This window comes from Streptomyces sp. NPDC002092 (genome assembly GCF_053593775.1).
The window spans coordinates 127174-211207 of record NZ_JBSFDG010000014.1; the positions used below are offsets into that span (position 1 = coordinate 127174).

An 84034-nucleotide genomic window follows, 5' to 3' on the forward strand; every position below is an offset into this window, starting at 1 on the left:
CGGGCACGCCCTCGGTGCCCGGCAGCGTGATCGGTTCGGCGCCGGCCGCAAGGACCAGGACGTCGTAGGGCACGGGCCCGGTCTCGGTGTCCAGCTCGTGCTCGCCGGGGCGCACGCCGAGCACCTCGCACCCCAGCCGCAGTTCGATGCCGAGTGCCTCGAAGTCGACGTCGAAGGCGGAGCCCTCGGACTTGCCGAGCAGGACGGCCTTGGACAGCGGCGGCCGGTCGTAGGGCTGATGGGGCTCGGCGCCGATCACCGTCACAGTGCCGGTGAAGCCCTGTTCGCGCAGGGCCACCGCCGTCTGGACACCGGCCATGCCCGCGCCGACGACGACCACGCGCCGCCCCGGTGACGTGCTCACTTCCCGCGTCTGCTCGCTCACCTGATCACCATAGACAACTGACTATTCGTCAGTCAGGAGTCGTGCTCAGTGACCTGCTCCACAACACTGGTCCCGCTGCCCGACTGCGACTCCCACTGCCAGGTCTCCTCCAGCCGCACCCGCCCGTCCGGCAGCTCCACGACAGCCGAGACGCAGTGCCCCGAGGACGTCGTCCCGTCGTTCTTCAGCTGGACGTAGCGGAAGTCCAGCCGGTCACCCGACCGAGTACCCACCAGATGCCCGCGCACGACGTCGCCGCCCGCGTACTCGGCCCAGATCTCGCCGCCCTGCTCGTGGTACGTGAACCGGGTCCGGGTACCCACCTGACCTGGGGCCTGGTCGGCGACGGGGGCGAGGACGAGGCCGTCCAGCGAGCGGGGCATGACGGAAGGCTCCCTTACAGAGGCGCGGCGGGTCGGGCTAGGGTGGCCAACGTACAAGCACTCGCGGGAGCCCGGACGCACCGGGCTGAGAGGGAGGCTGGCGGCCTCCGACCGTACGAACCTGATCCGGGTCATGCCGGCGAAGGGAGGGGCTGGACGCCCATGTCGTCACGTACGTCTGACGTCCTCGTCATCGGGGGCGGAATCATCGGCCTGGTCACGGCCTGGCGGGCCGCGCAGCGCGGCTTCGCCACGGCCGTCGTGGACCCCGAACCGGGCGGCGGGGCCGCCCAGGTGGCCGCCGGGATGCTGGCCGCGGTCACGGAACTGCACTACGGCGAGCAGACCCTGCTCGGCCTCAACCTGGAGTCCGCCCGCCGCTACCCGGACTTCACGGCCGAGCTCACCGACCTCACCGGCCAGGACCTCGGCTACCGCCGGTGCGGCACGCTCGCCGTCGCCCTGGACGCCGACGACCGCGCCCATCTGCGCGACCTGCACGCCCTGCAGCGGGAGTCGGGCCTGGAGTCGGAGTGGCTGTCGGGGCGCGAGTGCCGGCGCCTGGAGCCGATGCTCGCGCCGGGCGTGCGCGGCGGCCTGCGGGTGGACGGCGACCACCAGATCGACCCGCGGCGGCTGGCACGCGCGCTGGTGGCCGCGTGCGAGCACGCGGGCGTGGTCTTCCACCGCGCCTGGGCCGAGCGTTTCCATGTCGTACGGGACCGGGCCACCGGCGTCACCACGGCTGACGGCGCCGAGCTGGGCGCGGGCCAGGTGGTCCTGGCCGCCGGCAGCCTCAGCGGACGGCTGCCGGGCGTCCCGGACGAGGTGCTGCCGCCCGTACGCCCCGTGAAGGGGCAGGTGCTGCGGCTGACCGTGCCGAGGCGGTACGCGCCGTTCCTGAGCCGCACGGTGCGCGCGGTCGTCCGCGGCAGCCATGTCTACCTGGTGCCGCGCGAGAGCGGTGAGCTGGTCGTCGGTGCGACCAGCGAGGAGCTGGGCTGGGACACGACGGTCACCGCGGGCGGGGTGTACGAGCTGCTGCGCGACGCGCACGAGCTGGTCCCCGGGATCACCGAGCTGCCGCTGACGGAGACGCGGGCCGGACTGCGCCCCGGTTCTCCGGACAACGCGCCCTTGCTCGGCCCGACCGAACTGCCCGGACTGCTGCTGGCCACCGGCCACTACCGCAACGGCGTGCTGCTCACCCCGGTCACCGGCGACGTCATGGCGCATGCCCTGGCCACGGGTGAACTCCCGGATGAGGCACGCCCGTTCACCCCCAAGCGTTTCGCGCTCCTGGAGCAGCCCGCATGAACATCTCCGTCAACGGAGAGCCCAGGGAGTTCGCTTCCGGCACGGCTCTCGACACCGTCGTACGCGCGCTGACCCCGGCACCCTCCGGAGTGGCCGCCGCCCTGAACGAAACCGTCGTCCCGCGCGCGCAGTGGCCGTCGACGTCCCTGCGCGACGGGGACCGCGTCGAGGTCCTCACCGCCGTCCAAGGAGGCTGACCCATGGCCGACGACCCCTTCGTCATCGGCGGTACGTCCTTCACGTCCCGCCTGATCATGGGCACCGGCGGTGCCCCCAGTCTCGACGTCCTCGAGCGGGCGCTGGTGGCGTCCGGCACGGAGCTGACGACGGTCGCGATGCGGCGCGTGGACCCCTCGGTGCACGGCTCGGTGCTGTCCGTCCTGGAGAAGCTCGGCATCCGGGTGCTGCCGAACACGGCGGGCTGCTTCACCGCCGGGGAGGCCGTGCTGACCGCCCGTCTCGCGCGCGAGGCCCTCGGCACCGAACTGATCAAACTTGAGGTGATCGCCGACGAGCGCACCCTGCTGCCGGACCCGATCGAGCTGCTGGACGCGGCGGAGACTCTGGTCGACGACGGTTTCACCGTGCTGCCGTACACCAACGACGACCCGGTCCTCGCCCGCAGGCTGGAGGACGTGGGCTGCGCGGCGATCATGCCGCTCGGCTCCCCCATCGGCTCCGGGCTCGGCATCCGCAACCCGCACAACTTCCAGCTGATCACCGAGCACGCGCGCGTGCCGGTCATCCTGGACGCGGGCGCCGGTACCGCCTCGGACGCGGCGCTCGCGATGGAGCTGGGGTGTGCGGGTGTGATGCTTGCCTCAGCGGTGACGCGGGCGCAGGAGCCGCAGCTGATGGCCGAGGCCATGAAGCACGCGGTGGAGGCGGGCAGGCTCGCGTACCGGGCGGGTCGCATCCCGCGCCGCCATTTCGCGGAGGCGTCCTCGCCGCACGAGGGGCGCGCGCACCTCGATCCCGAACGCCCCGCGTTCTGAACTCGCGTTCGACAAGATCCGGAAGTCGGTGCGACGTCCGTCACAGGTCGGCTGCAGTCCCGCTGCGATCTCACCCGAACCGGCAGCCCTGTCAGTCACGGCTCGTACACTCACCTGCGTGGATACGACCCTTCAGGACCCTCTGGTCGGGCAGGTGCTCGACGGGCGCTATCGCGTGGACGCGCGGATCGCGGTCGGCGGGATGGCCACGGTCTACCGGGCCCTGGACACCCGCCTCGACCGCGTGCTCGCGCTCAAGGTGATGCACCCGACCCTCGCGGCCGACGGCACCTTCGTCGACCGGTTCATCCGCGAGGCGAAGTCGGTCGCAAGGCTCGCGCACCCGAACGTGGTGCAGGTCTTCGACCAGGGCACCGACGGGTCGTACGTCTACCTCGCCATGGAGTACGTCGCCGGATGCACCCTGCGTGACGTGCTGCGCGAGCGCGGGGCGCTGCAGCCGCGCGCCGCCCTGGACATCCTGGAGCCGGTGCTCGCCGCGCTCGGCGCCGCGCACCGCGCCGGGTTCGTGCACCGCGACATGAAGCCGGAGAACGTGCTGATAGGGGACGACGGCCGGGTCAAGGTCGCCGACTTCGGCCTGGTGCGCTCCGTGGACACGGTCACCAACACCACCGGCACCGTCCTGGGCACCGTCTCCTACCTGGCTCCCGAGCAGATAGAACACGGCACGGCCGACCCCCGGGTCGACGTGTACGCGTGCGGTGTCGTCCTGTACGAGATGCTGACCGGCGACCGGCCGCACGGCGGGGACTCCCCGGCGACGGTCCTCTACAAGCACATCCACGAGGACGTCCCGCCGCCCTCGGCCGCCGTGCCGGGGCTGGCGTACCGGCTGGACGAGCTGGTCGCGTCGGCGACCGCCCGCACCCCCGGCCTGCGCCCGCAGGACGCGGTGGCGCTGCTCGCGCAGGCCCGCGAGGTGCGCGCCGCGCTCAGCGCGGACCAGCTGGACGCGCTGCCGCCGGGGGCCTTCGCGGCGGACCACCGGAGCATCTCCGAGGACCGTACGAGCGTGATCCCGCGCGCGCTGACGGTGCCGCGCCCGCTGCCGGTGAACGAGGACGAGCACCGGCTCCACCGCACCAGCCGCCTGGAGACACCCCCGCCGCTGCCGCCGCGGCGCCGTGGCGCGCGCTCCCGGCGCGGTCCGCTCACGGTCCTCGTCGCCGTGCTGCTGATACTCGGTGTCGGCACGGGCGTGTGGTACATCAACTCCGGCCAGTTCACCAAGGTCCCGCCGGTGCTGGCGAAGACCCAGACGCAGGCCACCCGGCAGCTGCAGAAGGCCGGCCTCGACCTCGGCGCGGTCAAGCACGCGTACAGCGACACGGTGCAGCGGGGCACGGTCATCAGCTCGGACCCCGCGCCCGGCACCCGCATCCGTGAGAACAGGTCGGTGGCGCTCACCATCTCCGACGGCCCGGAGACCGTGCAGGTGCCCGACGTGTCGGCACGGCCGCTGGGCGAGGCGAGGACCCGGCTGAAGAAGAGCGGGCTCGAGCCGGGCATGGTCACCCGGCAGTTCAGCGAGGACGTGCCCAAGGGCTCGGTGATCTCCACGACCCCCGAGGCGGGCACCAGGCGGCACGCGGGTTCGGCTATCGCCCTGGTCGTCAGCAAGGGCAGCCCGGTGGACGTCCCGGACGTCACGGGTGAGGACCTTCAGGACGCGAAGGCCGACCTGGAGAGCGCGGGCCTGACGGTGAAGGTCGCCTCGGCACAGATCAACTCCGAGTACGACAAGGGCCAGGTCGCGGCGCAGACGCCCGCGGGCGACAGCCAGGCCGCCGACGGTGACACGGTGACGTTGACGCTGTCGAAGGGCCCGGAGATGGTCAAGGTCCCGGACGTCACCGGCGACAGCGTGGACGACGCGCACAAGGCCCTGGAGGGCGCCGGCTTCAAGGTCGAGGAGGACCGGGGTCTGCTCGGCCTGTTCGGCGACACCGTCAAGAACCAGTCCGTGAAGGGCGGGGACACGGCACCCAAGGGGTCGACGATCACCATCAAGATCCGGTGACGGAGCAGGTCGCAGCGCATGACACCCTGAACGGGTGAAGAGTCAGCAGTCCCGCAACCCCGTCGGCGGCCATGTCCCCGTCGCCGGTGGCCTCCACTCCGTCGGTCTGTCCTACGCCCACGACCTCAAGGCCGAGACCGTGCAGGTCTTCGTCGCCAACCCGCGCGGCTGGGCCACGCCCGCCGGCAGTCCGCGGCAGGACGAGGAGTTCCGCGAGGTGTGCGCGGCCGAGTCGATCCCGGCGTACGTCCACGCCCCGTACCTGATCAACTTCGGCTCGCACACCGAGGCGACCGTGGAGAGGTCGGTGGAGTCGCTGCGGCACTCGCTGCGGCGCGGGCGGGAGATCGGGGCGCTCGGCGTGGTCGTGCACACGGGCAGCGCGACGGGCGGCCGGGACCGGTCCGTGGCCCTGAAGCAGGTACGGCAGTACATGCTGCCGTTGCTGGACGAGCTCACCCATGACGACGATCCGTTCCTGCTGCTGGAGTCGACGGCCGGGCAGGGCGCCTCGCTCTGCTCGCGGACCTGGGACTTCGGGCCGTACTTCGAGGCGCTGGACGCCCATCCGAAGCTCGGGGTCTGCCTGGACACCTGCCACATCTTCGCGGCCGGCCATGACCTGACCGGCCCGAGCGGCATGCACCAGACCCTCGATCTGCTGGTGGACACGGTCGGCGAGGGCCGGCTGAAGCTGATCCACGCCAACGACTCCAAGGACGTGGTGGGCGCGCACAAGGACAGGCACGAGAACATCGGCGCGGGTCACATCGGCGAGGACCCGTTCCGGGCGCTGATGACCCACCCCGCCACCGAGGGCGTACCGCTGGTCATCGAGACGCCCGGCGGCAAGGAGGGGCATGCGGCCGATGTGGAGCGGCTGAAAAAACTGCGCGATTCCTGACCCGTTCCGGAATACCCCTGGGGGGTATACGGTTCCTGCTCGGTGCAGGAACCGTTACCTGACATTGGGGGCAGTCATGCAGCACGAGGCACACGCGCACGCGCACACGGACGCAGACGCACACGCGGGCGCGCACCATCACCCGGCGGCCGCCACCTGGACCATGGCCGCGCAGGCCACCCTCCACTGCCTCACCGGCTGCGCCATCGGCGAGGTGCTGGGCATGGTGATCGGCACGGCCTTCGGCTGGGGCAACGTGGCGACGACGGTGCTGGCGATCGTGCTCGCGTTCTTCTTCGGCTACTCGCTCACGCTGCGCGGGGTGCTGCGGGCCGGCGTCGACTTCCGTACCGCCTTCCGGGTGGCGCTGGCCGCGGACACCCTGTCCATCGCGGTGATGGAGCTGATCGACAACGGCGTGATCGTGCTGTGGCCGGACGCGATGGACGCGCAACTTGCGGACCTGCTGTTCTGGGGTTCGCTCGCGATCTCGCTGGCGCTCGCCTTCTTCGTGACGACGCCCGTCAACAAGTGGATGATCGGCCGCGGCAAGGGCCATGCGGTGGTGCACGAGTACCACCACTGACCAACGCAGACCGGGATCAGAGCTCGGGGCCCTCCCCGGGCTCCTCCTGGTAGGAGTAGCGCTGCTCCTTCCACGGGTCGCCGATGTTGTGGTAGCCGCGCTCCTCCCAGAAGCCCCGGCGGTCGGCGGTCATGTACTCCACGCCGCGCACCCACTTGGGGCCCTTCCAGGCATACAGATGGGGCACGACGAGACGCAGCGGGAAGCCGTGTTCCGCGGTCAGCAGTTCGCCGTCCTTGTGGGTGGCGAAGATGGTCCGCTCGGAGGCGAAATCCGCCAGGCGGAGGTTCGAACTGAACCCGTATTCGGCCCACACCATCACATGGGTGACCGTGGGTGCGGGCGGCGCGATCTCAAGGATCGTACGAGCCGGAATGCCGCCCCATTCCGCGCCGGGCATGCTGAACTTCGTGACGCAGTGCAGGTCGCCCACGACGGTGGTGTACGGCAGAGCCGTGAACTCCTCATGGGTCCAGCAGTGTTTCTCGCCGTCCGCGGTGGCACCGAAGACCCTGAACTCCCAGCGCTCCGGGCGGAACTTGGGAACGGGCCCGTAATGCGTGACCGGCCAGCCGCGCTGCAGACGCTGCCCCGGGGGAAGCTCGGACTGTGCTGCTCCTCCTGAATCGCGTTCTCCCGATTCACGCTCCACCGGCTGACCCATGACTCCATCCTGACAGACCTCGGACGGTGCACTTGACCGCCCCCACCAAAACGGGGCAATCAGTACTGAGCATGCACTTACTTACTAAGCGCAGACTTACTGGACGATCTTCGTCGCCGATGCAATCATGCGGCGCAGCCTGCCAGTTCCCCCCGCTTGGAAGGAGCCTTAGCGATGCAGGGCGACCCCGAGGTCATCGAATTCCTCAATGAGCAGCTCACCGGCGAGCTGACCGCGATCAACCAGTACTTTCTGCACGCGAAGATGCAGGAGAACTTCGGCTGGACGAAGCTCGCCAAGTACACGCGGCACGAGTCGTTCGACGAGATGAAGCACGCGGAGGTGCTCACCGACCGGATCCTCTTCCTGGAGGGGCTGCCGAACTACCAGCGCCTTTTCCACGTACGCGTGGGACAGACGGTCAAGGAGATGTTCGAGGCGGACCGGCAGATCGAGGTCGAGGCGATCGACCGCCTCAAGCGGGGCATCGAGGTGATGCGGAACAAGGGCGACATCACGTCCGCGAACATCTTCGAGTCGATCCTCGAGGACGAGGAGCATCACATCGACTATCTCGACACCCAGCTGGAACTGGTGGAGAAGCTCGGCGAGGCGCTCTACATCGCGCAGCTGATCGAGCAGCCGGAGAGCTAGGCCGCCTCGTCCAGTGCGGCCAGGACCGGCTTGCCCTGATCCGCGAACTCACGGCGGGGGCACTCGCCCCGGCCGAGCAGCGCCTGGATACGGCGTACACAAGAACCGCAGTCCGTGCCCGCCTTGCAGGCCGAGGCTATCTGGCGCGGGGTGCAGGCACCGTCCTCCGCGTGCTTCTTGACCTGCTGTTCCGTGATGCCGAAGCAACTGCAGACGAACACGCGGTTCACCTCCCGCCGGGATCGAAGTGGTGCCGTCCCGATTGATCGGTGAGGCTAACCTAACCTTACCCGGCGCTTGGATCCCGCAAAAGTGCAGAGGGGCGCGGATCGTATGTGATCCGCGCCCCATCGCCTCTGATCAGCGGTTACTGGTCCCGGTACATCTCCGCGACGAGGAACGCCAGGTCGAGGGACTGGCTGCGGTTCAGCCGCGGGTCACAGGCCGTCTCGTAGCGCTGGTGCAGATCGTCGACGAAGATCTCGTCGCCGCCGCCCACGCACTCGGTGACGTCGTCACCGGTGAGCTCGACGTGGATGCCGCCAGGGTGGGTGCCCAGGCCCTTGTGGACCTCGAAGAAGCCCTTGACCTCGTCCAGCACATCGTCGAAACGGCGGGTCTTGTGACCGGAGGCCGCCTCGAAGGTGTTGCCGTGCATCGGGTCGGTCACCCAGGCCACGGTCGCGCCGGAGGCGGTGACCTTCTCGACCAGCTCGGGAAGCCTGTCGCGGATCTTGTCCGCGCCCATGCGGACGATGAAGGTCAGCCGGCCCGGCTCTCGGTCCGGGTCGAGGCGGTCGATGTACTGCAGCGCCTCCTCGGCCGTGGTGGTCGGGCCGAGCTTGATGCCGATCGGGTTGCGGATCTTCGAGGCGAACTCGATGTGCGCGCCGTCCAGCTGCCGGGTGCGCTCACCGATCCACACCATGTGCCCGGAGACGTCGTACAGCTGCCCGGTGCGCGAGTCGACGCGGGTGAGCGCGGACTCGTAGTCGAGCAGCAGCGCCTCGTGCGAGGAGTAGAACTCGACCGTCTTGAACTCCTCCGGGTCGGTCCCGCAGGCCCGCATGAAGTTCAGCGCGTTGTCGATCTCCCGGGCCAGCTGCTCGTAGCGCTGGCCGGAAGGGGACGACTTCACGAAGTCCTGGTTCCAGGCGTGCACCTGACGCAGATCGGCGTAGCCGCCCGTGGTGAAGGCGCGCACCAGGTTCAGCGTGGACGCGGACGCGTGGTACATCCGCTTCAGCCGCTCCGGGTCCGGGATCCGGGCGGCCTCGGTGAAGTCGAAGCCGTTGACGGAGTCGCCGCGGTAGGTCGGCAGGGTCACGCCGTCGCGGGTCTCGGTCGGCTTGGAACGCGGCTTGGAGTACTGGCCGGCGATACGGCCGACCTTCACGACCGGCACCGAGGCGGCGTACGTCAGCACCGCGCCCATCTGCAGCAGCGTCTTGAGCTTGTTGCGGATGTGGTCGGCGGACACCGCGTCGAAGGCCTCGGCGCAGTCGCCGCCCTGGAGGAGGAACGCCTCTCCCTTGGCGACGGCCGCCATCCGGGCGCGCAGCTGGTCGCACTCGCCCGCGAAGACGAGCGGCGGATACGACTCGAGGTCCGCAACAACTGCGCGCAGAGCCTCGGTGTCGGGGTACTCGGGCTGCTGCGCCGCGGGCAGATCTCGCCAGGTGTTGCCAGCGCTCGCGCTGGTCTTAGCGTTCACGGTCACCCCGTAAACATTACGGGGTCGTGTCGACTGCTTTTCTCTCCGCTCGACTGGTGAGACGGACGGATCACCCTCCGGACGGCGCGGTGGTGCGGTAGGGTGCACCGCATGTTCGCGCTTTCGACCCAGAACTGGTGGTGGACCGCTCATCCGGCGGCCCACTGACTGCGCGTACGCAAGACTTCGCGAAGGCCGCCCGAGGGGCGGCCTTCGGCGTTTCCCGGGGTCCGTTCCTCTCCAGTAGAGAAGGAAAACGGACGCATGCACCTGACCGACCTGCTCGACGATCCCCGACCGTTCGCCCTGCTGCGCCGCCGCGCGCCGGGCCGCGACGAGAACACCATGGAGGTGCTGCTCGGCCCGGTCACCACCTACGACCGCCTGGCCGACCTCCCCGACGAGGGCCTCGCGCTCGTCCCCTTCCGCCAGATCCGTGAACGCGGCTTCGACGTCCGCGACGACGGGACACCGCTGGCCTTCCTCAGCCCCGAGGAGTCGTACGAGATCCCGCTCGCCGACGCCCTCGCGCAGCTCCCGGCGCACGAGGTGCGGGTGGCGGGCGGCGGCTTCGACGTCGAGGACGAGGAGTACGGCGAGATCGTCGGAAGGGTGCTGCGGGAGGAGATCGGGCGGGGCGAGGGCGCCAACTTCGTGATCCGGCGGACGTACGAGGGTGAGATCCCGGGGTTCTCCCGCACCGACGCGCTGGCGCTGTTCCGGCGTCTGCTGGAGGGCGAGCGGGGCGCGTACTGGACGTTCGTCGTGCACACAGGGGAGAGGACGCTGATCGGCGCGAGCCCCGAGGTGCATGTGCGGATGTCCGGCGGCACGGTCGTGATGAACCCGATCAGCGGGACGTACCGATATCCCGCCGAGGGCCCGACGCCCGAGCATCTGCTGGACTTCCTCGCCGACGGCAAGGAGATCGAGGAGCTGTCGATGGTCGTCGACGAGGAGCTCAAGATGATGTGCACCGTCGGCGACATGGGCGGGGTGGTCGTCGGCCCGCGGCTGAAGGAGATGGCCCATCTCGCGCACACCGAGTACGAGTTGCGCGGGAAGTCCTCGCTGGACGTGCGCGAGGTCCTGAAGGAGACCATGTTCGCGGCCACGGTCACCGGGTCGCCGGTGCAGAACGCCTGCCGGGTCATCGAGCGGCACGAGGTCGGCGGGCGCGGGTACTACGCGGGGGCGCTCGCGCTGCTCGGCCGGGACTCCGGCGGCGCCCAGACGCTCGACTCCCCCATCCTGATCCGTACGGCGGACATCTCCTCCGAAGGACATCTGCGCGTCCCGGTCGGCGCCACCCTGGTCCGCGGCTCGGACCCGGCGAGCGAGGTCGCCGAGACGCATGCGAAGGCGGCGGGCGTGCTGGCGGCCCTGGGCGCACGTCCGGCACGGCCGCGCGAGGGGCACGCACGCGTGCATCTCGCCGACGACCCACGCGTGCGTGCCGCGCTCGACGGACGCCGGGCCTCGCTCGCGCCGTTCTGGCTGCGGATGCAGGAAGCCCCTGAAAAGGGTGCCGAGCTCGCCGGCCATGCCCTGGTCGTCGACGGGGAGGACACCTTCACCGCGATGCTGGCGCACGTCCTGCGGTCGAGCGGCCTGGAGGTGACCGTCCGGCGCTACGACGAACCCGGGCTGCGGGAGGCGGTGCTCGCGCACGAGGGGCCGCTCGTCCTCGGGCCCGGTCCCGGTGACCCCTCCGACCTCGACGACCCCAAGATGCGGTTCCTGCGGGACCTCACCGCCGAGGTGGTCCGGGGGCACCGGCACGGCGTGCTCGGCGTCTGCCTCGGACATGAGCTGATCGCGGCCGAACTGGGACTGGAGATCGTACGGAAGGAAGTGCCGTACCAGGGGGCGCAGACGGCGATCGAGCTGTTCGGGCGGACGGAGACCGTCGGCTTCTACAACAGCTTCGTGGCGCGCTGCGACGAGGAGGAGGCGCGCGAGCTGGCCGCACACGCGGTGGAGGTGAGCCGGGCGGCGAACGGGGAGGTGCACGCACTGCGCGGTCCGCGGTTCGCGGGTGTCCAGTTCCACCCGGAGTCGGTGCTGACACTGAACGGAACGGCGATCGTGCGGGAGCTGATCGGCCAGCTGCACCGCACGACCGTGTAGCCGTCCGGGGACCGCCGTCAGCCGAAGAAGACCCCGACCTCCTCGTACAGCTTCGGGTCCACCGTCTTCAGTTTCGCCGTCGCCTCCGCGATCGGGACGCGGACGATGTCGGTGCCGCGCAGGGCGACCATCTTGCCGAAGTCGCCCTCGTGGACGGCTTCGATGGCGTGCAGTCCGAAGCGGGTGGCGAGCCAGCGGTCGAAGGCGCTCGGGGTGCCGCCGCGCTGGATGTGACCGAGGACGGTCGTACGGGCCTCCTTGCCGGTGCGCTTCTCGATCTCCTTGGCGAGCCATTCGCCGACCCCGGACAGGCGGACATGCCCGAAGGAATCCAGGGACTCGTCCTTGAGGACCACGTCGCCGTCCTTGGGCATGGCGCCCTCGGCGACGACCACGATGGGGGCGTACGAGGCCTTGAAGCGGGAGGTGATCCAGGCACAGACCTGTTCGAGGTCGAAGCGCTGCTCGGGGATGAGGATGACGTTGGCGCCGCCGGCGAGGCCGGAGTGCAGGGCGATCCAGCCGGCGTGCCGGCCCATCACCTCGCAGACCAGGACGCGCATGTGGGACTCGGCGGTGGTGTGCAGCCGGTCGATGGCCTCGGTGGCGATGCCGACCGCGGTGTCGAAGCCGAAGGTGTAGTCGGTGGCGGACAGGTCGTTGTCGATCGTCTTCGGTACGCCGACGACGGGGACGCCGTACTCGTCGGTGAGGCGCGCCGCCACGCCCAGGGTGTCCTCGCCGCCGATCGCGATGAGCGCCTCGACCTCCTGCTTGGCGAGGTTCTCCTTGATCCGGCGGATGCCGTTCTCCTGCTTGAGCGGATTGGTGCGCGAGGAGCCGAGGATGGTGCCGCCGCGGGGCAGGATGCCGCGCACCGCGGGGATGTCGAGGCGGACGGTGTCGCCCTCGAGGGGTCCGCGCCAGCCGTCCCGGTAGCCGACGAAGTCGTAGCCGTACTCCTGCACGCCCTTGCGGACGATGCCCCGGATGACGGCGTTGAGTCCGGGGCAGTCGCCGCCTCCGGTCAGTACTCCGACCCGCATGGAAATGTCCCTTCGCCGCAGTTGCCTGGTGACAGCCACGCTAATGGTGATCCAGGTCACAGAGGGATGGGCGGGAAGGGCAATTCCGGTGAACCGACGGGCGGTTGGTTTACCCGACGTCAAGCTTCCGTGGCGCTGTCACTCGTCGTCGAGTCCGCGCTCTATGGCGTACCGGACGAGTTCCACCCTGTTGTGCAGCTGGAGCTTGCCGAGGGTGTTCTGGACGTGGTTCTGGACCGTGCGGTGGGAGATGACCAGGCGTTCGGCGATCTGCTTGTAGCTCAGGCCCTTGGCGACCAGGCGCAGCACCTCGGTCTCGCGGTCGGTGAGCTGCGGGGCGCCCGGCTGGTCGGTGCCCGTGGCGGGCGCGGGCTCGGAGGCGAGACGGCGGTACTCGCCGAGGACCAGTCCGGCCAGGCCCGGCGTGAACACCGGGTCGCCGACGGCCGTGCGGCGCACCGCGTCCAGCAGCTCGTCCGTGGACGCCGACTTCAGCAGATAGCCGGTGGCGCCGGACTTCACCGCCTCCAGGACGTCGGCGTGCTCCCCGCTCGCCGACAGCACGAGGACCCGCAGCGCGGGGTTGTGGCCGACCAGCTCCTTGCAGACCTGGACGCCGGGCTTGGCGGGCAGGTTCAGATCGAGGACGAGCACGTCGGGGCCGGCGGCCTTGGCGCGGCGCACGGCCTGGTCGCCGTCGCCCGCGGTGGCGACCACGTCGAAGCCGGACTCGGCCAGGTCGCGGGCGACGGCGTCGCGCCACATGGGGTGGTCGTCGACCACCATGACCTTGATCGCGTCCTGCCGCTCGTCGGTCGAGTCCGTCATCGCCGCTCTGCCTTCCCCCGTGGGTCCTTCGCGTCCTTCGGTACTTTCAGTTCGACCTCCGTGCCCTGGCCGGGCACCGAGATCAGTTCGGCGCTGCCGCCGAGGTCGCGCAGCCGGCCGCGGATCGACAGAGCGACGCCGAGCCGCCCCTCCCCCTCGGCCTGCGCGAGCCGCCCCTCGGGGATGCCGGGTCCGTCGTCCCGTACGGTCACCACGACCTCACCGGGCTCGTCCTCGACGAGGATCCACGCGCGCGCGTCCTCACCGGCATGCCTGCGCACGTTGTCCAGGGCGGCACCGACGGCCGCGGCCAGCTCCCTCGCGGCGGCCCTCGGCAGCAGCACGGCGGCGCCGGGTTCGGCGAAGCTGACCTTCGCGGCGGCGTACGGAGCGAGCAGCGCCCGCAGATCGACGGGACCGTCCTCGTCGTACGACGGCTCCTCAACGGCCCGTACGACCGCGCCCTCGGCGGCGTCCTCGGACACCCGGGAGACGGGGATCAGCCCGCCGGAGACCAGGGTGCGCAGCGCGACCTCCTGCTCGCCGGCCATCCGGCCCAGCTCGGCCGCCTCGCCCCCGAGGACCGCGCCCCGGCGCTGCACCATGGCCAGCACCTGCAGCACGCCGTCGTGGATGTCCCGGGCGAGCCGCTCCCGCTCCCGGGTCGCCGCCTCGATCTCCAGGGCGCGGGCGAGGGTGCGCTCGGAGGCGCGGGCGACCTCGACGACGTAGCCGATGGCGATGGCGGCCACCCAGACCAGGATCACGTTGTGGACGGTGTCGCGGGCGGGGGCGCCGCGCTCGATCAGATTCGCGGCGGCGACCGGCGTCGACGCGAACGCGGCCCAGCGCCAGCCGCCCTTGATGGCGTACGCGAGGACCGAGCCGGCGGTCCATATCGACGGCAGCGTGGGGCCGCCGCTGTGGATGTGCTGGTCGTCGGCGGCGATCGGGGTGAGGAGGATGCCGGTGAGCGCGATGGCGAGGTCGACCGCGAGGAAGCGCTTGGTGCAGGCGGCCGCGCTCTGGACGCGGGGCAGGGTGGCGAGCGTCCACACGAACAGGACGACGTAGTAGACGATGGCGACGCCCGCGTGGTCGTACTCGTCGTAGGCGGTGGCGAACAGGCCGACCGCGTACAGCATCGTGAGCACCCGGTACGCGCTGAGCGCACGCCACAGCGGCTGCTCGACCGACATGCGCATGACGCGCTCACGCTTGGGCATGGCCCCCACCCCCCTCGACCGAGAGCCTAGGCCTCGGGCTTGTCCTTCTTGGCCTGCTCCTTGGCCTGTTCCTTGGCCTGCTCCTTCTCGGCCTTCGCCGCCTCCGCGATCTGGCGCTTCGCCGCGGTCGCGTACATGTCGACGTACTCCTGGCCGGAGAGCTTCATGATCTCGTACATGACCTCGTCGGTGACCGCGCGCAGCACGAAGCGGTCGTGCTCCATGCCCTGGTAGCGGCTGAAGTCGAGGGGCTTGCCGATGCGGATGCCCGGCCGCATCAGCTTGGGCATGACCTTGCCCGGCGGCTGGATCTTCTCCGTGTCGATCATGGCGACCGGGATGACCGGCGCGCCGGAGGCGAGTGCCACGCGCGCGAGACCACCGGGCTTGCCGCGGTAGAGGCGTCCGTCGGGCGAGCGCGTGCCCTCGGGATAGATACCGAACAGCTCGCCGCGCTCCAGGACCTCCAAGCCGCTCTTGATGGCGGCCTCGCCCGCGCCGCGCGCACCGGAGCGGTCCACCGGGAGCTGGCCGACTCCCTTGAAGAAGGCGGCGGTCAGCCGGCCCTTCACGCCGGGCGTGGTGAAGTACTCGGCCTTGGCGATGAAGGTGACCTTGCGGTCGAGGACCGCGGGCAGGAAGAACGAGTCGGAGAAGGAGAGATGATTGCTCGCCAGGATGGCGGCGCCCTCCGCCGGAATGTTCTCCAGGCCTTCCACCCAAGGCCTGAAGGCGACCTTCAGCGGTCCCCCGATGGCAACCTTCATCGTGCCGTACAACACCCGTGTGCCTCCTGTTTCCGTCGGTCAGACCTTAACCCGGAGCACTGTCAAAGGATCCGACGACCCTGGTCGGTGTCAGTGCGGTCGCGTACGGTGAAGCACCTGGACTTCACGTCACTCTCAACTCTCATGAACAGGAGACCGAAGGTGCCGGTCCTTCCTGGAGCCGAGCCGTACCGCCACGAGGGCGGGGAGGTCGGCGTCCTGCTCTGCCACGGCTTCACCGGTTCCCCCCAGTCGCTGCGCCCCTGGGCCGAGTATCTCGCCGAGCACGGCCTGACGGTCTCGCTGCCGCTGCTGCCCGGGCACGGCACCCGCTGGGAGGACATGCAGCTCACCGGCTGGCAGGACTGGTACGCCGAGGTGGACCGCGAGCTGCGGTCCCTGCGCGAGCGCTGCAGCGAGGTGTTCCTGGCCGGCCTGTCCATGGGCGCCACCCTGGCGCTGCGCCTGGCGGCGAAGCACGGGGAGGCGGTCGGCGGCGTGGTGGTCGTCAACCCGGCGAACCGCATGCACGGCTTTTCCCCGTACGCCCTTCCCGTGGCCCGCCATCTCGTGCGCACCACGAAGGGGATCGCCAGCGACATCGCGAAGGAGGGCAGCGCCGAGCTGGGGTACGACCGGGTTCCGCTGCACGCGGCGCACTCCCTGCGGAACTTCTTCCGGCTGGTCGACGGCGAGCTGCCGCAGGTCACACAGCCGCTGCTGGTGCTGCGCAGCCCCCAGGACCATGTCGTGCCGCCGGCCGACTCGGCGCGGATCCTCGGCCGGGTCTCATCGAGGGACGTGACGGAGATACTGCTGGAACAGAGCTACCACGTGGCGACGTTGGACCACGATGCGGACCGGATTTTCGAAGAGAGCCTCGCGTTCATCGGCCGGCTCGCACCCAGTGTCGGCAAGGAAGGGACGGCCGCAGGTGGCTGAGCACGACTCGGACCGCGAGGACCGCGAGCCGGAGGAGCAGGGCGTCCCCTTCGACGAGGCTGCCGCGTGGGCCGCGATCGTCGCCGGCTACGGCGAGGAGCCGAAGGACCCACCGGGCACCAAGCCGTTCAAGTCGATCGAGGACCTGGCGCTGCTGGAACCGGAGACCAACGACGACTCCCAGGGTGAGGCACCGAAGCAGGAGAAGCCGAAGAAGCCCCTGGGCGGCTCCGTCTCCTTCGCGCCCGGCGTCGGCCCGCGCGACTACACGGCCGCCGAGCCGTCCGAGGACGACTTCGACGAGGACGACGAGGGCCACTTCGTACCGCCGGAGCCGCCGCCGCTGCCCACCGCCGACACCACCGCGAAGTTCGCCTGGCTCGGCGTGATCGGCGGCCCGGTCCTGCTCCTGCTCGCGGTGCTGCTGGGCTGGGACATGACCTGGTGGCTGGCCACGCTCGGCATCGGCGGCTTCCTGGGCGGTTTCGCCACGCTGGTGATGCGGATGAAGACGGACGACGAGGACGACGACGATCCGGGGCGCGGAGCCGTCGTCTAGCCCGCCGGGACCTTGAGGGCGGCCAGCACGGGCAGGTGATCCGTCGCCCTCACCAGGTCGGTCTCGGCCACCCCTGGATGCCCCAGCGGGACACCGCAGCCGAGTACCTCGATGCCCTTGGTGGCGAAGATCGCGTCGATGCGCTGGAACGGGGTCGCGGGCGTCGAGGTGTACTCGCTGCCCCATGGGCTGGTCGCCCAGCAGTCCTGCAGGCCGTCGGCGAGGCGGCGGAAGGTGCGGCCGGTGGGACGGTCGTTGAGGTCGCCGCCCGCGATCGCGTGCTCCACCCCGAGGCCGGCCAGCCGGTCGAGGAGCATGCCGCCCTGGTCGTACCGCTCGTCCGCCTGCAGGGAGAGGTGGTAGCTGACCACACCGAGGCGGGCCCCGCCGAAGCGGACCACTGCGGTGGCGAAGCCGCGGCGGTGCAGGCCGGGGGTGAGCGGGAGGAGGACGTCCTCGGTTCGCTCGACCGTGGCTCTCAGATTGCACAGGATCGCCGGTCCCGAGGCCGTGGCGCCTCCCGTGAGGATGACTTGGCCTGCGGCCGACGCCAGACGGGACAGTTTCTTGCGCCAGCGGAAGAAGCGGGGGGCTTCCTGGATGAGGACCAGGTCGGGGGCGCAGGCGGTGATCACCCTTGCCAGGGCGTCCGTGTCATCGCGCATCGAGCGGATGTTGTAGCTGAGAACTCGGATGACGGCTGAACCGTCCGGTTCCGTGTGGGAGTTGGGCAGCAGCTCCATGTGGATCAATCTACGCCCAACGGGGCGGGGCGCGAGGTGGGTGCGCGAGTGCCGGTTGAGTGTGGCTTGTCGCGCAGTTCCTCGCGCCCCTGAAAAGAGCACCGTGGCCGTATGGCGAGAAATGACCGTCACATGATGGGGTCGGGCTCTCGAGCCAGGTCCGCTGCTCCGACCAGGCCCGCCTTGTTGCCCAGTTGGGCGGCGATGACCTCGGCCACCGGGCGCCAGTTGCCGCCTACCAGCCAGCGCTTGTAAGACTTGCGGATCGGGTCGAGGACCAGTTCGCCCTCGTCCGAGAGGCCGCCGCCGACGATGAAGGCGGAGGGGTCGAAGAGGGAGGCCAGGTCGGCGAGGCCCGCGCCGGCCCAGCGGGCGAGCTCGCGGTACGAGTCGACGGCGACCGGGTCGCCCTGGCGGGCGGCCATGGAGATGTGCTTCCCCTCGATGCCGTCGGGGGTGCCGTCACCGAGGCCGAGCAGGATCTCGGCGTTCTCGGGGGTGGCGTTGGCGCGCTGCTTGGCGTATCTGACGAGGGCGCGCCCGGAGGCGTACTGCTCCCAGCAGCCCTGCGAGCCGCAGCCGCACAGCAGGCCGTCCGGCACCATGCGGATGTGGCCGAACTCGGCGGCCACGCCGTAGTGCCCGCGGCGCAGCTTGTTGCCGATGATGATGCCGCCGCCGAGGCCGGTGCCGAGGGTGATGCAGATGACGTTGCGGTGGCCCTTGCCCGCGCCGAACTTGTACTCGCCCCATGCGGCCGCGTTGGCGTCGTTCTCCACGACGACCGGCAGGCCCACGCGGCCCTCGACCTTGGCCTTCAGCGGCTCGTTGCGCCAGTCGATGTTGGGCGCGAAGTAGACCTCCGAGCGCTGGCGGTTGACGTAACCGGCCGCACCGATGCCCACGCCCACGATCTCGTGCCCGGCGCGTGCGCCCTCCACGGCGGAGGCGATGGCGTCCACGATCGCCTCGGGCGTGCCCGGGGTCGGCACCTTGTGCGTGGAGAGGATGTTGCCTTCCTCATCGACCACGCCGGCCGCGATCTTGGTGCCGCCGATGTCGACGCCGATGGTGAGTCCCATGAATCCCTCAGTTTCGGTCGAGCCCCGCTACGGCCAACCGTACCCGAGGCCCTGCCGCCAAGGCCTCGACGTCCAATCGCTGGGCAGCCGGGAACCGGGCGGCGAGGCCTGAGGGAGGGGTCTGAGGGAGGGGTCAGTCCAGGTCGATGCGTTGCCCCGGACCGGTGCCGCCCTCGTCGCCGTCCCAGCGCTCGTCCAGGTCCTTGTGCAGGTCCGTCGTACGGCTCGTCCAGCGCTGTTCCTGGGCCTGGACCGCGGAGCGGTAGGCGGCGAGCAGTTCGTTGCCCGCGGCGGCGAGGTGGTCGAAGACGTCCGGGTTGCGTTCGATGACGGGTTCGACCGCGGCCTTCGCCTGCTGGACGACCTGCTTGACCACCTGCTGGGCGGCCGGTCCGGCGACGGAGCCGAGCAGCGGCGACTGGATCGACGACAGCTTCTCCGAGACGGCGTCGACGAGCTTGCGCAGTTCCTCACCGGCCGAGATCGGCGGCTGGCCGTACTCGGCGCGGCGGCGGGCCTTCTCCGCCGCGAAATCCTCGGCGCAGGCCTTCGCCCAGGCGTCGGCGTCGGTCGCCCGCACCTCGTCGACCACCTCGTGATTGCCGGCGTCGGACGGGGGGCGCTCTTCGCTCATGACGACCTCCTGACTACGGTTCGTCTCTACGACGTTACCCGAATGGGCGTACGTGGTTCACGGCCTGTCCGGCCACAGATCCCGGTCGGGCACGAACCGGATGCGCAGTTCGCCCTCCCGCAGCGCGGCCCCGTCGACGGCGCAGCGGCGCAGGACGGACGGCAGCGGGACGATACGGCGGAACTGGCCTGCCGCGACGACGAGTTCGTCGCCGCGCCGGATGAGGTCCAGGTCGTCACGTATGGCGCCGGGCAGCGGCAGGTGCCAGACGAGCACGCCCTCGTCGGCGAGCCGGTCGGTGACGGGCCACTCGACGGTGGAGGTCGTGCCGTTGACGTCCAGGGTGCCGGGGACGGCGAGCGCGGCGAGGTCGTCCGTGCCGCGCGGGTCGCGGCCGAGGTGGGCGACCGTCCGGACGTCGTACGGCTCCTGCCACTCGTCGAGGACCTTGCGCTGCTGGGCGACGAGAGTCAAAAAAGGCGCGAAGCTCGTTGAGGGGTGGTGGTCGGGCGACGGGTGGGAGAGCCAGCCGTTCGCCTCGGGCAGCACCCGGTTGGCGACCAGGACGTCGGGGCGCAGGCCGCGCAGGGCGAGGGCGAGGCCGGCGCAGTGCACGGCGTCGGCGCCGGCCGGCCCGGGTTCGGCGACCAGCCGTACGACGGTGTTCCGGTCGGCGAGGACCGCCTCGACGGCGCCGAGTTCCGTGTCCCAGCGGGCGGCCGTCTCGTAGAGCCACTCCGAGGGCATGGGGACCCCGGCGAGCCGCCCGAGGACGGGCCGCAGGGCCCGGGCCGCCTGCCGCTCCGGCGGCAGCAACCGGCGCAGATACCGGCGCAGCTCTTCGGGCAGGGCGAGCAGGGCGAGCGCCTTTGGGGTCGGCGGCAGATCGACGACCAGCAGGTCATGGGCCTCCGCGAGAGCCGCGTCCCGCAGGGCCCGCAGCAGATTCAGTTCCTCGGCACCGGGAAGGGGGGTGACCTCCTCCGCATCGAGCCGGGAGGCCCCGAGCAGATCGAGAACGCCGGCCGCACGGTCCTGAAAAGCGCTGAGATCATCCCGGAAACCGCCGGCGGCATCGGGCCGCCAGGCGCTGAGGTTCGGGGCGACGGCGACCGGATCCGGTCCCGTAGCCGCACCGAGCACGGCCCCCAGGGTGTCAGTGCGGTCGCCACTGAGAACGAGGGTGCGGGCGCCCTCGCGGGCGGCGGCCAGAGCAGTGGCGGCAGCAACGGTGGTACGGCCGCTACCGCCAGGCCCGGTGATCAGGATGGTGCGCATGAGGCTGAACGGTAACGGAGACCGCCCCAGGGGCGCGGGGCCGTGTCAATGTGCGGCTCCGCCGCGTGGGCGCGACCGGCACGCCCTTACTTCTCCCCCGACTCCACCCGCTTCTTGAGCCCGGCCAAGGCCCGGTCGATGATGACCTTCTCAGCCTTCCGCTTGATCATCCCGAGCATCGGAATCTTGACGTCCACCGTCAGCTGGTACGTGACCTCGGTCGCCCCGGCCCCCACCGCCTTCAGGATGTACGACCCGTCGAGCGCCCGCAGCATCTGCGACTTGACCAGGGTCCAGGAGACCGAGTTCCCACCGGTCCAGGTGTACGCCAGCACCTGGTCGTCCTTGATCGCGCCGGCGTCCATGACGAGGCGGACCTGCTCGGCGCGGCCCTGGGCATCCGTGGCGAGTACCTCCGCCTCCTTCACCTCACCGGTCCAGTCCGGGTAGCGGGCGAAGTCCGCGATCACCGCCATGACATCGGCCGGTGCCGCCTCGATCGTGATGCTCGAGCTGGTGTGTTCCGCCATCGCCGTGGCTCCTCCAGATGCGGGCCGGTAAAGAGGTCGTCGTGCGCACGGGGCGCGCAGCGTGAAGGCTACCGCGCACGTCGGCGCCCGCCTTCACCCCCACCTGCGTTGGGGCCTGCACTGATTCACCATTCAAGCGCCCAGGGCTTCCCGGTCCCCGCGAAGTGCCCCACGTTCACGCACTCCGTGGCCCCGATCCGCATCCGCCGCACCAGAGGCTGGTGGACGTGGCCGAACAGTGCGTACCGGGGGCGGGTGCGGCGGATCGCGTCCAGGAGGGCCCGGCTGCCCCGCTCGAAGCGGCGCGCCACCGTGTCGTAGACGAGTTCGGGCACTTCCGGCGGGATGTGGGTGCACAGCACGTCCACCTCGCCGACGGCCTCGATCTTCGCCGCGTACTCGTCGTCGCTGATCTCGTACGGGGTGCGCATCGGGGACTTGAGGCCGCCGCCGACGAAGCCGAAGGTGCGGCCGCCGATCTCCACGCGCTCGCCGTCGAGCACGGTCGTGCCCGGGCCGGCGTACTCCGGCCACAGGGGCGGCATGTCGACATTGCCGTAGGTGGCGTACGTCGGTGTCGGGAAGGCCGCGAACATCTCGGCGTACTGCTTGCGCACCGCCTGCTCGATCGCGGCGGCCCGGTCCGTGCCGATGCCGCCCCACAGCCGGGCCCCGAACTCCCGAGCCTCCTGGAAGCGGCGGGCGGTGCGCAGCTCGACGATGCGGTCGGCGTTCTCCTCGCCGAACAGGTCGGGGAAGATCCCGCGCGAATGATCGGCGTAGTCGAGGAAGAGGACCAGGTCGCCCAGACAGATCAGGGCATCGGCGCCCTCGCCGGCTCGGGCCAGGTCACGGGCGTTGCCGTGCACGTCACTGACCACATGGACGCGTGTCCTGCGGTGGCCGGGTGGTGTGGATGCCATGGCGATCAAGGGTAAGCGTGTGGGGTGAACGTGAACAGTGGCGGCCGGTCCCGGCGTTACTGGCCAGTCAGTTAGCGCGTGGACTACCGTACGTAAAGCAACACCAACCTGTGTGACGCAGCGAACATCTCGCCGGGACCCCCTGTCGAAGAAGCCATACCGGCGGGTAACGTCCGGGCAGTCCAGTCGTGCTCAGGATTTCAACCACTGAATCCCCGAGCACCTGCCCGAGCCTTGGACCCACCGTCGCATCACACAACGTCGTGGCGCCGGCGCCTTATTAGGAGCAGCAGTCTTGCGCGAGTTCAGCCTTCCGGCTTTGTACGAGGTCCCTGCGGACGGCAATCTGACCGACATCGTCCGCAGAAACGCCGCGCAGCATCCGGACGTCGCCGTGATCGCCCGCAAGGCGGGTGGTGCCTGGCAGGACGTGACGGCGACCACCTTTCTGGCCGAGGTGCACGCGGCCGCCAAGGGGCTGATCGCCTCCGGCGTCCAGCCCGGCGACCGGGTCGGCCTGATGTCCCGCACCCGCTACGAGTGGACGCTGCTGGACTTCGCGATCTGGAGCGCGGGCGCGGTCACCGTGCCGGTGTACGAGACCAGCTCGCCGGAGCAGGTGCAGTGGATCCTGTCCGACTCGGGCGCCACGGCCATGATCGTCGAGCTGGACGGCCACGCGGCCGCGGTCGAGTCGGTGCGCGAGTCGCTGCCCGCCCTCAAGCACGTCTGGCAGATCGAGGCCGGAGCTCTTGAGGAGCTCGGCAGACTCGGCGGGGACGTCACCGACGCCATGGTCGAGGACCGCAGCTCGCTGGCGAAGGCCGACGACCCGGCGACGATCGTCTACACCTCCGGCACCACCGGCCGCCCCAAGGGATGTGTACTCACCCACCGCAGCTTCTTCGCCGAGTGCGGCAACATCGTGGAGCGGCTGCGCCCGCTGTTCCGCACGGGCGACTGCTCGGTGCTGCTGTTCCTGCCGCTCGCGCACGTCTTCGGCCGGCTGGTGCAGATCGCGCCGATGATGGCGCCGATCAAGCTGGGCCTGGTCCCGGACATCAAGAACCTCACCGACGAACTGGCCTCGTTCCGGCCGACGTTGATCCTCGGTGTGCCGCGCGTCTTCGAGAAGGTCTACAACTCGGCGCGCGCCAAGGCGCAGGCGGACGGCAAGGGCAAGATCTTCGACAAGGCGGCGGACACCGCGATCGCGTACAGCCGCGCGCTGGACACGCCGTCCGGCCCGTCGCTCGGCCTGAAGATCAAGTACAAGACGTTCGACAAGCTCGTCTACAGCAAGCTGCGCGCGGTGCTCGGCGGCCGCGGCGAGTACGCGATCTCCGGCGGCGCCCCGCTGGGTGAGCGCCTGGGTCACTTCTTCCGCGGCATCGGCTTCTCGGTCCTGGAGGGCTACGGCCTGACCGAGTCCTGTGCCGCCACCGCCTTCAACCCCTGGGACCGCCAGAAGATCGGTACGGTCGGCCAGCCGCTGCCCGGCTCGGTGATCCGGATCGCGGACGACGGCGAGGTGCTGCTGCACGGCGAGCACCTGTTCAAGGGGTACTGGAACAACGAGGCGGCGACCGCGGAGGCGCTGGCCGACGGCTGGTTCCACACCGGTGACATCGGCACCCTCGACGAGGACGGCTACCTCAGGATCACCGGCCGCAAGAAGGAGATCATCGTCACCGCGGGCGGCAAGAACGTCGCCCCGGCCGTGATCGAGGACCGCATCCGGGCGCACGCCCTGGTCGCGGAGTGCATGGTGGTGGGCGACGGGCGGCCGTTCGTGGGCGCGCTGGTCACCATCGACGACGAGTTCCTGGGCCGCTGGGCCGCCGAGCACGGCAAGCCGGCGGGTTCCACCGCGGCGTCGCTGCGCGAGGACGCGGACCTGCAGGCCGCGATCCAGTCGGCAATCGACGACGGCAACGCCGCGGTGTCGAAGGCGGAATCGGTGCGGAAGTTCCGCATTCTGTCCTCCCAGTTCACCGAGGAGTCCGGCCACCTGACGCCGTCGCTGAAGCTCAAGCGCAATGTGGTGGCGAAGGACTACGCGGACGAGATCGAGGCGATCTACGCGAAGTAGTACGCCCCGGTCCTGTGACGGCTCATGGCGCGGTGTCCTCCACGAGGACCCGCGCCATCGTCCGTTCGGCGAGGGCGGTGATCGTCACGAACGGGTTCACCCCGATCGAGCCCGGCACCAGCGAGCCGTCGGTGACGTACAGCTTCGAATACCCCTTCACCCGGCCGTAGTTGTCGGTCGCCTCGCCGAGGACGCAGCCGCCCAGCGGGTGGTAGCAGAAGTCGTCGGCGAAGACCTTGTTCGAGGAGCCGAACAGGTCGTAGCGGTAGATCGTGGCGTTGGCCGAGTTGATCCGGTCGAACAGCTTCTTGGCCATGGCGACCGAGACGGCGCTCTGCGCGGCACTCCAGCCGAGCTTCACCGCTCCGGTCGAGGAGTCGTAAGTGAAGCTCGCCCGCTCCGGGTTCTTGGTGATCGCCAGATAGAGGCTGACCCAGGTCTCGAACCCGATGGGCAGCGGGGCGATCTCCGCGAAGACCGGGTTGTCGGCGTTGGCCCAGTCGTCGATGCCCATGACCGGCATGGTCGACTGGTTGGCGCCGGTGGTGTCCCAGATGTGGTTGGCGCGGCCCAGCATGGTGTTGCCGTTGGTGCCCCAGCCGGCGCCGACGCTGGAGTTGAGGGCAGGCAGGGCGCCCGTGTCCCGGGCCCGGACGAGGAGTTCGGTGGTGCCGAGGCTGCCGCCGCCGAGGAAGAGGTACGTACAGCTGTACTGCTTGGTCTCGACGACCGCGCCGGTGTTGTCGATCCGGTCCGCGGTCAGGGTCCAGCTCCCGTCGCCCGCCCGGCCGATGGCCTTCACCTTCTCCAGGGTGTTGATGGTGACGTTCCCGGTGCCGAGCGCCGCGGCCAGATACGTCTTGTCGAGGCTCCGCTTGCCGTAGTTGTTGCCGTAGATGACCTCCTGCCCGAGCGCCGACTTGGTCGCCGTTCCGGCCGCCTCACGCTGCATGTAGCCGAAGTCGTAGACGTTCGGCACGAAGGTGGTCTTCAGGCCGGTGTTGGCCGCGGCCTTACGGGAGGTCCGGGTGAACCGGTACCACTCGGTGGACTCGAACCACGTGGGGTCGACGGTGTTCACACCGAGCATGGAACGGGCCCGCGGGAAGTACGTGCCGTACATCTCGCTCGCGTCCACGGTCGGGAACTGCTCGGTGAAGTACGACTGGAGCGGGGTCACCGCCATGCCGCCGTTGACCAGGGAACCGCCGCCGACGCCGCGTCCGACGTACACGGACATGTTGTCGTAGTGCACGCGGTCCAGGGCGCCGGGGTACGGGGTGATGTCCTTGTTGACGACGTCCAGCCACAGGAAGGTGGCCAGCGGGGCCTCGGTGCGGGTGCGGAACCACATGGAGCGCTGGTCCGGGTTGGCGGTGTTGCAGAAGACCTTGCCGTCCGAGCCGGGGGTGTTCCAGAGGCGGCCCATCTCGAGGACGAGGGTGCGGATGCCGGCCTGGCCCAGGCGGAGGGCGGCTACGGCGCCGCCGTAGCCGGAGCCGACCACTATCGCCGGGGAGTTGTCGACGGCGGTCGCTTCCTCGGCGGCCTGGGCCGAGGTCAGGCCTATGCGCGTGAGTCCGGCCGCGGCGGCCGTCTGGAGGGCTACCATGCCCAGGATTTGACGTCTAGTCAGCTGACGCTGCATCAGTTTTGCTGTCATGTGCGCAGCATGGGCGGATTTTCGGGTTCCGCCTAGTGGGGTGCCACATATTCGTTGTTGGCGGGTGCGGGTCGATTGTGGCTTGTCGCGCCGTTCCCCGCGCCCCTGACGGGGCGCTGGCCTACAGCAAGGCCTTGAGCCGCTCCGCCAGGAGGTCCCAGCGCCATTTCTCCTCGACCCACGCCCTGCCCCGCTCCCCCATCCGCCGCCGCAGCTCCGTATCCCCCAGGAGCGCCACGATCCGGTCGGCTGTCTCCTCGGCGGAGCCGCCTCGCACCACCCAGCCCGTTTCGCCGTCGAGTACCGCGTCGGGGGCGCCGCCCGAGTCGCCCGCGACCACCGGGAGGCCCGTCGCCGAGGCCTCCAGGTAGACGATTCCCAGGCCCTCCACGTCCAGCCCGCCCCGGCGCGTGCGGCAGGGCATGGCGAAGACGTCGCCGGCGCCGTAGTGGGCCGGGAGGTCGGACCAGGGGACCGGGCCCGTGAAGCGGACCGCGTCGGCCACGCCGGTCTGGTGGGCCAGTCGCTGCAGGTCCTTCCCGTACGGGCCGCCGCCGACGATCAGCAGCACCGCCTCCGGCTCGGCGGCCAGGATGCGGGGCATGGCGAGGATCAGGGTGTCCTGGCCCTTGCGCGGCACCAGCCGGGACACGCACACGACGACCGGGCGGTCGGTGAGGCCGAGCCGGGCGCGGATCGCGGCGCCGCCCGACTCCGGGTGGAAGGTCTTCTCGTCGACGCCCGGCGGCAGCTGCACCATCCGCCTGGCCGCCTCAGGGGTCAGGGCGGTGGCGATCCGCGAGCGTGTGTACTCGCCGAGGTAGGTGATCGTGTCCGTGGACTCGCCGATACGGCGCAGCAGCTGCCGCGCGGCCGGCAGCTGCGCCCATCCCGCCTCGTGACCGTGGGTGGTGGCCACCAGCCGTTCGGCGCCCGCCTTGCGCAGGGCCGGCGCCATCAGGCCGAGCGGCGCCGCCGCCCCGAACCACACCGACGTACAGCCGTGCTCCCGCAGCAGCCCGGCCGCCTTCCGGGTCGCGCCCGGCGTGGGCAGCAGCATGGTCGTGGCGTCGCGTACGACGGTGAAGGGCTGCTCGGCGTCGAAGGCGGCCGTGGCCTCGATCCCCTCCCGGCTGCGCTTCCAGGTGGATGCGTAGACGATGAGACGGTCGGGGTCGAGCCGTAGCGCCATGTTGTGCAGAAACGCCTGGATACCGCCCGGGCGGGGCGGGAAGTCGTTCGTCACGATCAGGGTCTTGTGCATCGCCGCCGACCTTATCCAACGGCCGCAGACAGCTCGGCACGGCCACGTTTATGGCACGCACACAGCTGCACAGGACATCATGTTCCCCTCAAGACCGGAACGGGAAGCGGACGGAAACGGGGCTCCGGTGGACATTGCGGGTGGAAGGCGGCCCCTTGCGGGACTGCTGGTGACCTGGGGCCTGACCAGGCTGGTGCTGTTGCTGTTCGTGCTCAAGGTGTTCGTCTTCCCCGGCCCGGACGTCACCAGCGACGTGTCCGTGATCTACCAGGGCTGGTACGAGACCCTGCGCCACGGGACCTTCCCGCTGGACGACGTCACGTGGCAGTACCCGCCCGCCGCCGCCCTGCCGATCCTCTCCCCCGCGCTGCTGGGCTTCCTCGACTACGCGACGGCCTTCTTCGTCCTCGCCTGCCTGGCGGACCTGGTCGTCCTGTCGCTGCTCCTGTACGCAGGGCTGCGGCCCGGCAAGACCCTGCGCGGCGCCTGGGTGTGGGTGCTGGGCGTACCGCTGCTCGGGCCGACCGTGTATGCACGCTACGACGTGATGGTCACCGCGGTGGCCGTGGCCGGGCTGCTCGCGGGCGCCCGGCATCCGCGTGTGATGGGCGTCCTGGTGGGCTTCGGGGCGATGCTGAAGGTGTGGCCGGCGCTGCTGCTGGTCGGTGCCCGCAAGCGCGGCACCTGGGCCTGGGCGGCGGCGACCGTGGCCGCGCTGGCGGCGGTGTTCGCGGTGACCATGCCCGGTGCGTTCGCCTTTCTGACCTTCCAGCGCAACCGCGGCACCGAGGTGGAGTCGCTGGGCTCCCTCGTCTTCCACGTCGCCCGGCAGTTCGGCTGGAACGGCCAGGTGCTGCTGAACTACGGCTCGATCGAATTCCTCGGCCCGTACGTCAGCCTGGTCAGCACCGCGGCCCTGTTCCTGACCGGCGTCGTCTTCGGCTGGCTGCTGCTGTGGCGGCTGATGGCCACGCGGTTCCTGCCGAACACGCTCGCGGACGCGGCCTTCGTGGGGGTGCTGATGTTCACGGTCACCAGCCGGGTGATCAGCCCGCAGTACATGGTGTGGCTGGTGGGTCTCGGGGCCGTCTGCCTGTGCTTCCGGAGCAGCCGGATGCGGGTCCCGGTGGCGCTGGTGCTTGCGGCCGCGTTCGTGACGGTGCTGGAGTTCCCGGTCTGGTTCCTGCACGTCGTGATGAGCGACACCCTCGGCGTCGCCCTGCTCGTCGTCCGCAACGGCCTGCTGGTCGTCGCCGCCGTGCTCGGGGCCGTGGAACTGTGGCAGTCGACGGTCTCCCGCGAGCCCGTGCCGCCCCTGCCCACGCAGGCCACCCGCACCAGGGAGAACTCGAACTCCTCCTGAGGGGCCATTGCCCGGGTCAGCCGAGTTGCGTCCGGAGGTAGTCCCGCCACTGCCGGGTGAACTTCTCCGGTGTCGTCCCCAGCACCTTCTGCAGCGCACCCTCCACCGAGCCCGCCCGCTGCCGGTGGTCGCCGACCGCGCGGTAGAACTGTCCGAGCCGCTCAAGGCTCCACTGCTGCGCGATCAGCCGGCAGGCCATCCAGCCGCCCTCATAGGCCTGCGCCAGCTCCGTCGCGTCGCCGCTGAAACCGAAGTCCTTGTCGGTGGGCAGCTGGTCCGGCACCCGCCCCTCGCTCACCGCGCGCGCCAGCTCGGGTGCGGCCTCGGGCGGGGTGCGGCCGGTGCCGAGGTAGCCGATCCAGTCGGCGTACCCCTCGGACAGCCACAGCGGGGTGGCGGCGTTGGTGTGGGCACGGGTGGCGACATGGGTGGTCTCATGGGTGAGCACGACCTGCTTGCCCAGCGGGCCGAGCAGGGCGTACGCGTCCGGGTTGACGATGATGCGGTCCGCGGGCGCGGTCGGCGGACCGCCCACCTCACCGGTGGTGACCGCCGCGATCCCGCGGTACTGGGAGGCGGGCGAGCCGAGCAGCCCCGCCATGCCCTGCACCGACCCCGGTACGAGCACCACCACGTGCCCCGCCCAGTCGCTGCCCCAGGCCGCGTTCACGGCGGGCACCGCACGGTCCGCGAGATCCGCGTAGGAGTGCAGCGCCTCGCTGGACTGCCCGGTGCCGAGAACGATGCTGTGGCCGCCGCGTACGACGGTCACCGCGCCCTGGTCCCACAGCTGCTGGGAGGACTTCTTGGCGGGCCTGTCCGCGTCCACGTACCACTGCCCGTCGCTCTCCCGGGAGAGGCTCAGGGTGCGGCCGGCGGTGACGGGCGCGTTGTCGTATCCCTCGATGCGGTAGCGCAGTTCGGCGTCGGCGGTGGCCTCGTCGCCGGTGCGGTGCAGGGCGGTCACGCGGTACGACCAGGACGCCAGCGGCACCCCGCGCAGGTTCTCGAACCAGCCCGGCGCGCCCGTCTTCAGGAAGGCCGCCCGGTCGCGGTCGAGGACGGCGGTGGACCGCCGGTCGAGGACCCGCTGCAGATCGGCCCCGGCGCTGCCGCCGGCGGGCTTCCCGCCGCAAGCCACCAAAGAGACGAGCAGCAGCACGAGCGCCACCACTGAGAACTTCGACGCCCGCCCACGACCAGCCACTTTCCGATCGTAAGGCCGACAGGGGCGGTTGGTCAGACCCTGGTGACCGAGGACACCGGCAGCATGTCCACCGGGTCGTAGCGCACGGGCGCGCCGGGGTAGGGCGCGTGGATCACCTGGCCGTTGCCCATGTACATCCCGACATGGCTGGCGTCGGAGCGGTAGATGACCAGGTCGCCGGGGCGCGCCTCGGAGAGCGGGATCTGCCGGCCGGCGTACGCCTGCTCCTGCGAGGTGCGCGGCAGCTGGACCCCGGCCTGCGCGTACGACCACTGCATCAACCCCGAACAGTCGAAGCCGTAGGGGCCGGTGGCGCCCCAGACATACGGCATGCCGAGCGCGGAGCGGGCGGCGGCCATCGCGGCGGCCGCCCGGGCCGAGGCCGGCATGGCGCTGCCGAGGTCCGGGAAGAGGTCGCCGCGGTCGCCCCGGGAGGCCCGGCCATAGGCGGCACGCTCCCCGTACGGCAGGGAGTTGAGCAGCCGGCGGGCCTCGGCGAGTTTCTTCTCCACGATCCTCTTGTGGGCGGCGACGGCCTTGCGGCTCTTCTCCAGCTCGGCGAGCTTGCCGACCGCTTCGGCGCGCTCCTGGGCGACGTCGCGCATCGAGGACTGGAGGTCTCTGAGCTCACCCGCCTGATGGGCGTTGATCCGGTCCAGGACGGCGGCCTTGTCGAGGTAGTCGGACGGGTTGTCGGAGAAGAGCAGGGCGAGGGTCGGGTCGATGCCGCCGGAGCGGTACTGGGCGACGGCCAGCGAACCGAGCGACTCCCGCACGGAGTTGATGCGCTCCTGCTGCCGGGCGATCAGGTCCTGCGCGTCGTGCACCTGCTTCTGCAGCCTGCCTGCGGTTTCGTCGGCCTTGTTGTAGGCCTCGGTCGCCTTCTCGGCCTCCGCGTAGAGGCGGTCCACCTCGGCCCGGGTGTGGTCGTACGGAGCGGCGTCGGCCGGGACGGCGCCGAGGGCGGAGGCCGCGGCGGACAGCACACACAAGGCGGTGCCGGCGCCCCGGTTGAAGCCGGACGTCGGTACAAGGCGGCGATGAGACCCCACGGGAAGCCGCACTCCTTCCGCTGGCGACAAGGACTGCCTCCCCACCGCAGCGGGGAAGCGCGGCAGACAGTAACCCCGCGGTGCGGCAGCGGCCAAAGACCTCCGTGGCAACACAACGTGACGCCCCGCCTCTGACGCAGGTCATGGGCGGGGCGTGGGGTCAGTGCGGGTTCAGGTAATTCGCCCGTTCGGGCGGACCCGTGTCCTGATCCTGAAACGGATCCTCAGGGACGCGTGTCAGATCCGGACACCGAACTGGAACGGCATGTCGCTGATCGACTCGTAGCGCACGACGGTGCCGGTGCGCGGGGCGTGCAGCACCATGCCGTTGCCCGCGTAGAGGCCGACGTGGTGCAGGTCGCCGTAGAAGAGCACGAGGTCGCCGACCTGGAGCTGGCTCTCGGAGTAGATCCGGGTACCCGCGTTGGCCTGCGCCTGCGAGGTGCGCGGTATCGAGACGCCGGCCTGGCCGTAGGCCCAGGAGGTCAGGCCCGAGCAGTCGTAGGAGGCGGTGCCGGTGGCGCCGTAGACATACGGCTTGCCGAGCTGGGTCTTGGCGGCGTCGAAGGCGGCCTGTGCCCGGGCGGAGGCTGCGGTCGCGTTGCCGAGGTCCACCCGCTCGCTGGCCGAGCGGCTGGCGCGGGCGTCGGCGGCGGCGAGCGAGGCCCGCTCCGCGGCCGTCAGCGAGTTGAGCAGCTTCTGCGCCTCGGCGAGCTTGCCCTGGATGTCCTTCTTCTTGTTGCCCAGCTCCGTGCGGGTGGAGGCGAGGTCCTTGAGCTTGTCGGAGGCCTCGGCGCGCTCCTGGGCGAGTTCGCGCTGCTTCTCCTGGATCTTCTTCAGTGCGTCGACCTGCTGGGCGCTGAGCTGGTCGGCGGTGGAAGCCTTGTCCAGGTAGTCGTTCGGGTTCGACGACAGGAAGAGCTGGAGGGACGAGTCGATGCTGCCGGTGCGGTACTGCGCGGCCGCCGCCAGGCCGATGGAGTCACGCAGCTGGTTGAGCTCCTCCTGGCCCCGGGCGACGTTGTCCTGGATGGTGGAGATCTCCTTCTGGAGCTTCTCCTGCTTCTCCTTGGCACCGTTGAACTTCTCGGTGGCCTGCTCGGCCTCCTCGTACAGCTTGTCGACCTTGGCCTTGACCTCGTCCTTGGAGGGCTTCTCGCTCGGCGCTGCATTCGCGGCCTGGGCGCTGAGGGCAACAGCGGCAGCAGCTGCGGTGGTGAGCACGGTCACACGAGCCCGGCTCGGCTGCTTCGGTCGACGATGGGACGCCACGGAGGAGGGCTCCTTCTTGTGAGTGATCACCCGCTCGGAGGTTCGAGGCCAGACCTTAGTGACCTTCTTGTGATCACTTCAAATCCTCGCGTGAAAAATCATAGTGACGCAATGCATTCTTTGCACATAACCCACGTGCGGTGACGCGAGGTTGACGCTACGTTGCGTGACGATTGCGCCAATTCGGGCATTAAACCTAGAAGTTCGACCTTCGGGACAGCAGCCCGGGAAACGGCTCAGGACAGCCGCTTCAGGAGCATCGCCGAGGCGATGGGCCGCGCCCCCGCGCGGGCCACTCCGTCGGCCACCTCGCGGTCCGTCGAAGCGACGATGACCGGCCGCCCGGGCGGCTCCGCGCGCACCAGCTGGCGGATCAACTCGTCCGCGGTGACGCCTGCTTTGGAGAACAGCACCCGCACTCCGCGCGGCGGCGCGAGCAGCACCGGGGCGGCCAGCTCGGCCCCGTCGAAGACACAGGTGACCTCGGCGCCGGTCTGTGCAGCGAGTTGCGAGAGCTGCCCGAGGAGCCGCAACCGCTGCTTCTCCAGAGGCATTTGCGGATAACCCGTTTTGGTGACGTTGTAGCCGTCGACGACCAGATGCGCCTGCGGCAGCTCGAGCAGCTGGTCCAGGATCGCGGGGTCATTTTCGGACAAAGCCCGCGCAGCGATGTCTTTCGGGGTCATTCGCCCCGGTTCGACCGCGTCGACGGTCTCCGCCGGCCGTACGGACACCGGCGGCAGCGCCAGCTCGCGGCGCAGCCCCTGGGCCGCGTCCAGGACGGTGTCCAGAAGCAGGCGCACGCGCATGTCCTCGACACTGCGCCCCTCGCGTGCTGCTTTACGCGTGGCCTCCAGGGCGGCCTCCGCCTCCCCGAGCCGCGACTTCAGCCGCCGGGACTCGCTCTCGGCGGCGGACACCTGCGCCTGCCCCTCGGCGCGTACGGTCTCGATCTCGCCCTGGATCTTGCGCAGGGCGGCCTCGCCCCGCTTGACGTCGCTGAGCGCCGCTCGCAGCTTGCGGTGCAGCGAGTCGGCCTCCTTCTTGGCGGCGTCCAGCTCGGCACGGAGCCGCTCGGTGTCGGCCCGGGTCTGCTCCCGCGCCCGGTCGAGCTCCGCCCGCAGCCGCTCCAGCTCGGCCCGGCTCTCCTCGTCGGCGCGCTCGGCATCGGCCCGCTGGGCCTCCTCGCCGGCCGCGGTCACGAGCTTCACCCAGCCGGTGGGCCGCAGAACGTAGGCCGCGGCCGCCACGTCGAGCGGATCCGCGGCCGGGGGCGGCGAGCCGGAGTCGAGAGCGCCGGTGAGTTCCGGCTGGGCCTCTCTGAGCTTCTCCCCGATGCGCTGCCGGAACAGCGGATCGGTCTCCAGCGCGGCCGCCATCGCGTTGCCTGCGAACTTGGCCCGCCGGTTCGGTGCGAAACGGGCGTACTGCCTGAGCTGTGCGGGCAGTTCGCCGACGGTCAGCCCGCCGAAGCCGTCAGAGACGATCTGGACGACCCTGCGGCGCACTCCGTCGGGCAGCGGACGGTCAAGCACCTCGGCGGTGCCGTCGCCCGGCCCCCCGCCCGTGGTCTCCACCATCCGTCACACCCCATTACCTGTGGGGCCGCTCCGCTCAGGAGTCGGCGCCCGGCCTGTCCACGAGTTCCACCTGATCCACCGCGTTGCACCAGCGACAGCGCACCGACTCGATGGTCTCACTGACCACCTCGCGCTCCTCGACCTTGGGCTCACCGGCCAGATCGAGGTGGACGTACTCGACGACCTTCGACGAGCGGGTCACGTCGAAACGCGTGAGGTTGCCGCAGAGGGTGCAGCGCCACCGCGTCGTGGCGGTCGGGAGAGGAACCGTCATCGTGCCTGTGCTCTTTCCTTCTAGGCCTTCTATTGTCAGTGACGCCCGAGCTTCCCCGGGCGTGTGGCTCGTAACCCTACGGCCTGGCGCGGACTCGCCGCCCGTCCGTCCACGGCGGCGAGGCGGTCTGTGCGACTGCGTCCCGTTACGTCATGCTCTGTGTTCATGATCGGCAAGTGGAGCGCGACCGTCGGCAGAGCGATCCGGCGCCCCTCGGCGCCCATGACGCACACGTTGATCGGCCTGTGCTGTCTGCTCTTCGTGACCGGCCCGGCAGCCGGCCTCAATCCGGTACACGGTTCCGGCGACGCGCTGCTCGCCGCCCAGCGCGCCTACTTCCACCACTGGGGCGTCGTCCCGGCCGAGCTCTTCCAGGGCTCCCCGCGGGCCGCCCTGACCCCCGCCACGGCCCTGTTCGTGCACGGCAGCTGGGTGCACCTGCTCGGCAACATGCTCTTCCTCTACGTCTTCGGGGCGATGACCGAGGAACGGATGGGCCGCGTCCAGTTCACGCTCTTCTACGTCGGCTGCGGCTACCTCGCCCTGCTGGGGTACGCGGCGGCCAATGCCACCTCCCAGCAGTCCCTGGTGGGCGCGTCCGGGGCGATCTCGGCGGTCCTGGGTGCTTTTCTGTACCTGTTCCCCGGGGCGCGGGTGACCAGTCTCCTGCCGTTCCTCTTCTTCCTGCCCCTGCGTTTCCCCGCCTGGGTCGTGCTGCCCTTCTGGGCGGCCCTGCAGTGGCTGGCGGCCGGGCACGCGGCGGCGGGACCGGGGGTGGCCTATCTGGCCCACCTGGTGGGCTTCGGCCTGGGCTTCGTCTACGCCTGGGTCCGATTCGGCCGTACCACTAGAGTGAGGTCCGCCCCAGCTCCGGCCCCCGAGGGAGAGAACCAGCCGTGATCACCGCGATCGTCCTCATCAAGACCAGCGTGGACCGGATCCCCGAGATCGCGGAGCGGATCGCTTCGCTGGAGAGCGTGAGTGAAGTCTTTTCCGTGACCGGGACGTATGACCTGATCGCGATGGTTCGGGTGAAGCAGCACGAGGATCTCGCTGATGTGATTCCTGGCAGCATCAGCAAGATCCCCGGCGTCGAGGCGACGGATACGCACGTTGCGTTTCGTACGTACTCGCAGCATGACCTGGAGGCCGCGTTTGCCATCGGGCTGGACTCGTGAGGGGCGCCTAGGCGTCTGCGGGGCGCGGGTCGTGTGCGACTACCGGTTCGTTGTGGTTGCTCGCGCAGTTCCCCGCGCCCCTAAAAGCAAAAGCCGCTGCCCCTGAGGGAGCGGATCAGACTGCCGGGACGCAGCGGCCGTCCTCGGTGCGGTACTGCCACTTCGCGCCGTCCGCCACCAGTTCCTTCACGGCGGTGACGAAGCGCTCGACGTGTTCGTCGGGGGTGCCGGCGCCGAAGCTGACGCGGATGGCGTTGAGGGACTTCTCGCCGGGGGCGGCCTCGGGGGCGCCGCATTCGCCCTGGGTCTGCGGGTCGCTGCCCAGGAGGGTGCGGACCAGCGGATGGGCGCAGAAGAGGCCGTCGCGGACGCCGATGCCGTACTCGGCGGAGAGCGCGGCGGCGAAGTGCGAGCTGTTCCAGCCCTCGACGACGAAGGAGATCACGCCGACGCGGGGGGCGTCGTCACCGAAGAGGGACAGCACCTTCACCTGCGGCACCTGCGCCAGACCCGCGCGTACCTTCTCGATCAGATGCTGCTCACGGGCGACCAGGGTGTCGAAGCCGGCTTCGGTGAGCGCCTTGCAGGCCGACGCGATGGAGTAGGCGCCGATCACGTTCGGGGAGCCGGCCTCGTGGCGGGCGGCGCTGTCGTGCCACTCCACGTCCACGCCGCCGTCCTCGCGCCGGGTGACCTTGCGGCTGGCGCCGCCGCCCGCGAGGTAGGGGTCGGCGGCCTGCAGCCAGTCGGCGCGGCCGGCCAGTACGCCGGAGCCGAAGGGCGCGTACAGCTTGTGGCCGGAGAAGGCGACCCAGTCGACGTCGAGGTCCTGCACGGAGACCGGGTGGTGCGGGGCGAGCTGGGCGGCGTCCAGGACGATACGGGCGCCGTGCGCATGAGCCGCCGCCGCGAGCTCGCGCACCGGCCACAGCTCGCCGGTGACGTTCGAGGCGCCGGTGACGCAGACCAGGGCAGGGCCGTAGGGCTCGCGGTCGGCGAGGGCGCGCTCCAGGGTCTCGACGGCCTGCCGCGGGGTGCGCGGGGCGTTGAGGTAGGTGACCTGGGCGCCCGTCCAGGGCAGCAGGCTGGCGTGGTGCTCGGTCTCGAAGACGAAGACCTGGCAGTCGGCCGGCAGGGCCTGCGCCAGCAGGTTGAGGGAGTCCGTGGTCGAGCGGGTGAAGATCAGCTGGTCGTCGGCCCGGCAGTCCAGGAACTCCGCCACGGTCGTGCGGGCGTTCTCGAAGAGGTCGGTCGACAGCTGCGAGAGGTAGCCGGCGCCGCGGTGGACGCTGCCGTAGTAGGGCGCGTACGCCGCTACGTCGTCCCACACACGCTGCAGGGCCGGGGCGCTGGCCGCGTAGTCGAGCGCGGCATAGGTGACTTCGCCGCCTGTGACGAGCGGGACGGTGACATCCCGGCCCAGAACGGGCAGCGGGGCACAAACCGAGGTGTCGGCGGCAGCGGTGGAGACAGACATGGCGGAACTCCCGTGTAAGCAGGTGGAATTCGCCCCGCGAGCGGTAGCGCTCAAGCAGGGGCGTGAAGGTGAAAAGGGGATGCGGAGGCGGGGCTCTGCGGCCCTATCGCATTCGCTTGCTCACGGAAGGCTCCTCGACGACCAGGACCCCTGGTTGCTCGAGGGGTCCGCGCTTGCCGTAGACCTCGCTGCCTACGGCCTGGTCTTCACCCGGGGCACCCCGCCACGGACGGAGGGTTGCCGGACAGTCGGCCGGGGCCTCATGACTGTCACTCATGACCTGGACAGGAACGTACGTGAAGTGATCGCGGTCCCGCAACTCGTGTCCGCATTACGGGACCGCGCTCCCCTGCTATGCGTTGCTGGCCGCCACCCAGCGCTCCAGCGCCCGCTTGGCCGCGCCGGAGTCGATCGACTGGGCCGCCTTGTCCATGCCGGCCCGGATCTGCTCGGCCAGCGTCCCCGGGCCGGGGTCGAGGGCCACGAGGGCCGCCGCCGAGTTCAGCAGTACCGCGTCCCGTACGGGGCCCTTCTCGCCGTCGAGGAGCCTGCGGGCGACCTCCGCGTTGTACGACGGGTCACCGCCGCGCAGGGCCTCCACCGGGACCAGCTCGATGCCGACGTCACGGGGGTCGAAGGTCTCCTCGGTGACCTTGCCGTCGCGGACGATCCAGACCCGCGAGGTCGCTGTCGTCGTCAGTTCGTCGAAGCCGTCGTCGCCGCGGAAGACGAGGGAGGAGTTGCCGCGCTCGGCGAGGACGCCGGCGATGAGTGGCGCCAGGCGCGGGTCGGCGACACCCACCGCCTGTGCCCTCACCTTCGCCGGGTTGGTCAGCGGACCGAGGGCGTTGAAGGTCGTCCGGATGCCCAACTGGCCTCGTGCGGCGGCCACATGACGCAGCGCCGGGTGGAACTTGACGGCGAAGCAGAACGTGATGCCGGCTTCCTCCGCGACCTCCGCCACCCGCTTCGGCGTCAGTTCCAGATTGACGCCCAGCTTCTCCAGCACGTCCGAGGCCCCGGACGCCGAGGAGGCGGCCCGGTTGCCGTGCTTGACGACTTTGGCGCCCGTGCCCGCGATGACGATCGACGACATCGTGGAGATGTTCACCGTCTTCGCGCCGTCGCCGCCCGTACCGACGATGTCGACGGTCCGCCCCGGCACCTCGATCACGTTCGCGTGCTCGTACATCGTGCGGACCAGCCCGTTGATCTCCTCGACGGTCTCGCCCTTGGCGCGCAGCGCCACCGCGAACCCGGCGATCTGGGCGTCGGTCGCCTCACCGCGCATGATCAGGTCCATCGCCCAGGCGGTGTCGTCGGCGGTGAGGTCGTGGCCGTCCAGCAGGCCGTTCAGCAGCAGGGGCCAGGAACGGCCCGCCGCGGTGTCGCCTCCAGCGGGGGTCACAGCGCTCATGAGGCCGCTCCTGGTCGTCGTAGAAGGAGAAAACGAGTGTGAGGCCACCCTATCCAGCTCAGGGCATGGAAAAGGGCCCCCGTCCGAAGACCGGACGGGGGCCCTTGCCGTGGCGTGGCGAGCCGCAGCGATCAGTGGTGGCCGTGGCCGCTCGTGATCTCCCTGTACTCCTCGACGGTGGGCTTCGGAATCTGGGACTCCTCGCCGTAGTACGCCTCGCTGAGCTTGGCGCGCAGTCGCTCGGAGCCCTTGACCTTGCGCTCGACGCCGTTCTCGTCGACCGTCGGGCCGATCTGGGCCGGCTTGTACTGCTCGTGCGCCGTGAGGGTGTGCAGGGCGTCCTGGCTGAGCGGCTCGTGCACCTCGATGAACTCACCGTGCGGCAGGCGCTTGATGATGCCCGACTCGCGGCCGTGCAGCACCTTGTCCTTGTCGCGGCGCTGCAGGCCGAGGCAGATCCGCTTGGTGGCGAGGAACGTGAGCACCGGCACGACGAAGAAGCCGACGCGCACGAACCAGGTGATCGCGTTGATCGACAGATGGAAGTGCGTGGCCCACAGGTCGTTGCCGCCACCGACCATCAGCACGAAGTACCAGGAGACCCACGCGGCACCGAACGCGGTACGCGTCGGGGCGTTGCGCGGACGGTCCAGGATGTGGTGCTCGCGCTTGTCGCCGGTGACCCAGGACTCGATGAACGGGTAGACCGCGATCGCGACCAGGACCAGCGGGAAGATCACCAGCGGGATGAACACGCCCAGGACGAGCGTGTGGCCCCACAGGTTGATCTCCCAGCCCGGCATCGTACGGATCAGGCCCTCGGAGAAGCCCATGTACCAGTCGGGCTGGGCGCCGGTGGACACCTGGTCCGGACGATAGGGGCCCATGGCCCAGATCGGGTTGATCGAGGCGATCGCCGCGATGGCCGTGATCACGCCGAAGACCAGGAAGAAGAAGCCGCCGGCCTTCGCCATGTACACCGGCAGCAGAGGCATGCCGACGACGTTGTTGTTCGTCTTGCCGGGGCCCGCGAACTGCGTGTGCTTGTGGTAGAAGACCAGGATCAGGTGGCCGACCATCAGACCGAGCATGAGGCCCGGCAGCAGCAGGATGTGGACCGAGTAGAAGCGGGCCACGAAGTCGCCGCCGGGGAACTCGCCGCCGAAGAGGAACATCGACAGGTACGTGCCGACGATCGGCACGGACAGGATCGCGCCCTCCATGAAGCGGACACCGGTGCCGGAGAGCAGGTCGTCCGGGAGCGAGTAACCGGTGAAGCCGGTGAACATGCCCAGGACGAGCAGCAGGAAGCCGAACAGCCAGTTGACCTCACGCGGCTTGCGGAACGCGCCGGTGAAGAACACACGCATCATGTGCACGAACATGCCCGCGAGGAAGATCAGCGCGGCCCAGTGGTGGATCTGCCGGATCAGCAGACCACCGCGCACATCGAAGGAGATGTGCAGGGTCGAGTTGAACGCCTCGGACATCATCTGGCCCTGCAGCGGGATGTAGCTGCCGTGGTACTCCACCTCGTTCATCGACGGGTGGAAGAACAGCGTCAGATACACACCCGTGAGGATGAGGATGATGAAGCTGTACATGCACACTTCGCCCAACATGAACGACCAGTGGTCGGGGAAGATCTTGCGCATGTTGGTCTTGGCCAGGGAGTAGATCCCCAGCCGGCCGTCGGCCCAGTCGGCGACGCGCTCGCCGGCCGGCGCTTTGCCGCGCCGGGACTCGGTGTTCTCGTTGGTGCTCATCCGCGCTCCCAGAATGCAGGACCGACGGGCTCTTCGAAGTCGCCGAGCGCCTCGAGGTAGCCCTGGTCGTTCACGCCGATGCGCAGCTGCGGCAGGGCGTGACCGGCGGGGCCGAAGATCACCCGGGCGCCGTCGGACAGGTCGAAGGTGGACTGGTGGCAGGGGCACAGCACGTGGTGCGTCTGCTGCTCGTACAGCGAGATCGGGCAACCGACGTGGGTGCAGATCTTCGAGTACGCGACGATGCCCTCGTGCGACCACTCGAGCTCGCGCTTGTCCTTGATGTTGTCCGGCTGGATCCGGACGATCATCAGGGCCGCCTTGGCGATCTCGGTCTGGAAGTTCTCGTCGTGCTCCTCCAGGCCCTCGGGCTTAGCGAAGGTGAGCGAGCCGACCTGGACGTCGGAGGCACGCAGCGGCTCGTTGGTGTTCATGTTGACGAGCAGCTTGCCCTTGGACCACAGCGTGTGGCGGAGCTTGGTCCCCGGCAGCGGTCCGAGGTCGCGCAGCAGCATGACGCCGGAGAGCGGGAACAGGGCCAGCGCACCGAACATCGTGTTGCGGATGAGCTTGCGGCGGCCGAGCGCGGACTCCTTGGCGCCCTGCTTGAAGTCGGCCATGACCTTGGCCTTGACCTCGGGGGACGCCTCGATCGGGTGCCGCTCGTCGGCGATCTCCACGTCGGACATCAGGGTGCGGGCCCAGTGGACCGCGCCCGCGCCGATCGCGAACAGGGCGAGACCGAGAGTCAGGCCCAGCGCGAAGTTCAGCGCGTTGATGTGGCCGATCGGGAACACGAAGATCGACTTGTCGTGCGGGATCGCCACGTACGAGGCGATGAAGCCGACCGTGGCCAGCATCGAGACCGTGAACAGCATGGCCACCACACGCTCGGACCGCTTGGCGGCCCGCTCGTCGATGTCCTGCACCCGGTGCTCGTGGGGCGGCAGACCGGGGTCCGCGAACGGGTTCTGCTCGTCCGCGAGGCTTACGGTGCCGTGCGCGTCCTGCTCAGCGGGCAGGTTCTCTTCTGGAATGTCTTGGCTACTCATGACTTCTTGGCCTTTGCGGTCCGAGCGGCGACCCAGACGGCGACCGCGATCAGCGCGCCGAGTCCGAAGATCCAGGCGAACAGGCCCTCGGAGACCGGGCCGAGTCCGCCCAGCTCAAGGCCGCCGGGGCTCTCGGTGTCGTCACCGTTGACCGCGTTCAGGTACGCGATGATGTCCTTCTTGTTCTGCTGCGACATCGTGGTGTCGGGGAACGACGGCATGTTCTGCGGGCCGGTCTGCATGGCCTCGTAGATGTGCTTCGGGGCGACGCCCTCGAGGCTCGGGGCGAACTTGCCGTGCGTCAGCGCACCGCCCTTGCCGGTGAAGTTGTGGCACTGCGCGCAGTTGGTGCGGAACAGCTCGCCACCCTTGGCGATGTCGGCACCGTCCGGGCCGTACTGCGCCGCCGTCGGGATGGACGGGCCGGCGCCGAGGGAGGAGATGTACGCGGCGAGCTGGTCGATCTCGGCCTGCGAGTAGATGACCTTCTTCTTCGGGACCTGAGCGCCCGGCTGCTGGGCCGGCATACGGCCGGTGCCGACCTGGAAGTCGACGGCCGCGGCGCCCACGCCGACGAGGCTCGGACCGTCGGTGGTTCCCTGACCGCCGGTGCCGTGGCAGCTGGCGCAGCCCACGGAGTAGAGCTTCTTGCCCTCGTCGATGGCAAGGGACTGGGCGGTGTCATCGGCCTGCGCCTTGCTCGCGGGTGCGAACGCGGCGTACAGCCCCCCTGTGCATGCCAGCGCGAGGAGTAGGACGACGAGAGCCGCCATGGGATGGCGTCGTCGTGCGGAGAGCTTTTTCACGGATTACCCCGGTGTCAGGATCTTCTGCGTCGATGCTGGTGGGTTGTGCGCCGCGCGGGCGCACGCGGGAACGGGCCCGGCTACTTGATCAGGTAGATCGTGGCGAAGAGGCCGATCCACACGACATCGACGAAGTGCCAGTAGTAGGACACGACGATGGCCGCGGTCGCCTGCTCGTGGGTGAACCTCTTGGCCGCGTAGGTGCGGCCGAGAACGAACAGGAAGGCGATGAGGCCGCCCGTCACGTGCATGCCGTGGAACCCGGTGGTCAGGTAGAACACCGAGCCGTACGGGTCGGAGGACAGGGAGAGCCCGTCCTTCTTCACCAGCTCCGTGTACTCGAAGATCTGACCGCCGATGAAGATCGCACCCATCACGAACGTGATGATGAACCAGCCCCGGAGCTTCTTCACGTCCCCGCGCTCGGCGGCGAACACGCCGAGCTGGCAGGTGAGGGAGGAGAGCACCAGGATCGTGGTGTTGGTCGCGGAGAACGGAAGGTTGAGATGACTTGCCATCTCCTTCCAGTGATCCGGACCGGTCACCGATCGCAGGGTGAAGTACATCGCGAAGAGGGCCGCGAAGAACATCAGCTCGGAACTCAGCCAGATGATGGTTCCGACGCTGGTGAGGTTCGGCCGGTTGACCGACGGGTGCGCGTGCCCGGTTTCTACTGTCGTTGCTGTCGCCACGACCGACATTATGTCGGTCGCTTATCCCGCCCTCACTCCGGGGGGTGCCGTTCGGAGTGTTGCTGCCGTCCATACCGGTGTTGACGTGGTGTTGAACGGAGTAACATCCGCCCCATCGGGCCTTTCCGTACGACGCTGACGTCTCGGAGGAACTATGCAGCCGACCGCCACGGTGCTGGTCTACAGCGACGACTCCAACACCCGCGAACAGGTGCGGCTCGCGACCGGGCGCAGGCCCGCTCCCGACGTTCCCGTCGTCGAGTTCCTGGAGTGTGCGACGCCGGCCGCCGTCATCAAGGAGCTGGACCGGGGCGGGATCGACGTGTGCGTCCTGGACGGTGAGGCCGTGCCCATGGGGGGCATGGGGGTGTGCCGGCAGATCAAGGACGAGGTGTTCAACTGCCCGCCGGTGCTTCTGCTCATTGGGCGGCCTCAGGATGCGTGGCTGGCCACGTGGAGTCGGGCGGATGCGGCTGTGACGTTGCCTGTGGAGCCGGTGGAGTTCGCTGCGGCGTTGGCTTCCCTGCTGCGGCAGAAGGCGCTTCAGCAGAGCGCCTAGTGGCTCGGGGGTGCGGGACTTTTGGCGACTGCGGGTCCGTTGTGGCTTGTCGCGCCCACGCGGCGGAGCCGCATATCGATACAGCCCCGCGCCCCTTGGGGCCAGCTGCCCTTCAGCCCGTTTCAAACGCTCTGCGGCCTTAGCTTTGCCACGTCGTCCGGGCTGGGGCCGTCCGGGGTGGCGCCCACCAGGGCGCTGCCTGTGCGCCAGTTCTTCCAGGTGAGGTTCCAGTCGCCGAAGCCGTTGCCGAAGGGCTCCATGGTCTCGCCGTTGGAGTTGATGACCTTCACCACGTCGCCCTCGTGGACGGTGTTGAAGAACCACTCGGCATTGGCAGTGCTCATGCCGGTGCAGCCGTGGCTGACGTTGGCGTAGCCCTGGGAGCCCACGGACCAGGGGGCGGCGTGGACGTACTCGCCGCTCCAGGTGAGGCGGGTGGCCCAGTAGACGGGCAGGTCGTAGGAGTCGGAGCTGCCCTCGGCGATGCCCACGGTGGCGCTGCGCATGCGTACGAAGGACTGCTTGCCCAGTACGACCTTGACGCCGTTGCGGGTCTCGAAGCCGGGCTTGCCTGTGGTGACGGGGAGTTCCCTGATGTCCTCGCCGTTCTTGTACACCGTCATGGAGTGCGCCGCGGCGTCGGTGACGGCGATCAGGCTGTCGCCGATGGTGAGCTTCAGCGGCTTGCTCCGGGCGCCCCACAGGCGGTCGCCGACCTTGATGCCGTCCAGGTTGCTGTGCACCTGGACGGTGGCGTGGGCGGGCCAGTAGTCCTTGGGGCGGTAGTGGAGCTCCTTGTCGTCCACCCAGTGCCAGGCCCCCTGCACGGTGGGCACGGAGTCCACCCGTAGGGCCCGTTCGACGATGGCGCGCTGTGCCCTGTCCCTGACGGGCTGGTCGAGTTGGGCGGTGACGGGCTGGCCGACGCCGTACTCGCCGGAGTCGGGGCCGAACTTCACATTCAGGCGCTTCTTGGTGGTGGGGATGCTGGTGTCGAAGGTGAGGACCTTGCGGCCCGGGGCCCCGTCCTCGTCCTCCGTGCTCACCCGGACCGTGTAGTGGGCGTTGGCGGCGAGCGGGGAGGTGCTGTGCCAGTGGGTGCCGTCGGCGGAGAGTTCGCCCGCCACGAAGCGGCCTGCGGCGTCCGTGGCGGTGACGTCCGTGAGGTGGCCGCCGTCCCCGGCGGTGACCTCCAGGGCCTTGTCCGGGTCGGCCTTCTTCCCGTCACCTTTGAGGCCGTTGAGGGAGACCTGGTCCGTCGCGTCGTACGGCTTGCCGGCCAGCGGGTTGCCCCCGCTGCTGCAAGCGGTGCCGCCCGCACCGAGGGCGATCACCAGCAGAGTGCAGCTGACGACGGTGCGGGTGCGCGGAGAGTGGTTCATGTCCCTCACGCTATGGACGTTCGTCAAGGACGGCGCGCGGGGTAATCCGTACGAGGGAACGGTATTGGGGCAAAAGTGGGAGCCCGGACGCTCCTTACGGAGTGTCCGGGCTCCCTGTGCGCTCAGCGCGTGCTACTGGGTGCGGTTCTCACCGCGGTAGTACTCGAAGACCCAGCCGTACAGGCCGATCATGATGATCGGCGCCGAGAAGTACAGCAGCCACCAGCCGATCGCGATCGACAGGAAGGCGAGCGCACCACCGACCCCGAGGGCCAGCGGCTGCCAGCTGTGCGGGCTGAAGAACCCGACCTCGCCGGCGTCGTCCGCGACGTCCGCCTCCTTGTTGTCCATCGCGCCCGCGTCGACCCGCTTGGCCGTGAAGCCGAGGTAGAAGCCGACCATGATGCACAGACCGAAGGCCAGGAAGAGCGCCGTGGTACCGGCCGGCTCCTTCGACCACACGCCATAGACCACCGCCATGGCGAGGACGAAGACGCTCAGCCACATGAACATCTTGCCCTGAACCTTCACTTGCCGGCCTCCTTGCCACCAGCCAGAGCCTTCTCACCGTGAGGCGCGTTCTCGAGCTGGTCGAGAGCGGCGATCTCAGGGTGGTGCAGGTCGAACGCCGGGGATTCGCTGCGGATCCGCGGCAGGGTGAGGAAGTTGTGCCGCGGCGGCGGGCAGGACGTCGCCCACTCGAGCGAGCGGCCGTAGCCCCACGGGTCGTCGACGCCGACCGGCTTGCCGTACTTGGCCGTCTTCCACACGTTGTAGAGGAACGGCAGGATCGACATGCCGAGCAGGAACGAGCTGATCGTCGAGATCGTGTTCAGGGCGGTGAAGCCGTCGGCCGCGAGGTAGTCCGCGTAACGACGCGGCATGCCCTCGGCACCCAGCCAGTGCTGGACCAGGAAGGTGCCGTGGAAGCCGATGAACAGCGTCCAGAAGGTGATCTTGCCGAGGCGCTCGTCGAGCATCTTGCCGGTCATCTTCGGCCACCAGAAGTGGAAGCCGGAGAACATCGCGAAGACGACGGTGCCGAAGACCACGTAGTGGAAGTGGGCCACCACGAAGTACGAGTCCGAGACGTGGAAGTCCATCGGCGGCGAGGCCAGGATGACACCGGTCAGACCACCGAAGGTGAAGGTGACCAGGAAGCCGGTCGCCCAGAGCATCGGGGTCTCGAAGGACAGGGAGCCCTTCCACATCGTTCCGATCCAGTTGAAGAACTTCACGCCGGTCGGTACGGCGATGAGGAACGTCATGAAGGAGAAGAACGGGAGCAGTACACCGCCGGTGACGTACATGTGGTGGGCCCACACGGTCACGGACAGACCCGCGATGGCGATGGTCGCGCCGATCAGGCCCATGTAGCCGAACATCGGCTTGCGGGAGAAGACCGGGATGACCTCGGAGATGATGCCGAAGAACGGCAGCGCGATGATGTACACCTCTGGATGGCCGAAGAACCAGAAGAGGTGTTGCCACAGCAGGGCGCCGCCATTGGCCGCGTCGAAGACATGCGCCCCGAACTTCCGATCCGCCTCCAGCGCGAACAGCGCGGCGGCGAGGACCGGGAAGGCGAGCAGGACCAGCACCGCGGTCAGCAGCACGTTCCACACGAAGATCGGCATGCGGAACATGGTCATGCCCGGCGCGCGCATGCAGATGATGGTGGTGATGAAGTTGACCGCACCGAGGATCGTGCCGAAGCCGGAGAAGGCCAGACCCATGATCCACAGGTCGGCGCCGATGCCCGGCGAGCGGACCGCGTCCGACAGCGGGGAGTAGGCGAACCAGCCGAAGTCGGCAGCACCCGAGGGGGTGAGGAAGCCGCCGACCGCGATCGTCGAGCCGAACAGGTAGAGCCAGTAGGCGAACATGTTCAGCCGCGGGAACGCCACGTCGGGCGCGCCGATCTGCAGCGGCATGATCCAGTTGGTGAAGCCCGCGAACAGCGGCGTCGCGAACATCAGCAGCATGATCGTGCCGTGCATCGTGAACGCCTGGTTGAACTGCTCGTTCGTCATGATCTGCAGGCCCGGACGGGCCAGCTCGGCGCGCATCAGCAGCGCCATCACGCCGCCGATCAGGAAGAACGCGAACGACGTGACGAGGTAGAGCGTCCCGATCGTCTTGTGGTCAGTGGTGGTGAGCCACTTGATGACCACGTTGCCGGGCTGCTTGCGCCGGACCGGCAGCTCGTCCGCGTAGTGGGACTCCGCCGCGGCGCCCTGGGGTTCGTTGACGATGCTCACAGGTTGTTCGTCTCCCGGTTCTTCTCGTGGCTCGTCTGCGCGATGCCGGCGGGAACGTAACCGGTCTGGCCCTTCTTGGCGAGGTCCTGGAGGTGCTTCTCGTAGGCGTCCGGGGAGACGACCTTCACGTTGAACAGCATCCGGGAGTGGTCGACGCCGCAGAGCTCGGCGCACTTGCCGAGGAAGGTGCCCTTCTTGTTGGGGGTCACCTGGAAGGCGTTGGTGTGGCCCGGGATGACGTCCATCTTCATCAGGAACGGCACCACCCAGAAGGAGTGGATGACGTCACGCGAGGTGAGGACGAAGCGGACCGTCTTGCCCTCGGGGAGCCAGAGGGTCGGGCCGGGGTTGTGGGTCTTCGGGTCCTTCGAGGCCGGCGTACCGACGTCGTAGACACCGCCGGCGTTCGCCGGGAACGCGTTCTTGAACCGGTCCGGAATGCCGGCCAGGTTCTGGTCGGTCTTCGCGTCACCGGTGACACCGGGCACCGGCTCGATGTAGTTGAAGCCCCAGCTCCACTGGAAGCCGACGACGTTGACGGTGACGTCGGGCTTCTTGTCGGAGAGGCTGAGCAGCTTCGACTCGTCGCGGGCCGTGAAGTAGAACAGCACGGACACGATGACGAGCGGAACCACCGTGTACAGCGCCTCGATCGGCATGTTGTACCGGGTCTGCGGAGGAACTTCGACCTTCGTGCGGCTGCGCCGGTGGAAGAAAGCACTCCACAGGATCAGGCCCCACACCAGCACGCCGGTGGCGAGCGCGGCGGCCCAGGAGCCCTGCCACAGGGAGAGGATCCGCGGAGCCTCTTCCGTGGTCGGGGTGGGCATACCAAGGCGGGGGAAGTCCTTGTATGTGCAACCGGTGGCGGTCGCCAGGACCAGGCCCGCGGTCATTGCCTGCAGCAGCTTCCGCCGCATCGGGCGCCGCGGCGAGCGGTCGGAGCCGTTGGGACTCACGTAGCGCCTTCCCGAGAGTCTCGCCCGCGCGGTTGGCTGCGGCCTGCCTTCTTCGGTGGTCGGTCGCCGCCCTGCGTCGGGCAGGGGTTTGGATGTTTATGCGGACCAAACCCTAGCCGACGCGTTCCGGGGCTTCGCGGGGAGGGGTGCCTACTGGGTGCGGTGGTTCGCTGGTTTGGCGGCTGCGGGTTGTCTGTGGCTGGTCGCGCAGTTCCCCGCGCCCCTTCAGGGCATAGCAGTGAACGGCGGTTTAGCGTTGCTGTGTGGGCTACTTCGACGCTGCTTCCAGTGCTCCTCTTCATCCTGTTGCCCGGCAAGCTCTGCTGGCCTCCCTGGATGAAGGGTGGGCCGACCCTGCACGGCTCTACCGGGAAGGGCGGCGGGCCCGGATGCTGCTGGACGCCGCGCGGGAGGCTGCCGCCGAGGCCGTGGGGTGCCGTCCTGACGAGCTGGTCTTCACCTCATCCGGCACGCAGGCCGTACACACCGGCATCGCGGGGGCGTTGGGTGGGCGTCACCGGGTTGGGCGTCACCTGATCGTGTCGGCGGTCGAACACTCCTCGGTGCTTCATGCGGCTGACGCGCACCAGGCCGGCGGTGGGAGCGTCACGCAGATCGAGGTGGACCGGCAGGGCAGGGTGACACCGGCGTCGTACGCGGACGCCCTGCGCCCGGACACCGCGCTGGCCTGTCTTCAGTCGGCCAACCACGAGGTGGGGACCGAACAGCCGGTGGCCGAAGTGGCTGCCGTGTGCCGGGAGTCCGGTGTGCCGTTGCTGGTGGATGCGGCGCAGTCGCTGGGGTGGGAGCCGGTCGAGGGTGGCTGGTCGCTGCTTGCGGCCAGTGCGCACAAGTGGGGCGGGCCCTCGGGGGTGGGGCTGCTCGTCGTACGAAAAGGTGTGCGGTTCGTGTCGCAGGGGCCTGCGGACGAGCGGGAGTCGGGGCGGGCCGCCGGGTTCGAGAATCTGCCGGGGATCGTGGCGGCGGCCGCCTCGTTGCGGGCGGTGCGGGCGGAGGCGGAGCAAGAGGCGGTACGGCTGCGGGAGCTGACGGAGCGGATCCGGGTGCGGGTGCCGCGGTCGGTGCCGGACGTGGAGGTGGTCGGGGATCCCGAGCGGCGGCTGCCGGGGATCGTCACCTTCTCCTGTCTCTATGTCGACGGGGAGACATTGCTGCACGAGCTGGACCGGGAGGGTTTCTCCGTTTCCTCCGGGTCTTCCTGCACCAGCAGCACGCTGACGCCCAGCCATGTGCTGAAGGCGATGGGGGTGCTGAGTGAGGGGAATGTGCGGGTTTCGCTGCCGATGAGGACGCCGGAGGAGGACGTCGAGCGGTTCCTGGCGGTGCTGCCGGGGGCGGTGGCAGGGGTGCGGGAGAAGCTGGGGGCACCGGCCGCGGCGGCGGCCGTGCGGCAGGACGACGCGCTGGTCGTCGACGCGCTCGGCAAGCGCTGCCCGATTCCCGTCATCGAGCTCGCCAAGGTCATCGGGGACGTGCCGGTGGGCGGCACGGTGCGCGTGCTGTCCGACGACGAGGCGGCGCGGCTGGACATCCCCGCGTGGTGCGAGATGCGGGGCCAGGAGTACGTGGGCGAGGACCCGGCGGACCACGGTGCTGCGTACGTGGTCCGCCGGGTCTCGTAGGTCAGGCCAGGTGCTTCTGGACCTCGGCGGCGGCCTCGTCGCCGTAGGCCTTGGCGAACCGGTCCATGAAGTGGGCGCGCCGCAGCTGGTACTCCTGGGTGCCGACCGTCTCGATGACGAGCGTGGCGAGCATGCAGCCGACCTGGGCCGCGCGCTCCAGGGAGACGCCCCAGGCGAGACCGGACAGGAAGCCGGCACGGAAGGCGTCGCCGACGCCCGTGGGGTCGGCCTTGCGCTCCTCCTCCGCGCAGCCGACCTCGATCGGGTCCTCGCCGGCCCGCTCGATGCGGACGCCTCGGGAGCCGAGGGTGGTGACGCGGTGGCCGACCTTGGCGAGGATCTCGGCGTCGCTCCAGCCGGTCTTGGACTCGATCAGGCCCTTCTCGTACTCGTTCGAGAAGAGGTACGTGGCACCCTCCAGCAGTATCCGGATCTCGTCGCCGTTCATCCGCGCGATCTGCTGGGAGAAGTCGGCGGCGAAGGGGATGGACCGGGAGCGGCACTCCTCGGTGTGGCGGAGCATCGCCTCCGGGTCGTCGGCGCCGATCAGGACCAGGTCGAGGCCGCCCACGCGGTCCGCGACGGTCTTCAGCTCGATCTGGCGGGCCTCGCTCATGGCGCCCGTGTAGAACGAGCCGATCTGGTTGTGGTCGGAGTCCGTGGTGCACACGAAGCGGGCGGTGTGCAGGGTCTCGGAGATACGGACCGAGTCGGTGTCGACGCCGTGCCGGTCGAGCCAGGCGCGGTACTCGTCGAAGTCGAAGCCGGCGGCGCCGACCAGGATCGGGGTCGTGCCGAGCTGGCCCATGCCGAAGGCGATGTTGGCGCCGACGCCGCCCCGGCGTACGTCGAGGTTGTCGACCAGGAAGGAGAGCGAGACCGTGTGCAGCTGGTCCGCGACGAGCTGGTCGGCGAAGCGGCCGGGGAAGGTCATGAGGTGGTCGGTGGCGATGGAGCCGGTGACTGCGATGCGCACGGCGGGGACTCTCCTGTGAGAGACGGGAGCGTGGATTGACAGTTCACGCTACCGGGTCGCCGCCGGGCTCTGAAGTGGCCAAAACTACCCGATAGTAGATCTTTCTCGGGCGGCTGCCGCGTGCATACGGTTCCGGTATGACGAACCTGAAGGTCCATGCCCCGGTCCCGGTCGACCTGGAAGGCGACCTTGCGTCGCTGCGCGGCGACTGCGCCCGGATGGTCCCCCACTGGGCCGCCCCCGACCGCATCACTGCCCGCCCGGTCTCCCCGTCACTCATCCACGGCGTGATCGTGCCGCCGAAGTCGGCCCGTCTGCTGGACTCGATGTCGGACTACGGCGACTGAGCACGGGTCTGCAAGTCCGCCACGGCCCGGTAGCCGCGCCGGCGCATCTGAAGGGAACCGCGCGCTCCTCCGCTGCGTCCCATCGCCGTCCCCCGCCGAGGGGATGTGCGATACGACCCTCCCGCAGCCCGTTTTGACAGGGCCGGGTCAGGGTCACAGGACAGCTGTGCAGGCGAAGGAGCGATGCGGTGAACACCGAGCGACCCGACAACGACGCCCCGGACGAGAACGGCACCGCCGGCTCCGCCGAGGAGCAGGGTGCCGTGGAGGAGCAGGGTGCGGTGGGCGCCGGGGCTCCGGGCGTCACGGAGGGCGACGCGGACGCTGCTGGGGAGGAACCCGGCGCGGAAGGTTGTGGGGTCGGGGGCGCGGAACGTGGTGGGGCCGAGGGAGAGGCCGAGCAAACCGCCGCGGCCGAGGTGACCGCCGGGACCGGGGAAACCGCCGTGGTCGGGGCGACCGCCCCGGTCAAGGAGACCGAGGCCGCCGAGGAGACTGCCGTGGCCGAAGAGACCGAGGTTGCCGCGGTGACCGACGCAGCCAAGGCCCCGGCGACCGACGAGGGCGGCCCTGAGATTCACGACGCCACCCCCGATCCGGACGCGGAGGAGTCCCGTCCGTCCCGGCGCCGCACCCCCGTGCTCATCGCCTCCGTCGCCGCTGCCGTGCTGCTGGTGGGCGGAGGCGGGGCGTACCTCGCCGCATCGGCCTCCGGCGGGTCCGGCGGTCGTACCGGCGCCGGGGCCTCCGGCGAGGGCGCCCCTCCCCCGCCGCTCGCGCTCGACGGTCACTCCGAGGGTGGTACGAACGGGATCGCGCCCGGGGAGCCCAACCCGTACGGCGTCCAGTACAAGGCCGACGGCACGCTGCCCGACGGGCCGGACTCGGCGCCCGTGTACCGGGCGGCCGGCGAGGTCACCAAGGACGAGGTGGCGCGGCTGGCCAAGGCGCTGGGGCTGGACGGGACGCCGGTGGCGCAGGGGCAGGCCTGGCAGGTGGGGCCCGCCAAGGACGGGTCCGGGCCGAGCCTGGTGGTGGACAAGCAGGCGCCGGGGGCGTGGACGTTCCACCGGTACGCGGCCGGCACCGACGCCTGTCGGAGCGCCGTCGCATGTACGAAGGATCCCGCCAACCCGGCCGGCGCCACGGTGAGCGAGGCAGCCGCGAAGCAGGCCGCGGCGCCGGTGCTGAAGGCGGTCGGCCAGGACGACGCGAAGGTGGACGCGAGCCAGGTCATGGGCGCCCAGCGGGTGGTGAACGCGAACCCCTTGGTCGGCGGGCTGCCCACCTACGGCTGGACGACCGGGCTGACCGTCGGCGCCCAGGGCGAGGTGGTCGGCGGCAGTGGGCGGTTGAAGGCGCCGGTGAAGGGCGACACGTATCCCGTGCTGGGTGCGCGGAAGACGCTGGACCTGATGAACGCGGCGCCCACGACCGACCACCGCATGGGCATCGGCGGCTGCGCCAGCCCCGTACCGCTGAAGGACCGGCTGGAGGCGCCGTGCGGGCAGTCGACGTCCGGGGCGGGCGCGACGCCGGCGAAGCAGACCGTCGCCGTGGACGGCGCGGTGTTCGGGCTGGCCGTGCATGCGGTGGACGGGCGGCCGGCGCTGGTGCCGTCCTGGCTGTTCCAGGTGAAGGGCGCGGGCGCGCAGAACGGCTTCACGGTGACGTATCCGGCCGTCGACCCGAAGTACCTGGCCTCGAACTCGACGAGCGCGCCGGGCAGCGGGCCGTCCTCGGCGCCGGCCACCCGTGACGTCAAGGTGGACTACTACACCGCCGACGGCAAGGACCTGACCGTGAGCTTCACGGGCGGTGTGTGCGCCGACTACAGGGCGACGGCGAGCGAGGGTTCCGACCAGGTGGCCGTGAAGGTGACCGAGACTCCGTGGAAGGGCAAGATCTGCATCATGATCGCCAAGGCGATCGAGAAGACGGTCCATCTGGAGAAGCCGCTGGGCGACCGGAAGGTCGTCGGCACCGACGGCAAGCAGATTCTGCTGCCGAACCCGGGGCAGCGGCTGCCGGGGAGGACGGCCGGGGTGCAGTAGCCCGCCGGAGGCGCGAAGGCGGCGGCCCTGTCGGAGGGGGCCGCCGCCTTCGGTCTGTTCAGTTGTTCAGCGAGCCGGCAGGGCTTAGCTGAAGGAGTCGCCGCAGGCGCAGGAGCCCGTCGCGTTCGGGTTGTCGATCGTGAAGCCCTGCTTCTCGATGGTGTCGACGAAGTCGATCGACGCGCCGCCCAGGTACGGGGCGCTCATGCGGTCGGTGACGACCTTGACGCCGCCGAAGTCCTTGACCACGTCTCCGTCGAGGGAGCGCTCGTCGAAGAAGAGCTGGTAGCGCAGGCCGGAGCAGCCGCCGGGCTGAACGGCGACACGCAGAGCCAGGTCGTCACGGCCTTCCTGGTCGAGCAGGGCCTTGACCTTCGCCGCGGCGGCGTCGGACAGGATGATGCCGTCGGTGACGGTGCTGGTCTCGTCCGATACGGACATCTACATCTCTCCCGGGTTGTACGGAGACTGCTTGCCGACTGGTGCAACCGGCAAGGCCGCGGATTCATTCCGGGCCGGGCGCCGTTTTTCGGCGCCTCCTTCATGCTCGCACATGCGATGGCGAGCGGAAAACGGCTCATCGGGATTCATGTCACATCGACGCAATGACCATCGTCAAACTGACGTGAAGCGGGTTATGATAGATAGCGTCAGTTCGACGAGAAGGACGGGAAGCCCGTCCGCAGAACGGCCATCCGCAGGACCTCCAGCAGAACCTCCCGCAGAACAGAAAGGGTGCGTGTCGTGACCACCGCCCAGACCCCGGAGCTCGACGTACAGCCGACTCCTCTCGCCCTGCTGCTGCTCGGCCGCGAGGCCGACCCGAAGAGCGAGCGGGGCGTCGAGTGCCCCGGCGACCTGCCCTCCCCGTCCGACCCGGATCTGGTGGCGCGCGCCCGCGCGGCCAAGGAGAAGCTCGGCGACAAGGTCTTCGTGCTCGGCCACCACTACCAGCGCGACGAGGTCATCCAGTTCGCCGACGTCACGGGTGACTCGTTCAAGCTGGCCCGGGACGCGGCGGCGCGCCCGGAGGCCGAGTACATCGTGTTCTGCGGTGTGCACTTCATGGCGGAGTCCGCGGACATCCTGACCTCCGACGACCAGAAGGTCGTCCTGCCGGACCTCGCGGCCGGGTGCTCGATGGCGGACATGGCCACCGCGGAGCAGGTCGCCGAGTGCTGGGACGTGCTGACGGAGGCCGGGATAGCCGAGCAGGTCGTGCCGGTCTCGTACATGAACTCGTCCGCGGACATCAAGGCGTTCACGGGCAAGCACGGCGGCACGATCTGCACCTCGTCCAACGCCAAGAAGGCCTTGGAGTGGGCCTTCCAGCAGGGCGAGAAGGTGCTGTTCCTGCCCGACCAGCATCTCGGCCGCAACACCGCCGTCCGCGACATGGGCATGTCCCTGGAGGACTGTGTCCTCTACAACCCGCACAAGCCGAACGGCGGCCTGACGGCGGACGAGCTGCGCGCAGCGAAGATGATCCTGTGGCGCGGCCACTGCTCGGTGCACGGCCGGTTCTCGCTGGACTCGGTCAACGACGTGCGCGAGCGCATCCCCGGCGTGAACGTGCTGGTCCACCCGGAGTGCAAGCACGAGGTCGTGGCCGCGGCTGACTACGTCGGCTCGACGGAGTACATCATCAAGGCCCTGGAGGCCGCGCCCGCCGGGTCCAAGTGGGCCATCGGCACGGAGCTCAATCTCGTACGACGGCTCGCGAACCGTTTCGCGCCCGAGGGCAAGGAGATCGTCTTCCTCGACAAGACGGTCTGCTTCTGCTCGACCATGAACCGCATCGACCTGCCCCACCTGGTCTGGACGCTGGAGTCGCTGGCCGAGGGCAACCTGGTCAACCGGATCGAGGTCGACAAGGAGACGGAGGCGTTCGCGAAGCTGGCGCTGGAGCGGATGCTGGCGCTGCCGTAGCCATAGCCTTCTGTGCCGCTGTCACCCCGAGACGGGTTTCCGCTCGGGGTGCGCGGGGTCCAGGCTGAAGACGGTGCCGTCCGGGGTGCTCACGACCAGCGCGCCGCCGTTCAGCAGCACCTTGGACTTGGTCACGTCGCCGCTCGCGAGCTGGTCGGCGTGGGCGCCCGTCTCCCACAGCAGCGTGCCCTTGCGGGTGTCGAGGGCGGCGACCCGGCCGCTGGTGCTGGCCAGGTAGAGGGTGCGGGTGCGGGCGTCGTACGTGGGTTGTCCCGAGCCCTCGACGCCGGTGCGGGTCTGCCACAGCGGTTTTCCGGTCAGCGGGGACACGGCGGTCACCTGGCCGTTGGCCTGGGTGATCCACAGGGTGTCGGCGGCCAGCCGCACGGAGCCGTCGTAGGTCGTCGTCAGCTTCGTCGTGGTGGCCGAGCCGGTGTCCGGGTCGAGCAGCCAGATCTCGCCGAACTTCAGGTCCTCGGGGCGCGCCGGGCCGGTTTCGCCGCCGACCACGAAGGCCAGCCGGCCGCCGACGGTGCCGAGCAGGCTGCTCGTGTACGGGGTCTTCAGACGCCGCAGCACCGATCCGTCGGCCTTGTTCAGCTCCAGGAGCACGGCGCCCTTGGTCGCGTCGTCCGGGAAGCACTGGGCATACAGGCGGGAGCCGGCCGTCGTGAACTGGCAGTAGTCGTCGGAGGACAGCTGCAGGGTCCAGCGGTCGGTGCCGGTGCGCGGGGAACGGGCCGTCACCAGCCGGCCGCTGGGGTCGGGGGTCAGCACGAGGTCGCCGGAGACGATCTGGTCGACGGTGACGTTGTTCCGTTGCCGGACCCACAGCTGCTCGCCGCTCCTGGTGTCGAGGGCGACGATGCTCGCCTTGGTGCTCCCGTCGGCCCCGTAGACGTAGTGCTGCAGGAGCATCGCGTCGTCCCGCACCCCGAGGAGCTCGAAGTTGTCCCGCGCCTTGTCCGCGCCCCCGGCGGAGGTCGCGATCGCGGAACGCCAGACAGTGGCGCCGGTACGGCCGTCCAGACGGACCGGGAGGATGTTGTTGCCCGCGCAGTAGACCGCGTTCTCGTACGTCTGGCAGGTGGCGTCGCCCGCGTCCGCGCTGTCCTTCGCGAGCGGGTTGGCCTCGCCCCGCTGTGCCGTCTCGTGCATCGTCGTCTGCCAGGGCTGCCAGCCGGTGGGGAGCGCCGCCCAGCGGGAGTCCGCGGACGAGGCGGAACTCACCGCCGGGGCGTCGTCCGGGAAGCCCGGCCCGAAGCGTATGTACCACCCCGTACCCAGGGCCAGCACGCCCACCGCGCAGGCCACCACCGGCAAGAGGCGGACCCTGCGGCGTCGCGTGCGCCCCGCCCGGGTGACCTTTCCGGGTCCCGCGCCGCCGGTCCCGGCGTACGTCTCCTCGAAGGTCCTCAGGTCGGCGAAGAGGAGGGCAGTGGTGTCCGGGTCCCTGGGGTCGGACTCGGGCAGGGCGTCGGCGAACTCCTTGGCCAGCACGTCCAGTTGGGGCCGGTCGGCGGCGTTTTTGACCAGACAGCGCTCCAGGACCGCGCGCAACGGGCCCGGTACGCCGTCCAGTGCGGGCGGCTCGTGGACGACCCGGAAGGCGGTCAGGTACGGGCTGTCGGCATCGAAGGGGCCGCGTCCGGTGGCCGAGTAGACCAGGAGCGCGGCGAGCGAGAAGACGTCCGAGGCGGGTCCGACCGTGCGGGCGTCGGTGAACTGCTCCGGTGACATGAAGGGCGGGGTGCCGATCATCTGGCCGGTCTCGGTCAGGGTGTTGTGGTTCTCCACGGCGCGGGAGATGCCGAAATCGATGACGCGGGGGCCGTCCTCCGCCATCAGGACATTGGCGGGCTTGAGGTCCCGGTGCACCACTCCGGCCCGGTGGATGTCCTGCAGCGCCTCCACCAATCCGAGGGCCAGTCGCCGCAGTTGGGTGCCCTTGAGGGCGCCGTGGTCGCGGATCCGTTCGGCGAGGGAGCTGCCCGCGACGTACTGGGTCGCCATCCAGGGCCGTACCGCCTCCGGGTCGGCGTCCACGACCGGTGCGGTGAAGGCGCCGCTGACCTTGCGGACGGCCTCGATCTCCTGCCGGAAGCGGGCACGGAAGACCTTGTCCTCCGCGTACTGGGCGTGCACCACCTTGACGGCGACGTCACGGCCCGAGCGTGATCTGCCCCAGTAGACCACCCCCATGCCGCCGGACCCGAGCCGGTCGACCAGCTTGTACCCGCCGACCGATTTCGGGTCGTCCTTGTGCAGCGGCACGCCCGAATCCCCTTCCATGCACGGCAGTTCGAGGCCACAGAATACGTAACGGAGATGGGGGCGATGGGAGGGGCGCCTGAGGGCTCCGAGCCGGTTGTGGCCGACACGCCACTGCTGCGCCCCCTGAACTCGCTCGCACAGCATGATCGTTCACTTGTGCTCACGGCCTGCTGGACGTCGGCGACGAGCTGCTCGGTGTCGTTGCCGTACTCGAAGGACGCCATGATCACGGCGTTGCCCTCGCCGGCTGTCGGGGCTGGGGATTCCTGGCTCACGCCGCTCAGGCGCTCAGGCGCTCAGGCGCTCAGGCGCTCAGGCGCTCAGGCGCTCAGCGAGCGATCGGGGCTTACGCGATCAACACCAGCCGGGTTGGAACCAGCCCGGTTCACCACGGCGCGGCCGATCAAACACGGAGGCACCGCCGGGTCGAGCTCACTCCGCCCTTGGACGTACCAGCCCGGACTCGTACGCGATCACGACCAGCTGGGCGCGGTCACGGGCGCCCAGCTTGGCCATGGCCCGGTTGACATGGGTCTTCACCGTGAGCGGGCTGACCTCGAGGCGTTCGGCTATCTCGTCGTTGGAGTGGCCTCCGGCGACCTGGACCAGGACCTCGCGCTCGCGGACGGTGAGCGTCTCCAGGCGTGCGGTGCGGGCGGGGTCGCGGCCGTCGTCGTCCGCGTCGCCCTGGGCGAGGAAGCGGGCGATCAGGCCCTTGGTGGCGGCCGGGGAGAGCAGGGCCTCGCCGCCGGCCGCGATCCGGATCGCGGTCAGCAGCTCCTCCGGCTCGCTGCCCTTGCCGAGGAAGCCGGAGGCGCCGGCCCGCAGGGACTGCACGACGTAGTCGTCGACCTCGAAGGTGGTGAGGATGACGATGCGGACATGGGCGAGGGAGGGGTCCGTGCTGATCATGCGGGTGGCGGCGAGACCGTCGGTGCCGGGCATCCGGATGTCCATCAGCACGACGTCGGCCCGCTCCTCCTTCGCCAGCCGTACGGCCTCCGCGCCGTCGGAGGCCTCGCCGACGACCTCCATGTCGGGCTCGGAGTCGACGAGCACGCGGAAGGCGCTGCGCAGCAACGCCTGGTCGTCGGCGAGCAGGACGCGGATCGTCATGCGGTTCCCCCCGGAGTGGCCGTACGGGTCTTGACCGGCAGGATCGCATGGACCCGGAAGCCGCCGCCGTAGCGGGGGCCGGTGGTGAGCGTGCCGCGCAGGGCGGTGACGCGCTCGCGCATGCCGAGCAGCCCGTGGCCGCCGCCGCTGTCGGGGGCGTCGTCCTCGCCGGAGCCGTTGTCCAGGACGGTGATCTCCACGTTCGGGCCCACGCGTACGACGCTGACCTCGGCCTTCGCCTCCGTACCGGCGTGTTTCTGGACGTTGGTGAGGGCTTCCTGGATGACGCGGTACGCGGCCAGGCCGACGGCGGCGGGGAGAGTGGTGCCGTTGTCGGCGCGGGCGACCTCGACGTGCAGGCCGGCGCTGCGGAAGGTGCCGACGAGTTCGTCGAGGCGGTCCAGGCCCGGGGCGGGTTCGGTGGGGGCCTCGGGGTCGCCGGACTGGCGCAACAGGCCGACGGTGGCGCGGAGTTCGTTCAGTGCGGAGCGGCTGGCCTCACGGACGTGGGCGAGGGCCTCCTTGGCCTGGTCGGGGCGCTTGTCCATGACGTGCGCGGCGACGCCCGCCTGGACGTTGACCAGGGCGATGTGGTGGGCGACGACGTCGTGCAGATCGCGGGCGATCCGCAGGCGTTCCTCGGCGACCCGGCGGCGGGCCTCCTCCTCGCGGGTGCGTTCGGCTCGCTCGGCGCGTTCGCGGATGGCCTGGACGAAAGCGCGGCGGCTGCGGACGGCATCGCCGGCGGTGGCGCCGATGCCGGTCCAGGCGAAGATGGCGAGGTTCTCCTGGGCGTACCACGGGAGGGGCCCGAACAGCATGGACGCGCCGGTGAGGACTGTCATGGTGAGCAGGCCGAGGCGCCAGGTGGTGGGGCGGTCGGTGCTGGCGGCGACGGTGAAGAGGGCGATGACCGCGGACATCGCGACGGGGGCGCGGGGGTCGCCGACGATGCACTCGACGAGGGAGACGGTGCCGGTGAGAGCGAGGACAGTCCTGGGGGCGCGGCGGCGGAAGACCAGGGCGAGGGCGCCGAGGACCATGAGGACGAGGGCGAGGGCGTCGGGGGTGCGGACGCCCCAGGTGACGCCGTTCTTGCCGTGCGGGTCGGCGAAGGAGCCGGCCACCATGCAGGCGAGGACGCCGGCCGCCAGGGTCGCGTCCAGCGCGAGGGGGTGCGCCGTCAGGCGACATCTCGTTCGTTCCAGGGTGCCGCTCACGTCTGAACAGTACGGCGTCCCTACGGGGCTAGGAACGGGGGTGGGCCGCAGCCGCTTCGGCCGTTCAAGGGGCCTTGTCCTCGAACGCCGGACGGGCTGGAATACACGGACGCCGTCAGCCCGGGATCAAGCCGTCGTCGCGCAGCAGATCCCGGACCTCCTCCAAGGTCGCGTCCTGGGACGGCAGGATCAGTTCCGACGGCTCCAGGGAGTCGTCCGGCAGCGGGTCGCCCAGTTCGCGGACCTTGGCGAGGAGGGCCTCCAGGGTGCGGCGGAAGCCTGGGCCGTCGCCCTTCTCCATTTCCTGCAGGAGTACGTCGTCGAGCTTGTTGAGTTCGGTGAGGTGGCTGTCGGCCAGCCTCACCTGCCCCTCCCCCATGATCCTGACGATCATGTCGCCCATGTCGGCCTCCTAGGCGTGGGCCCTACTGCTTGTCGAAGCGCGGGGTGTCCTGTGGCTGCTGCTGGGTCTGAGACTGCCCTGTGCCGCCCTCGATCGCCTGCTGGGACGAGCCTCCGGCCAGCTCCGCCTTCATGCGCTGCAGTTCCAGCTCCACGTCCGAGCCACCGGAGATCCGGTCCAGCTCGGCCTGGATCTCGTCCTTGTGCATGCCGGACTGGTCGTCCAGGGCGCCCGAAGCGAGGAGCTCGTCGATCGCGCCGGCGCGGGCCTGGAGCTGTGCGGTCTTGTCCTCGGCGCGCTGGATCGCCAGGCCCACGTCGCCCATTTCCTCCGAGATGCCGGAGAAGGACTCGGCGATGCGGGTCTGGGCCTGGGCGGCCGTGTACGTCGCCTTGATCGTCTCCTTCTTCGTACGGAAGGCGTCGACCTTGGCCTGGAGCCGCTGGGCCGCCAGGGTGAGCTTCTCCTCCTCGCCCTGGAGCGTCGCGTGCTGGGTCTCGAGGTCGGTGACCTGCTGCTGGAGCGCGGCGCGGCGGGACAGCGCCTCGCGGGCCAGGTCCTCACGGCCGAGCGCGAGCGCCTTGCGGCCCTGGTCCTCCAGCTTGGTGGACTGCGACTGCAGCTGGTTCAGCTGGAGCTCCAGGCGCTTGCGGGAGGTCGCCACGTCGGCGACACCCCGGCGCACCTTCTGGAGCAGCTCCAACTGCTTCTGGTACGAGTAATCGAGGGTTTCGCGCGGGTCCTCGGCCCGGTCAAGGGCCTTGTTCGCCTTCGCGCGGAAGATCATCCCCATACGCTTCATGACACCGCTCATGGGCTTCGCGCGCCCCCTTCTGACGGACTTCCAGCTCCAGCTCTGCGACAGAACCCACAGTACGGGCCCTGCATCCATTGACGCACTGTTCGGGGACGGATGCGCTCATCCCCAAGGACGACTGCAACCGCTCCCGCTCCGGCGTAGGGAGTAGGTGTCCCCCCAAGGAGACCCCTGCGGACCCCGGGGCCGGAAGCACGTGCAACGTCCCCTCTGTCCCTTACATGACGACTGGTGTTGCCGGATCGTTCCCCACGGGGCTGGGGTCCAACCCCGGCCACCCCGTACCCTTGGGTTTTGTGTTCCGTAGCCGTGCCAAGGAAGAGAAGGCAGCCGTCGCCGACAAGGCGTCGCTGACCGACTCCAAGCAGCCCCGTGACCCGCAGGCGAAGAAGGGTCGGCCCACGCCCAAGCGCAGTGAGGCCCAGTCCCAGCGCCGCAGCGTCGCCAACACCTCGATGACGCGCAAGGACGCCGCCAAGCGCCAGCGCGAGGAGCGCCGTGCCGCGCTGGAGCGGCAGCGCCAGGCGCTGGCCGGCGGTGACGAGCGGTATCTGCCCGCCCGTGACAAGGGTCCGGTGCGCAAGTTCGCCCGCGACTGGATCGACTCGCGGTTCAACGTGGCGGAGTTCTTCCTGCCCATGGCCGTGGTCATCCTGGTGCTGAGCATGGTGCGGGTGGGCGCGCTGCAGAGCATCGCGCTGCTGCTGTGGCTCGTCGTGATCGTGCTGATCGTGCTGGACGCGGTCGTCAGCGCCTTCCGGCTGAAGAAGCAGCTCGCCGAGCGCTTCCCGGACCGGAACACCAAGGGCGCCACCCGGTACGCCCTGATGCGCTCCCTCCAGATGCGCCGGCTCCGGCTGCCGAAGCCGCAGGTCAAGCGCGGAGAGCGGCCCTGAGCACTACGTCGTTCTCCGGGGGCGCGGCGGATGCCTGGCTGGGCAAACTGGGCGGTCTGCGCAATGCCGTACGGCAGGAGCTGGTGGCCCGGCAGCTCGACGAGCAGATAGCGGGGCGGTTCCCGGTCGGGCAGCGGCTGCGGGTGCTCGATGTGGGCATGGGCCAGGGCACTCAGGCGCTGCGGCTGGCGCGGGCCGGGCATCAGGTGACCGGGCTGGAGCAGGACCCGACGATGGTCGCGGTCGCGCGGAAGGCCCTTTCCGGTGAGCCCGAGGGCATCCGGGAGCGGGTGCGGATCATCGAGGGTGACGGCCGGGACACCGGGGTGCACTTTCTGCCGGGCAGCTTCGACGTGGTGCTGTGCCACGGGGTGCTGATGTACGTCGAGGAGCCGGATCCGCTGCTGGCGGGGCTGGCCCGGATGCTGGCCCACGGCGGGCTGCTGTCGCTGCTCGTACGCAACGGTGACGCGCTGGCGATGCGGCCGGGGCTGTCCGGGGACTGGGCCGGTGCGCTCGGGGCCTTCGACACCGTGTCGTACACGAACCGGCTGGGGCTCGATGTGCGGGCCGACCGCCTGGAGGCGCTGACCGCGACGCTCGCCGGGATCGCCGCGCCGCTGCACGCCTGGTACGGGGTGCGGGTGTTCACGGACACCGCGGCGGACGGAGCGGAGATCCCCGCCGACATGGAGACCTTGCTCGCGGTCGAGGAGCGCGCCGGGCGGACGGATCCGTACCGGGGGGTGGCGGCGTTGCTGCATCTGTGCGGGGTGCGCGGGTAGCTCCGCCGGTGGGCGGGATGGGTTGTCGGTTCTCTGCGGCGCCGTCGTGGCTGGTCGCGCAGTTCCCCGCGCCCCTTTACGGGCGGTGCCGAACCGGCGCTGGCTTCCCCCGCCCTGCTGACGAACGCCGCGAGCCCGTTCGGGCGTATACCGCAAGCCGGGTATTCACCCCGAAGCGAGACTCTGGGCATGGACATTGCCCGTAGCCGTGTCTTCCGGCTGCTCGTTCCCGTCGTCGTGCTCGCGTTCGTCCCGGGGTGCTCCGGCGAGGGTTCCTCCGGTGGGCAGGAGAAGACGACCGCGCAGGCCGCGCAGCCCGCGCAGGCCGTTGCGCCCATGGCGGCCGGCGATCTGCAGAGCGCCTACCAGAAGGTGATCAAGGACGTTCTGCCGTCGGTCGTGCAGATCCAGGCCGACGGCGATCTGGGATCGGGGATCGTCTACGACGACAAGGGGCGCATCGTCACCAACGCGCACGTCGTCGGGAACTCGAAGACCTTCAAGGTGACGACCGCCAACAGCGAGGACGCGCTCACCGCCCGGCTCGTCTACTCGTACCCGGACCAGGACCTCGCCGTCATCAAGCTGGACAAGGTGCCGAGCGGGCTGAAGGCGGCCGCCTTCGCGGACTCCTCGAAGGTGGCGGTCGGGCAGATCGTGCTGGCGATGGGCTCGCCGCTCGGGCTGTCGTCCAGCGTGACGCAGGGCATCGTCTCGGCCACCGGGCGGACCGTGAGCGAGGGCCGCAGCGGCGGGGGCACGGGCGCGACCATCGCCAACATGGTGCAGACGTCCGCGGCCATCAACCCGGGCAACAGCGGCGGCGCCCTCGTCAATCTCGACGGGCAGGTCATCGGCATTCCGACGCTGGCCGCCACCGACCCCGCTCTCGGCAACAGCGCGGCGCCCGGCATCGGGTTCGCGATCCCCTCGTCGATGGTGAAGACGATCGCCGACCAGATCATCAAGAGCGGCAAGGTCACCGACTCGGGGCGGGCCGCGCTCGGCATCACGGGCCGTACGGTCGTGGACAACAGCTACCAGGCCGCCGGGGTCGCGGTGGTCGCCGTGAAGAGCGGCGGGGCGGCCGACAGGGCGGGCATCCAGCCCGGGGACGTCATCATCAGGCTGGGTGACACGGACATCACCACCGTCACATCCCTGGCGGAGGCACTGGCGGCGCAGAAGCCGGGCGACAGGACGTCGGTGACGTTCACCCGGAACGGGAGTCAGAAGAAAGTCGATGTGACGCTGGGCGAGCAGTGAGACCAGAAGGGGGGAGGGAGCGGCCGGATTGCGGCCACCCCCTCCGTGGCGCCTACGCCTCTTCGGCGTGCAGGCTCATCGGCCCGTAGATCTCCGCGGAGTCCTCGAACAGCCGCACCTGGTCGGCGCCGCCGTCCTGGAGGGCCTTCCAGTGCTCCCCGATCCAGGACTCGGCGTCCCCCTGCGTGGTGAACTCCTCGGGCTGGACCGCTGGCTGGACCTCCGCCCCGTCGGCCTTCTCGAACCGCCACGTCCATGACGTCATCTACGCCTCCCGTGTCTGAGCACCTGCAGAGCAGAAGGCGGATCTTGGTCCGCCTCCTGCCAGAAGCCTAGTCGGATGGGCAGCACCTGCGCAGACACGCGAAAATCACTTCCGTGGAAGTGACTCTGCTCGGCACCGGTGCCCCCGCGGGACTGCCCCGCCCCGACTGTCCCTGTGCTGCCTGTGCGACCGCGCTCGGCGCGGATGCCCGGGCGGCGACCGCGGTGCTCGTGGACGGGACTTTGCTGCTCGATCTGACGCCGGGCGCGGCGTTCGCGGCAGCGCGGGCCGGGCACTCGCTCGCCGGCGTACGGCAGGTGCTGTTGTCGCATCCGCACCGCGGGCCCGTGGTCGAGGTGCCCGCGGGGCTGCCGCAGCCCGGGCGGGTGCCGGACGGGCGGGAGTTGGCGCTGCTGACGGGGCATCGGGTGCGGGCGGTGGCGATGGACGGGCCGGGCACGGGGTACGCGGTGACCGGGCCGAACGGGCAGCGGCTGCTGTATCTGCCGCCGGGGGGCGCGCCGGCCGGTCTTGAGCACCACCGGGCCGTGGGGTACGACATGATGCTGACCGACATGGTGGGGCGGCCGGACGCGCTGGCCAAGTTGCGGGCGGTCGGCGCCGTCGGCCCGACCACGGATGTCGTCGCCGTCCATCTCGACCACGACGTGCCGCCGGGGCCCGAGTTGCGGCGACGCCTCGCCGCCGCGGGGGCGCGGGCCGTACCGGACGGGGCGACGCTGACGGTCGGGGTGTACGAGGACGTGCCCGATGTGCCGCGGCGGACGCTGGTGCTGGGCGGGGCGCGGTCCGGGAAGTCGGTGGAGGCCGAACGGCGCCTGGAGGCCTTTCCGGACGTGCTGTACGTGGCGACGGGCGGCTCGCGGAACGGCGACACGGAATGGGCGTCCCGGGTGGCCGTCCATCGGGAGCGCCGGCCGGGGTCCTGGCGGACGGCCGAGACCTGCGATCTGGTGCCGCTGCTGGCGGCCGACGGCCCGCCGCTGCTCATCGACTGTCTGTCGCTGTGGCTGACGGACGCGATGGACTCTGCCGGGGCGTGGGACGACGCCCAGTGGGCCGACGGCGGGGAGCGGGCCCTGCGGGAGCGGGTGCGGGAGCTGACGGACGCGGTACGGGCGAGCCGGCGGACCGTGGTCGCCGTGTCCAACGAGGTCGGCTCGGGGATCGTGCCGGCGACCGCTTCGGGGCGCCGGTACCGCGATGAACTCGGGCGGCTGAACGCGGCGTTCGCCGGGGAGTGCGAGCAGGTGGTGCTGGTGGTGGCGGGGCAGGCGATGGTGCTACGCGGCTGAGGGTCTGCGGCGCGCGATGATCCGGTGCGTGTACGGGAACTGGCCGAGGAGGTGCCGGCTCGTCGCGAGGATCGTGCAGCCGTGGAAGTCGAGTTGGGTGCGCAGCGCGGGCGACTGCGCCGGCTGGGTCTCCACGAGGAGGAGGCCGCCGCGGCGGACGAGCGTGAGGGCGGCGCGGAGTTCGGCGCGGAGGTCCGTGACCGGTGAGCGGTGCTGGAGGAGTGTGACGACGTCGTAGCGGCCGCGCAGGATCGTGGTGATATGAGGGTCCGTCACATGCCCTACGAAGGCCTCCTCGACGCGCTCTGCATGGCAGGCGTAGGACACGCGGGGGGTGGGGTCGAGGCCGTCGAAGGAGGTGTACGGGAACAGTTCGCGTGCCGTGCCGGGGAAGTGGGCGTCGCCCGTGCCCACGTCCAGCCAGCTCTCCGGTTCGGGCAGGAGCCGCAGGACCGCGCGGGCCGCCGAGAGGTGCCGGCGCCGGTCACGGGCGCTGACATGGGTGCTCGGGTAGGTCATGCCGGCTCCCGGAGGCGTAGGACAATCCGCTGCAAAACGGAACGTATGGGATCCATATCCCGGGGGCAAAGACGTCACGCGCGCGTGGTGCCCCTGTGGCGCTGTCCCGTTCGGCCGGTGCCGGTACTGTTCGGCGAATGAGCTCGCTTAATCTCGACGATTTCACCGATCTGATCGAGCGTCCCGACGGCGGGGTGCGCCGCGACGCCGAGGCGCGCAGGGAGCGTCAGATCGTGCCGCCCGGGTCGCTGGGCCGCCTCGACGACCTGGGTGAGTGGCTGTCGGCGGCCCAGTCCGCCGTGCCGGTGCGGCCGATCGAACGGCCCCGGGTGGTCCTCTTCGCCGGCGACCACGGAGTCGCCGAACTGGGTGTCTCGGCAGGGCCCGCGGGCGGCGCCCACCAGTTGGTGCGGGAGGTCCTGGAGGGCGGCCGGCCGGTGTCGGTGCTCGCCCGGCGGCTCGGCGTGCCGGTGCGGATCGTCGACATGGCGCTGGACTGCGACCCCGACACTTTGCCCGCCGAGGTCGTACGGCACCGGGTGCGGCGCGGCAGCGGACGTATCGACCTCGAGGACGCGCTGACGGCCGAGGAGGCGGAGGCCGCCTTCCTGGCCGGTGTCGCGGTGGCCGACGAGGAGGCCGACTCCGGTACGGATCTGGTGGTGCTCGGCGATGTGAGCGTGGGCGGGACGACCCCGGCCGGGGTGCTGATCGCCGCGCTGTGCGGGACCGACGCGTCCGTGGTCACCGGGCGGGGCGGGCTCGCCATCGACGATCTGGCGTGGATGCGCAAGTGCGCGGCGATCCGGGACGCGCTGCGCCGGGCCCGGCCGGTGCTGGGCGACCAACTGCAGCTGCTGGCCACCGTGGGCGGGGCCGACCTCGCCGCGATCACGGGGTTCCTGCTGCAGAGCGCGGTGCGCAAGATGCCGGTGATCCTGGACGGGGTCGTGACGGCCGCCTGCGCCCTGGTGGCGCAGCGGATCGCCTTCCGGGCGCCGGACTGGTGGCTGGCCGCGCACGACAGCGGGGAGCCGGGGCAGGCGAAGGCGCTGGACCGGATGGCCCTGGAGCCGCTGCTCTCGCACGGGGTGACCGTGGGCGAGGGTGCGGGGGCGCTGCTGGCGCTGCCGCTGGTGCAGGCCGCGGCGGCGCTGTCCGCGGAACTGCCGGAGAAGCCGCAGGTCTCCGAGGTACCTGAGAAGGATGAACCCGGGAACGAGTCGGCCGAGGACGTCGACACGAAGGAGGAGGCCGAGTAGGCCGCAGGAGGCCGAAAGTCGACGGAGCCGCAGACAAAAGATGGATGGGTTCATCAAGGCCTCGCCCATATGATCCTCACTCATGGGAGATGCCCGAATTGCCTCGCGGCGCGCTGCCGCATTCGCCGTCTGGTATTTGCGGGCCGTCGCGTTCGTCAATTTCCTCAGTGCCGTCTGGGTCTCTCTGGGGCAGGACGTGCGGCGGCACAACCAGGAGAACTTCTTCACCCCGTATCTGCTGACCGCCGGTTTCGCCTCCGGGGTGTTCACGGCGTTCCTCGCCGTCACCATGCGGCGCCGCAAACGCGCCGCATGGATCCTCAACCTCGCGCTGGCCGGCTCGTTCCTCGGGCTGTTCGCTTTCGCGATGGCGTACCCGGAGATCCGGCAGTACGCCCAGAACTGGATCTCGCTGGGTCTCACGGCCGTGTTCGTCCTCGCCCTGCTGGTCGGGCGGCGGGAGTTCTATGCCAAGGGCGACCGCTCCAACCCGAAGCTCGCCGCCGCGGTCGCGGTGGGCGGCACGCTGGTCGCCTCGCTGTTCGCCGCGCTGCTGGTGACGGTCACCAACCAGGCGCCGGACGCGGCCGTCTCGACGTTCCTGGAGCGCTGGCGCTACGGCACCCTCAGGCTCGTCTCGGTCGCCGTCGACGAGTCCCGCTTCCCCGGCATCGACGCGCCGAACTGGGTGAACGTCGCCATCAACGTGCTCAGCACGATCCTCGTCCTCGCCGTCTTCTACGCCGCCTTCCGCTCCCGGCGGGCCGTCGACCCGCTCACCGAGGACGACGAGAAGCGGCTGCGGGAGCTGCTGGGGCGGCAGGGCGAGCGGGACTCGCTCGGGTATTTCGCGCTGCGCCGGGAGAAGAGCGTGGTCTGGTCGCCGACCGGCAAGGCGGCCGTCGCGTACCGGGTCGTCGGGGGTGTCTCGCTGGCGTCCGGTGATCCGATCGGCGACCCGGAGGCCTGGCCTGGCGCCATCGAACCCTGGCTCGCCCAGGCACGCGCGCACGGGTGGATCCCGGCCGTGATGGGGGCGAGCGAGGAGGCCGGCACGGTGTACGCGCGGCACGGTCTGGACGCCCTGGAGCTCGGCGACGAGGCTTTGGTGGAGGTGGCCGACTTCACCCTCGACGGACGGGCCATGCGCACCGTGCGGCAGGCCTACAACCGGGTGAAGCGGGCTGGGTACACGGTGTGTATCCGGCGGCACGAGGACATTCCGGCAGAGGAAATGACGTATCTGCTCAAGCGGGCTGACGACTGGCGCGACGGGGCGACCGAGCGCGGGTTCAGCATGGCGCTGGGCCGGCTCGGGGATCCCGAGGACGGACGGTGCGTGATGCTCGAGTGCACCGACGGCGAGGGTGAGTTGAGGGCGCTTCTCTCCTTCGTGCCGTGGGGCCCGCACGGGCTCTCCCTCGACCTGATGCGCCGGGACCGCGAATCGGACAACGGCCTGATGGAGTTCATGGTCATCGAGCTGCTGCGGCGCGCCCGAGAGATCGAGATCACGCAGGTCTCGCTCAACTTCGCGATGTTCCGTTCGGTCTTCGAACGTGGTGCACGCCTCGGTGCCGGGCCGGTGCTGAGGCTGTGGCGCTCGCTGCTCAGCTTCTTCTCGCGCTGGTGGCAGATCGAGTCGCTGTACCGCGCCAACGCCAAGTACCGGCCCATCTGGGAGCCGCGGTTCCTGCTCTTCGAGAAGAGCGCGGACCTGCCGCGCATCGGCATCGCCTCGGCGCGCGCCGAAGGGTTCCTGGAGGCGCCGGGGCTGCCGAAGTGGCTGCACCGCAAGCACCTGGAGACGCACAGATGAGGATCGCCGGATGAACAGGCTCGCCCGCTGGGCCCGTGCCGAATGGGGGCTCCTGTTCGTCACGGTGCGTGAGTCGCTGGTCAAGCGGCGCTGGCGGGCGATCCCGATGACTCTCGGGGCGGTGGTGCTGACGACGGTCATACAGGTCGTGCAGAACCAGTCGTGGGGTTATCGCATCGTGGAGAACACGGGGGGCGTGCGCGCCGAGGACCCGTTGTGGGTGTCGCTGCTGCGCACTCCCCTGTCGCTGTTCGTCCCGGCTCTCGACCTGCCCGTGTGGGGTGCGCTCGCGCAGGTCCTGTTCGTGTTCGGCGTCGCGGAGATCTGCCTCGGCCGCTGGCGCACCCTCGTCATCGCCTACTCCGCCACGCTCGCCGGCACGCTCTACGCCCGCCTGGGCATCTGGCTGGGTTTCGACAACGCCTTCGGGCTGCCCTCCTCGGACGCCTCGGTCGTGGACACCGGCCCGTCGGCGGCGGTGGTGGGCCTCGCGGTGTTCCTGGGCTGGCGCTACGGCGCGTATGTCACGGCGTGCGGGGTGACGGCGGCGATGGCGGTCGAGGTCCTGCTGAAGGGGAATCTCGCCGGCAAGGAACACATGGCGGCGATCGCGGCGGTGGGGGTGCTGTGCTTCATCTCGGCGGTGCGCCACCGGCACCGGCCGATGGCGCGGATCGAGTCCAGGTCGGGATTTCCACAGGCCAGATCGTGACTGCTGCACCGTCGTGGCCGCGCGCCCCTAGGGGGCGCGGGGCGGCGGCACCGGGTCGGGCTTGCCGCCCAGGAGGTCCTGCACCCTGCGGCGGGGCCCCGCCCACCGCCGGTCGTGGCGATACGCCCGCAGCGTGGACTTGGCCCGGGCGCGCGGGCGGCGGCGGTAGAAGCGTCTGGCCCAGGGCGAGCCGGGGCGGGCCAGGCGGATCAGACCGATCAGGCCGATGAGCGGGACGATCACGCTGAAGATCGCCATCCGTGCCTTGCCCTTGCTGAGGACGGCCAGCGAGAACAGGAAGTTGACCACGACGGTCGAGATCACGTCGCCCCGGTCGTGCAGCTCCTGCTGGCTCATGTCGTTGACGCCGAACGGCGAGAACCCGGAGAGCACCAGCCCCACCAGGGCCGCCGTGAGGACGACGACCTCGACGCTCTTGCGGCCCTCCTCGGTCCAGTAGACGTCGTCGAGGTGCAGGATCAGCGCGAACTCGTCGAGGACGAGTCCCGCCCCCATGCCGAACAGGACGGCGCAGATGGCCGCGCCGAAGCCGTGCCGGCTGCTGGCCACCGCCCCGAAGCCGCCGACGACGGTGAGGACGACGCCGGGCACGACGTGATGGATGTGCAGCCCGCCCGCCTTCACGTTCCCGAAGGGCCCCTTGCCGGCCCGGATGAGCCGGGTGACGAGCCGGGTGATCAGGAACGTCAGCACGAACGCGGTGAGGGCGAGCAGCAGCGGCAGCTTGCCGGGCTCGATGATGTTGCGCTGCAACCAATGTCCCATATGCGCACTGTATCCACGGCCGCCTCGGCCCTCCTGCGGACCGCCCGGTAGCCTGCGCCGGTGCTCAAGACCCCCTGGCCGGACGGCCTCCGCTTCGCCTTCGGCACCCTCACCGTGCTCCCGGTGAAGGTGACCCGCTGGGACCGGGACGCAGCGCGCGGCGGCATGCTCTGCGCCCCGCTCGCCGGGCTGTTCGTCGGCGGGTGCGCGGCGCTGGCCGGTGTGGTGCTGCTGGCGCTGGGTGCGGGCGCGCTGCTCGCCGCCGTCGCCTCCGCCGCCGTGCCCGCCGTTCTCACCCGCGGTCTGCATCTCGACGGCCTCGCGGACACCGCGGACGGGCTCGGCAGCGGCAAGCCCGCCGAGGACGCGCTGCGGATCATGAAGCAGTCGGACATCGGGCCGTTCGGGGTGATCACGCTCGTCCTCGTCCTGCTGGCGCAGGTGGCGGCGCTGGCTCAGGCGTACGGCGACTCGTGGGCCCGGGGTGCGCTCGCCGCCGTCGTCTCGGCGACGGCTGCCCGGCTGGCGCTCACCCTGGCCGCGCGGACAGGGGTGCCGGCCGCCCGGCCCGAGGGGCTGGGGGCGGCGGTCGCGGGCGTGGTGCCGTCCCAAGCGGCGGTGGTCGCGGCGGTCGTGGTGACCGGTGCGGCGGCAGCCGGGGGTGCGCTCGTCGGGACGTACGACGTGGTCCGCACGGCGGTCGCGGTCGTCGCCGCCCTCGCCGTGGCCGAACTCCTGCTGCGGCACTGCACGCGCCGCTTCGGCGGGGTCACCGGCGATGTGTTCGGGGGGCTTGCCGAGACGGCCGCGACGGCCGCGCTCATGGCGTTGTCCCTGGGGCAGTAGTCTCTTGCGCCGTACACGGACAAGTGATCGTGATCGGGGGATGTTCGTGCCGAAGCTTCGTCGTGCCGTGGCCTGGTTCATCGACTTCGCGCTGGTGCTCACGCTGGCGTATCTGCTCGCCGTGCTGACCTTCCACCGGATAGCCGGGCTGCTCACCGACGCGCCGGATCTCGCCGTCCACGGCGGCTTCGACCTGCTGACCTCGCAGGGCGACGTCGTCGGCGCCTCGGAGACCCTCGGGCTGTCGCTGTGGCACAAGGCCGTGTTCGACGTGGAGGAGGCGTTCGGGATGCTGGTCGTGGCGACGTTCCTCTACCAGTGGGGCTGCCTCGCCCTCGCCGGACGGACCCTCGGCAAGGGGCTGCTCGGGCTGCAGGTCAGCCCGTGCGCCCCCTCCCGGGCCGCCGTGCGCGCCGCGGTCACCACGGCCGCCGACATCGCCGTCTACGCCGTCGCCTGCATCCTGCTGGTGGAGGGGCACTTCGTGCTGTCGGCGCTGGTGTGGGCGCTGGCCGTGGTCGTCTTCCTGCTCAACGCGCTGCCGGTCTTCTCCCCCACCCGCCGCTCCCTCGCCGACCGGCTGGCGGGCACGGCGGTCACCGTGCTCGGGGTCAGCACGCCCGGCGCCACACCCCCAGTTCGTACTTCTTGAGCATCGAGCTGAGCTTCAGCCGGCGGGACTCGGCGCAGAAGCGGCTGGTCGGCAGCTCGTACTCGACGTGGAAGACGGCCTTGCCGGCCTTGATGAAGGGCTTCTCGGCGGCGCACTCGCCGTACTGGGCGCACTGTTCGTCGACCGCGAAGTCGAAGTCACCGACCAGCTGCGGGATCTGGTCCAGGTCGTTCTTCAGGCCGACCGCCATGCCCCGGTCGTGGGCCAGCTTCGCGATCAGGCGGTTGTAGCGGAGCTGGTCGGCGGCCTTGAGGGGGAAGCCGGTGGTGTTCTTGTAGCCGTCCATGTTGTCGGGCTCGACGGCGTCGAAGCCCTTCTTGCGGCACATGTCGAAGCGGGCCGCCATCAGCGGCTCCAGTACGTCGGTGCGGCGGATGTCGAACCAGCGCTCACCCTTCCAGCCGTTGCCCTTGCCGAGCACCGACCTGGGGAACTTCTTCGCGTCGGGGCGCCAGTCCTCCCAGGCGCCGGTGGAGAGGTAGCAGATGACCTTGCGGCCCTTGCCGTGCAGCGTGGTGACGGTCGCTTTCGGCTGGTCGAAGCCGTCGATGTCGTAGACCGGCACGTCGACGGAGGTGTCGACGCGCCCGCTGAGCTGCCACTGCCAGGCCACGCCGGGGCGTGGCTGCCAACGCCCGCCGGACGTCTCGGAGTCGGGCGCGCTGCTGCAGCCTGCCGTGAGCACGAGCAGGGCGAGCAGGACAAGCAGGCGTATCGGACGTTTCAACGAGCGGGCTCCAGGGTGCGTAGAAGTGTTCCCCACGGATGATCTCCGATGCCGGGCACTGCGCGCGCCCAGAGGAATGAGTGAAGGCGCACACACGCGTAGGCTCATCCCGAGTGTTCGCCGTACCGGGGAAGGCCCCGCTGAGACCGCACCCTGAGGCCGGTTCTAGGGTCGGCTGTCGGGCCCGGTCGACCCACACAGATCGACCACAGAAACTTCACATTGGAAGCGAGAATTCACCACCGTGACTGCTCTCACTCTCAGCACCGCCGCGGCGCCCGGTCTTCGGGCCGACGCGATCGTGATCGGTGTGGCCAAGGGCGCGAAGGGCCCGGTCGTCGCACCGGGCGCCGAGGCCGTGGACAAGGCCTACGACGGCAGGCTCGCCGGCGTCCTGGAGACCCTCGGTGCCTCCGGTGCCGAGGGCGAGGTGACGAAGCTGCCGGCGCCGGCCGGCTTCAAGGCCCCGCTCGTGGTGGCGGTGGGCCTGGGCGCGGAGCCCGAGAAGGACTCCGGTTATGACGGCGAGGCGCTGCGCAAGGCCGCCGGTGCCGCGGCCCGCACCCTCACCGGCGCCAAGAAGGCCGCCTTCGCCCTGCCCGTCCAGGACGCCTCGGACGTCGGCGCGATCGGCGAGGGCGTACTGCTCGGCGCCTACTCCTTCGACGCCTACAAGAACAACGCGGGCGGCAAGGACGCCAAGGACAAGAACGGCAAGGCGCCGCTCGCCGAGGCCTCCCTGCTGGGCGCCAGGCCCCGCGACAAGGAGCACAAGGCGGCCGTCGAGCGCGCCACCGCCGTGGCCGAGGAGCTCAACCGCGCCCGCGACCTGATCAACACCCCGCCGAACGACCTGAACCCGGAGGCGTTCGCCGCCGTCGCGCAGGCCGCGGCCAAGGAGCACGGCATCAAGGTGCAGGTGCTCGACGTGAAGGCCCTGGAGAAGGGCGGCTACGGCGGCATCCTCGGTGTCGGCGCCGGTTCGGCGGCGGGTCCGCGGCTGGTGAAGCTGTCGTACACCTCCGCCAAGGCGAAGAAGCACCTCGCGTTCGTCGGCAAGGGCATCACCTACGACTCGGGCGGCATCTCGCTGAAGCCGGCCGGCCACAACGAGACGATGAAGTGCGACATGAGCGGGGCGGCTGCCGTCTTCGCCGCCGTGGTCGCCGCCGCGCGCCTGGGCCTGGAGGTGAACGTCACCGGCTGGCTGGCGCTCGCCGAGAACATGCCGTCGGGATCCGCGACCCGTCCCGGTGACGTGCTGCGCATGTACAGCGGCAAGACGGTCGAGGTCCTCAACACCGACGCCGAGGGCCGGCTGGTCCTCGCGGACGCGCTGTGGGCCGCCTCCCAGGAGAAGCCGGACGCCATCGTGGACGTCGCGACCCTCACCGGCGCGATGGTGCTGGCGCTGGGCAGCCGGACGTTCGGGATCATGGCGAACGACGACGCGTTCCGCTCCGCGGTGCAGGAGGCGGCCGAGGAGGTCGGCGAGCCGGCCTGGCCGATGCCGCTGCCGGAGCACCTGCGCAAGGGCATGGACTCCCCCACCGCCGACATCGCGAACATGGGCGAGCGGATGGGCGGCGGCCTGGTCGCCGGTCTCTTCCTGCGCGAGTTCGTGGGCGAGGGCATCACCTGGGCGCACCTGGACATCGCGGGGCCGGCCTTCAACGAGGGCGGACCGTTCGGCTACACGCCGAAGGGCGGTACGGGTACGGCGGTGCGGACGCTGGTACGCCTGGCGGAGCTCACCGCGGCCGGCGACCTCGGGTGAGGTTGCTCTGAGAACGAGGGGGCTCCGCGCGCGGGTAGGGCGGAGCCCCCTCGTTCATGCGCCTCAGCCGTCCGCTCAACTGAACGTGGGACGTCTCACACACCGGCCCGGCGTCTCGTTGCCCCTCGACAAGTGCGAAGATGGGGCACGGCAGGACAGGGCCCCCATCACAGGGCCGAAGAAAGAGCGGCCGGACACCAGCCGCCGACCGGTCGCGGACGACCGGCGTGGCGCACATGCATGGAGGACGTGACGTGGCGAACGACGCCAGCACCGTTTTCGACCTAGTGATCCTCGGCGGTGGTAGCGGTGGTTACGCCGCGGCGCTGCGCGGGGCCCAGCTGGGCCTGGACGTCGCCCTGATCGAGAAGGACAAGGTCGGCGGTACCTGCCTGCACCGGGGGTGCATCCCCACCAAGGCCCTGCTGCACGCGGGCGAGATCGCCGACCAGGCCCGCGAGAGCGAGCAGTTCGGCGTCAAGGCCACCTTCGAGGGCATCGACGTGGCCGCCGTCCACAAGTACAAGGACGGTGTCATCTCCGGCCTGTACAAGGGTCTGCAGGGTCTCATCGCGTCCCGCAAGGTGACGTACATCGAGGGTGAGGGCCGCCTGTCCTCCCCGACCTCCGTCGACGTCAACGGCCGGCGCGTCCAGGGCCGTCACGTCCTGCTGGCGACCGGCTCCGTGCCGAAGTCGCTGCCGGGCCTGGAGATCGACGGCAACCGCATCATCTCCTCGGACCACGCCCTCGTCCTGGACCGCGTGCCGAAGTCGGCGATCGTCCTCGGCGGCGGCGTCATCGGCGTCGAGTTCGCCTCCGCCTGGAAGTCCTTCGGTACGGACGTCACGGTCATCGAGGGCCTCAAGCACCTCGTCCCGGTCGAGGACGAGAACTCCTCCAAGCTTCTTGAGCGCGCGTTCCGCAAGCGCGGCATCAAGTTCAACCTGGGCACCTTCTTCTCGAAGGCCGAGTACACCGCCGACGGCGTCAAGGTCACCCTGGCCGACGGCAAGGAGTTCGAGGCCGAGCTCCTGCTGGTCGCGGTCGGCCGCGGCCCGGTCTCGCAGGGTCTCGGCTACGAGGAGCAGGGCGTCGCGATGGACCGCGGCTATGTCCTGGTCGACGAGTACATGCGGACGAACGTCCCGACCATCTCCGCCGTCGGTGACCTGGTCCCCACGCTCCAGCTCGCGCACGTCGGCTTCGCCGAGGGCATCCTGGTGGCGGAGCGTCTGGCCGGTCTCAAGACCGTCCCGATCGACTACGACGGCGTGCCGCGGGTGACGTACTGCCACCCCGAGGTCGCCTCCGTGGGCATCACCGAGGCCAAGGCCAAGGAGATCTACGGTGCGGACAAGGTCGTCGCTCTGAAGTACAACCTCGCGGGCAACGGCAAGAGCAAGATCCTGAACACCTCGGGCGAGATCAAGCTCGTCCAGGTCAAGGACGGTGCCGTGGTCGGCGTCCACATGGTCGGCGACCGCATGGGCGAGCAGGTCGGCGAGGCCCAGCTGATCTACAACTGGGAAGCGCTGCCCGCCGAGGTCGCCCAGCTCATCCACGCCCACCCGACCCAGAACGAGGCGATGGGCGAGGCCCACCTGGCTCTGGCCGGCAAGCCCCTTCACTCGCACGACTGATCCCTCGGTCGACGAAGCGACTCCGCGACGAACGCAGACTTCCGCACTTTCCGTAAGGAGCAACCGAAACCATGGCGGTTTCCGTAACCCTTCCGGCGCTCGGCGAGAGCGTCACCGAGGGCACTGTCACTCGTTGGCTGAAGGCCGAGGGCGAGCGTGTCGAGGCCGACGAGCCGCTGCTCGAGGTCTCGACCGACAAGGTCGACACCGAGATCCCCTCCCCTGCCGCCGGTGTCCTGGCGTCCATCAAGGTCGCCGAGGACGAGACCGTTGAGGTCGGCGCCGAGCTGGCCGTCATCGACGACGGCACGGGCGCCCCCGCTGCCGCCCCGGCCCCCGCCGCCGCCGAGGCCCCGGCCCCGGCCCCGGCTGCCGAGGCCCCCGCCCCGGCGCCGGCCGCCCAGCCCTCCACGGAGCAGGCCGCGCCCGCCCCGGCTCCCACCCCCGAGGCCACCGCCGGCACCGGCTCCGCCGAGGGCACCGACGTGGTCCTGCCCGCACTCGGCGAGTCCGTCACCGAGGGCACCGTCACCCGCTGGCTGAAGTCGGTCGGCGACTCCGTCGAGGCCGACGAGCCGCTGCTCGAGGTCTCCACGGACAAGGTCGACACCGAGATCCCGGCGCCCACCTCCGGTGTGCTGCTGGAGATCGTCGTCGGCGAGGACGAGACCGCAGAGGTCGGCGCCAAGCTCGCCGTCATCGGCGCTCCCGGTGCCGCTCCGGCGCCCGCCCCGGCCCCCGCCGCCCCGGCTCCGGCGCCCGCCGCCGCTGCCCCGGCTCCGGCCCCGGCCGCCCCGGTGGCTCCGCCGGCCCCCGCGCCGACCCCGGCCCCGGCTCCCGCCGCTCCGGCTCCCGCGCCCGCGCCGGTCGCCGCCGCTCCGGCTCCGGCCGCCCCGGCGCCCGCGCCGGCCGCCCCGGCGCCGGTGACCCCGGCTGCGCCCGCCCCCGCCGCGGCCGCCACCGACGAGGGCGCCTACGTCACCCCGCTGGTGCGCAAGCTCGCCGCCGAGAACGGCGTGGACCTGGGCTCCGTCAAGGGCACCGGCGTCGGCGGCCGTATCCGCAAGCAGGACGTCATCGCCGCCGCGGAGGCCGCGAAGGCCGCCGCCGCTGCTCCGGCTCCCGCGGCCGCCGCCCCGGCCGCCAAGAAGGCGCCGACCCTGGAGGCCTCTCCCCTCCGCGGCCAGACCGTCAAGATGCCGCGCATCCGCAAGGTCATCGGCGACAACATGGTCAAGGCGCTGCACGAGCAGGCGCAGCTGTCCTCGGTCGTCGAGGTCGACGTCACGCGCCTGATGAAGCTGCGCGCCCGCGCCAAGGACGCGTTCGCGGCCCGTGAGGGCGTCAAGCTCTCCCCGATGCCGTTCTTCGTCAAGGCCGCGGCCCAGGCGCTGAAGGCGCACGCGCCCATCAACGCCAAGATCAACGAGGCCGAGGGCACGATCACCTACTTCGACACCGAGAACATCGGTATCGCGGTGGACTCCGAGAAGGGCCTGATGACCCCGGTCATCAAGCACGCGGGCGACCTCAACCTCGCCGGCATCGCGAAGGCCACGGCGGAGCTGGCCGGCAAGGTCCGCGCCAACAAGATCACCCCGGACGAGCTGTCCGGTGCGACCTTCACCATCTCCAACACGGGTTCGCGCGGCGCGCTCTTCGACACGATCATCGTGCCGCCGGGCCAGGTCGCGATCCTCGGCATCGGTGCCACGGTCAAGCGCCCGGCGGTCATCGAGACCGAGGAGGGCACGGTCATCGGCGTCCGCGACATGACCTACCTGACCCTCTCCTACGACCACCGTCTGGTGGACGGCGCCGACGCGGCCCGTTACCTGACCGCGGTCAAGGCGATCCTGGAGGCGGGCGAGTTCGAGGTCGAGCTCGGCCTCTGACCTCCCCGATCAGCCCGTACGGCGCCCCGCCCGGATTTCCTCCCGGCGGGGCGCCGTCGCATGTGCAGCAGAGGGCTGACTGCACCGCCCCGAAGGGGCGCGAGGAACTGCGCGATCCACCACAGACAACCCGCACCCGCGAAACAACAGTCGAGCCCGAGCTCATAGGCGCCGCCGCCCACCGCCAGAGGTGTAAGTCTCGTCTCACCTGCACGAAAGCACCCTCGTCGGCCCCACCCGCGGAGCGAACCGGCCTTATTGTCTAAACGTCAAACGCGCCCTTAAGGAGCCCTCATGACCGCGCCCGTCGTCCACTCGCTGCGCGAACAGATCCGCGAGCACATCGTGGAGGGGATCGTCAGCGGGCGCTGGAAGCCGGGCGAGCGGATCGTGGAGCGGCGGATCGCGACCGAGCTGGAGGTCAGCCAGACGCCGGTGCGGGAGGCGCTGCGCGAGCTGGAGTCGCTGCGGCTGATCGAGTCGGCGCCGAACAAGGGCGTGCGGGTGCGGAACCTGACGGCGGCCGACCTGGAGGAGAGCTACCCGGTCCGGGCCGGCCTGGAGGCGATCGCGGCGGAGCTGGCCGCGGAGAAGCTGGCGGAGGACTGCTCGGCCCTGGAACCGCACGTCGTCGCCCTCTACGACGCCGACCGCAACGCCGACGGCACGGGCCAGGTGCGGCACACGGTCGCCTTCCACCGCGAACTGGTGCGCGCCGCGGGCAACTCCGTACTGCTGCACACCTGGGAGGGCCTGGGCATCGAGGTGTTCACGGCCCTGTCGATCCGCTGGCTGGGGACGGTGCAGCAGTCGTACGCGGAGGAGCACGAGGAGCTCGTCCAGGCGTTCCGCAGGCGTGACCCGAGGATCGCGGAACTGGTGAAGGCGCATGTGCTGGGCTGCGCGCCGCGGGCGTGACACAGCCGAGCATCTGTACGCTCACCTGCGAAAACACCCCCGAAATCACGGCACCGGGTGCCCGCCCGAAAGGCACCGGGTGCCTACTTTCTCGTAATCGAGAAGTTTTGCCCCTCACCCCTTTGATCGATCATCGATCAGCGAGTTAGAGTCGCCGACGGGCCACGCGGCGGAAGCCGCACAGTGTTACAGCACACGGGCCCCGCTGCCCTGTCCTGCCAAAGACCAAGGGCACCCCCGAACCCTTTACCGATGAGGGAACCCCTTCGACTGAGGAAGGCGGCGACATGACCGACCCCAACGCCATCCAGCCGAGCGAGCTCGACCAGCTCCCCGACCGGGACCCCGAGGAGACCGCCGAATGGCAGGCCTCCCTGGACGCGGTCGCCAAGGCGGCGGGCCCGCACCGTGCCGCGTACCTGATGCGTCGCACGCTGGAGCGCGCGGAGGGCACCGGCATCGCGCTGCCCAAGCTCCTCGAGACGGACTACGTCAACACCATCCCCACCTCAGCCGAGCCGGGCGTGCCCGGTGACGAGGAGATGGAGCGCAGGATCACCGCGTGGAACCGCTGGAACGCGGCCGCGATGGTGTCCCGGGGCAGCAAACACGGCGTCGGCGGCCACATCGCCACCTTCGCCTCCGCGGCCTGGCTGTACGAGACCGGCTTCAACCACTTCTTCAAGGGCAAGGAGGCCGACGGCTCGGGCGACCAGCTCTACATCCAGGGCCACGCCTCCCCCGGCATCTACGCCCGCGCCTTCCTCGACGGCCGGCTGACCGAGGCACACCTCGACAACTTCCGCCAGGAGGCCGGGGGCAACGGCCTGCCGTCGTACCCGCACCCGCGGCGCCTGCCCTGGCTCTGGGAGTTCCCTACGGTCTCCATGGGCCTCGGCCCGCTGTCGGCGATCTACCAGGCCCGCTTCAACCGCTATCTGACGGCGCGCGGCATCAAGGACGTCTCCTCGTCCCACGTGTGGGCGTTCCTCGGCGACGGCGAGATGGACGAGCCCGAGTCGACGGCGGCACTCGCGCTCGCCAGCCGTGAGGGCCTCGACAACCTCACCTTCGTCATCAACTGCAACCTGCAGCGCCTCGACGGTCCGGTCCGCGCGAACTTCAAGATCGTGCAGGAGCTGGAGGCCCAGTTCCGCGGTGCGGGCTGGAACGTCGTGAAGACGCTGTGGGGTACGGCCTGGGACGAGCTGTTCCAGCTCGACACCACGGGCGCGCTCGTACGCCGGCTGCGCGAGGTACCGGACGCCCAGGTGCAGACGTACCAGACGCGTGACGCGGCCTACATCCGCGAGGACTTCTTCGGCAAGGACCCTGCGCTCGTCGAGATGGCGAAGCTGCTGAGCGACGACAAGATCCTCGAGTGCTTCCACCTCTCGCGCGGTGGCCACGAGGCCCGCAAGGTCTACGCCGCCTACAAGGCCGCTCTCGACCACAAGGGCGCCCCGACCGTGATCCTGGCCCAGACCGTCAAGGGCTTCACCCTCGGTGAGGGCTTCGCGTCGAAGAACGCCAACCACCAGATGAAGAAGCTGACGGTGGACGAGTTCAAGAAGATGCGTGATCTTCTCGAACTCCCCATCTCGGACAGCCAGTTCGCCGATGGTCAGGTGCCCTACGGCCACCCGGGCGCCGACTCCCCCGAGGTCCGCTACCTCCAGGAGCGGCGTGCCGCTCTCGGCGGCCCGGCCCCGGCCCGCCGTACCCATGCGCTCGCGCCCCTGCCCGCCCCCGCCGAGAAGGCCTTCGCCTCCTTCGACAAGGGCTCCGGCACGCAGAACGTGGCCACCACCATGGCCTTCGTGCGCCTGATCAAGGACCTGGTCCGCGACAAGGAGACCGGCAAGCGCTGGGTGCCGATCGTCCCCGACGAGGCGCGCACCTTCGGCATGGAGTCGCTGTTCCCGTCCCTCGGGATCTACTCCCCCAAGGGCCAGACGTACGAGCCGGTCGACCGCGACCAGCTGATGTACTACAAGGAGGCCAAGAACGGCCAGATCCTCAACGAGGGGATCACCGAGGCCGGTTCGATGGCCGACTTCATCGCCGCGTCCACCGCGTACGCCACGCACGGCGAAGCGATGATCCCGTTCTACATCTTCTACTCGATGTTCGGCTGGCAGCGCACGGCCGACCAGATGTGGCAGCTCGGCGACCAGCTCGGCCGCGGCTTCCTGGTCGGCGCGACGGCCGGCCGTACGACGCTGACGGGCGAGGGCCTGCAGCACGCCGACGGCCACTCGCCGGTGATCGCCGCGACGAACCCGGCGGCGCTGACGTACGACCCGGCGTTCGCGTACGAGGTGGCGGCGATCGTCAAGGACGGTCTGCGCCGTATGTACGGCGAGGCGGCGCCGGGCGAGGACCCGAACGTCTTCTACTACCTCACCGTCTACAACGAGCCGCTGCCGCAGCCCGCGAAGCCGGCCGGCCTCGGCATCGACGAGGGCATCGTCAAGGGCCTGTACCGCTTCAACACGGCGGAGTCGGCCGGGCTTTCGCCGGTGGCCAACGCCCCGCGCATCCAGCTGCTGGGCTCCGGCACGGCGATCCACTGGGTGATCGAGGCGCAGAAGCTGCTCGCTCAGGAGTGGGGCATCGCGGCCGACGTCTGGTCGGCAACCTCCTGGACGGAGCTGCGGCGCGACGCCCTGGAGGCGGACGCGGCCCTGCTGCGCGGCGAGGAGCGTGTGCCGTACGTCCGTCAGGCGCTGCACGGCGCGGAGGGCCCGGTGCTGGCCGTCTCCGACTACATGCGGCAGGTCCCGGACCAGATCGCGCAGTGGGTGGACCAGGACTACTCCTCGCTCGGCGCGGACGGCTTCGGTCTGTCGGACACCCGTGAGGCGGCCCGCCGTCACTTCGGCGTCGACGCCCAGTCGATCGTCGTGGCCGCCCTGGCCCAGCTGGCCCGCCGCGGCGAGGTGAAGGCCACTGCCGTGAAGGAAGCTCGGGAGAAGTACGGGCTGTAGGCCCGCGGTACTGAAGGGACCCCCGGCGGCTGACGCCGGGGGTCCCTTCACCGTTTCCCGGTCGCTTTTCGGCTGCGGGCCGGTGGGGGTCGTTCGCGCCGTGCCCCGCGCCCCTTAAAAGGGGCCCACCCGCAGAGCCTCGGCAGAATGAACGCATGCGTGCCGCCCGCCTCATCAAGATGGTGCTCCTCCTGCAGTCCCGGCCCTCCATGACCGCCGCCGAGCTCGCCCGGGAGCTGGAGGTGTCCGAGCGGACCGTCACGCGGGACGCGCAGGCGTTGTCGGAGGCCGGGGTGCCGGTGTACGCGGACCGCGGCCGCGCCGGCGGGTACCGGCTCATCGGCGGCTATCGCACCCGGCTGACCGGGCTGGCGCGCAGTGAGGCCGAGGCGCTGTTCCTGTCCGGGGTGCCGGGGGCGCTGCGGGAGATGGGGCTGGAGGACGCGGCCTCGGCGGCCCGGCTGAAGGTGTCGGCGGCCCTGCTGCCCTCTCTGCGTGACGCCTCGAAGGCCGCCGCGCAGCGCTTCCACCTGGACGCGCCGAACTGGTTCACGGAGCCGAAGGCACCCGAGCTGCTGCCCGCCGTGGCCGATGCCGTGTGGGACGACCGCCGGATCACCGCCCGCTACCGGAGCCGGCAGGCCGAGGTGGAGCGGGAGCTGGAGCCGTACGGGCTCGTGCTGAAGGCGGGGGTCTGGTACGTGTGCGCGCGTGTGGCGCAGGACCATGGGCCGTACCGCGTCTACCGGATCGACCGGTTCACGGCGGTGGCTGCCTCGGCGGAGCGTTTCGTACGCGACGAGGAGTTCGACCTTCCCGCCTTCTGGGAGGAACGGGCCGAGCAGTTCGCGCGGTCGATCCTGCGGGCCGAGGTCGTCGTGCGGCTGTCGGCGGCCGGCGCGCGGAGACTGCCGTACGCCGTCGATCCCGTCTCCGCCCGGGAGGCGCTGGCGGCCGCCGGCGCCCCGGACGAGGGCGGTCTGCTGACGGTGACGCTCCGCGTGGAGTCCGAGGAGGTCGCCCATGCGCAGCTCGCGGGGCTCGGCCCCGAGGTGGAGGTGCTGGCGCCGGACAGCCTGCGGGCGCGTTTCGCCGAGGACGCGGCACGGCTGGGCCTGCTGTACGGGACATAACAATCCGCCACACTCCACGTGCGCCCCACCCGCCCAGGGCCGATGCTGGACCCGTGATGGAAGAGTCGGAGTTCTGGGAGCTGGTGGACGCCGCCCGTGAGGCCGCCGAGGGCGACCCCGAGGAGCAGGCGGACCTGCTGGTGGAGCGGCTTGTGGAGCTCGACCCGGAGACCGTTCTGGACTTCGCCCGGCATTTCGAGTCCCGCTACAACCGGGCCTACAGCTGGGATCTGTGGGGTGCCGCCTGGGTGCTGCTCGACGGGGCGAGCGACGACGCCTTCGACTTCTTCCGGTGCTGGCTGATCGGACAGGGGCGGGAGGTGTACGAGGGGGCCGTGCACCACCCCGACGCCCTGGCCGACCTCCTGGACGACTTCGACGAGGAGATCGACGGGGACGGGGAGGAACTGGGCTACGCGGCGGACGAGGCGTACGAGCAGCTCACCGGTACCGTCGCCCCCGACCTGGGCATCCCGGCCGCGGCCTCCGAGCCGGCGGGCACGCCGCTCGACTTCGAGAACGAGCGGGTGCTGGCGGAGCGCTACCCGGAGCTGTGGGAACGCTTCCGGGAGTGACGTTTCACCGGTTCACTGGGACCAGCGGTCCGGTGGGACCGGTTCGATGAGGGGGACCATGGCTCGAATCCCGTACCCGGAGCGGCCGTCCGACGCCGTCGCCCGGCTGCCCGTGCCGCTCAACGCCTTCCGCATGCTCTCGCACGCCCCGCCGCTGACGGGCCCGGCGATCGAGCTGGGCCTGGCCGTGCTGCGCGAGTCGACGCTTTCGGTCCGGTTGCGCGAGCTGGTCGTGATGGCGGTCGCGGCCGCGACACAGTGCGCGTACGGGTCCGTCCAGCACCGCCCGATCGCCCTGAACGCGGGGGTGACGCCCGAGCAGCTGGCGGCGGTCGCCGAACGGCGCGCCGACGGGCCGGAGTTCGACGAGCCCGAGTCGGCGGCGCTGACGGCGGCCTTCGAGCTGGTGTCCCGGCACACCCTGTCCGAGGGCACACTGGCCGCTCTCCGCACCTGCTTCACCGACCGCCAGGTGATCGAGATCGTCACCACGGCCGGCTACTACGTCATGCTGGCGGGCCTGCTGAACGGGCTCGCCGTGGACATCGACCCGTCCGGAGAGCAGTTCCTGGGACTGGTGGGCGGCGACCCCGACTGAGGGTCAGGGACGGCTCTGCTGGGGGTCCGGGGGTCATCCCCCGGGAAACGCAGCACCGACCGCCAGGTCGTCGAGATCGTCACCACGGCCGGCCACTACGTCATGCCGGCGGGCCTGCTGAACGGGCTCGCCGTGGACATCGACCCGTCCGGAGAGCAGTTCCTGGGACTGGTGGGCGGCGACCCCGACTGAGGGTCAGGGACG

General features: G+C 70.3%; 80 protein-coding genes and 2 riboswitches (1 of these 82 cut by a window edge). Of the genes, 37 read left to right on the forward strand and 43 right to left on the reverse strand.

The annotated features are described in order from the left end of the window. Both ACWCRD_RS30140 and ACWCRD_RS30145 read right to left on the reverse strand, forming a co-directional pair. Positions 1-385 carry the 5' portion of an NAD(P)/FAD-dependent oxidoreductase gene (locus ACWCRD_RS30140; protein WP_450968920.1) on the reverse strand. It extends 857 nt beyond the left edge of the window, so only the first 385 of its 1242 coding nucleotides appear in the window; the start codon lies at positions 383-385; the stop codon falls past the left edge of the window. Positions 386-417: 32 nt separating this feature from the next. Then, the gene (locus ACWCRD_RS30145) at positions 418-768 is read right to left on the reverse strand and encodes a hypothetical protein (protein WP_450968921.1); all 351 of its coding nucleotides are present in this window, start codon (positions 766-768) and stop codon (positions 418-420) included. A 53-nt stretch (positions 769-821) separates the two neighbouring features. Continuing rightward, positions 822-933: riboswitch (TPP riboswitch) on the forward strand. Here ACWCRD_RS30145 and thiO point away from each other — a divergent pair. The 6 genes from thiO to ACWCRD_RS30175 all read left to right on the forward strand — a co-directional run bounded on the left by thiO (position 931) and on the right by ACWCRD_RS30175 (position 6614). Continuing rightward, positions 931-2085 (forward strand): glycine oxidase ThiO, encoded by a 1155-nt coding sequence (thiO, locus tag ACWCRD_RS30150; RefSeq protein ID WP_450968922.1) that lies wholly within the window; start codon positions 931-933, stop codon positions 2083-2085. It overlaps the preceding riboswitch by 3 nt. Further along, positions 2082-2282 (forward strand): sulfur carrier protein ThiS, encoded by a 201-nt coding sequence (gene thiS / locus ACWCRD_RS30155; protein ID WP_450968923.1) that lies wholly within the window; start codon positions 2082-2084, stop codon positions 2280-2282. Before thiO ends, thiS begins: the two co-directional genes overlap by 4 nt. Positions 2283-2285: 3 nt before the next feature. Then, positions 2286-3080 (forward strand): thiazole synthase, encoded by a 795-nt coding sequence (locus ACWCRD_RS30160; protein WP_365838123.1) that lies wholly within the window; start codon positions 2286-2288, stop codon positions 3078-3080. A 118-nt stretch (positions 3081-3198) separates the two neighbouring features. Beyond that, positions 3199-5124 carry a Stk1 family PASTA domain-containing Ser/Thr kinase gene (gene pknB / locus ACWCRD_RS30165; protein ID WP_450968924.1) on the forward strand — a complete coding sequence of 642 codons (1926 nt, stop codon included), beginning with the start codon at positions 3199-3201 and terminating at the stop codon, positions 5122-5124. A 34-nt stretch (positions 5125-5158) separates the two neighbouring features. After that, positions 5159-6028 (forward strand): deoxyribonuclease IV, encoded by an 870-nt coding sequence (locus ACWCRD_RS30170; protein WP_450968925.1) that lies wholly within the window; start codon positions 5159-5161, stop codon positions 6026-6028. A 76-nt stretch (positions 6029-6104) separates the two neighbouring features. After that, positions 6105-6614, forward strand: coding sequence for a DUF4396 domain-containing protein (locus tag ACWCRD_RS30175; RefSeq protein WP_450968926.1), 510 nt, complete (start codon positions 6105-6107; stop codon positions 6612-6614). Between the two features lie 16 nt (positions 6615-6630). On the opposite strand, the gene ACWCRD_RS30180 is transcribed toward ACWCRD_RS30175, so the two are convergent. Next, complete coding sequence (locus ACWCRD_RS30180) at positions 6631-7278, reverse strand: sulfite oxidase-like oxidoreductase (RefSeq protein WP_450968927.1); 648 nt, start codon at positions 7276-7278, stop codon at positions 6631-6633. 174 nt (positions 7279-7452) lie between these two features. Here ACWCRD_RS30180 and bfr point away from each other — a divergent pair, with 174 nt between their 5' ends. Further along, positions 7453-7932, forward strand: coding sequence for a bacterioferritin (gene bfr, locus ACWCRD_RS30185; RefSeq protein ID WP_389069517.1), 480 nt, complete (start codon positions 7453-7455; stop codon positions 7930-7932). Here the strand turns inward: bfr and ACWCRD_RS30190 are convergent. Beyond that, positions 7929-8162 carry a (2Fe-2S)-binding protein gene (locus tag ACWCRD_RS30190; RefSeq protein ID WP_450968928.1) on the reverse strand — a complete coding sequence of 78 codons (234 nt, stop codon included), beginning with the start codon at positions 8160-8162 and terminating at the stop codon, positions 7929-7931. The two genes, bfr and ACWCRD_RS30190, sit on opposite strands and share 4 nt — an antisense overlap. Before the next feature lie 137 nt (positions 8163-8299). Further along, entirely contained in the window at positions 8300-9652 is a 1353-nt protein-coding gene (locus ACWCRD_RS30195; protein WP_450968929.1) for a class II 3-deoxy-7-phosphoheptulonate synthase, read from the reverse strand. A 105-nt stretch (positions 9653-9757) separates the two neighbouring features. Here ACWCRD_RS30195 and ACWCRD_RS30200 point away from each other — a divergent pair, with 105 nt between their 5' ends. Beyond that, complete coding sequence (locus ACWCRD_RS30200; protein WP_078912442.1) at positions 9758-9814, forward strand: trp operon leader peptide; 57 nt, start codon at positions 9758-9760, stop codon at positions 9812-9814. 96 nt (positions 9815-9910) lie between these two features. Next, entirely contained in the window at positions 9911-11776 is a 1866-nt protein-coding gene (locus ACWCRD_RS30205) for an anthranilate synthase family protein (protein ID WP_450968930.1), read from the forward strand. Between the two features lie 17 nt (positions 11777-11793). Here the strand turns inward: ACWCRD_RS30205 and ACWCRD_RS30210 are convergent, their stop codons facing one another. The 4 genes from ACWCRD_RS30210 to ACWCRD_RS30225 all read right to left on the reverse strand — a co-directional run bounded on the left by ACWCRD_RS30210 (position 11794) and on the right by ACWCRD_RS30225 (position 15643). Then, complete coding sequence (locus ACWCRD_RS30210) at positions 11794-12822, reverse strand: 6-phosphofructokinase (RefSeq protein WP_398951297.1); 1029 nt, start codon at positions 12820-12822, stop codon at positions 11794-11796. Positions 12823-12960: 138 nt separating this feature from the next. Further along, positions 12961-13650 carry a response regulator gene (locus ACWCRD_RS30215; RefSeq protein ID WP_450968931.1) on the reverse strand — a complete coding sequence of 230 codons (690 nt, stop codon included), beginning with the start codon at positions 13648-13650 and terminating at the stop codon, positions 12961-12963. Beyond that, the gene (gene macS, locus ACWCRD_RS30220) at positions 13647-14876 is read right to left on the reverse strand and encodes a MacS family sensor histidine kinase (protein ID WP_450968932.1); all 1230 of its coding nucleotides are present in this window, start codon (positions 14874-14876) and stop codon (positions 13647-13649) included. Before macS ends, ACWCRD_RS30215 begins: the two co-directional genes overlap by 4 nt. Positions 14877-14902: 26 nt before the next feature. After that, positions 14903-15643 (reverse strand): lysophospholipid acyltransferase family protein, encoded by a 741-nt coding sequence (locus ACWCRD_RS30225; protein ID WP_450969055.1) that lies wholly within the window; start codon positions 15641-15643, stop codon positions 14903-14905. A gap of 162 nt (positions 15644-15805) precedes the next feature. Between ACWCRD_RS30225 and ACWCRD_RS30230 the strand changes: the two genes are divergently transcribed. Continuing rightward, positions 15806-16585 carry an alpha/beta hydrolase gene (locus tag ACWCRD_RS30230; protein ID WP_450969056.1) on the forward strand — a complete coding sequence of 260 codons (780 nt, stop codon included), beginning with the start codon at positions 15806-15808 and terminating at the stop codon, positions 16583-16585. Next, complete coding sequence (locus ACWCRD_RS30235) at positions 16578-17144, forward strand: hypothetical protein (protein ID WP_450968933.1); 567 nt, start codon at positions 16578-16580, stop codon at positions 17142-17144. Before ACWCRD_RS30230 ends, ACWCRD_RS30235 begins: the two co-directional genes overlap by 8 nt. On the opposite strand, the gene ACWCRD_RS30240 is transcribed toward ACWCRD_RS30235, so the two are convergent. The 6 genes from ACWCRD_RS30240 to ACWCRD_RS30265 form a co-directional block, all read right to left on the reverse strand. Continuing rightward, the gene (locus ACWCRD_RS30240) at positions 17141-17887 is read right to left on the reverse strand and encodes an endonuclease/exonuclease/phosphatase family protein (protein ID WP_450968934.1); all 747 of its coding nucleotides are present in this window, start codon (positions 17885-17887) and stop codon (positions 17141-17143) included. The genes ACWCRD_RS30235 and ACWCRD_RS30240 overlap by 4 nt on opposite strands. A gap of 128 nt (positions 17888-18015) precedes the next feature. Beyond that, positions 18016-18969 carry an ROK family glucokinase gene (locus tag ACWCRD_RS30245; RefSeq protein WP_450968935.1) on the reverse strand — a complete coding sequence of 318 codons (954 nt, stop codon included), beginning with the start codon at positions 18967-18969 and terminating at the stop codon, positions 18016-18018. Between the two features lie 133 nt (positions 18970-19102). Further along, positions 19103-19603, reverse strand: a complete 501-nt coding sequence (locus ACWCRD_RS30250) for a DUF5304 domain-containing protein (protein WP_450968936.1) — start codon at positions 19601-19603, stop codon at positions 19103-19105. Positions 19604-19660: 57 nt separating this feature from the next. After that, entirely contained in the window at positions 19661-20881 is a 1221-nt protein-coding gene (locus ACWCRD_RS30255) for an ArsA family ATPase (protein WP_450968937.1), read from the reverse strand. An 86-nt stretch (positions 20882-20967) separates the two neighbouring features. Next, positions 20968-21411, reverse strand: a complete 444-nt coding sequence (locus ACWCRD_RS30260; RefSeq protein WP_450968938.1) for an SRPBCC family protein — start codon at positions 21409-21411, stop codon at positions 20968-20970. Positions 21412-21536: 125 nt separating this feature from the next. Beyond that, complete coding sequence (locus ACWCRD_RS30265; protein ID WP_450969057.1) at positions 21537-22292, reverse strand: metallophosphoesterase family protein; 756 nt, start codon at positions 22290-22292, stop codon at positions 21537-21539. 337 nt (positions 22293-22629) lie between these two features. Here ACWCRD_RS30265 and ACWCRD_RS30270 point away from each other — a divergent pair, with 337 nt between their 5' ends. Next, positions 22630-24426, forward strand: a complete 1797-nt coding sequence (locus tag ACWCRD_RS30270; protein ID WP_450968939.1) for an AMP-dependent synthetase/ligase — start codon at positions 22630-22632, stop codon at positions 24424-24426. 22 nt (positions 24427-24448) lie between these two features. Here ACWCRD_RS30270 and ACWCRD_RS30275 read toward each other — a convergent pair whose 3' ends face one another. Both ACWCRD_RS30275 and ACWCRD_RS30280 read right to left on the reverse strand, forming a co-directional pair. Further along, the gene (locus ACWCRD_RS30275; RefSeq protein ID WP_450969058.1) at positions 24449-26074 is read right to left on the reverse strand and encodes a GMC oxidoreductase; all 1626 of its coding nucleotides are present in this window, start codon (positions 26072-26074) and stop codon (positions 24449-24451) included. Positions 26075-26210: 136 nt separating this feature from the next. Further along, complete coding sequence (locus tag ACWCRD_RS30280) at positions 26211-27353, reverse strand: glycosyltransferase family 4 protein (RefSeq protein ID WP_450968940.1); 1143 nt, start codon at positions 27351-27353, stop codon at positions 26211-26213. 127 nt (positions 27354-27480) lie between these two features. Here ACWCRD_RS30280 and ACWCRD_RS30285 point away from each other — a divergent pair, with 127 nt between their 5' ends. Further along, complete coding sequence (locus ACWCRD_RS30285; RefSeq protein ID WP_450968941.1) at positions 27481-28716, forward strand: glycosyltransferase 87 family protein; 1236 nt, start codon at positions 27481-27483, stop codon at positions 28714-28716. Between the two features lie 16 nt (positions 28717-28732). On the opposite strand, the gene ACWCRD_RS30290 is transcribed toward ACWCRD_RS30285, so the two are convergent. The 5 genes from ACWCRD_RS30290 to ACWCRD_RS30310 all read right to left on the reverse strand — a co-directional run bounded on the left by ACWCRD_RS30290 (position 28733) and on the right by ACWCRD_RS30310 (position 34101). Next, positions 28733-29923, reverse strand: coding sequence for a hypothetical protein (locus tag ACWCRD_RS30290; protein ID WP_450968942.1), 1191 nt, complete (start codon positions 29921-29923; stop codon positions 28733-28735). Between the two features lie 32 nt (positions 29924-29955). After that, a complete protein-coding gene (locus ACWCRD_RS30295; RefSeq protein WP_450968943.1) occupies positions 29956-30975 on the reverse strand; it encodes an NlpC/P60 family protein in 1020 nt (339 codons plus the stop codon). A gap of 237 nt (positions 30976-31212) precedes the next feature. Continuing rightward, a complete protein-coding gene (locus ACWCRD_RS30300) occupies positions 31213-32247 on the reverse strand; it encodes an NlpC/P60 family protein (protein WP_450968944.1) in 1035 nt (344 codons plus the stop codon). A gap of 236 nt (positions 32248-32483) precedes the next feature. Continuing rightward, entirely contained in the window at positions 32484-33827 is a 1344-nt protein-coding gene (locus ACWCRD_RS30305; RefSeq protein WP_115908620.1) for an NYN domain-containing protein, read from the reverse strand. A gap of 34 nt (positions 33828-33861) precedes the next feature. After that, positions 33862-34101, reverse strand: a complete 240-nt coding sequence (locus tag ACWCRD_RS30310) for a hypothetical protein (RefSeq protein ID WP_009309707.1) — start codon at positions 34099-34101, stop codon at positions 33862-33864. A gap of 165 nt (positions 34102-34266) precedes the next feature. On the opposite strand from ACWCRD_RS30310, the gene ACWCRD_RS30315 reads away from it, so the two are divergent. After that, on the forward strand, positions 34267-35001 hold the full coding sequence (locus ACWCRD_RS30315; RefSeq protein ID WP_450968945.1) for a rhomboid family intramembrane serine protease: 735 nt from the start codon (positions 34267-34269) through the stop codon (positions 34999-35001). Next, positions 34998-35279 (forward strand): Lrp/AsnC family transcriptional regulator, encoded by a 282-nt coding sequence (locus ACWCRD_RS30320; protein WP_099928230.1) that lies wholly within the window; start codon positions 34998-35000, stop codon positions 35277-35279. The genes ACWCRD_RS30315 and ACWCRD_RS30320 overlap by 4 nt, the downstream gene beginning before the upstream one ends. 115 nt (positions 35280-35394) lie before the next feature. Here ACWCRD_RS30320 and ACWCRD_RS30325 read toward each other — a convergent pair whose 3' ends face one another. The 6 genes from ACWCRD_RS30325 to ctaE form a co-directional block, all read right to left on the reverse strand. After that, on the reverse strand, positions 35395-36756 hold the full coding sequence (locus ACWCRD_RS30325) for an aminotransferase class V-fold PLP-dependent enzyme (protein WP_450968946.1): 1362 nt from the start codon (positions 36754-36756) through the stop codon (positions 35395-35397). A gap of 164 nt (positions 36757-36920) precedes the next feature. After that, positions 36921-37037: riboswitch (SAM riboswitch) on the reverse strand. A 71-nt stretch (positions 37038-37108) separates the two neighbouring features. Continuing rightward, on the reverse strand, positions 37109-38173 hold the full coding sequence (gene trpD / locus ACWCRD_RS30330; protein ID WP_450968947.1) for an anthranilate phosphoribosyltransferase: 1065 nt from the start codon (positions 38171-38173) through the stop codon (positions 37109-37111). Positions 38174-38304: 131 nt separating this feature from the next. Beyond that, positions 38305-39939 carry a cytochrome bc1 complex cytochrome b subunit gene (gene qcrB / locus ACWCRD_RS30335; protein ID WP_450968948.1) on the reverse strand — a complete coding sequence of 545 codons (1635 nt, stop codon included), beginning with the start codon at positions 39937-39939 and terminating at the stop codon, positions 38305-38307. Further along, on the reverse strand, positions 39936-40991 hold the full coding sequence (gene qcrA / locus ACWCRD_RS30340; protein WP_450968949.1) for a cytochrome bc1 complex Rieske iron-sulfur subunit: 1056 nt from the start codon (positions 40989-40991) through the stop codon (positions 39936-39938). The genes qcrB and qcrA overlap by 4 nt, the downstream gene beginning before the upstream one ends. Continuing rightward, the gene (gene qcrC / locus ACWCRD_RS30345; RefSeq protein ID WP_450759769.1) at positions 40988-41797 is read right to left on the reverse strand and encodes a cytochrome bc1 complex diheme cytochrome c subunit; all 810 of its coding nucleotides are present in this window, start codon (positions 41795-41797) and stop codon (positions 40988-40990) included. The genes qcrA and qcrC overlap by 4 nt, the downstream gene beginning before the upstream one ends. A gap of 80 nt (positions 41798-41877) precedes the next feature. Next, positions 41878-42498 (reverse strand): aa3-type cytochrome oxidase subunit III, encoded by a 621-nt coding sequence (gene ctaE, locus ACWCRD_RS30350; RefSeq protein WP_019067823.1) that lies wholly within the window; start codon positions 42496-42498, stop codon positions 41878-41880. Positions 42499-42643: 145 nt separating this feature from the next. Here ctaE and ACWCRD_RS30355 point away from each other — a divergent pair, with 145 nt between their 5' ends. Further along, positions 42644-43048 carry a response regulator gene (locus ACWCRD_RS30355; RefSeq protein WP_099928237.1) on the forward strand — a complete coding sequence of 135 codons (405 nt, stop codon included), beginning with the start codon at positions 42644-42646 and terminating at the stop codon, positions 43046-43048. Between the two features lie 122 nt (positions 43049-43170). On the opposite strand, the gene ACWCRD_RS30360 is transcribed toward ACWCRD_RS30355, so the two are convergent. From ACWCRD_RS30360 to ctaC, 4 genes are all read right to left on the reverse strand, one after another. Then, on the reverse strand, positions 43171-44430 hold the full coding sequence (locus tag ACWCRD_RS30360; RefSeq protein WP_450968950.1) for an Ig-like domain-containing protein: 1260 nt from the start codon (positions 44428-44430) through the stop codon (positions 43171-43173). Between the two features lie 132 nt (positions 44431-44562). After that, a complete protein-coding gene (locus ACWCRD_RS30365; RefSeq protein WP_115908610.1) occupies positions 44563-44961 on the reverse strand; it encodes an aa3-type cytochrome oxidase subunit IV in 399 nt (132 codons plus the stop codon). Continuing rightward, positions 44958-46691: an aa3-type cytochrome oxidase subunit I gene (ctaD, locus tag ACWCRD_RS30370; RefSeq protein WP_450968951.1), complete on the reverse strand. Its 1734-nt coding sequence runs from the start codon at positions 46689-46691 to the stop codon at positions 44958-44960. Before ctaD ends, ACWCRD_RS30365 begins: the two co-directional genes overlap by 4 nt. Beyond that, positions 46688-47650: an aa3-type cytochrome oxidase subunit II gene (gene ctaC / locus ACWCRD_RS30375; protein ID WP_450968952.1), complete on the reverse strand. Its 963-nt coding sequence runs from the start codon at positions 47648-47650 to the stop codon at positions 46688-46690. Before ctaC ends, ctaD begins: the two co-directional genes overlap by 4 nt. Positions 47651-47913: 263 nt before the next feature. On the opposite strand from ctaC, the gene ACWCRD_RS30380 reads away from it, so the two are divergent. Next, entirely contained in the window at positions 47914-49293 is a 1380-nt protein-coding gene (locus ACWCRD_RS30380; RefSeq protein ID WP_450968953.1) for an aminotransferase class V-fold PLP-dependent enzyme, read from the forward strand. A 1-nt stretch (position 49294) separates the two neighbouring features. On the opposite strand, the gene ACWCRD_RS30385 is transcribed toward ACWCRD_RS30380, so the two are convergent. Continuing rightward, the gene (locus ACWCRD_RS30385; protein ID WP_344405216.1) at positions 49295-50269 is read right to left on the reverse strand and encodes a carbohydrate kinase family protein; all 975 of its coding nucleotides are present in this window, start codon (positions 50267-50269) and stop codon (positions 49295-49297) included. A 137-nt stretch (positions 50270-50406) separates the two neighbouring features. Between ACWCRD_RS30385 and ACWCRD_RS30390 the strand changes: the two genes are divergently transcribed. Further along, positions 50407-50616 (forward strand): hypothetical protein, encoded by a 210-nt coding sequence (locus tag ACWCRD_RS30390; RefSeq protein ID WP_450968954.1) that lies wholly within the window; start codon positions 50407-50409, stop codon positions 50614-50616. Between the two features lie 188 nt (positions 50617-50804). Next, positions 50805-52670 (forward strand): hypothetical protein, encoded by a 1866-nt coding sequence (locus ACWCRD_RS30395; protein WP_450968955.1) that lies wholly within the window; start codon positions 50805-50807, stop codon positions 52668-52670. Between the two features lie 84 nt (positions 52671-52754). Here the strand turns inward: ACWCRD_RS30395 and ACWCRD_RS30400 are convergent, their stop codons facing one another. Then, entirely contained in the window at positions 52755-53111 is a 357-nt protein-coding gene (locus tag ACWCRD_RS30400; RefSeq protein ID WP_030582488.1) for an iron-sulfur cluster assembly accessory protein, read from the reverse strand. 303 nt (positions 53112-53414) lie between these two features. On the opposite strand from ACWCRD_RS30400, the gene nadA reads away from it, so the two are divergent. Next, positions 53415-54599 (forward strand): quinolinate synthase NadA, encoded by a 1185-nt coding sequence (nadA, locus tag ACWCRD_RS30405; protein WP_450968956.1) that lies wholly within the window; start codon positions 53415-53417, stop codon positions 54597-54599. 21 nt (positions 54600-54620) lie between these two features. On the opposite strand, the gene ACWCRD_RS30410 is transcribed toward nadA, so the two are convergent. From ACWCRD_RS30410 to ACWCRD_RS30430, 5 genes are all read right to left on the reverse strand, one after another. Continuing rightward, a complete protein-coding gene (locus tag ACWCRD_RS30410; protein ID WP_450968957.1) occupies positions 54621-56873 on the reverse strand; it encodes a protein kinase domain-containing protein in 2253 nt (750 codons plus the stop codon). 432 nt (positions 56874-57305) lie between these two features. Beyond that, on the reverse strand, positions 57306-57989 hold the full coding sequence (locus ACWCRD_RS30415; protein WP_450968958.1) for a response regulator: 684 nt from the start codon (positions 57987-57989) through the stop codon (positions 57306-57308). Further along, positions 57986-59209, reverse strand: coding sequence for a sensor histidine kinase (locus ACWCRD_RS30420; RefSeq protein ID WP_450968959.1), 1224 nt, complete (start codon positions 59207-59209; stop codon positions 57986-57988). Before ACWCRD_RS30420 ends, ACWCRD_RS30415 begins: the two co-directional genes overlap by 4 nt. A gap of 115 nt (positions 59210-59324) precedes the next feature. Next, entirely contained in the window at positions 59325-59603 is a 279-nt protein-coding gene (gene pspAA, locus ACWCRD_RS30425) for a PspA-associated protein PspAA (protein WP_450969059.1), read from the reverse strand. Positions 59604-59634: 31 nt separating this feature from the next. Then, positions 59635-60399 carry a PspA/IM30 family protein gene (locus ACWCRD_RS30430; protein WP_450969060.1) on the reverse strand — a complete coding sequence of 255 codons (765 nt, stop codon included), beginning with the start codon at positions 60397-60399 and terminating at the stop codon, positions 59635-59637. A 251-nt stretch (positions 60400-60650) separates the two neighbouring features. Here ACWCRD_RS30430 and ACWCRD_RS30435 point away from each other — a divergent pair, with 251 nt between their 5' ends. The 3 genes from ACWCRD_RS30435 to ACWCRD_RS30445 all read left to right on the forward strand — a co-directional run bounded on the left by ACWCRD_RS30435 (position 60651) and on the right by ACWCRD_RS30445 (position 63376). After that, on the forward strand, positions 60651-61325 hold the full coding sequence (locus tag ACWCRD_RS30435) for a DUF3043 domain-containing protein (protein ID WP_450968960.1): 675 nt from the start codon (positions 60651-60653) through the stop codon (positions 61323-61325). An 83-nt stretch (positions 61326-61408) separates the two neighbouring features. Further along, a complete protein-coding gene (locus ACWCRD_RS30440) occupies positions 61409-62110 on the forward strand; it encodes a class I SAM-dependent methyltransferase (RefSeq protein ID WP_450968961.1) in 702 nt (233 codons plus the stop codon). A 189-nt stretch (positions 62111-62299) separates the two neighbouring features. Further along, on the forward strand, positions 62300-63376 hold the full coding sequence (locus ACWCRD_RS30445) for a S1C family serine protease (protein WP_450968962.1): 1077 nt from the start codon (positions 62300-62302) through the stop codon (positions 63374-63376). A gap of 52 nt (positions 63377-63428) precedes the next feature. Here ACWCRD_RS30445 and ACWCRD_RS30450 read toward each other — a convergent pair whose 3' ends face one another. Further along, on the reverse strand, positions 63429-63641 hold the full coding sequence (locus ACWCRD_RS30450; RefSeq protein WP_365845313.1) for a hypothetical protein: 213 nt from the start codon (positions 63639-63641) through the stop codon (positions 63429-63431). A gap of 113 nt (positions 63642-63754) precedes the next feature. Between ACWCRD_RS30450 and ACWCRD_RS30455 the strand changes: the two genes are divergently transcribed. Further along, positions 63755-64957 (forward strand): bifunctional adenosylcobinamide kinase/adenosylcobinamide-phosphate guanylyltransferase, encoded by a 1203-nt coding sequence (locus ACWCRD_RS30455; protein ID WP_450968963.1) that lies wholly within the window; start codon positions 63755-63757, stop codon positions 64955-64957. On the opposite strand, the gene ACWCRD_RS30460 is transcribed toward ACWCRD_RS30455, so the two are convergent. Beyond that, positions 64946-65476, reverse strand: coding sequence for a methyltransferase domain-containing protein (locus ACWCRD_RS30460; protein WP_450968964.1), 531 nt, complete (start codon positions 65474-65476; stop codon positions 64946-64948). The genes ACWCRD_RS30455 and ACWCRD_RS30460 overlap by 12 nt on opposite strands. Positions 65477-65613: 137 nt before the next feature. Here ACWCRD_RS30460 and cobT point away from each other — a divergent pair, with 137 nt between their 5' ends. The 3 genes from cobT to ACWCRD_RS30475 all read left to right on the forward strand — a co-directional run bounded on the left by cobT (position 65614) and on the right by ACWCRD_RS30475 (position 69269). After that, positions 65614-66738, forward strand: coding sequence for a nicotinate-nucleotide--dimethylbenzimidazole phosphoribosyltransferase (gene cobT, locus ACWCRD_RS30465; protein ID WP_450968965.1), 1125 nt, complete (start codon positions 65614-65616; stop codon positions 66736-66738). A gap of 82 nt (positions 66739-66820) precedes the next feature. Then, positions 66821-68557 (forward strand): phosphatidylglycerol lysyltransferase domain-containing protein, encoded by a 1737-nt coding sequence (locus ACWCRD_RS30470; protein WP_450968966.1) that lies wholly within the window; start codon positions 66821-66823, stop codon positions 68555-68557. Positions 68558-68567: 10 nt separating this feature from the next. Continuing rightward, positions 68568-69269, forward strand: a complete 702-nt coding sequence (locus tag ACWCRD_RS30475; protein ID WP_450968967.1) for a hypothetical protein — start codon at positions 68568-68570, stop codon at positions 69267-69269. 27 nt (positions 69270-69296) lie between these two features. On the opposite strand, the gene ACWCRD_RS30480 is transcribed toward ACWCRD_RS30475, so the two are convergent. After that, positions 69297-70055 carry a hypothetical protein gene (locus ACWCRD_RS30480; RefSeq protein ID WP_450968968.1) on the reverse strand — a complete coding sequence of 253 codons (759 nt, stop codon included), beginning with the start codon at positions 70053-70055 and terminating at the stop codon, positions 69297-69299. 60 nt (positions 70056-70115) lie between these two features. Here ACWCRD_RS30480 and ACWCRD_RS30485 point away from each other — a divergent pair, with 60 nt between their 5' ends. Beyond that, entirely contained in the window at positions 70116-70901 is a 786-nt protein-coding gene (locus ACWCRD_RS30485; protein WP_450968969.1) for an adenosylcobinamide-GDP ribazoletransferase, read from the forward strand. 46 nt (positions 70902-70947) lie between these two features. After that, on the forward strand, positions 70948-71553 hold the full coding sequence (locus tag ACWCRD_RS30490) for an RDD family protein (RefSeq protein WP_450968970.1): 606 nt from the start codon (positions 70948-70950) through the stop codon (positions 71551-71553). Here the strand turns inward: ACWCRD_RS30490 and ACWCRD_RS30495 are convergent. Further along, positions 71513-72301, reverse strand: coding sequence for an endo alpha-1,4 polygalactosaminidase (locus ACWCRD_RS30495; RefSeq protein ID WP_450968971.1), 789 nt, complete (start codon positions 72299-72301; stop codon positions 71513-71515). The genes ACWCRD_RS30490 and ACWCRD_RS30495 overlap by 41 nt on opposite strands. 244 nt (positions 72302-72545) lie before the next feature. Here ACWCRD_RS30495 and ACWCRD_RS30500 point away from each other — a divergent pair, with 244 nt between their 5' ends. The 8 genes from ACWCRD_RS30500 to ACWCRD_RS30535 all read left to right on the forward strand — a co-directional run bounded on the left by ACWCRD_RS30500 (position 72546) and on the right by ACWCRD_RS30535 (position 83830). After that, a complete protein-coding gene (locus ACWCRD_RS30500) occupies positions 72546-74078 on the forward strand; it encodes a leucyl aminopeptidase (protein WP_450968972.1) in 1533 nt (510 codons plus the stop codon). Positions 74079-74332: 254 nt separating this feature from the next. Then, a complete protein-coding gene (lpdA, locus tag ACWCRD_RS30505; protein ID WP_115908590.1) occupies positions 74333-75721 on the forward strand; it encodes a dihydrolipoyl dehydrogenase in 1389 nt (462 codons plus the stop codon). Positions 75722-75792: 71 nt separating this feature from the next. After that, positions 75793-77616 (forward strand): 2-oxoglutarate dehydrogenase, E2 component, dihydrolipoamide succinyltransferase, encoded by a 1824-nt coding sequence (gene sucB / locus ACWCRD_RS30510; RefSeq protein ID WP_450968973.1) that lies wholly within the window; start codon positions 75793-75795, stop codon positions 77614-77616. Positions 77617-77910: 294 nt separating this feature from the next. Further along, positions 77911-78534 (forward strand): GntR family transcriptional regulator, encoded by a 624-nt coding sequence (locus ACWCRD_RS30515; RefSeq protein ID WP_266954484.1) that lies wholly within the window; start codon positions 77911-77913, stop codon positions 78532-78534. A gap of 287 nt (positions 78535-78821) precedes the next feature. After that, a complete protein-coding gene (aceE, locus tag ACWCRD_RS30520) occupies positions 78822-81524 on the forward strand; it encodes a pyruvate dehydrogenase (acetyl-transferring), homodimeric type (protein ID WP_450968974.1) in 2703 nt (900 codons plus the stop codon). 155 nt (positions 81525-81679) lie between these two features. Continuing rightward, on the forward strand, positions 81680-82657 hold the full coding sequence (locus tag ACWCRD_RS30525; RefSeq protein WP_450968975.1) for a helix-turn-helix transcriptional regulator: 978 nt from the start codon (positions 81680-81682) through the stop codon (positions 82655-82657). A gap of 56 nt (positions 82658-82713) precedes the next feature. Next, complete coding sequence (locus ACWCRD_RS30530) at positions 82714-83232, forward strand: DUF4240 domain-containing protein (RefSeq protein WP_450969061.1); 519 nt, start codon at positions 82714-82716, stop codon at positions 83230-83232. Positions 83233-83290: 58 nt separating this feature from the next. Further along, the gene (locus ACWCRD_RS30535; protein WP_450968976.1) at positions 83291-83830 is read left to right on the forward strand and encodes a carboxymuconolactone decarboxylase family protein; all 540 of its coding nucleotides are present in this window, start codon (positions 83291-83293) and stop codon (positions 83828-83830) included. Positions 83831-84034 lie beyond the last annotated feature (204 nt).

Coding starts and splice junctions, on each gene's coding strand:
- ACWCRD_RS30245 (WP_450968935.1), bottom strand. CDS start 18,969: ATGGGACTCACCATCGGCGTCGACATCGGCGGCACCAAGATCGCGGCC.
- ACWCRD_RS30470 (WP_450968966.1), top strand. CDS start 66,821: ATGGGAGATGCCCGAATTGCCTCGCGGCGCGCTGCCGCATTCGCCGTC.
- ACWCRD_RS30225 (WP_450969055.1), bottom strand. CDS start 15,643: ATGAAGGTTGCCATCGGGGGACCGCTGAAGGTCGCCTTCAGGCCTTGG.
- ACWCRD_RS30210 (WP_398951297.1), bottom strand. CDS start 12,822: ATGCGGGTCGGAGTACTGACCGGAGGCGGCGACTGCCCCGGACTCAAC.
- ACWCRD_RS30360 (WP_450968950.1), bottom strand. CDS start 44,430: ATGAACCACTCTCCGCGCACCCGCACCGTCGTCAGCTGCACTCTGCTG.
- ACWCRD_RS30430 (WP_450969060.1), bottom strand. CDS start 60,399: ATGATCTTCCGCGCGAAGGCGAACAAGGCCCTTGACCGGGCCGAGGAC.
- ACWCRD_RS30180 (WP_450968927.1), bottom strand. CDS start 7,278: ATGGGTCAGCCGGTGGAGCGTGAATCGGGAGAACGCGATTCAGGAGGA.
- ACWCRD_RS30445 (WP_450968962.1), top strand. CDS start 62,300: ATGGACATTGCCCGTAGCCGTGTCTTCCGGCTGCTCGTTCCCGTCGTC.
- ACWCRD_RS30255 (WP_450968937.1), bottom strand. CDS start 20,881: ATGCGCACCATCCTGATCACCGGGCCTGGCGGTAGCGGCCGTACCACC.
- ACWCRD_RS30250 (WP_450968936.1), bottom strand. CDS start 19,603: ATGAGCGAAGAGCGCCCCCCGTCCGACGCCGGCAATCACGAGGTGGTC.
- ACWCRD_RS30280 (WP_450968940.1), bottom strand. CDS start 27,353: ATGCACAAGACCCTGATCGTGACGAACGACTTCCCGCCCCGCCCGGGC.
- ACWCRD_RS30310 (WP_009309707.1), bottom strand. CDS start 34,101: ATGACGGTTCCTCTCCCGACCGCCACGACGCGGTGGCGCTGCACCCTC.
- ACWCRD_RS30175 (WP_450968926.1), top strand. CDS start 6,105: ATGCAGCACGAGGCACACGCGCACGCGCACACGGACGCAGACGCACAC.
- ACWCRD_RS30215 (WP_450968931.1), bottom strand. CDS start 13,650: ATGACGGACTCGACCGACGAGCGGCAGGACGCGATCAAGGTCATGGTG.
- trpD (WP_450968947.1), bottom strand. CDS start 38,173: ATGAGCGCTGTGACCCCCGCTGGAGGCGACACCGCGGCGGGCCGTTCC.
- ACWCRD_RS30460 (WP_450968964.1), bottom strand. CDS start 65,476: ATGACCTACCCGAGCACCCATGTCAGCGCCCGTGACCGGCGCCGGCAC.
- qcrB (WP_450968948.1), bottom strand. CDS start 39,939: ATGAGCACCAACGAGAACACCGAGTCCCGGCGCGGCAAAGCGCCGGCC.
- ACWCRD_RS30480 (WP_450968968.1), bottom strand. CDS start 70,055: ATGGGACATTGGTTGCAGCGCAACATCATCGAGCCCGGCAAGCTGCCG.
- cobT (WP_450968965.1), top strand. CDS start 65,614: ATGAGCTCGCTTAATCTCGACGATTTCACCGATCTGATCGAGCGTCCC.
- ACWCRD_RS30435 (WP_450968960.1), top strand. CDS start 60,651: ATGACGACTGGTGTTGCCGGATCGTTCCCCACGGGGCTGGGGTCCAAC.
- macS (WP_450968932.1), bottom strand. CDS start 14,876: ATGCCCAAGCGTGAGCGCGTCATGCGCATGTCGGTCGAGCAGCCGCTG.
- aceE (WP_450968974.1), top strand. CDS start 78,822: ATGACCGACCCCAACGCCATCCAGCCGAGCGAGCTCGACCAGCTCCCC.
- qcrA (WP_450968949.1), bottom strand. CDS start 40,991: ATGAGTAGCCAAGACATTCCAGAAGAGAACCTGCCCGCTGAGCAGGAC.
- ACWCRD_RS30160 (WP_365838123.1), top strand. CDS start 2,286: ATGGCCGACGACCCCTTCGTCATCGGCGGTACGTCCTTCACGTCCCGC.
- ACWCRD_RS30400 (WP_030582488.1), bottom strand. CDS start 53,111: ATGTCCGTATCGGACGAGACCAGCACCGTCACCGACGGCATCATCCTG.
- thiS (WP_450968923.1), top strand. CDS start 2,082: ATGAACATCTCCGTCAACGGAGAGCCCAGGGAGTTCGCTTCCGGCACG.
- ACWCRD_RS30240 (WP_450968934.1), bottom strand. CDS start 17,887: ATGGAGCTGCTGCCCAACTCCCACACGGAACCGGACGGTTCAGCCGTC.
- ACWCRD_RS30355 (WP_099928237.1), top strand. CDS start 42,644: ATGCAGCCGACCGCCACGGTGCTGGTCTACAGCGACGACTCCAACACC.
- ACWCRD_RS30205 (WP_450968930.1), top strand. CDS start 9,911: ATGCACCTGACCGACCTGCTCGACGATCCCCGACCGTTCGCCCTGCTG.
- ACWCRD_RS30145 (WP_450968921.1), bottom strand. CDS start 768: ATGCCCCGCTCGCTGGACGGCCTCGTCCTCGCCCCCGTCGCCGACCAG.
- ACWCRD_RS30305 (WP_115908620.1), bottom strand. CDS start 33,827: ATGGTGGAGACCACGGGCGGGGGGCCGGGCGACGGCACCGCCGAGGTG.
- bfr (WP_389069517.1), top strand. CDS start 7,453: ATGCAGGGCGACCCCGAGGTCATCGAATTCCTCAATGAGCAGCTCACC.
- sucB (WP_450968973.1), top strand. CDS start 75,793: ATGGCGGTTTCCGTAACCCTTCCGGCGCTCGGCGAGAGCGTCACCGAG.
- ACWCRD_RS30415 (WP_450968958.1), bottom strand. CDS start 57,989: ATGACGATCCGCGTCCTGCTCGCCGACGACCAGGCGTTGCTGCGCAGC.
- ACWCRD_RS30450 (WP_365845313.1), bottom strand. CDS start 63,641: ATGACGTCATGGACGTGGCGGTTCGAGAAGGCCGACGGGGCGGAGGTC.
- ACWCRD_RS30475 (WP_450968967.1), top strand. CDS start 68,568: ATGAACAGGCTCGCCCGCTGGGCCCGTGCCGAATGGGGGCTCCTGTTC.
- ACWCRD_RS30315 (WP_450968945.1), top strand. CDS start 34,267: ATGATCGGCAAGTGGAGCGCGACCGTCGGCAGAGCGATCCGGCGCCCC.
- ACWCRD_RS30275 (WP_450969058.1), bottom strand. CDS start 26,074: ATGCAGCGTCAGCTGACTAGACGTCAAATCCTGGGCATGGTAGCCCTC.
- ctaE (WP_019067823.1), bottom strand. CDS start 42,498: ATGTCGGTCGTGGCGACAGCAACGACAGTAGAAACCGGGCACGCGCAC.
- ACWCRD_RS30515 (WP_266954484.1), top strand. CDS start 77,911: ATGACCGCGCCCGTCGTCCACTCGCTGCGCGAACAGATCCGCGAGCAC.
- ACWCRD_RS30260 (WP_450968938.1), bottom strand. CDS start 21,411: ATGGCGGAACACACCAGCTCGAGCATCACGATCGAGGCGGCACCGGCC.
- pspAA (WP_450969059.1), bottom strand. CDS start 59,603: ATGATCGTCAGGATCATGGGGGAGGGGCAGGTGAGGCTGGCCGACAGC.
- ACWCRD_RS30530 (WP_450969061.1), top strand. CDS start 82,714: ATGGAAGAGTCGGAGTTCTGGGAGCTGGTGGACGCCGCCCGTGAGGCC.
- ACWCRD_RS30325 (WP_450968946.1), bottom strand. CDS start 36,756: ATGTCTGTCTCCACCGCTGCCGCCGACACCTCGGTTTGTGCCCCGCTG.
- ACWCRD_RS30525 (WP_450968975.1), top strand. CDS start 81,680: ATGCGTGCCGCCCGCCTCATCAAGATGGTGCTCCTCCTGCAGTCCCGG.
- thiO (WP_450968922.1), top strand. CDS start 931: ATGTCGTCACGTACGTCTGACGTCCTCGTCATCGGGGGCGGAATCATC.
- ACWCRD_RS30535 (WP_450968976.1), top strand. CDS start 83,291: ATGGCTCGAATCCCGTACCCGGAGCGGCCGTCCGACGCCGTCGCCCGG.
- ACWCRD_RS30390 (WP_450968954.1), top strand. CDS start 50,407: ATGACGAACCTGAAGGTCCATGCCCCGGTCCCGGTCGACCTGGAAGGC.